Here is a 115,343-nt window from a genome sequence, read left to right on the forward strand (position 1 = left end):
CTCGTCCTCCATCCTGGCGGCGGAGGCGACGCCTTGTTCGGATGGTATCGATGAGCTCGTATAAGTGCTCGGCGGTTCAAGTTCGCGCAGATTCATCCGTTAATTCCCGATAAGCCTTGCCCATGCACGCTCGTTTGACCACAACTCTGCAGAGAATGGTTGTGAATGGCAGCGCGAATTGGCAAAATGGTTGATCTGAGGAAAGACATTCACTCGGAGTACCGGCCTGCCGGCCGCATCGAAGCGGTTTCGGCAGGCCATGAGACATCAACACCGGAGCGCGGCCTTTGTTAGTCATTGTTGGATACATCATCGTTTGTGCTTCCGTGTTCGGCGGCTTCGTCATGGCGGGCGGGCATGTGGCCGTCCTGTTCCAGCCGCTCGAACTGCTGATGATCGGCGGTGCCGCCTTTGGCGCTTTTTTCGTCGGCAACAACGGCAAGTCCATCAAGGCAACGCTCAAGGCGCTGCCGACGGTGCTCAAGGGTTCCAGGTACACCAAGGCGCTCTACATGGAGCTAATGACGCTGCTGTTCGAAATCCTCAGCAAGGTGCGCAAGGAAGGCCTGATGTCGATCGAGGGCGATATCGAGAATCCCGAGCAGAGCGCGATCTTCAGCAAATATCCCGGCATCCTGGCCGACCATCACATCGTCGAGTTCATGACGGATTACCTGCGCCTGATGGTGTCCGGGAACATGGATGCCTTCCAGATCGAAAACCTGATGGACAATGAAATCGATACCCATCATGCCGAGGGCGAAGTGCCCATCCATTGCGTGGCCAAGCTCGGAGACGGCCTGCCGGCCTTCGGCATCGTCGCGGCGGTGATGGGGGTGGTGCACACCATGGAGTCGGTCGGCCTGCCGCCTTCGGAGCTGGGCATGCTGATCGCGAAGGCGCTGGTCGGCACCTTCCTCGGCATTCTGCTCGCCTATGGTTTCGTGGGTCCGCTGGCGGCGCTGCTCGAACAGAAACTGCACGAGTCCTCGAAGATGTTCCAGTGCGTGAAGGTGACGCTGCTGGCCAGCCTGAACGGATATGCACCCGCGCTGGCGGTGGAATTCGGCCGCAAGGTCCTGTTCTCCACGGAGCGCCCGACATTCAGCGAACTTGAGGAACACATCAAGTCATCCAAGTCCAAATGACACCTCGAACCCTGACAGGCGACGCGCGACATGGCTGACGAAGGCTTACGCCCGATTATCGTTAAACGCATCAAGAAAGGTGGAGGCGGCCATCACGGCGGCGCATGGAAGATCGCCTATGCCGACTTCGTCACCGCGATGATGGCCTTCTTCCTGCTGATGTGGCTGCTCGGTTCCACCGCCAAGGGGGACCTGCAGGGCATCGCCGAATACTTCAAGACGCCGCTCAAGGTCGCCATGTCGGGCGGCTCCGGCTCCGGCGACAGCTCCAGCCTGATCCAGGGCGGCGGCAAGGATCTCACGCGCAAGGACGGCCAGGTCAAGAAGGGCGACGATCCCGAGATGAAAAAGACCTACAACCTGCAGGCGGCGCACCTGAAGGAAGCGCAGGAGCAGCTCGAACGCGCCGAACTGGCGCGGCTGCGCAACTTGAAAGCACGCATCGAGGAAGCGATCGAGGCGCGGCCGGCACTGCGCCAGTTCAAGAGCCAGCTGCTGATCGACATCACCACCGAGGGCTTGCGCATCCAGATCGTCGACGAGCAGAACCGGCCGATGTTCGCGCTTGCGAGAGCCGAGCTGCAGCCTTATACCAAGGACATCCTGTACGAGATCGGGCGCGCCTTGAACGACATGCCCAACAAGATCAGCCTGTCCGGCCACACCGATGCCACGCCATACTCCAGCGGTGAAAAGGGCTACAGCAACTGGGAACTGTCCTCCGACCGAGCCAACGCGTCGCGGCGCGCATTGCTGGCCGGCGGCATGGATGAAAGCAAGGTGCTGCGGGTGGTCGGCCTGTCGTCCGCGGTGCTGTTCGACAAGGAAAATCCTCTCAATCCGATCAACCGGCGCATCAGCATCATCGTGATGAACAGGAAGGCGGAAGAGAGTGCATTGAAGGACGGCGGGACGGTCGAGGTGCAGACGGCATCTCAGGTCAAGCCGGACATGGGCAGCACGGTTGCGAAACCGGAGCCGGTCAAGTGAAAAATGGTCGTCAGCAGTCGACAGACTAACGGGGTGGGGACGGGACATTTCCATGACAAAAGATAAACAGCTCGGCTCGCAGGTGCAGAACCTGCTTTCCAACTTGTCGGATCATGGCACGCAGCATCTGAACGAAGTCGAGACCGACCTGGCGCAGACCAGTCTGCTGCTCGGCGAAGCGATCGAGAAGCTGGGCGCCAGCTTCATGGCCATCCATGAAGCGGTCAGTTCGCAGCAGGCGACGATAGACCTGCTGCTGTCGGGTATGTCGCTGACGCCGGAACTGGCGGACCAGCTCAAGGCGCGGCATGCGGAGATCAGCCAGCACGTCAATTCGGCGGTGACCGGACTGCAGTTCCAGGACATGACCGGCCAGCTGATCGGCAGGACCGTGCGGCGCGTGAGCGGCTTGCGGGAGGTGCTGGGCGGTCTCGGCGCGGGAAGCACCGGCATCTCGGACAGCAATGCGGAAGAGATCATCGGTACGCTCCATGCGATCAACAAGGTGCTTGAGGAGCAGAGCGTGAAACTGGAGAGTGCGCTATGGAAGGCGGTATGCCAGACGCACATGGAGAGCGGCGACATCGAGCTGTTCTGAACGGCAGCTTGCGCCGGCAACGGATGACAAGAAAACCGGATCGATCCGGAAACGAAAACAGCAGGAGTTAGAAAGATGGCAAAAACGATATTGGCGGTAGACGACTCGGGTTCGCTTCGACAGATGGTCGTGTTCAGCCTGCGGGCAGCCGGCTATCAGGTCACCGAGGCGGTCGATGGACAGGACGGCCTCGACAAGGCCAAGACCCAGGTCTTCGACCTGGTGCTGACCGACCAGAACATGCCCCGCATGGACGGACTGAGCCTGATCCGTTCGCTGCGCGGCCTGCCGACCTACCAGAAGGTGCCGATTCTCATGCTGACCACCGAGTCCAGCGACGAGATGAAGTCCAAGGGCAGGGCCGCCGGCGCCAACGGCTGGCTGGTCAAGCCTTTCGACCCGCAGCGCCTGACGGAAGTCGTGAAGAAGGTGATCGGCTAAGAGCCGCACCTTGAAGGCCGCACCTCAGGGCCGGCATGTCGCCAACACTGCAACCATGTAGAGCCGTAGATCACGGAGTCCCAATATGACCATTGATATGAGCCAGTTCTTCCAGGTGTTCTTTGATGAGACCGAAGAACTCCTCGCAGAAATGGAAAAACTGCTCCTGGCAATCGATGTCTCCTCGCCGGACGAGGAAGACCTGAACGCCATATTCCGCGCTGCCCATTCGATCAAGGGCGGCGCCGGCACGTTCGGGCTCAATGACCTGACTGAGGTCACCCATGTGCTGGAGTCGCTGCTGGACAAGATCCGCAAGGGCGAGATGGCCTTGTCTGCCGAGCATGTCGATGCCTTCCTCATGGCCAAGGACGTGCTGAAGATGCAGCTGGACGGACATCGGCTGCAGACGCCGGTGGATCAGGAAGCCGTGGCCGACGCCCGCATGATGCTCGAATCGCTGTCCGAGGGTGACGTTCCGAAGGCAGCGCCGACGGCGTCGATCGAGATCGCTCCCAGACCGGCACCCGTCATTCCGATGGATGGAAGCGCACGCTGCTTCCGCATCGAACTGCCGAAGATCGCGGAGCGCGACGTCGATGCGCTGTTCGCGGAGCTCGGCCTGCTCGGCCAGGCGGGAAAGGAAACCGCAGCGGATGGCCGCACGATCTTCACGCTGGTCGGCGGCAGCAGCGAGGACGACATCATTTCCATCTGTTCCTTCATCGTCGATACCGATGAACTGAAGATTACCGAAGAAACGCCGCCGCGCCAGATGACGGCGGCCGAGATGAAGGCAGCGCAGGAAGAGGCGCAGGGCTACGGCTTCTTCGATCCGATCGAACCGAGCGCGGAAGAAACGGCTGCGGCGAAGGCAGCGCAGGAAGAAGCGCAGGGCTACGGCTTCTTCGAGGGATTCGAGCCGCCGGCACAGAAGGAAGCGCAGGAGACAGAAGCGCAGGCAGCGGCCGCGGCGGCGGCCCTGCAGCAGGAAGCGGCGAATGCGGCAGTGAATGACAAGAAGGCAGCGGCCAAGCGGGAGGCGGACAAGGCGCATCACAACAATTCCGAGACGTCCTCGATCCGCGTCGGCATCGAGAAAGTGGACCAGCTGATCAACCTGGTCGGCGAACTCGTCATTACCCAGGCCATGATCGAGCAGCGCACCAGCACGCTCGATCCCATGCTGCACGAGCGGCTGCTCAACAGCGTGAGCCAGCTCACGCGCAATACGCGCGACCTGCAGGAAGCCGTCATGTCGATCCGCATGATGCCGATGGACTATGTGTTCTCCCGCTTCCCGCGCATGGTGCGCGACCTCGCCAGCAAGCTTGGCAAGCGCATTGAATTCGTTACCCACGGTGCCGCGACCGAGCTCGACAAGGGGCTGATCGAGCGCATCGTCGATCCGCTGACCCATCTGGTGCGCAACAGCATCGACCACGGCATCGAAATGCCGGAGGTGCGCAAGGCCGCCGGCAAGAGCGAGCGCGGACGCCTGTCGCTGTCGGCGGGCCATCAGGGAGGCAACATCGTCATCGAAGTCACGGACGACGGCGGCGGCCTCAACCGCGAGAAGATCCTGGCCAAGGCCAGATCGCAGGGTCTGCCGGTGTCCGACACGATGGCGGACGCCGAGGTCTGGCAGCTGATCTTCGCCCCGGGATTTTCCACTGCCGAGACCGTCACCGACGTGTCGGGCCGCGGCGTCGGCATGGACGTGGTCAAGCGCAATATCGCCGCCATGGGCGGCGTGGTCGACATCCGCTCGGCCAAGGGCTTCGGCACCACCATCTCGATTTCCCTGCCGCTGACCCTGGCCATCCTCGACGGCATGTCGATCAAGGTCGGCGAGGAAATCTACATTTTGCCGCTGGGTTACGTAGTGGAATCGCTGCAGCCCGAGCCTGCCGATGTCAAGGAAATCAGCGGACAGGGCAGGGTGGTCAAGGTGCGCGGGGAATATCTGCCGCTGATTCCGCTGTATCAGATGTTCGGTATCGAACCGCGCTTTTCCGATCCTTCGCAGGGCATCGTGGTGATCCTCGAATCGGAGGGCAGGAAGGCCGCGCTGTTCGTGGACGATCTGGTGGGCCAGCAGCAGGTGGTGGTCAAGAATCTCGAATCGAATTACCGCAAGGTGGCAGGCATTTCCGGCGCCACCATTCTGGGCGACGGCGGCGTCTCACTGATCATCGATGTCGCGGCATTGCTGCGATCCAGCCGTCAGCTTGCTGACGAATCGATTTTTTCCTGAATTTTCCTGACATCTTTCATTAGGACCTCAACATGACACAAGTAGTACAGATGAATGCTCCGGCCGCCGGAGAAAAATCCGACAAGGACATCGCCGGCCAGGAATTCCTCGCCTTCACCCTGGGCAAGGAAGAGTACGGCATCGACATTCTCAAGGTTCAGGAAATCCGCGGTTATGAAACCGTTACCCGTATTGCCAACGCACCCGACTTCATCAAAGGCGTGGTGAACCTGCGCGGCATCATCGTGCCGATCGTGGACATGCGCATCAAGTTCAACCTGGGCGAGCCGACCTACGACCAGTTTACTGTCGTCATCATTCTGAACATCGGCGGACGCGTCGTGGGCATGGTGGTCGACAGCGTATCGGATGTCACCACGCTCTCCCCGGAGCAGATCAAGCCGGCCCCGGAAATGGGCACCGCGCTCAACACCGATTACCTCATCGGTTTGGGGACCATCGATCAGCGCATGCTGATCCTGGTGGACATCGACAAGCTGATGTCCAGCGCCGAAATGGGCTTGATCGAACAGCTCGCCGCCTGAGCGGGCTGCGCAAGCAAGCCGAAATCAGCACAGAAGTAACGCAGTACCAATCAACTCATAAAAAATCAGCATGCCGGCAACGTACCGGCATGCATGCTGGAGATATGCGGATGGAAGGCGGCGGACAGGGACGCGCGGGAGCGCGCGGCAATTGATCTTCATTCCCGGGCGATGCTTATCCATCCGATTCAGCAATCACTCGAAGGGTAGAAGAGACAATGTTTAGCAACCTGACCATCAAATCCCGGCTGGTGTTCGTCATCAGCTTCCTGTCGCTGCTGCTGGTAGGCAGCGGTGTCGTCGGTATTTCCAGCCTCAGCACCGCCAACTCATCCCTGAAAGCGATCTACGACGATCGCATGGTCCCGATCGGGCAACTCAATCACGTGGTCCGCCTGTCCTCCGAAAGCCGCATGGCCGTGGCCGAGTCGATGAACGGCGACCCCGCCGTGGTCGTCAAGCGGATGGACGAGGTTGATCGCCGCTCCGCCGAAGTCGAGAAGCTCTGGAATGCCTTCATGGCAAGCGGGCGCGACGCCGAAGAAAAGGCACTTGCCGACAAGTCGTTGGAGAGCCGCAAGAAGTACGTGACGGAAGGCCTGAAGCCGACCGTCGATGCCTTGCGTGCTGCCAACGTCCAGCAGGCGATGGAACTCATGCAAGGGCCGATGAGCCAGCATTACGCGGTGTTCCAGGGACATATCGACAACCTCATCAAGCATGAGGAAAACGTCGCCCACAAGGAATTCGAAAAGACGCAGAGCATGTACGTCATGGTGCGCAACATCTCGATCGCCGCGATGGTGTTCGGCGTCGGTCTCGCGATGCTGATCGGGCTTTGGCTGATCCGCGCGATCTCCTCGCCCCTGAGCGAGGCCGTGCGCGTGGCGCGTGCCGTGGCGTCCGGCGATCTGTCGCAGCGCATCGAGATCAAGTCCAATGATGAAACCGGCCAGCTGCTCACCGCGCTGAAGGCGATGACCGAAAGCCTGTCGCGTACGGTCGGCCAAGTGCGCACCGGCACGGAAACCATCGGTGTCGCATCGCGCGAGATTGCCGCAGGCAATGCCGATCTGTCATCGCGTACCGAGACGCAGGCGGGTTCGCTTGAAGAAACCGCATCCTCCATGGAAGAACTCACTTCCACCGTCAAGCAGAACGCCGAAAACGCCCGCCAGGCCAACCAGCTCGTGGTCTCGGCGTCCGACGTCGCCGTGCGCGGCGGCGAAGTCGTCGGGCAGGTGGTTGAAACCATGGGCTCGATCAAGGACAGTTCGCGCAAGGTGGTCGACATCATCGGCGTGATCGACAGCATCGCCTTCCAGACCAACATCCTCGCCCTCAATGCCGCGGTGGAAGCCGCACGCGCCGGCGAACAGGGGCGTGGCTTTGCGGTGGTGGCTTCCGAAGTGCGCAACCTGGCACAGCGTTCGGCCGGTGCGGCCAAGGAAATCAAGGCGCTGATCAACGACTCGGTGGAGAAAGTCGATGCCGGCGGCAAGCTGGTGGATGAAGCAGGCAAGACGATGGACGAGATCGTGACCTCGGTCAAGCATGTGGCCGACATCATGAACGAGATCACGGCGGCCAGCCAGGAACAGAGCTCCGGCATCGAGCAGGTCAACCGGGCGATTGCCGAGATGGATGAGATGACGCAGCAGAACGCGGCGCTGGTCGAACAAGCAGCGGCTGCAGCGGACAGCATGCAGAACCAGGCTGCGGCGCTGGCGCAAGCCGTCGCCGTATTCCGTCTCGATGCCGGTGCCCAAGCCGGCTTGTCGACCGGCGTGAAAGCCGTTGCGAAAGCTGCTGCCTCCACGCCTGCGCAACAGGTTTCCCGGCCGCTTTCCAGGCTGAAGGCCGAAGCTGCAGCACCTCGGCAGGCGACAAACGCGACAAACGCGCCGAATGCGGTTGCGGTACGTGCGAAGCCGGCCGCTGTACGCGGCGGCAACGACGAGTGGGAAGAGTTCTGATTTTTTCCTCGCACGCAGCAAGCAGCAGTTGGACAGCGCGCGGATGACGGCAGTCAGGCAACATCCGCGCGCAAGACAGACCCAGGCTCAAGCAGCAGACCGCAGGCCGCAACAGGCCGTCGGCAAGTTTTCCGCAGCCCATCCACACCCAGAAGAGGAAACCCTATGTTGAAACTGACCCATATCAGAATCGGAACGCGGCTCGCCCTTGGCTTCGGCCTGGTGCTGCTGTGTGCTACCGCGCTGCTGATCCTGGGGCTATGGCGCATGACGGCGCTGCATGCCAATACCCAGGAAATCGTGTCGGAAAAGGTAGGGAGTCTCACTAGTGCCATGGAAATGCGCGAGACCGGCTGGTCGCTTGCACTGGCGCTGCGGCAGATCGCAACGCCTACCGATGCACTGGAAGGCGAGCGCGAATCCAAGCGACTGGGACAACTGCTGGAGAACTATGCAAAGGCGGAAGCGGTGGTCAAGAAGCATTCCACCGATGCGCAATCGAAGGCCATGCTTGCCGCCGCCACGGAACAGAGCCAGGCCATCCTGCCTGTGATCGAGAAGATCAAGGGGCATGCTGCAGGCGGCAACTACTTCGATGCGGCTTCGATGCTCAAGAACGACTTCCTTCCGCTGCAGGACAAATGGCGCGCGTCGCTCGTCGCCCTGGCCGACTACCAGCAAAAGTCGATGCAGGCCACTTATGCGGCGTCGCAGGAAAACTTTGCGACGACCCGCCTCGGAATGCTTGCGGTGGGCATCCTCACGATCGCCATCGGCGGCATCATCGCCCTCGTCATCACTCGTACCATCACCGTGCCGCTGCAGAACGCGGCAAGGATTGCTGACACGATTGCGGCCGGCGATCTGAGCCTGCGTATCGATGCCGACACCGGCAACGATGAAGCGGGCCGCCTGGTGCAGTCGCTGAAGGTCATGCAGGGCAACCTGGTCAATACGGTCAACCATATCAAACATGGAACCGAAACCATTGCCGTAGCCGCGCGTGAAATTGCATCGGGCAATGCAGATCTGTCATCGCGCACCGAAACGCAGGCCGGTTCGCTTGAGGAAACCGCATCCTCCATGGAAGAACTCACTTCCACCGTCAAGCAGAACGCCGAAAACGCCCGCCAGGCCAACCAGCTCGTGGTCTCGGCGTCCGACCATGCGCTCAAGGGTGGGCAGGTGGTCGGGCAGGTGGTTGAAACCATGGGTTCGATCAAGGACAGTTCGCGCAAGGTGGTCGACATCATCGGCGTGATCGACAGCATCGCCTTCCAGACCAACATCCTCGCCCTCAATGCAGCAGTCGAAGCCGCGCGCGCCGGCGAACAGGGGCGTGGCTTTGCGGTGGTGGCTTCCGAAGTGCGCAACCTGGCGCAGCGCTCGGCCGGTGCGGCCAAGGAAATCAAGGCGCTGATCAACGACTCGGTGGAGAAAGTCGACGCCGGCGGCAAGCTGGTGGATGAAGCGGGCAAGACGATGGACGAGATCGTGACCTCGGTCAAGCACGTGGCCGACATCATGAACGAAATCACGGCGGCTAGCCAGGAACAGAGCTCAGGCATCGAAGAAGTCAACCGGGCGATTGCCGAGATGGACGAGATGACGCAGCAGAACGCGGCACTGGTCGAAGAAGCCGCGGCTGCAGCCGGCAGCATGCAGGAACAGGCCGTGAAGCTGGAACAAGCCGTCGCCGTCTTCAAACTCGGTGCAACGGACCTGCAGAAAGCGGTCGCAGTGCCTGCCCGCGCCGTCCAGCAGCCAAAGGCCGTGGCGCAAAAGGCGCTGGCCGTCAGCAGCATCAAGGCGCCAAGCGCTGTAACGGCAAGACCGCAATCGCCGCGCAGCAGCGACGAGTGGGAAGAGTTCTGAAATGCATCAGGCTTCATTTGATCGTATCAGGCGGAAAGCGCACTGATGCCTTGATGTTCTTATGTTCTGATGTTCTGATGTCCCTTGAGGAAAGCCGCCATGGCTTTCCGTTGCGGCCGGTGGCCATTCAAACCGGATGTGCCACCGCTCCTGCCTCTTGCCTTCAATCGAAGACGCACGCTCCAGCTTTTCAATCTGACAATGCCGTCTTGCGAACTTTATAGGTTCGGACAAGCGGCGGCGGCAACACGGCGCCTGCTGTGGCTTTCTTTTCCCGTCATCCTGCTGCGGCGCCAAATAATGCCGCTTTTTCCAGAATTAAGATGGCCGGTCACATTTCTTCAGGGTAATATATTCGTCGTGACTTCCGGCTCGACAGACGAGCGATGCCAAGCCTTGCACGATAAATGACTGGCTTGCTGCAGGAACGATAGAAATTGATCTGACCGGTATCTGGCCGGTGCGGGTGAGGAATGAAAGGAATTCCGACGCCGATGATTCCAGTGCTATTCCGCTAAAGAGGTAAAGAGCTAAAGGCAGAATGCGGGACGCCGATAAGAACGGAAAGGCCATAACAATATAACAACCGTTCTCGACCGCATCCAGCCGCGGGGAAACGGGTGCAAGCGGAGAGGTGCAACAGTAATCCTACTTGGGAGACGAAATGGAAATCATGAAACGGAAACCAGTTCAATATCTCGCGCTTGGCGGCGGCACGATCGCAGCGGGCAGCGCGGCCGGCGCGCTCGGCTATGCGATCGGCGGCGACAACGTCGGACCGATCGTCTCCGCGGCGATCGCCTCGGCGGCGTCGGCCCTGATCGCGGTCATTGCCTACCGCGCTGCAGGTGCCCGCGACACATCGGGCGTGGCCGAGCTGGGCGAAGAAGTGGACCACATCATGATCGGCGCCGCCGAAACTTCCTATTTCGTCGATTCCATCAAGAAGAAAGTCGACCAGGATTTGCAGACGACCGAGCAGATCGCAGTGCGCGCCGGCCAGACCGTCGAGGCGACGGAACAGATCGCGGTCAATGCGGAGCGCGCCTCTCGCGTCGCCGCCGACGTGCGCGCGGAAAGCGTCGCCGGCCGTGCCGAAGTCGACCAGGGATTGCAGCGCATCAGCAATGCACGGCAAGATGCACAGACCGCCTCGCGGCTCATGAGCGAACTGCAGGAAAGGGCGCGCCGCATTCATGTCATTACCGAAGTGATCAATGAAATCGCCGCCCGCACCAATCTGCTGGCCCTGAATGCCGCGATCGAGGCAGCGCGGGCAGGAGAGCATGGACGCGGCTTCGCGGTCGTGGCCGGAGAAGTGCGCCAGCTTGCGCAGCGCACCAAGTCGGCCACCGACGATATCGGCGCCATGGTGCGTGAGATCAATGAGGAAGCCGAACGCGCGGCCGCCGGCATGTCCGCTCTGACCGGCAAGGTCAACGACGCGGCGCAGAACGTGGAAAAGGTGCACGGCTATCTCGGCAATATCGAGCGTTCGGCCGGCATCTCCGAAAGCGAGATCCAGCAGATCGCCTCGGCGTCGCGCGAGCATGTCGAAACCTCGCATCTGATCGCCGACGCCATCTCGCGCATCCGCGACGGCATGCTGGCCACGGAAGAGGAACTGCCGCGCGCGACGCGATCGGCTATGGTCCTGTCGGAACGCGGTGAAGTGCTGTTCGATGCGCTGGCGCGCTCTCAGGCGAAAACCTCGCATGACGAAATCAAGGCCGTGGCGCAGCGCGCCGCGCGCGAGGTTGGGAAGCTCTTCGAGCAGGCGATCGCCAGCGGCCAGATCACGGAAGCGGCGCTGTTCGACCGCAATTACAGGCCGATACCGAATACCAATCCGCCGAAGCACACGACCAGCTTCGACAATTTTACCGATCGGGCGCTGCCGGCCATCCAGGAAAAGATTCTGGAGGACATGCCGCAGATCGCCTATGCCGGCGCCGTCGACAACAACGGCTATTTCCCCACGCATAACAGGAAGTTTTCGAAGCCGCTGACCGGCGACTACGACACCGACCTGGTCAACAACCGCACCAAGCGCATTTTCAACGACCGCACCGGTTCACGCTGCGGCTCCAATACCAAGCCGTTCCTGCTGCAAACCTACAAGCGGGATACGGGCGAAGTGATGCACGACCTGTCGGCGCCGATCCATGTGAACGGCAGGCACTGGGGCGGATTCCGGGTTGGCTATCGTTCTGCGTCCGCGGCGCCAAACGTGGCGGCGTCCGGCGCGGCGGTCTCGGCACCGGCGGCGGCAGAACGCAAGCCGGCCCCGGTCTTGAAGGCAGTACGGCCGTTGCAAGGCGGCGGGAGGAAACTGGGGAAGTCCTGAGAAACAACGCAGCGGCGTCCGCAGGCCGCGGGCGTCGAGTAGGAAGCAATGAGGCAGTCAAGCAATCCAGCAGCAGATCCGTGCGTCGGCACGCAGCAGAAATCGAGAAGTGGAACGGGTAAGGAAGATGGCGGACGCAATGCATGTCCTGAAATCGGGCAAGAGTGAAGCAGGAAAGGAATTCGAGTTCACCTCGCGTGATTTCGAGCGGGTGAGGGCGCTGATACATCGGCGCGCAGGCATCGCGCTGGCCGACAGCAAGCATGAAATGGTGTACAGCCGGCTGGCGCGGCGTCTGCGCGCCACGGGCATACGTTCCTTTCAGGCTTATCTCGACAGTCTGGAGAGCAGGCCGGAGGACGGCGAGTGGGAGGCGTTCACCAACGCGCTCACCACCAACCTGACTTCCTTCTTCCGCGAAGCGCATCATTTCCCCATCCTTGCCGAACATGTGCGCAAGCGCAAGGAACCTGTGACGGTGTGGTGCTCGGCCAGTTCCACCGGAGAGGAGCCGTATTCCATCGCGATGACCCTGTGCGAGGCGCTCGGACCGGCCGCCGCGCAATCGCATGTGATCGCAACCGACATCGATACCAATGTGCTCAACACCGCGTCCGCCGGCATCTATTCGATGGACCGGCTGGACAAGATGGACCCCGAGCGTGCACGCCGCTTCTTCCTGAAAGGGAAGGGCCAGCATGAAGGTTTCGCCCGCGTGCGGCCCGAACTGCGCCAGATGGTCACGTTCAAGCAGCTCAACCTCCTGGCAAGCGACTGGCCGGTGAGCGGCCCATTCGATGTGATCTTCTGCCGCAACGTGATGATCTACTTCGACAAGCCGACCCAAGGTAAAATCCTCGCGCGGTTTGCCCCGCTGATGAAACCCGACGCGCTGCTCTTCGCCGGCCATTCGGAGAATTTCCTTTATGTCTCCGACGCCTTCAGGCTGAAAGGCAAGACCGTCTACGAACTAGAAACCCGGGGCGCCGCGATGCAGCGTGCCGCGTCCAGGATAGAGAAATAATCCATGAGCTACGGAATCGAAGAGCAGTTCGCCACCAACGTCTACTATGACCGCCAGTTCGACTGCGATGCGGCGAAGATCCTGCCGGGCGAGTATTACTACACCTGCAAGGACATGCTGATCGTGACGGTGCTCGGCTCCTGCGTCTCGGCCTGTATCCGCGACCGCGTCACCGGCATCGGCGGCATGAATCACTTCATGCTGCCCGACGGCGGCAACGACGGTGACAGTCCGGTGTCGGCATCGATGCGCTACGGCACCTATGCGATGGAGATCCTGATCAACGACTTGCTGAAGGCGGGCGCACGCCGCGAGAACCTGGAAGCCAAGGTGTTCGGCGGCGGCAATGTGCTCCGCGGCTTCGTCGCCATCAATGTCGGCGAGCGCAATGCCCAGTTCGTGCGCGATTACCTGCGTGCGGAAAACATACGCATCATGGCCGAAGACCTGAACGACATCCATCCGCGCAAGGTGTACTACTTCCCGCGTTCGGGCAAGGTGCTGGTCAAGAAACTCAAGCAGCTCAACAACAACACGCTGGTGAACCGCGAGCAGGATTATGCAAGCCGGCTCCAGTCCACGCCGGTGGCGGGAGATATCGAACTGTTCAGCTGATCCGACGCAAGGGAACGGCGAAACGCGTCGCTTCGAAGAAAGCCATAGTCATGAAAACCAAAGTACTGATCGTTGACGACTCCGCGCTGATACGCAGCGTGATGAATGAAATCATTCGCAAGCAGCCCGACATGGAAGTCGTCGGCGTCGCGCCCGATCCCATCGTCGCGCGTGAACTGATCAAGCAGACCAATCCCGACGTGCTGACGCTGGACGTGGAAATGCCGCGCATGGACGGACTCGACTTCCTCGAAAAGCTGATGCGCCTGCGCCCCATGCCGGTGGTGATGGTGTCCTCGCTGACCGAGCGCGGTTCGGAGATAACGCTGCGCGCGCTGGAGCTCGGTGCGGTCGATTTCGTTACCAAGCCCAAGCTGTCGATCCAGAGCGGCATGCTCGAATATGCCGAACTGATCACCGACAAGATCCGCGCCGCGGCCAAGGCGCGCGTCAAGGCGCGTACCGTCGCACAGCAGGATGCGTCACGGGCACCGGGAGAAGCGCTGCCGCAGATCCGCAACCCGCTGACCAGCAGCGAAAAGCTGATCATCATCGGCGCCTCCACCGGCGGTACCGAAGCCATCAAGGAATTCCTGATGCAGATGCCTTCCGACTGCCCGGGCATCCTGATCACCCAGCATATGCCCGAAGGCTTCACCCGGTCGTTCGCCAAGCGCCTCGACGGCCTGTGCAAGATCACGGTCAGGGAAGCCGAGGGAGGAGAGCGGGTGCTGCCGGGACATGCCTTCATCGCGCCGGGCCATTCGCACCTGCTGCTGGCCCGCAGCGGCGCCAACTACGTGACCCAGCTCGACCAGGGGCCCCCGGTCAATCGCCATCGTCCCTCGGTGGATGTGCTGTTCGACTCCGCCGCCCGCTTTGCAGGGAAGAATGCGGTCGGCGTGATCCTGACCGGCATGGGCAAGGACGGCGCGCAAGGCATGCTGACCATGCGCAACGCCGGCGCCCACAATTTCGCCCAGGACGAAGCATCGTGCGTCGTGTTCGGCATGCCGCGCGAGGCCATCGCGGTCGGCGCCGCGCATGAGGTGGGAGCCTTGTCCGCACTGCCGGGCATGGTGCTGGCCCACCTCGCAGCCAACAGCAGCAGGGCGCTGCGCGTCTGAAAAAGGATTGATAAAAATGCACGGTGCGAAGCAGTTGTGTCAAAAATGTTTCGGTCCTTGCATTGCCGAGCACCTTATGCAGCACCTTTAAGTGCATAATCAAGAGCGAAAAGTTTATACTGAGGCCCTACCGTTCGGGTCTGCAGCAGAGCAGAACGGCTTGTCGATAACAGTTTGCAGAATCAATGGAGTAACTCATGGCGGGTCCGAATACAAAATTCTTGGTGGTCGACGATTTCTCGACGATGCGTCGTATCGTTCGCAATCTGCTGAAGGAATTGGGCTATACCAATGTCGACGAGGCGGAAGACGGCGCGATGGCATTGTCCAAGCTGCGCAGCGAGCAGTTCGATTTCGTCATCTCCGACTGGAACATGCCGGTCATGGATGGACTGACGATGCTGCAGAACATCCGCGCTGATGCAGCGCTGTCCAAGCTGCCGGTCCTGATGGTCACGGCCGAAGCGAAGAAGGAAAACATCATTGCGGCGGCACAGGCCGGCGCCAACGGCTACGTAGTCAAGCCGTTCACCGCGGCCACGCTCGACGAAAAACTGTCGAAGATCTTCGAGAAGCTCGAAAAGGTCGGAGCCTGACGTGAGTCAGCTTCTCCCTCAGGAGAACGGCGCCGATCCGGCGGCTCAGGTGGTCCAGGAAGCCCAGGAGGAAATGCTCGCGCGCGTCGGCCACATGACGCGCATGCTGCATGACAACCTGCGCGGCCTCGGCTTCGACAAGCTCATCGCCAAGGCCGCGCACGACATTCCCGATGCCCGCGACCGTCTCGACTATGTCGCGAAGATGACGGAGCAGGCTGCACAGCGCGTGCTGACTGCCACCGAGAATGCGATGCCGATGCAGGACAGCATCGAGAGCGGCGCCGATGCGCTTGCGGTGCAGCTTCGCGCAGCGCTCGAAGCACCTCATTCCGAGCAGCAGAGCCGGGAGCTGATGCAGCGCAGCCTGGCCTATCTCGAAGAGACGCGCGCCAATGCCACAGCATCGCGCCAGCAGATGCTCGACATCATGATGGCGCAGGATTTCCAGGATCTCACCGGCCAAGTCATCAAGAAGGTGACCGAGCTGGCGCACGGGATCGAGCAGCAACTGGTGCAGCTGCTGCTCGACTACTCCCCGCAGGAGGTGCGCCGCGACACCGGTAACAGCAGCGGCAACGGCCTGCTGAACGGTCCCCAGATCAATCCCGTTGGGAATGCCGACGTCGTATCGGACCAGGGGCAGGTAGACGACCTGCTGGAAAGCCTGGGTTTCTGATTCAAGGCCGGGGGCATGACGTACGGCGTCCTGTCTTCGGCGATCTTTCATCTCGCCATCCAGCATCAAGCCAACACGAGTAGCCACGCATGCACGCAGAGAAATTCATCGTCCGCGAACCCCTGGTCAATTCGCAGGAGAGGGTGCTCGGGTACGACATCGCCTGGCAAGGTGCAGACGCGGCAGATGCGCCGCGTGACGAAGCCGCCATTCTTTTCCTCGCCGGTTTCGTGGCGGACCAGCTTAACGATACCGACTGCGGCACATTGCTTGGCGATCAGATCATTTTCATCGAAGCCAAGCCTGCGCTGCTCGAGCATGAGTCCATCCTTGCGCTTCCTCCGAAAGGTACCATTCTCGCGCTGCGCGGCTGCGATCTCTCCGACGACGGCGTTGTCGAGGCGGTAGCGGCGGCACGCCGCAAGGGCTATGGCATTTCCCTGCGCGACGCGGATATCTCCCTGCTGGACAAGGGCTTGCTCAGCCATGTCACGCATATCGAAACTGCAATCGATTCGCCGGCCTTCGCTACGCAGGTGCAGCTGTTCCGCGCGCTCAATTCCCTGACCATCCGTCTCGTGGCGCGCCGCGTTCAAAGCTGGCAGGCCTTTGAACTGTGCAGGAAGCTGGATATTCTCGCCTTTGTCGGCAATCTCCACCTCACGCCCCGGCCCGGCCAGCATGCGCGCGAACTCAATCCCGCGCAATCGCTGATCCTACAGCTGATGGACATGGTGCGGCAGAATGCCGACGTCAAACAGCTCGAAGGCGTGCTCAAGCGCGATGCGGCACTCTCCTACAAGCTGCTGCGCTACATCAACTCGGCAGGCTTCGGACTCGGATGCGAAATCCAGTCGCTCAAGCATGCGGTGACCATGCTCGGCTATTCGCCGCTGTACCGCTGGCTGGCGCTGCTGCTGGCGACGGCGACAACCACCGGCTATTCCCCGGTGCTCATGCATGCCGCCATCGTGCGCGGCCGCTTCGCCGAACTGCTGGGCGGCACTTTCCTCCCCAGGCAGGAGGCCGAGAACCTGTTCGTCGCCGGCATGTTCTCCCTGCTCGACAAACTGCTCGGGGTGCCGATGGAAGACGTGCTGGAGAAAATCCAGCTGTCCGAGTCGGTCACCCAGGCATTGTTGTCGCGGGAAGGCATCTACGGACCTTTCCTTGGGCTGGCAGAGGCTTGCGAAATGCACAGCGGCGAAGTGGACGCGATGGCAAGTTCGCTATGCATCGATGCCCGCCAGGTGAATCAGGCGCAGCTCTCGGCGCTGGCCTGGGCGCAGCGCATCGCACTCTGAATTTCCAATCGCGCATCAACAATCCGACACGGCTTGCCGTTCCAATATCGACCGCTGCGGTCATCCTGAATAGCGAGGGCTTTTCGCACTTGTTTTGAGGATGGTCAAACTGATATTTCGAGAATAATTCTTCCTATTGGCCCTCAATGCGTCATTCGGCGCATGAGGAAGCGCGCAACAGGAGTCGGCAATGGCCGAGGATAGCGATCTCGAAAAAACCGAACCAGCGTCGTCCAGAAAACTGGAACAGGCGCGGGAGGAAGGCGACGTTCCCCGATCGAGGGAGCTTGCCACCTGCACGGTGCTGCTCGCCGCCGGCCTCGGCCTCATGTTTACCGGCGAAGGCATGGTGCGCAGCCTCAACCGCATGCTGGCGTCCGGACTCTCGTTCGAACGGGAACATGCCTTCGATGCCAGCCTGCTCATGGTGCGCCTCGGCACCATGGCCTTCGATGCGCTGGTGGCGCTGCTGCCGTTTGCCGGCCTGCTGCTTCTCGTGGCGATCGCATCGCCGCTCCTGATCGGCGGCTGGTTGTTCACCACCAAGTCGCTGATGCCAAATTTCTCGCGTCTCAATCCGATCAACGGCCTGGGCAACATGTTTTCCGTGCGTGCGCTGGTCGAGCTGGTCAAGGCCATCGGCAAGACGCTGCTGGTCGGCACCATCGCGTGGTACGTCATCAAGCACGAGTTCGAACCCATGCTGGCTTTGGCCACCGAGCCGCTGCAGTCCGGCAGCGCCCATCTCGGCGATCTCCTGCTGACCGGTTTCATTGCCATCGTCTGCGGACTGGTTGTGATCGCGCTGATCGACGTGCCGTATGTGCTGTGGCAATACGCCAGCAAGCTGAAAATGACCAAGGAAGAAGTGCGACAGGAATCCAAGGAATCCGAAGGCGATCCGCACGTCAAGGCGCGCATCCGCCAGCTGCAGCGTGAAATGGCCAAGCGCCGCATGATGTCGGAAGTGCCGACCGCCGACGTGGTCGTCACCAACCCGACCCACTATGCGGTGGCCCTGAAATACACCGAAGGCAAGACGCGGGCGCCGAAGGTCGTGGCCAAGGGTGCCGATGAAGTTGCCGCCAAGATCCGGGAAATCGCCGCCGAGAACAAGGTGGCGCTGCTGGAAGCGCCGCCGCTGGCCCGAGCGCTCTACAAGCACGCCGAACTGGGCGACGAGATCCCCGCCACGCTCTACACCGCCGTGGCCGAAGTGCTTGCCTATGTGTTCCAGCTTCGCGCCTACGGCCAGCACGGCGGCCTGCGCCCCGAAGTGCCGGAGAACGTCGCCGTCCCGCCGGAACTCGATCCGCTCAATCCGGCTGCGCAGGCAAACGCAGCGGGCCAACCTGACGGACGCATGCAATGAACAGCCTGAAACTGCCCGCGTGGATGACCGGACAATCCAGCAAGGCGCTGGCTGCGCCTATCCTCATCATCATGATGCTGGCGATGATGGTGCTGCCGCTGCCGGCCTTCGTGCTGGACATGTTCTTCAGCTTCAACATCGCGCTGTCGATCATCGTTCTGCTGACCAGCCTCTACACTGTCAAGCCGCTCGATTTCATGGCCTTCCCGGCGGTGCTGCTGGTATCGACCATGCTGCGCCTTTCGCTCAACGTCGCCTCCACCCGTGTCGTGCTGACCGAAGGCCATACCGGCCCGGATGCGGCGGGCAAGGTGATCGAAGCCTTCGGCCACTTCCTGATCGGCGGCAACTACACCGTCGGTATCGTGGTGTTCATCATCCTCACCATCATCAACTTCGTCGTGGTGACGAAGGGCGCCGGCCGTATCGCCGAAGTCGGCGCGCGTTTCGCCCTCGATGCGATGCCCGGCAAGCAGATGGCGATCGACGCCGATCTGAACGCCGGCCTGATCGGCGAGCAGGAAGCGCGCCGCCGCCGTACCGAAGTGGCGCAGGAAGCCGAGTTCTACGGCTCGATGGACGGTGCCAGCAAATACGTGCGCGGCGATGCGGTCGCCGGCATTCTTGTGACCGTCATCAACGTCTTCGGCGGCCTCATCGTCGGCATGGTGCAGCACGACCTGGCCTTTGATGCCGCGCTCAAGAATTACACGCTGCTCGCCATCGGCGACGGCCTGGTTGCGCAGATTCCCTCGCTGATCATCTCCACTGCCGCGGGTGTCATCGTGTCGCGCGTGTCCAGCGAACAGGATATCGGCGGCCAGATGGTCAACCAGCTGTTTGCCAAGCCGCAGGTGCTCTACATCACCGGCGGCATCATCGGCGGCATGGGCCTGATTCCCGGCATGCCGCATATCGCTTTCATCCTGCTTGGCGCGTCGCTGTGCGGTGGCGCTTACCTGATGAAGAAACGTCTGGAAAAGGTGGAGGAAGCGCCGGCACCCGTTCCGGAAGCCGCACTGGCCGCACCCGAAACGGAAGAGGCAAGCTGGCAGGACATCGTTCCGGTCGACACGCTCGGCCTGGAAGTCGGGTACCGCCTGATTCCTCTGGTCGACAAGGGCCAGAACGGCGAGCTGCTGCGCCGTATCAAGGGCATTCGCAAGAAGTTTGCGCAGGAAGTCGGTTTCCTCTCGCCGCCGGTGCATATCCGCGACAACCTCGAACTCAAGCCCTCCGCCTACCGCATCACGCTCAAAGGCGTGGAAGTCGGCACCGGCGAAGCCTATGTCGGCCAGTTCCTGGCGATCAATCCCGGCATGGTCAACGGCACGCTGCCTGGCACCGTGACTACCGACCCGGCCTTCGGCCTGCCCGCGACCTGGGTCGATGGCGGCATGAAGGAACATGCGCAGGCGCTGGGCTATACCGTGGTGGATGCCGGCACCGTCATCGCCACCCATTTGAACCACCTGATCACATCGCACGCCGCCGATCTGCTCGGCCGCCAGGAAGTGCAGCAGCTGCTGGACCATCTCGGCAAGGAAAGTCCGAAGCTGGTCGAAGACCTGGTGCCGAAGATGATTTCGCTGTCGGCGCTGCAGAAGGTCCTGCAGAGCCTGCTGATCGAAGGCGTGCATATTCGCGACATGCGCACCATCATCGAAACGCTGGCCGAGTTTGCTCCGCAGACCCAGGATCCGAACGAGCTGACCGCGATGGTCCGTATCGCATTGGGCCGCGCCATCGTCCAGCAGATCTTCCCGTCCACCAACGAGCTGTCGGTGATCACCCTCGACAGCCGCCTCGAACGCATTCTGATGCAGGCCCTGCAGTCCAGCGGCCCCGACGGCGCCGGCATCGAGCCGGGTCTCGCCGATACCATTGCCGCGCAGGCCGAGCAGGCTGCGCGCCAGCAGGAACAGATGGGCCTGACGCCGGTGCTGCTGGTGCCTGGGCCGCTGCGCGCATTGCTGGCGCGCTTCCTGCGCCGCGCGCTGCCGCAGCTCAAGGTGCTGTCGCATCAGGAACTACCGGATTCAAAGACAATTAGAGTTACCAGCCTGGTTGGAGGCCAAGCATGAATGTAAGAAAATTTTCTGCCAGTTCGTCGCGTGACGCATGGCGCCAGGTGCGCGAAGCGCTCGGTCCCGATGCGGTCATTCTCTCCAACAGGACGATCAACGGCATGATCGAGATTCTGGCAATGGCGCCGGAAGACATGTCGTCGCTCTCCGAGCCTGTGGTCGAAAGGCCGGCGCTGTCGGAGTCCACGCTGTCGGCCTTCGGCGTCAACCGCGCGCAGGAACAGGCTGCCAAGCCCGCAGCCGTTGTTGCGCCGAAGCCGTCGTCGGACGACAACCAGGCTGCCAACTTGGCCGACGCGATCGCCGCCAGCCGCGATGCGGCGCCGGCATCCGGCGGAGCGGAACTGGCCCAGGTGATGAACGAGCTGCGCTCGATGCGCGGCATGCTGGAATCGCAGCTGGCCGAGATCGCCTGGAGCGCCCAGCAGAAGCGCGAGCCGGCCAAGGCCGCCGTCATGCGCGAACTGCTGTCGGCCGGTTTCAGCGCCAGCCTCGCACGCTATCTGACGCAGAACCTGCCGAAGAACGACACCGTCGACAATTGCCTGTCCTGGGTGAAGTTGGTGCTGGCGCGCAATCTCAGCATCATCGGCAACGAAAACGAGATTCTCGACAAGGGCGGCGTCTATGCGCTGGTGGGACCGACCGGTGTCGGCAAGACCACCACCACCGCCAAGCTCGCGGCGCGCTGCGTGATGCGCCACGGCGCCGGCAAGCTGGCACTGATCACGACTGACGGCTATCGTATCGGCGGCTATGAGCAGCTTCGCATCTACGGCAAGATCCTCGGCGTGATGGTGCATTCGGTTAAGGATGAAACCGACCTGCGCATCGCGCTCGACGAACTGAAGAACAAGCACACCGTGCTGATTGACACCGTCGGCATGGGGCAGCGCGACAAGATGGTGGCCGAGCAGATTGCGATGCTTTCGGGCACCGAGTCGCGTGTCAAGCGCCTGCTTTGCCTGTCGGCGACCTCCACCGGCGAAACCCTGAGCGAAGTGGTCCGTTCCTACCAGGGCGGCGGTCTCGCCGGCTGCATCATGACCAAGCTGGATGAAGCGGCAACGGTGGGCAATGTGCTGGACGTGATGATCCGCCAGAAACTCAGCCTCTACTACGTGGCCAACGGCCAGCGCGTGCCGGAAGACCTGCATGTGCCCAATGCCCACTACCTGGTCGACCGCGCCTTCAAGCTCAAGCGCGAGACCGCGCCGTTCCAGTATTCCGACGAAGAGCTGCCGCTGGTGATTGCCAATACCGCCCATGCAATGAATGACAAGAGCCTGCGCGAGGTGACACTTGGCTAGTTTCGATTTCGATCAGGCTGAAGGCCTGCGCCGCATGCTGGCCGGCCCCAAGCCGCGCGTGTTCACTTTCCTGTCGGCGGCGACGCCTGAAGAAAAAGGTGCGATGCTGGTCAATCTCGGCGCTTCGCTGGCGCAGGCGGGCAGGGACGTACTGCTGCTCGACGCCTGCGTCGCCTCGGAAGGCATTTCCGCGCGCCTGAAAGCCGGGCGCGGAAATTCTCTGCTGCAGGCCGCCCAGCAATCCCGGGGTGAACCTGCTCTCGATGACGTGATGCAAGCCATGCCGCAGGGCTTCAGCGTGGCTGCCTTGAAGCGAGGCGTACAGAAACTGCCTGCAGCCGGCACCGAAGGCGCGCAGCGCCTGGACGACGCATTCGGCGTCCTGACGGGGCGCGCCGACATCGTCGTCGTCGATGCGGAGCTCGACGGCAATGATGCATTCGCCATTCCTGCGCTGGCGGAAACCGAAATCGTAGTGCAGGCATCGAACAGCCCGGCATCGATCAAGGCCGCCTATACGCTGATCAAGCGTGTCAACGGCCAGCTTGGCCGCCGTCCCTTCAGCCTGCTGGTGACCGGCGCTTCCGACAAGGAAGCGCAGCTGGTCTACCAGAACATGGCGCAGGCCGCGAATCGCTACCTGGCGGTCAAGCTCAATTCCATGGGCTCGGTCCCTCCCGATGAGCACCTGAAGAAAGCCATGCATCTCGGCCGTGCCGTGGTCGATGCCTTTCCGCTGGCGGGCGCTTCCGTTGCCTTTCGCCGACTCGCCGGGAAGTTCGTATTGTCCGATGCGGCGGCTGCGCGATAACATGGCATTCCTGCGATGGATGCCCCTGCGGGCATCCGAAACGATTCAATACAATGTATACCGTTAGCGGAAAATCCGACAAGAACCACTTGCTGGAAGTGCATGCTCCGCTGGTCAAGCGTCTGGCCCACCAGATGAAGGCGAAGCTTCCTCCCAGCGTCGAAGTCGACGACCTCATTCAGGCCGGCATGATCGGCCTGCTGGATGCGGTGAGCCGCTATGAAGACACGCATGGCGCCCAGTTCGAAACCTATGCGGTGCAGCGCATACGCGGCGCCATGCTCGACGAGCTGCGCAGCAGCGACTGGCTGCCGCGCAGCATCCGGCAGACCATGCGCAAGATCGAAGAGGCGATGAACAAGGTGCAGCAGCGCCTCGGCCGCCCGCCCAAGGAAGCCGAGATCGCCGCCGAAATGAAGCTGTCGCTGGCCGACTACCAGGAACTGCTCTCCGAAGGCAGCGGCCACCAGCTGGTGTATTACGAAGATTTCCACGAGAAGGACGAGAACGAGCACTTCCTCGACCGCTACTGCGTCGATGAAGCCGGCGATCCCCTGCAGAGCCTGATGAACGGCGGCTTCCGCCAGGCGGTGATCCAGGCGATCGAAGTCTTGCCTGAGCGCGAGAAGATCCTGATGGGGCTCTACTATGAGCAGGAAATGAACCTCAAGGAAATCGGCGCCGTGATGGGCGTGTCCGAGTCGCGGGTCTGCCAGCTGCACAGCCAGGCGATCGCGCGCATGCGGGCGCGGCTGAAGGAACAGGCATGGACTGGGCTAGCCTAGCCGGACTGCTGCTGGCGCTGGCCGGCATCCTGTTCGGCCAGGTGATCGAAGGAGGTCGCATCGATTCGCTGCTGCAGCCGGCGGCCTTCCTGATCGTCACCGTCGGCACGATGGGCGCGGTGCTCCTGCAGAGCGGCAGCCGCAACGTGCTGCGTGGCGCGGCCATGCTGCGCTGGGTGTTCCGTCAGCCGGAAGACGGCAGCGCGAACATTTCCCGCGACCTCGTCACCTGGAGCAATACCGCGCGCCGCGAAGGCCTGCTCAGCCTCGAACGCCACCTCGGCGCGGTCAAGGATCCCTTCACCGAAAAGGGCCTGCGCATGATCATCGACGGCATCCATCCCTACAAGATCCGCGAGATCCTCGATGTGGACGTGTCCACCTTCGAGCGGCGCGAACGCCAGGCGGTGAAGATCTGGGAAGCCGCCGGCGGCTATGCGCCGACCATCGGCATCCTCGGTGCCGTCCTCGGCCTGATCCAGGTCATGGAAAACCTGTCCGATCCCTCCAGGCTCGGCAGCGGCATCGCGGTGGCCTTCGTGGCCACCGTCTACGGCGTCGGTCTCGCCAACCTGGTGTTCCTGCCGATCGCCAACAAGCTCAAGTCCATCGTCACCGACGAAGTGCGCCGCAGGGAAATGCTGACCGACGTCTTCTGCAGCGTCGCCAACGGCGACAACGTGCGCATCGTCGAAGAGCGCATGCTGGCCTACAAGTAAGCCGCCAGCGACATGCCGCGCAAGCAATACCGCGAAGACGACGAAGACGGCGACAAGCATGATCGCTGGCTGGTGTCGTATGCCGATTTCATCACGCTGCTGTTTGCGTTCTTTGTCGTGATGTATGCGCTGTCGTCGGTCAATGAAGGCAAGTACCGGACGCTGTCCAACGCCCTGACGCATGCCTTCGGCGGCGTGCAGGTCGGGCCGCCGCCGGTCGATGTGCCGCAGGCGGCGCCGGAACTGCCGCGCCCGCTGTCAATGCGCCCTCGCTCGACTGCGCAGACCGAAAGCATGCGCCGCGAGAAGGAAAAGCTGACCGGCGTCGCCCGCGACATTCTGGGCGTGCTCGCTCCGCTGGTCGACCAGGGCAAGGTCAGGGTGACCCAGACCGCACGCGGCGTCACCGTGGAAATCAATGCCAGCGTGCTGTTCGCTCCCGGCGACGCCCGGGTGGCCGAATACAGCGCCGAAGCGCTCCGGGCGGTGGCCGCCGTGCTTAAGGATGACGACCATGCGATCCAGGTCGAAGGCCACACCGACAACCTGCCCATCCGAAATGCCGTCTATCCGTCGAACTGGGAATTGTCGTCCGTGCGCGCCTCCAGCGTGGTCAGGCTGTTCGTCGACGGCGGCGTGGCGGACGTTCGCCTGAGTGCGATCGGGCGAGGCTCGGCCAGGCCGGCGGCATCGAACGACACGCCGGAAGGCCGCATGCGCAATCGCCGCGTGACGATCATGGTGCTGTCGAACTTGCCCGATGCGGGTACGGAACTGCCGGTGCCGGGAAGGGAAAGAAAATAAGGGGGGCGGAGAAGAGAGGCGCCTGGCGATTGCCGGCGCCGGTTTGACGCTGCGGTCAGCCTACGACCAGGGTGCGGCTGCCGCCGGAGGATGTCGTCTGGCCGGTAGGGCCGTACATCGTGCCGCCGCCACGGTTGCCTTGCAGGACATTCAGCGCATTCTGGTTGCGCGACATGTGCTGGCCGATCAGCAAGCCGTTGGTGCGGTTGAATTCCTTGGCCTCGCGGGCCAGATCCAGCAGCTCGGTCCAGGCCTTGCCGGTTTCTGCAGAGGCCGATTTCAGCCATGCCTGCATGCCCGATTCGTCGGCGCTGTAACCGGCGGTGCCGAGGCTGCGGTGGCGAGCCAGCGCCAATTCCGTCATGCGGGCGACGGTTTTCGTCTTTTCGTCGATCACCGCGGTCAATCCCTCCAGATTCGCCTGGATCAGATGCTCCTGTTCCTGCCTCAGCAGTTGCAGCAGGGCATGGCCTGCTGCCAGTTCTTCGGCGAGGCTGTTGCCGGGATTGCGTGCGGAGTTTTGCATGACTTCCTGAATTGCTGGTTACTTGCGGGTGCGGATCAGGTCATTGACCGTGTCCAGCAGGCCGTTGGCCACCTTTTCCGGATCGACCTTGAAGGTGCCGTTGGCAATGGCCGCCTTGATTTCTTCCACCTTCCTGGCATCGAACACGCCGCTGGTGCCCGACTGGGTGAGCGACTGCGCGGTCGACGACAGATGGACGCTGTCGGTTTCGGACGGTGTGGAGCTGACGCCGGAAGCCTTGTCGGCTCCCTTGCCGGTGCGGGCCGGGGCGGTCGGCAGGCCCAAACCGCCGGCTTTTTTCAACGGGTCATCGATTTTCACGGCTATTCCTTAACTGTTTGCAGTAGCTGTTTGCGGTATTACGGTTCTTGTCAGAAGGTTTATCGACGCCATCCGCGAAAACTTTAGCGCTGAATTGAAACAAGTTGAAACTTTTTTCATCGAGATCAATAAGTCACTTCCACGATGCCGCCGGCCCTGGCAACGCCGCTGACCACCTGGCCGGAAACCGTGCGCGCCTGGGCGATCTGACCTTCGGAGGCATTGTTAAGTGCCCGGGCTTCTGCAGAAACCTGGAATCCGGGGCCGGTGGACATGACGCGTACCGTCTGTCCCTGCTGGACGGCGGCCTGGCTGCGCAGCGCGTCTCCACGCAGCGGTGTGCCGGCGGCGATCGACAGGGCAAGCGTGCGGCCGACCGCCTGGCCAGCATCGGTAAGGATACCGGCCGGTAGTGCGGTCAGGTCGCCCTTGATGCGCGTCACGTCGTTGGGATTCACGGTCTGGCCCTGAGCCAGCGGCGCCGCCGCGATCAGGTATTCGCCGATCACCTGTACCGTCGAAGCGACATAAATCGTCCAGGGCGAGGGCTCGGTGCAGCGAATGCCTACCGTGGTCTTGCCCCATACCCGGCTTCCCTTGGGAAGAAAGGCTTCCGGCGCGGCGCAGGCGGGCAGGTTGGATCGTGAGTCGATCTGGCCGACGCTCACGTTCACCTGGCCGGGCAGGCCGGTGCTCTGGGTACGCAGGAACTGCTCGACCGTCTGCCTCAGCGCGGCCGTGTCTTGGCGCTGAAGCTGAGGCTGAACACCGGGCGCGGACGTCTGCGCGGCAGCGTGCTGGGCAACGCCGGCCAAGAGCCAGAGGGCAGGGAGCAGTGCTTTTGCGGTTGATTTCATTGTGGCCGTGGTGCTGGACTGTCAGGGCTGAATCTTACCCATGCAGCAAGCAATCAAAAGGGTGAAAAGGAGAGGCTTTCGGAGTCTTATTGCATGATCGATGTGACTTTTGCATCCGTATGATCCAGCCTATGTCAATCCATCGCGGGTTGCGGCATTGGGGAAATGCGGCAGCCGGACAGGGATACGGGGAATGAGATGATAGGTAAGCTGGACGAGGCATTTCGGTTTCATCAGACGGCGCTGAGCTTGCGCGCGGAACGGCAGCAGGTGCTGGCGTCGAATATCGCCAATGCGGATACGCCGAACTACAAGGCGCGCGATGTCGATTTCAACGCGGCGCTCAAGCAGGCCCTCGGTCCGGGTGCTGTGCCGGCTACGGCCACAGCAACTGCCGCCGCATCCGGCCCGGGCAAGGCGGCGGCGAATCCTTTGGCTGTCGCCCTGACGCGAACCTCTTCGGCGCATCTCGCAGGCAATGCAGGCAAGACCACCGCCAACGGCGCGCAGATGATGTACCGGCAGACAGCGGTGCAGGGCAATGTCGACGGCAATACGGTCGACATGGATGTCGAGCGCAACCAGTTCACCGACAATGCGCTTCGCTATGAAGCCGGAGTCACTTTCGCCAGCGGACAGATCAAGACGCTGCTCACCGCAGTCACGGGGCAATAATCATGTCGTTATTCAATATCTTCAACGTCGCCGGTTCGGCCATGAGCGCCCAGGGCCAGCGCCTCAATACCGTGGCCAGCAACATCGCCAACGCCGACAGCACCACCAGCTCCACCGGCGAAGTCTATCGCGCCAAGCAAGTGGTGTTCAGCGTCGACAAGACCAAGAACCCGGCGGCTGCGGGCGTAAAGGTGCAGCAGGTGGTCGAGGACAAGTCGCCGCCCAAGATGCATTACGACCCGAAACATCCGCAGGCCAACGAGCAGGGCTATGTCGCCATGCCGAACGTGAATACGGTCGAAGAGATGGTCAACATGATTTCGGCTTCGCGTTCCTATCAGACGAACGTGGAAACCATGAATGCAGCCAAGACCATGCTGCTCAAAACCTTGACCCTGGGTCAGTGAGATAGGAACGCGGGATGACTACGGTACAGACCAACAACACGGTGCCGGCCGATCTGCTGGCGAACATGAACGGCGCCAAGAGCACGTCGAATGCGGTACAGGAGATTCAGGATCGTTTCATGACGATGCTGGTTGCGCAGATGAAGAACCAGGATCCGCTCAATCCTCTGGACAATGCCCAGGTAACGAGTCAGATGGCGCAGTTGTCGACGGTGACTGGTATCGACAAGCTCAATGCTACCTTGCAGGCTTTGCAAGGCAGTTACCAGACCAGCCAGGCGTTGCAGGCCACCGACATGATCGGGCATGGAGTGCTGATACCGGGTTCTTCGGTGACTTTGGAAAAAGGCGCTTCTATCTTCGGTATCGACATTCCCGAGTCCGTCGATGGTGTCGAAGTCACGATTCGTAACGCATCGAACCAAGTAGTGCGCACGCTAAACCTTGGGGTGCAAGATGCCGGAACTCTGCCGGTTGCGTGGGACGGCGCTACTGACGCCGGAGGCGTGGCTCCGGATGGCGCATACAAATTTGAAGTAAAAGCCACGCGCGGTGATAAGTCAATTTCTGTCACGCCGCTGGCATTTGGCGAAGTGTCGAGTGTAACTACTGGGACTGCGGGCGTAAAAATGAGCATCCTCGGATTAGGCGCAGTCAACTTCGCGGACGTGCGTCAAATTTATTGAACAATACCAGGCACTTGAGCCCAAGGAGAAAAAATGAGCTTTCAACAAGGATTGAGCGGACTGAATGCCGCTTCCAAGAGTCTGGAAACGATCGGTAATAACGTTGCGAACGCAAACACCGTAGGTTTCAAAGGCGCTCAAGCACAATTCGCAGACGTGTTTGCAAATGCGTTGACGGGGGCCGGCGGAGCGCAGGTCGGGATCGGGACGAAGGTCGCCGCAGTGGTTCAGCAATTCACGCAAGGAAATATCACAACTACGAATAATCCGCTTGATATGGCAATCAATGGAGGCGGATTTTTCAGGATGAGCAATAACGGTGCGATTACCTTTTCGCGTAATGGCCAGTTTCAGCTCAATAAGGAAGGATTCATCGTCAACGCAAACGGATCTCATCTCACCGGGTACATGGCCGATGTCAACGGCGTATTGTCCACGGGTGCGCCAACAGATTTGAATATCCGTACGGCGGATCTTTCTCCAAAGGTGACGTCCGAAGCGAAAGTGCAGATCAATCTGGATTCTCGTATGAATCCGCCGAAAAATTCTCCGTTCAGCATTACTGATCCCGAGAGCTATAACAATTCAAGCTCAATCCAGGTTTTCGATACGCTCGGTAACGCTCATGTCTTGCAGTTCTACTATGTTAAAAACGTACCGGCAACTCCTCCGCCTACGCCAACAACCAGTTCATGGGACGTTTATGCTTCTTGCGACGGTATTTTGTTGCCCAACAGCACGATTCCGCCATTGACCGGAGGTCGGGTCGGCACTCTGCAATTTTCCGACGAGGGGGATCTGATTACATCGACAGCGTTCACAACGCCGATCGATCTTACCGCTGTGGCTGCGGCGATCAATGCGGCCGATACCGGTAACCGTGAGCCGGATGTTTTCAATAGCGCGGAGAACCCCTTGACAGTTGCCATAGATTTCGCGAGTTCTACGCAATACGGTTCTCCGTTCGGCGTTAACAGATTGGTGCAGAATGGCTTCACAGCCGGTCGCCTTTCCGGTTTCAATATCGGCTCCGACGGCATTATCACAGGGCGCTACACCAACGGGCAGTCCGCTACGCTGGGTCAGGTCGTGATGGCAAACTTCACCAACCCGAACGGACTGCAGCCGCTCGGCAACAACATGTGGGCGGAATCCTCAACATCCGGTCAGGCGCTGGTAGGAGCCCCTGACTCCGCGGGTCTGGGTGTGTTGCAGGCGTCTGCGGTAGAAGATTCAAACGTCGATCTGACCGCCGAACTGGTCAACATGATCACCGCCCAGCGGGTCTACCAAGCCAATGCCCAGACCATCAAGACGCAGGACCAGGTGATGCAGACGCTGGTGAACCTGCGCTGATCCTTCCCGCATCAACCCTTGCATGAGCGGCGCATTCCGAAAGGGATGCGCCGCCGGAGAACAAGATGGATCGCCTCATCTATACCGCGATGTCCGGTGCCAAGCACATCATGGAGAAGCAGGCCACCACGTCGCACAACCTGGCCAACGTCTCTACCACCGGCTTTCGCGCCCAGCTCGATTCCTTCCGCGCAATTCCCGTGATCGGCGCGCAATTGCCGACCCGCTCCTTCGTGGTCGACGCCACCGTCGGCACCGACTTCCGCGCCGGCCCGATACAGCAGACCGGACGCGCCCTGGACGTGGCCGTGCAGGGGCAGGGCTGGATCGCGGTGCAGCTGGAAGACGGCACAGAAGCCTATACCCGCAACGGCAGCCTGAAGCTCAGCGAAAACGGTGTCCTGCAGACCCAGTCCGGCGCCTCGGTGATGGGCGACGGCGGACCGATCGCGATTCCGCCCGACGTCAACATCTCGATCGCCAAGGACGGCACCGTCACCTCGATCGCGGCCGACTACAAGCCCGGCGCGCCCATCATTCTCGGCCGCATCAAGCTGGTCAATCCGCCGGAGGAAAACTTGGTGCGCGGGGGCGACGGCCTGTTCAGGCTGAAGGAAGGCGGCGAAGCGGACGCGGATGCCAACGTCGCCTTGCTCGGCGGCGCGGTCGAAGGCAGCAATGTCAGCGTGGTCGAATCCATGGTGGACATGATCGCGTTGGCCCGCCAGTTCGACATGCACATGCAGCTGATGAAGAACGTCGAAAGCAACGAGGCGAAAGCCGCCCAGCTTCTGTCTTTGACCGGCTGATGATTCGCCGACAATAGTTGAATAAATTGCCGATGCTGCGGCTTTCGAACTCCTGAGGGGAGAGGGCGGCATCGGTTGCCAAAAGCAGGTTTCCGGAGAAAGAAATGATTCGTTCCTTGTGGATTTCCAAGACAGGCCTGGAAGCGCAGCAGACGCAGATGGATGTCATCTCGAACAACCTGGCCAACGTCAGCACAGGCGGCTTCAAGCGTTCGCGCGCGGTGTTCGAGGATCTGCTGTACCAGACCATGCGCCAGCCCGGCGCGCAGTCGTCGCAGCAGACCCAGCTGCCCTCCGGCCTGCAGATTGGCACCGGCGTGCGCGCCGTTGCGAGCGAGCGCATCCATACCCAGGGCAACCTGCAGAAGACGGATAACGACAAGGATGTCGCCATCCAGGGCCAGGGCTTTTTCCAGGTGCTCCTGCCTGACGGCACCAATGCCTATACCCGCGACGGTTCCTTTCAAATCGACAGCCAGGGCCAGCTGGTGACGGCCAGCGGCTTCGTGGTGCAGCCTGCGATCACCATCCCGGCCAATGCCCAGAGCCTGACGGTCGGGCGCGACGGCACGGTCTCGGTGACTCAGCCCGGCGTCGCCGCGCCGACGCAGGTCGGCACGCTGCAGTTGGTGACCTTCATCAATCCGGCCGGCCTGGAATCCAAGGGGGAAAACCTCTACGTGGAAACGGCAGCCTCCGGCACGCCGAATGCCAATACCCCGGGCACAAACGGCGCCGGCCTCCTGACGCAGGGATATATCGAAACGTCCAACGTCAACGTGGTCGAGGAACTGGTCAACATGATCCAGACCCAGCGTGCCTACGAAATCAACAGCAAGGCCATCACCACCTCGGATCAGATGCTGCAGCGTCTGGGGCAACTGTAAGCAGGAATAGTGATGAATCGCTTGATCAAGATGCTGGAAAACGCCGGCGGACGACGCGGCGCGGTTCTCTCCGGCGTCGCCATGGTGCTGACGATGACGGGCTGCGCAACCGTGCCGGATTCCATCGTCCATCAGCCCTCCGTGAACCGGCCGCCGGCGGCGGCCGCCGTCCCGCCGTCCAACGGCGCGATCTTCCAGGCATCGAATTATCGTCCGATGTTCGAGGACCGGCGTGCGCGCCTGGTGGGCGATACCATCATCATCGCAATCAGCGAAAAGACCAGTGCCGGCAAGTCCGAAGGCAATACGGCCAGCAAGAGCGGCAGCGTCTCCTTCGGCGCGCCGACCCTGTTCGGCATACCGGCCACCACGACCGCCAAGCTCGGTCTGGGGGTGAATTCCTCGAACAAGTTCGAGGAAAAAGATGCCACCACGGCCAGCAACAACTTCACCGGCACCATCACGGTCACCGTGTCCGAGGTTCTGCCCAACGGCAACCTGCTCGTGTCGGGTGAAAAGCAGATTTCCTTTGACAAGGGCGTGGAGTACGTACGCTTCTCCGGCGTCGTCAATCCCGACCATGTGGTGAGCGGCAATGTGGTGTCGTCTACCCAGGTCGCCGACGCACGCGTCGAATACCGCACCAACAGCCGCATCGACAGGGCCGAAGTGATGTCACAGATGACGCGCTTCTTCCTGAGCCTGCTGCCGCTTTAATCTTTCGCACCATGACTTCTCCGCTCCTATCACGCTCCGTCCTGGCAGTGCTTGCGGCCGGCTCCGTGCTTGCCGGCGCATTCACGGCACTGCCGGCTCGCGCCGAACGGCTCAAGGATCTCGCCAGCATCCAGGGCGTGCGCCAGAACCAGTTGATCGGCTACGGCCTGGTGGTCGGCCTCGACGGCAGCGGCGACCAGACCACGCAGACCCCGTTCACCGTGCAGAGCGTGGTGAGCATGCTGCAGAACATGGGCGTCAACCTGCCGCCAGGTACCACCCTGCAGCTCAAGAACGTCGCTGCGGTCATGGTCACCACCTCGCTGCCCGCCTTCGCCCAGCCGGGGCAGATGCTTGATGTCACCGTGTCGTCGATGGGCAATGCGAAAAGCCTGCGCGGCGGCACGCTGCTGATGACGCCGCTCAAGGGCGCGGACGGCCAGATCTACGGCATGGCGCAGGGCAATGTGCTGGTCGGCGGCGTCGGCGCTTCGGCCAACGGCAGCAAGGCCCAAGTCAATCACCTGAGCGTGGGTCGCATTTCCGGCGGCGCCACCGTGGAACGCGCCGTGCAAAGCTCCTTCAATCGCGGCGACACCGTCTTCCTGGAATTGAACGATACCGATTTTTCCACCGCCAGCCGCGTGGTGGAAGCCGTCAACCGCCGCTTCGGTCCGGATATCGCCTCGGCGCAGGACGGCCGAGTGATCCGCGTACGCGCACCGGCCACCAGCGATGAGCGCGTAGCTTTCCTCGGTGCGCTGGAAAGCCTCAACGTCACCCCCGCACAGACCAACGCCAAGGTGATTCTCAATGCGCGTACCGGCTCGGTGGTGATGAACCAGGCCGTGACCCTCGACAGCTGCGCGGTATCGCACGGCAACCTGTCGGTGGTCATCAATACCGATCCGGTGATCAGCCAGCCGGCGCCGCTGTCCGGCGGCCAGACGGTGGTGACCGCGACATCGCAGATCGACATCAAGAAGGAACCGGGACAGGTGCTGCTGCTCAAGGGCGGCACGTCGCTGGCCGACGTGGTGAAGGCCTTGAACGCCATCGGCGCCACGCCGCAGGATCTGCTGGCCATCTTGCAGGCAATGAAGGCCGCGGGTTCCCTGCGCGCCGAACTGGAAATTATTTGATTGAACGATTGCCGCCATGGTCAACCGCATTGATACCTCCAACAACTTCGCGGCCGATGTCAAGGACATCGGCAAGCTGCGCCAGGCGGCCAAGGAAAACTCGCCGGAAGCCCTGAAGGCGACCGCCAAGCAGTTCGAAGCTTTGTTCATGAACATGGTGCTCAAGAGCATGCGCGAGGCCACGCCCCAGGAAGGCGTCTTCGACAGCCAGCAGAGCAAGATGTACACCTCCATGTTCGACCAGCAGCTCAGTCAGACCATGGCGTCGCGCGGCGTCGGCTTGGCGGATGTGCTGGTGCGCCAGCTGTCCACCATGTCGGACAAACAAGCAGTGAATCCGTTGCCGGAAAGCGTCGCATCCGGTAATCCTGATGTCAGTGGCGTAACAAAGGTTTTCCAGCCTGCGCCGGCGGTGGTCGATGCCTTGAAACCGCTACCCAGCAGTAAGCCGGCGCATGTCCGCGCTTTCCACGACAAGCTGGCGGCGTCTGCGGAAGAGGCAAGCAAGGCGACCGGGATACCGGCCAAATTCATGTTGGGTCAGGCTGCGCTTGAAAGTGGATGGGGCAAGCGCGAAATCACCGGCGCGGACGGCAGCCGCAGTCATAACGTCTTCGGCATCAAGGCAACTGGGGGCTGGAAAGGAAAAGTAGTTGAAGCGGTTACCACGGAATACGTCAACGGTTCACCCCAGACTAAAGTGGAGAAATTCCGGGCTTACGACTCCTATGCGGATGCCTTTAAGGATTATGCAAGGCTGCTGCGCAATAATCCACGCTATGAAAACGTAATTGCAAATGCCCAGGATGTTGTGGGTTTTGCAAAAGGGCTGCAAAAGGCGGGCTATGCCACCGATCCGCACTATGCAACCAAACTCACAAAAATAATCACTCAGTCGTTATCTACTTGATAAGCATTGGCGAAAGTTGGCGCAAAGCGCTCAAGTTCTGCGCCGGTCTGCCGTTCATCTAGTTATCGATATCTGGAAGCCTAAATCATGAGCTCGAGCATACTCAGTGTTGGACAAAGCGCGTTGGCCGCAGCGCAAGCTGGCCTTGCCACGACCGGTCACAATATTGCAAATGCCAACACGCCGGGGTATTCACGGCAAATTGTCCTCCAGGCCAGTGCGGGTTCCCAGAACGCAGGTTTCGGCTACGTCGGCAAGGGAGCCGCTGTTGCTGATGTGCGGCGCGTTTTCAACGACCTTCTCGCCACCCAGGTACGGTCGGCGCAGTCCACCCAGAACCAGGTCCAGGCATATTATGATCAGATCAAGCAAATCGACAATCAGCTTGCGGATACGACTTCCGGATTGTCGCCCGTACTGCAGGACTTTTTCAAAGGCATTCAGGATTTAGCGGCGAATCCGAATGCTGCCGCGTCGAGGCAGGCCGCCTTGTCATCGGCGCAAGCCTTAGCAGCGCGTTTTCAGAGTCTTGACGGCCAGCTGAAGGAAGTAGAACAAAGCGTCAACGGCCAAATCACATCCGCTGTGACGGCTATCAACACCCATGCCGCCCAGATTGCCAAGTTGAACGACGCAATTGAAAAAGCAGCTGGTAACGGAGACGGCCATGTGTCGAACGATCTCCTTGATCAACGCGACTATGCGATCACCCAGCTGAGCAAGGAAATCAAGACAACGGTCGTCAAGCAAGGCAATAGCTTTAATATACTGATCGGTAGCGGACAGCCTCTCGTTGTCGGTGCGAAGACACAGGATTTGACGGTGGTTGCATCCGATACGAACCGTAATCGGATGCAGATCGCTTACCATTCAAATGGTAAATTGGTTCCGCTAAGCGAGAGCAGTCTTTCCGGCGGCAGGCTCGGCGGATTATTGGAGTTTCGCAGCAAATCGATGGAGCCGGCGCAAAACGCGCTTGGCCGTGTTGCGATCGGCCTTGCAATAACGTTCAATGCCCAGCACAACTTGGGACAGGACCAGACCGGTCAACTTGGCGGTAATTTCTTTGCGGTTGCAGTACCTCGTGTGGAGGCGAGCAGAAACAACCTGAACTCGCCGCCCACGCCTGTGGCGGACATCAAGGCCGACATAACCGATCCAAGCAAACTAACGACAAGTGATTACCGGATAAGCTACGTTAGTGGTCCCCCGTCACCTCAGTATGTCGTTACGCGACTTCCTGAAAATAGCAAGTCAACGTTTACCAGCTTTCCTGGCGGTGATGGTGAGGCCATTCCGGGCGTAAAACTAACCGAACCTGCCGGAACGCCGATGCAGGTTAACGATGAATTCTTAATACGTCCAACCGTTGACGGCGCGGCAAAATTTGCAGTTGAAATCAACGATGTCAGTAAGATTGCTGCCGGTGCGCCAATCAGTGCAACTGCTCCTCTGACTAACGTCGGCACCGGCAAGATTAGTGCCGGTGTTGTTTCTTCCACGCTTTTAATGCGTCCCGGAGCGTCATCCGGACTCAGCTTGGCATACGCACCGGGATCGCCTGGCACTGTAAGTATCAGCTCGCCAGTTAATAAGCCAATCACATTGATATCGCCCCCGGTTGCACCGAGCACGGAAGAAACCGCTACCGTCTATCCCGCAGGAACCCCGGTTCCTTACACGGTTGGACAAACGATTATGTATGACGGTATCCGGTTCAGTAACATTCCTGGGGCATCGGCCAATACACCCGGCACCTTGAATGTCGACAAGATTTTGCCGATGGAGATCGGCTTTGCTAACGGCGGCTTGAGCGGATTTCCCGCACAGCTTGACGTCTCAGTCAAAGGGGCGGACAGAAAAACTGTCAATTACGCCGCCGGTACAACGCCGATACCCTTCAAAGACGGCGACACCATCTCTACCGGAGGAATCACTTTTACAGTGACCGGTTCGCCAAAGGACGGGGACAAGTTTTCGATCAAATCCAACCCCAATGGCGTCGGCGACAGCCGCAACGCGGTCTTGCTGGGAAGCCTGCAGGGGGCAAATACCCTGGCCGATGGTACGACGACTTATCAGGGAGCGTATGCTCATCTTGTCAGCTTCATCGGTAACAAGACTCATGAACTGGAAGTGACCTACAAGGCGGAATCCGCATATTTGGAGCAAGCCGAAACGGCGATGGAAGCCGAGTCAGGTGTCAATCTCGACGAGGAAGCCACCAATCTGCTTCGTTATCAGCAGGCATATCAAGCGGCGGCCAAGGTGATGCAGACTGCGAATACCTTGTTCGACACTCTGCTGACACTTGGCACCTGATAAGGATTGAGGACGACATCATGCGCATTAGCACCAACACATTGTACACAGCCGGTACGACTCGGATGTCCGAGCTTGAGACAAGCATGTTCAAAGTACAGCAGCAGATGAGCCTGGGAAAGCGGATACTGACGCCATCGGATGATCCGATCGCAGCCGCGCAAATCCTTGAACTGAATCAGTCTCAGTCAATGAATGCCCAGTATGCGGTAAATCGGCAGAATGCCAAGAATTCTCTTGGGCTGGAAGAAAATGCGTTGCAGAGCGTGACAACGCTCTTGCAGGATGTGAAGACTTTGGTGATCAATGCTGGTAGCGGCATTCTGGATAATACGCAACGCAAATACATCGCGAGTGAATTGAGCGGCCGATATGACGAACTCATATCCTTGGCCAATGCCAAGGACGGAGCCGGCAATTATCTATTTTCCGGTTATAGCACATCGATACAACCTTATACCAAGAGCCCTGACGGAGCGACTTACAATGGCGACCAGGGCCAGCGCATGCTTCAAGTAGGTCCACAAAGGCAGATCGCGCTCAGTGATACCGGAGTGGCCTTATTCGAGAGCAACAGAACGGGTAACGGTACCTTTATGACGGGTCTTTCCGACAGCAATAAGGGAAGCGGAGTCATCTCTTCGGGCGGAGTAACTGATCTGGGAGCAGTTACCGGACACAACTACGAAATTCGCTTTTCCGATACGATACCTAACCAGTTTGATATCGTGGACACGACGGCATCCCCGGAAATCGTCGTGGCGCCTGCTGCTCGAACGTATACGAGCGGACAGGCGATCCAGTTCGAGGGCATCCAGGTGGACATTACCGGCGTGCCCCAGAACGGCGATACGTTCACGATAGAGCCGAGCAAGAACCTGAGCATCTTTAGCACCATCAACGATTTGATCAATCTTCTGAATACACCTGTGACCGGTGATGCCGGAAAGGCGAATTTAACAAAGGGGCTCAGCATTGCAAACGAGGGTGTCGATGCAGCCCTGGATAATGTGCTGACGGTACGTGCTTCCGTAGGCTCCCGGTTAAAGGAACTGGATTCTTTGGACCTGCAAGGTGACGATAGAGACCTGCAATACTCACAATCGCTCTTGAAGCTGCAGGATTTGGATTACATGAAAGCAATCACGGATTTGTCCAAGCAAAAGATGATGCTTGAAGCTGCGCAACAGGCATTTGTGAAGACAACAGGCATGAGCCTGTTCAGCTATATCTCGTAGCCAGTTCCTGCAATGTGGGATAGGTAACGTGGGCGGATGCCCACGTTTTTTTGCATCCGCCAATACTCGATACTCTCAGTAATCAGCGCTTGCCTTGATGCGATACCAGCATCTGCTGCATGAACACATTCCCTTCTTCAAACAACTTTTGCATGGGTACTGCAAGGTAAGGAAGTATGAGCGCCAGCACAAGGAATCCCACGGCCAATGTCACAGGGAAGCCGATACCGAACAGATTCAACTGTGGTGCTGCACGAGTGAGGATGCCAAGCGCAATATTGATGAGCAGCAGGGCAGCTATCATCGGCAATGCGAGTTGTACGCCTGAGCTAAAAATAATGCCGCCCCATTTGACCAGCTGGTGAAATCCCCCGGTGCCTGTCGGCTGCGCTGTAATCGGGATGGCAACGAAGCTTTCCGCCAGCGTGGACAGCATCACCAGGTGTACATTTGTTGCGAGAAAAAGCATGAGTGTAAGCAGTGCCAGGAACTGCGCGATTGCCGAAGAGCGGGCTCGTGTTTGCGGATCAAAGAAAGTCGCAAAACCGAATCCCATCGTCAGGCCACAAATTTCGCCTGCCATCTCGACAGCTGCAAATACAAGCCGCATTGCAAATCCCATTGCCAGCCCAATAACAAGCTGCTGCAGAACGATGAGCAAGCCGGCGAACGACATCGGGTCGGCGGCCGGTAATGCGGGGACGGTCGGGCCAACCAGAATGGACAGCATGATGCCGAGTCCAAGCTTGACGCGGACCGGGATCGAGAGATTGCCAAAGACCGGTGCGGTAGCGACCAAGCCGAGGATTCGCGTCAGCGGCCATAGGAAAGAGGCAATCCAGACATTGAGTTCAGTGCTGGTGAAGGTAACCATGTTACGGACATGAACGGCGAAGCCGGAACACCGGGTTGACTTGCCGCCTTGTAGTTCAGCCAACCATGCTTGGAATATTCGAGAACATCTGTCGCATGTAATCCATCATGACAGTCAGCATCCATGGCCCGGCAACAATCATGGTGACGAAGATTGCGACAAGTTTGGGAATAAAAGACAGTGTCGCTTCATTGATTTGAGTCGCCGCCTGAAAAATACTCACGATGAGACCGACGGCCAGCGCTACGATGAGCAGCGGCGCCGCCACCATCAGCGTGATTTCCATCGCTTGGCGGCCCATTGTCATAACGCTCTCTGGAGTCATTGCTGATCCTTAATAGGTATTAGTAAAAGCTTTGAGCCAGCGAGCCGATCAGCAGCTGCCAGCCGTCGACCAGCACGAACAGCATCAGCTTGAAGGGCAGCGATACGATCGCCGGCGACATCATCATCATGCCCATCGACATCAATATGCTGGCGACCACCATGTCGATGATGAGAAAGGGAATGAAAATGGCGAAACTGATTTGGAAGGCGGTTTTCAGCTCGCTGGTGATGAACGCCGGCACCAGCACCCGCAGCGGCACGTCTTCCGGGCCATTGAGCGCCGGCGTGTTGGACAGCTTCACATAGAGCGCGAGGTCGGACTGGCGGGTCTGCTTCATCATGAAGCTCTTGAGCGGCACCACGCCGCGCTCCAGCGCCTGGTTCATGGTGATCTTGTTTTCCGACAGCGGCTGGTAGGCATCGGTATAGACGCGGTCGAGCACCGGGCCCATGACGAACAGCGTCAGGAACAGCGCCAGGCCGATCAGCACCTGGTTGGGCGGCGCGGTCTGCGTGCCCAGCGCCTGGCGCAGCAGCGACAGCACGATGATGATGCGCGTGAAGCTTGTCATCATCAGCAGCGCAGCCGGCAGCAAAGTGAGCGCCGTCAGCAGGATCAGCGTCTGCAGGCTGAGGGAATAAGTCTGACCGCCGCCCGGTCCCGGGGTGCTTGTCACGGCCGGCAGGCCCGTCTGCGCGGCGGCGATCAGCGGCAAGCCGAGCAAGGCGAGGGGAAGCAGGCGGGGAATGATCTTGAGAACAGTCTTCACTTCGGAGGTACGCGGCGAGCGTTACTTGCCATTGCGCTTGTCGATGGTTTGCTTGAGCCAGGCGGCGAAATTCTTGTTGTCGGGCAGGATTTCCACGGTAGACGCCAGCTCCTGGCGCGGCATGGAGGAGAGTCCGTTGACGCGGCCGGGCGCAACGCCCACCACGATCCACTGGTCGCCGACTTCGATGACCAGCACGCGTTCGCGGTTTCCGACATTGACGCCGCCGACCACGCGCGCGACGCTGCCGCTCGCCGTTCCCGCCACGCCCATGCGCTTGAGCAGCCAGACGCCGCCGGCCATCAGCAGCAGAACGGCAACGAGGCCGAGGAGGACCTGGAACAGGCTGCCGGCCGATGCCGGCGAAGCGGCTGCGGTAGTGGCTGCCGACGCCGCCGTCGCCGCTGTTACAGCATTTGCAGCAGCGGTGCCCGCTTCCTGTGCTACCGCATGAGCGGCGGAACAGGCCAGCAGCGTGAAAGCCGTGAGAAGCCGAAGCAGTTTCATCGATTGAGCTTGCGAATGCGTTCCGAGGGCGTGATGATGTCCGTCAGGCGGATACCGAACTTGTCGTTTACCACCACCACTTCGCCTTGGGCGATCAGGCAGCCGTTGACCAGCACGTCCATCGGCTCGCCGGCAAGGCCGTCGAGCTCGACCACGGAACCCTGGGCCAGCTGCAGCAGGTTCTTGATGGCGATCTTGGTGCGGCCGAGTTCGACCGTCAGCTGTACCGGGATGTCGAGGATGAAGTCGATATCGTTGTTCGTGCTGGACTTGCCCGGAGTGCTGGAGAAATCCTGGAATACCGCTGCCTGGGCCTGCTTCGCGGCTGCTGCGGCGGCTTCCGCCTGTGCCTGTTCGGCAATCGCGGCGCCCCAGTCGTCGTCCATGCTCGACTGGTCGTTTTCGTCAGCCATTGTCTTCTCCTTGCATAAAATCGTTCGTGCTGTAGGTCAGCAGCTTTTCCACGCGCAGCGCGTACTGCCCGTTGAATTTTCCGTAGCTGCATTCCATCACCGGTACGCCGTCCACCTTGGCGGAGACGGTTTCCGGAATCGCGATCGGGATGACATCCCCGACCTTCATGTTGAGGATCTCGCCCAGCGTTGTGTTGGCCGTTCCGAGATCGGCGACGATCTGAACTTCCGCCGTCTGGATCTGCTGCGTCATCAGCCGCACCCAGCGTTTGTCCATTTCCAGCGTTTCGCCCTGCAGGCTGCTGGTGAGGATATCGCGGATCGGTTCGATCATCGAGTAGGGCGTGCAGAAATGCATCTCGCCGCTGACCGGGCCGAGTTCGACGGTGAATGTCGTGGCCACCACCACCTCATTGGGCGTGGCGATGTTGGCGAACTGCGTGTTCATTTCGGAACGGACGTATTCGAACTCGACCGGATAGACCGGTTCCCATGACTTGGCATAGGTCTCGAACACGATGCCGAGAATGCGCTGGATGATGCGCTGTTCGGTCTGCGTGAAATCGCGGCCTTCCACGCGGGTATGGAAACGGCCGTCGCCGCCGAAGAGATTGTCGACCAGAAGAAATACCAGGTTCGGATCGAAGACCATCAGCGCGGTGCCGCGCAGCGGTTTCATGTGCACCAGGTTCAGGTTGGTCGGCACCACCAAGTTGCGGATGAATTCGCTGTACTTGTGCACGCGCACCGGGCCGATCGATACCTCGGCGCTGCGGTGCAGGAAGTTGAACAGCCCGATGCGCAGCAGGCGGGCGAAACGCTCGTTGATGATTTCCAGCGTCGGCATCCGGCCACGGACGATGCGTTCCTGCGTGGCCAGGTTATACGGACGTATCCCGGATTCGTCTTCCTGCGCCGCACTCTCGTCCTGGTCGCCGGTGACGCCCTTGAGCAGGGCATCGACTTCTTCCTGGGAAAGGAAATTGTCTGCCATGGTGTTACTGGATGACGAACGAAGTGAAGAACACGCCGTGGGCGGATTGCGGAGCTGCGTTCGGCACGAAGGGTTTCGTCACTTCGGCGAGGATGTCCGACTGCAGCTTCTGCTTGCCCTCGGCGGTCGAAATCTCGGAGGCCTTGCGGCTTCCCAGCAGAAGCAGAATGCGGCTGCGCAGCAGCGGCATGTACATCTTCAGGTATTCCACCTGCGTCTGGTCGGCGACCTGCAGGGTAAATGCCACTTGCAGGTACTGTTCGCCGTTCTCGGGCTGCAGGTTGACGGTGAAAGGTTCCATCTGGAGGAAGACCGGGGGCTTGCTCAGGTCGACCTTCGGCGCCGGCGGAGCTGCCGCATGCTCGTCATGATCACCTTTTTTACCCATCAGGAACCATGCCGCGCCCGCGCCGATGGCGGCCAGTAGCAGGGCGCCGACGACGATGATGATCAGCTTCTTTTTCGAACCCTTGCCCGCGGCGCCCGATCCGGCGTCGTCGGCGGCTACGGCTTTTGCATTTGCTTTTGCGGCAGTTGCCATGTTTCTTCCTTAGTCCCGCCCGCAGCGCGGGTCGGTATGTGCTGCAGAGTATCCAGACGAATTATCGTCAAGCGGCCGCATGTTGGATGCGATGAACAGAGGCAGGAAGCCGATTCAAATCCTGTCGCCGCTCCGCCGGCCGCTTATGGTGTTGCCCGTTGTTGCGCTCAGACGAAGGTATCGACCATGCCCGTGCCGCCGGAAGAGGGCACCGCCCGGCTCGCATTGACGATGGTTGTTCCGCCGCTCTCTCCGTTGCCCTGGCCCTGGCGCGATGCAAATGACGGGTTCTGCTGATTCTGCTGGCTCTGCTGGTTCGGCGATCCGCTGTTGACGGTGGCCTGGCCCAGCTGAATGCCGGCTTCGCCCAGCATGTCGCGCAGCTTCGGCATGGCTGCTTCCAGCGCCTGACGCACTTCCGGCTGCGCGGCGGTAAACGTTGCGTTGGCCTGCGAATTGCTGACATTCAGTACGATCTGCAGCGGACCGAGGTCGGGCGGATTCAGGGTCAGCGATGCGCTCTGCTGTTCTCCCGTCACCATCCAGACCACTTTCTGCCCGAGTGCCTGGTCCCAGCCGGCGGAGCCGACGGCCGGCGTCAGGCGCTCGGCGGCCTTCGTTTCCGGCGTACGGCCGACAGCGTGCGCCATCTGCGGGATGGACTGCATGGGTGCCGGAACCTGGTTTTGCGTTTCCTGCAGCGCCGCGCCGAAATTGGCCGGAGCCGTATCGCTGTCCGGGTTCATCAACAATTCCTGGCCCTTGGCGGCGAGACTGGCCAGATCCTCCGCAGCGCCCGAACCGGTGTCCGGTCTTGCTGCCAGATCGGCCGGCATGTCCTTCGCGCCGGCCCTTGCTGCATCCGCGTCGAGTGCGAGCGGCTTGCCGCCTGCGTGCGCATCCGGCACGATCTCTGTCTTTTCGGGGTGGGCGGCTGCCTGCTCGGGGCGCAGCATGCCAGAGGCCGCCAGCAGCAGGGCCGGGTCGACGGCGGCCTGGTCGTTCTGCTGTTCGCCCAGGGCGCTTGCGTCGGTGCTCGCCGCCGTTGTCATCTGGACCAGATCGGCCACCATGGCGAGCAGGTCGTCGGGCGACGCCGCGGAATTTGCCTTGGCATCCGACACATCTTCCTTGGCGGCGTCCTTCTCCTCGGCGCCTTTGACTTTGGCCGGCTGCCTTGCATCGCTGGCCGGGCGCGCGGCGGCTTGCTGGGAAGCGGCCGAGGAAGTTGCCGAGGCATTGGCTGAAGCCGGCTGCTGCGTCTTTGCCGGCGCGGGCGCGGATTGCGTCTTGGGCAACGTGTTCTGCTGGCGTCCCGCCACTTCGCGCGACAGCAGCTGTCCGAAGGACTGCGCGGGATTCGCGTTGGACGTGTCCGCCGGCTTGCCTGCAGGCGTCGTGCCGGTGAAGAGATTGGCGGGATTGGTAACCTGTGACGTTTGCATGGCTGGTCTACCGTTTATAGTTGGCTAGGCGGTTGGCGTACTCGTCCATCAATTTCTGGTCGCGCTTGTTTTCCTTGCGCAGCTCGACTGCTTCCTTGCGTGCTGCCAGCGTGCCGTAGGACATGCGCTTGCGCTCGGAGCTTTGCCAGGCGCTGCGTTCCTCGACGATGCGGCGCTTGGCGGTGTCGACGATCTGCTGCTGGCCGGCGATGGCCGTGTCCAGCTTTTCAAGAAAGAGTTGGAAATTGCGGTATCCCATGGCGGTCATTCCGTTCGCCATGCCGGTCCGGAGGCGGGCTTCGTAGTCGTCGCGGTATTGCATCAGGAGGCCGAGCTTCTGCTCGGTGTCCTGGCAATTGCGCACGGCGACGCCGAGCCGCTTGGCGGCTTCATCGGTCTGGTTCGTTGCCAGTTCGATAAGAGTGTCGAGAGCGGAAGTTTTTGCCATGATTCATTATAGTTCCGCAACTCAATATCTCATCCCTCGAAAAGCGCGGCAAGTTGCCCCAAGCTCTCCGCAATGGGAGATTTTTCGGTGATGTCTTGCTGCAGGAAAGCCTCGATCCTGGGATTCAAGGCGATGGCCTGGTCGAGCACCGGATCGGAACCGGCGCTGTAGGCGCCGACGCTGATCAGGTCACGATTGCGCAGGTAGCGCGAATACAGCTGCTTGACCCGGCGCATGAGCTTCTGGTGCTGGTCTGAGGTGATGTTGTGCATCGCCCGGCTGATCGACTGTTCGACATCGATTGCAGGGTAATGGCCGGCTTCGGCCAGGCTTCGGTTGAGTACGATATGGCCGTCGAGAATGGCGCGCGCCGAGTCTGCGATCGGATCCTGCTGATCATCGCCCTCGGTCAGCACCGTGTAGAAGGCGGTAATCGATCCGCCGCCTTCCTTGCCATTGCCGGCCCGCTCCACCAGCGCCGGCAGCTTAGCGAAGACGGAAGGCGGATAACCCTTGGTCGCCGGCGGTTCACCGATGGCCAGGGCGATTTCGCGCTGGGCCATCGCATAGCGCGTCAGGGAATCCATGATCAGCAGCACGCTCTTGCCTTGATCGCGAAAATATTCGGCGACGGTGTGGGTGTAGGCCGCGCCCTGGAGGCGCATCAGCGGCGAGACGTCGGCCGGCGCGGCGATCACGACCGAGCGGGCCAGACCGACCGTGCCGAGGATCTGCTCAATGAATTCCTTGACCTCGCGTCCCCGTTCGCCAATCAGGCCGACGACGATCACATCCGCGCTGGTATAGCGCGCCATCATGCCGAGCAGTACGCTCTTGCCGACGCCCGAGCCGGCGAACAGGCCCATGCGCTGGCCGCGTCCCACGGTCAGCATGCTGTTGATCGCGCGCACGCCGGTGTCGAGCACTTCGGAAATGGGGGCGCGGAACAGTGGATTGCCGGGGCGGACGTTGAGCGGCGCGGAGTGCGCTGCATAGAGGGGACCGAGAGCATCCAGCGGCCGGCCGGCGGCATCCAGCACGCGGCCGAGCAATTCTTCGCCGACAGGCAGATGCCTGCCGCGGTCGCTGGGACGGCGGCGGGGATGATCCACGGTCCCGGGGCGGGGCAGGGTCTGCACGACTTCAAGCGGAAAGACGCGCGAGCCGGGGACCACGCCCTCGACGTCGCTTTGCGGCATGAGGAACAGCTTGTCATTGTCGAAACCGACCACTTCAGCCTCGATCTTCGCTCCGCTGCTGAGCGGAACGGTGCAGGCGCTGCCGACGGCCAGCTTCAGGCCGACCGCTTCCATCACAAGGCCGGCGACACGTGTGACTCGGCCCGACACCTGCATCGGCTCGGCAATCGATGCAAGCGAGCGGCAGTCGCGCAGGTAGGCCTGCCAGCGTTCGGTATGCGTGCCGTTCATTCCAGCCAGCCGTTGGTCTTGCCGAGCGCTTCTGCGATGCGCTGCCAGCGCGTCTCGGCCGTGGCATCGATCTGGTTGCTGGCGGTTTCGATGCGACAGCCGCCGCGGGCAAGCTGCGGATCTTCCGACACGCGCCAGCCGTTGCGCGCCAGGTCGTCGCCCATGTGCTGCGCCACGACTGCTGCATCGGCTGGGTGCAGGGTGAGCTGGGCAGGCTGCTGTACCACGGGAAGATAACGGATCGCTTCGCTCACGAGCGGCAGCACCAGCTCGGGCCGCACGCTCAGCGAAGTCTTGAGCATGGCCTTCGCCAGATCGAGCGCCAGCTCGAGCATGTCGGAGGCGACGGTTTCGTTTGCGCGTTCCACCGCGCCGCCGAAGGTCTCGGCGATGCTGCGCAGCGGCTGCAGCTGTTCCAGCAACGCCGCTTCTGCCGCCTGCCGGGCATCGGCCTCTCCCTGCGCAAACCCTTCCGCGTAGCCGGCATTGCGTCCTTCGGCATGGCCTTCCGCATGACCCTGCTGGCGGGCTTCCTCGCGCTGGCGTGCCAGCTCTTCGGCCGCCAGCTGCTCGGCCTGCGCGGCTTCCTGCCTGGCGCTAGGGCGAGTGTCGCCCAGCGACGCCAGCTCCCAGCGCTGGTAAGCGGACAACTGTTCTTTCGGAATGATGGTCGAACTCATGATGCTTCCAGGTGCGCCGCGGCGGCGCGGCAATCAAGATGACAGGACATGGCCGCTCGCACCGCAGCGATGCGGAAGGAGCGGCTGGAGCAGTGCATGCGTCAGACGAATGCGTCGTCGCCCTTGGCGCCGAGAATGATCTGGCCCTCGTCGGCAAGGCGGCGCACGATCTGCAGGATTTCCTTCTGCTGCGCTTCCACTTCCGACAAGCGAACCGGACCTTTCGACTCCAGGTCTTCCCGCATCATTTCCGCTGCGCGCTGCGACATGTTCTTGAAAATCTTTTCACGCAATTCCTGCGTGGCGCCCTTGAGCGCAACGATCAGCGATTCCGACTGCACCTCGCGCAGCAGCACCTGGATGCCGCGGTCATCAATGTCGATGATGTTGTCGAACACGAACATCTCGTCCATGATCTTCTGCGCCATGTCGTTGTCGTAATTCTTCAGATTGTCCATCACCGACTGCTCGATCTCGCCGGACAGGAAGTTGAGAATCTCCGCCGCCGCACGCACGCCGCCGATGGGCTTCTTCTTCAGGTTCTCGTTGCCGGCCATGAGCTTGGTCAGCACTTCGTTGAGCTCGCGCAGCGCGGTGGGCTGAACGCCGTCGAGCGTGGCGATACGCAGCACGACGTCATTGCGCAGGCGCTCGGTGAAGAACGTCAGCACTTCGCAGGCATGGTAACGCTCGAGGTGAACCAGGATGGTGGCAATGATCTGCGGATGCTCGTTGCGGATCAGGTCGGCGACCGATTGCGAATCCATCCACTTCAGGCTTTCGATGCCGCTGGCGTCGCGCGTGCCGAGAATGCGGTTGAGCAGGGAAGAGGCTTTGTCTTCGCCCAGCGCCTTGGTCAGCACGGTGCGGATATATTCATCCGAGTCCAGCCCGAAGGAAGTGTTCTGCTCGGTCTCCTCTCGGAAGTCCTGCAGCACCGATTCCAGCTGCTCGCTGGCGATCGATTTCATCGTCGACATGGCGGCGCCAAGCTTCTGCACTTCGCGCGGGCCGAGATATTTCATCACCTCGGCCGCTTCTTCCTCACCCAACGCGAGCATGAGGATTGCCCCCTTCATTACGCCATCTTCACTCATTTCCGCCTACCCATGCTTTGACTACGTTCGCTACGATCTTAGGATCGGACCTGGCCAGCGCCTTTGCCGCTTCCAGGTTGTCATGATAATTGCGCTGCTTGCTCGCGCCTTCCTGTTCAAGGAGCTGTGTCTCGTCCGTGCCGTCTTCCTGGTTCTGGCCGATGCGGACGATCGCATCCTCGTCGTCTTCCTCGATCTTCTTGACTTCCTCAGGCGGAATCAGCTGGGCCTTCACCTTCTTGAGCAAGGGCCGCAGGAAGGCGAAGAAGAGATACAGGATGATCAGCGCGCCGGCCAAGTACTTCGCAATGGTCATGCCCAGCGGGATCGCCTCGGGACGCTTCCACAGCGGCACCTCGGGTTCCGCCTGCTTGTCTTCGCCCGCGAACGGGCTGTTGACGACATTGAGCGAATCGCCGCGGTCCTTGTTGAAGCCCATGGCTTCCTTGACCAGATCGGTGATCTGGGCCTTCTCGGCATCGGTCAGCGGTTTCATCGTGACCTGGCCGTCCTTGCCGACCACCTTGCGGTAATTCACGACGACCGCGACGGTCAGGCGCTTGACGCCGCCCATCGGCTGCTGCACGTAGCGAACCGTCTTGTCGACTTCATAATTGACCGTCAAGTCCTTCTGCGCATTGCTCGGGCCGGCAGGCGCCTGCTGGCCGGCCGGCGCCTGTGCGCCCGGCGCGCTGGCGGGCGCATTCAGCGGTGCGGTCGCCGGTGCCGGCGGCTGGTTGGACAGGGCGCCCGGCACGCCGGAGGCATTGAGCGGCTCGTTGCTGCGCGACTCGCTGCTTTGCTGGCTGCGGATGGCTGCGCTGTCGGGCGTGCCGTTCGGCTTGTAGATTTCGGCGGCCTGTTCGCTGCTGGAGAAGTCGACATCGGCGGTCGCTTCCGCCCTGACATTGGACGAGCCGACGATAGGCGTCAGGATGGATTCGATGCGCCTGACGATGCTCTGCTGAACTTCCTGCACATACTTCAGCTGGGTCGGGTCGAGGCCGTTGCCGTTGGGCTTCTTGTCGGTGTCGGACAGGAGGTTGCCGTTCTGGTCCACCACGGTGACGTTCTTGATCGGCAGCTCGGGCACGCTGCTGGCGACGAGGTGAACGATCGCGCTGACCTGCGCCTGATCGAGGGCGCGGCCGGGATGGAGATTCAGCAGGACCGAGGCCGTGGGCTTCTGCTGGTCGCGCACGAAGACCGAGGCTTTCGGCAGGGCGAGATGCACCCGCGCGGCCTGCACGGCGGCGAGCGCCTGGATGGAGCGGGCGAGTTCGCCTTCGAGCGCGCGCTGGAAATTGACTTGTTCAAGGAATTGGGAAACGCCCAGCTTCTGGTTCTCCATCAGCTCGAAGCCCACGTTGCCGCCCTTGGGCAAGCCCTGCGAGGCAAGCTTGAGGCGAATGTCGTGCACCTGGCTTTCCGGCACGAGAATCGCCGTGCCGCCGTCGGAATACTTGTAGGGCACGTTCATTTGCTGCAGCGAGGCTACGATGGCGCCGCCGTCGCGGTCGGAAAAATTCGAAAACAGCACGCGATACTGCGGCGCCTGGCTCCATAGCCAGACACCGGTCATCACGGCAAGAACAGCGGCCACGCCGACCATCAGCAAGACGTTGCGTCCCGCCGGCGACTGCACGAACCCGGCGACGCCGGTGGGCGCAGCGGGAACGACGGCCGTTGTCTCTCCGGCTACCGCCATGATCCGCCTCTCGGGCTCTTGCCGTTCAGATAAGTATTCTTCATATTCGATTTACCAATTCGGGGTTTTCGCCTTAGTGTGGAATTCTCGTCCCCCCGAGGAAATTTGATCGATGGAATAGCGTGTGCTTTCCTGCGCTAATTGCCTCAAAAGCTGGACTTTTCGCGTGTTACCTTGGCACCGTGAGAAATGGCGCTGCGCCGCATGTTTGCCCGACCGTTGGCGAGACATGCGCTGCTGCCTTGTCCAGACGAGGAATGCATGAAGACCGGAATGATCGATACCAGCCGCATTGAATCCATGATGGCGCAGCTCAAGGCTGCGGCCACGCGTCCCGAGAACGGCGTCAAGGCGCTCAAGGATGCCGTTCCCGATGGCGAACCCGCTGCCAAGGTGGACTTTGCCAGCGTGTTCAAGGCCTCGCTCGACCAGGTCAACGGCGCCCAGAAAAAGGCGGAGGAGCTGAGCAAGCGCTTCGTGCTCGGCGACGACAGCGTCAACCTGTCGGATGTCATGATCAATTCCCAGAAGGCCGGCATCGCGTTCCAGGCGACCGTGCAGGTCCGCAACAAGCTGGTGTCGGCTTACCACGACATCATGAATATGCAGGTGTAATCGACCTTGTGATTCAATGACGAGACAGGCCGCGGAAGCGGCCTGTTTTGCTTTGTCGCAGCATGCTGGATGAATGAGATGCGGTATTGCGTACCGCTCAGGGAATATCAATCCAGCGGTCCGGCGCTCCGGTTCCGGATCAGCTCATCCCGGTGGCTCTCGCGTTGCGTTCACGCTCGAGCTTAGTGATATAACGCTGCACCGCCGCCTGCATCGCCAGAGGCGGCTTGACGAACATGCAACCCAGCTTGCGGATCGATTTGCCGCTGGTGAGCGACAGCTCATGGGAATTGCGTATCTGCAGATCGACGACCAGCGGGCTGCTTCCCGGCAGGTCGATTCGACATTCCTTGTAGACCTTGCCGACGGTGCTGTCCAGCTGCTTCTTTTCGTCGATGATGCCAATACCGCCGCCGCTGATGTCCTTCAGCGTCACAATGACCGTCGCTGCGGCTGTTCCGGAGGCCTCGTCGGCCGGGATGCGGATGGTGCAGCGCAAAGGATTGACGACCGGCGTCGGCACCCGATAGTGCTCGCGCCTCTGCAGGCGGATGAGAGTGATGGGTACGGGAATGCAAAGCGCGGGCAGGTCCTCGTACACGCACTCGCTCACGGTATCGGAAAAAAACATGATCCGGATATTGTCGAGCACCGTCTCGAACGAGACGTTGTCGCTCTCCAGAATGCGCTGGTTGACAAGATTGCTCGGTGCGCGGTCGATGATGACGGTGCCTTCATCTTCATCGACTTCCAGCACCGAGGTGACCACCGCTTCGGCGCCGCCGTTGGACTGCATGCTGACCAGCTGACCGCGCTCCTGCATGGCACGCAGGAGACTCAGGATCTCGCGTCGGGAATGAACCTGATACGGACTGACGTCCTCCGTGCCGAACTTCGTATTGAATACCATGGATATCTGCTAATAGTGGAGCTAGGGACGGGGATGGGGTCCCTTGTCTCCGGTATGTGTGATTGCGTCGATATGGTAAAGCCATGCGAGCAATTCCGCTACCACTCTGTAGAGCGCGGGCGGAATGCTGCGGTCGAGGTCCACCTGCATGAGCAGGGCGACCAGCTCTTTCGACTCATGGACAAACACGCCGTGCTCGCGGGCGCGCTTGATGATCTCCTCGGCGATCAGGCCGCGGCCCTTGGCCACCACCCTGGGCGCCGTGTCGCCGGCCTGGTAGGCGAGAGCGACCGCGTTCTGGGTCAGGCTAGGGTTTTTCATCGCGCTTTACCAGGAAGGATTCCAGCGAGGCGCCCGAGGCTTCGATTCGTTCCGCCAGCCCGCGGCCGTGCCGGCGCAGTGTATCGGCCGCCGCCTCGTTGTCGACATCGACGTGGACCTGGACGCTGCCGCCGACCAGCCGGATGCTGGCCGACACGCCGCCCAGGTGGGGGAGTTCGAAGCGGACCTTGCTGTTCCAGACCGGTTCCTGCGTTCCGGCCGGACCCGGCTCGGGCTTGTCTTCGCCGACTTCCCATTCCATCGGCTGGCCTGGCCACAATTCGCCCTGCCAGCGCATCTGGTGGGTTTCCAGCGTGTTGAGCTGAAGGCTGATCATGCGCGCGGCTTCAGGATCGATCGCCGGCGAAAGCATGTCATTGCGGGCGATGACGTCAGCATCGGTTGCACGGGTGCCGGCCGTCAGCAGCTGGGTATCTCTTGGCAGGAGTACCGGCTTGTCGCCGCCGTTTGCGGATTCGCCTGCCTGCGCGGGCAAGCGCGCCTGTCCGGTACCGTTCTCCTGAGCGCCCGGCTTGAGCCCGGCCTGCTGCGCCTGCGGTTCACGTTTGATGTCGTCCAGGCTACGCGAGCCGCTGGTCCATTCCTGGAGATGCGATTCGTAGAACAGGCCGCTCTGGTCCAGTCCCTCGCGCAAGGCCGAAGCGAGCTGCTGAGGGTCGGTGGCGGGCGAGGGCAAAAGCGGCGTCTGCGGCTGCACCGCGGTGGGCTTGCCGTGCTGTTCCGCGGTATGGAGTGCGGTGCCGATCAGGCGGGCGGTATTGCTGAGCGTGGCAGGCGCGCTGCCTGCCTCGCGGTTCAGCAGAAAAGTCGGGCGCGGTTCCCTGGCAAGAAAGGTCATCGACAGGACGTCGCCGGCCTTGGTGCCCGCTGGCAGAGCCATGCGGGCGGCAGTGTCGGCTACCCTGACGAGAAAGGTGCCGTCGTCGAGCATGGAATCAACGGTGGCCTGCAGTTCCTTGCCGACGGCAATCTGGGTCAGCCGCCGGAAAACCTCTTGTCTTGCGTCGCCGGCGGGAGCAACGGGCGCGGCGGATGCTACCGGACCGGGCGCTCTGGACGAGGCAAGGTCTGTCCGCGGACCGCCAGGATTAAGATCCGCCCGCGGCAGCATGATGTTCAGTTACCTTGGTTGGCGCCGTAGGCCTGGGCGAGTTTGCGCTCCGTACCGGTGCTCCTCATCAGGGCGGACAAGCGAGCCATCCATGGCTCGGTGATGTCGCGGATCTGGCGATCGTCTTCCAGGATTTTCTTGATGATCCGGGACTTCTGCTCGCGTGCGGACGGCGTAAGGGGCTCGCGCGGCTGATCATTCATCTTGATGATCTCGACCTGGCTGGAGCAGTGCGATTCAAGCCTGGCAAGCTTTTCCCAGTCACCGGTACGCGCGGCGGCCAGCATCTGATCGGTAATGTCTGCAACAGTCTCGTAGAGAGAAATGATTTCTTGGTTATCCATATGATCAAGCTTTCATTAAACGAGACGGTGCTTGAGGCGCGAGTGGATCGTACGCAGCGGCACCGGGCGTAGGCTGGGATGCGGGCATACTGCCTGCATTTGATGGAGCAATCGCATCCCACGCGTCTTTAAGACCCTTGAGTAACTGATAAACCTCTTCAAGGATGATGACCTGATTTTTCAGATTGGCAATGACCAGACGGCTGCTCATATACTCATACAGCGCATCAAGATTCAATGCAACCTCGCCGCCAACTTTCTTGTCAAGGCTAGCGCGGAGGCCATGATCAATGATTGTGATAGCCTTGGAGATGGCTTCTCCCTTGCGAGCGATTTCGCCAGCTTGCATATGCTGGATCGCGGACGTAATGGCAACCATCGCGCCCTCGAACAGCATGACAATGAGTTTATGCGGGCTTGCAGCGGCGACGCCGGTCTCGACTCCGACCGTTGCGTAGGCTTTGGCCCCACTGGATGACGATCCAAACATTACTGATTCCTTTTACTCAATCTTGGGCAGGTTGGCGAGCTGCTGCGACAGGAAGGCACTTGTCTTGCTCATATTGCCGATCACGACGTCAAGCGCCGAAAATTGTGCGCGATATCTCTTTTCCGTCTGCTCAAGCCTGTCCGTTATGCGCTGTTTCTCTTTTTCAAGATTCTTCAGTGTGGCATCGAGGCCATTGGTGCGCGCCGTGAGAGGGCCTTCGGAGCTCAACAGGCTTGCGGCGAGCTTTTCAAACTGCACGGCATAGCCGCGCGTGAAGTTGACTGCTCCGCGATCGCCTGTTGTGCCGCCGTTGATCATCAGCGCCAAGCCCTCGGCGTCGTTACCTGTTGCGCCGGTCAAAATCTGTCCTGAACCGGTTGCCGCAACACCGTTAATTTTTCCCGCGACATCCAATCCCGCTTCAGTCTTCGGGGTGCCGAACAGGCTTGTACTCGCGGTACCGCCGGTGATCGCCACCGAAGAGGCGGATCCATATCGGCTTGAGGTGATCTTCAGTACGCCTGCCGTCTGAGAAACGACAACAGAGGAACCGGCAGCGACGAACCCCGCCGTACCGTTGATCTTGGACTGGATGGCGGCGGCGAGGTCAGCATAGGAATAATTGCCATCATCGAGAGTAACTGTCGCCTTGGTGCCGTCGAGATCAATTTCTAACGTGTTATTGCTGCCGGTGATGGCAACATCTGCGCCGGATGTCGTGGTCGGCGCGGCGCCGAACAGCTTTGTTTTTCCCGGGCTATCGCTGATACTGACGGAAGAGGCGCTTCCTGTCAGATTGGAGGTAACCTTTAAGACGCCGCCTGATTCGGTAACAGTGACTTGGGGAGACTTGCCGGCTGCGGTGTATGCATCATTGATGCTCTTCTGGAGCGCTGCCGCCAGCGCCGCAGGCCCGGTCTCAGCGGTAGTATAGTCTGCCGTCAAAGGCGATACGCGAACGGATACGCCATCAACGACAATATCGAATGCATCGGTCGTGCTGTTGATGTTCAGTTCGGCAGCCGACGAACCTGTGATAGCGGCTGTGACCGGTACATTGGTCGGCGCGTCTGCAGTCGTGTTTGCTTGCCGGGCCAGTTGATCGATGGTGATGGAATAGGCCCCAGGCTTGGTATTTGGCGTAGTACCGCTATAGGCTATCAGGCTGTCGCTCGGCTTGCCGACGCTAGCAAACATGCCCGCGATGCCACTGAAGTTCTTTTCCATCGCCTTTTGCAGCTTGGCGCTGTCCAGCGTCAGCAAGCCATCTTTTTCGAAGGAGACGCCTGCTTGCGAAAGTAGGGTATAGGCTGAGTCGCCGCCTGCAATTGGCGTGTTCAGGATCGCACGTACTTGCGTCTGCACCGAGCGCAGGGCGCTTTCACCGTTCAGGATGGCCGCGGTCTTTGTCGATGCGTTATAGGCTCCTGCATCCCGCAAATTCTGGGCCAACGTGTTATAGCTGGTCACAAACGAGGTAATCGCGGTGGTGGCCGCGGCTGTGTCGCGCGCAACCGTGATCGTAGTCGGGCCGCCGGTTTTCGATAGATTGAGGTTGACGCCGCTGATCACATCGCTTGCGGCATTGGTGGTCTTGGAGATGGAGATGCCGTCAACCTTGAACTCCGCATTCTGCGCAGTTGCTGTTTCGGAAAACCCTTGTCCCACATTCTTCGACGGATCGTGTCCGAGCAATGCGGTAAGCGCCGGATCGCCGCCGGCATCGACCGAGATCTTCAGGCTGTTGGTCTTGCCAGTCGCATTGACAGTCAATGCGAGACGATAGGGTGAGTCGCCGCCATCGTTGACGATGGTAGCGGTGACGCCCATATTAGCTGCATTAATGGAGTCCCGAATGCCGGCAAGTGAGTTGTTAGTCGAAGTGATCTTGATCGTCTTCGTCCCGGCACCGTTGGAGGTAAAGCTGGCGCCCGTGTATTTTCCGGAGCCGCTGTCAAAGGTACCGCCGGAGATGGTGCCGAAGTCAAAGCTCAGAGTGCTTTCGGTTGCGACGTTGCCAATGGGCGACTTGTCACTCTTTTGACCGGCAGCCACCATTTTCTGGGCTTGAGCAAGCTTGGAAATTTCCAGCGTATAACTGCCCGGCGTTGCGCTGCTAGCCGCGTTTGCGGCAGCGGTAACGGAAGCAATGCCGGTGTCGGCCGAGGTGACTTTCATTCCCTGGAACTTCGCCGGGTCGGTCAGGCCGCGCATAGCATTCTGGAACTGGGAAATCGCGCCCTTGAGGGTTCCAAAGCCGGTGAGTTTTGCCTGAAAGCTGGCCTGTTTCGCCGCCAGCGTGGTCAAAGGCTTGCGCTCGACCGCCATCAATTGCGTGACGATGCCTTCAACGTCAAGGTTCGAACCGATGCCGGTGGATGAAAGGGCCATTTGCGCTCCGTGGAAAGTTGCACTCTATCCTGTTAACGGCAGAGCCAATCCTGACTTTAGACGGAGATTTACCTGTCTGTTCGACAGTGCGTCACGCCTTTTGGCTGATCAGCAAGCCCTTGGACAAATCGAGCGCTTTAGCGATTTCCAGCGCCTCTTCGGACGGCATCTGGCGGAGGACTTCACGGGTTTTCTGGTCAACGACCTTGACGATGACACGGCTGTTGTCGGAGTCGATCGCGAATTCCACGTTTTGGGGAGGACTCGCCTCCTGCAAGCGTTTATTGATGCCTTTGACAGCCTGGCCCAGCTGTTCCATGTCGGGTACGGCCGACGGCTGCTGGACGCTGGCGACTGGCTCGGCGGGCGCGGCGGCAGGGCGCGCGGTCGCCGCGGCGATAAGCTGCGCCTGTCTGTCAGACAAGATGCCCCCGGTAGGGGATACGGTTGCGGTAGGGCGGATATCCATGATGTCCTCCAGTACGGGAAAAACCCGACCGTCGGATAACGGCCGGGTTGTGCGCTAACTATTGAACTGATTAGCCGCGGAGCAGGCTCAGCACGCCGTTAGGCAGCGAGTTGGCTTGAGCCAGCATCGCGGTACCTGCCTGCTGCAGAATCTGGCCACGTGTCATCGAGGCCGTTTCTTTTGCGAAGTCGGCATCCTGAATACGGCTACGTGAGGCGGAGAGATTCTCAGATTTGGTCTGCAAGTTTGAGACCACGGACTCGAAACGGTTCTGGTAGGCACCCAGTGCAGCACGAGAGGTACTGACGGATTCGAGCGCACCGTCTATCGCTTTCAAGGCCTTGGCGGCGCTCTCGGCCGTGAGAACGTCAATTGAAGCGATACTGGTAACAGAGGATGTCACTGTTGCACTCTCGGAGCCTGTAGCTGCGAGGCCCACTTTAGTGGCTGCTGCGCCACCCCAGACAATACCGCTGGAGCTGTTGCCACTGAGGCTAATTGTGCCGTGGTTGTCGGCAGCGACACCAGCAACTGTGCCAGTGCCGGTGCCAGCCGCAGTGGGGCCTACGAAACCTGCGCCTGCGAACGTGCCTCCAGTTGTTGCACCAGCAGCGGCGGCAGTTGAGCCTACAGCATCCGAGAAAGAGCTTGCGATTGCGAGCGCCGTACCGTCAGATTTCGTGATCCGCAGGTCTCCGCCGGCGATGGAGCCTGACTTGGTGTAGCCCGCGCCTGGAGCGGATGCAAGGAACGCGTCGATGTCTGTGTCAAGGTTTGCTGCGGTGGCTTGGCCAACTAATCGATCCGAAACCGTAACACCGTCAATACTTAACTGGAAAGCATCACTTGCCGTGCCTGAAGCCGCCTGTGTATAGGCACCAGATGCAACGCTTGTAGTTGCTTCGTGACCCTGCGTGCCGACCACACCGGAAGCCAGGCCGGTTTGTGCTAAGAAGGTCGTCTTGTTGGCATCGGCGGCGGTTGCCGTAGCAGCCGTACCATTCAGCGCGATGCTGATGTCGCGACCGTCGGCTGCGGACAGTTTGATCGCGCCAGTCGCGGCGTCAGCAGTCGCAGTCACGCCGGTTTGGTTGGAGATCTTATTGATGGCAGCGGCCACGTTAGCGCCCTGACCTGCAGCATTCGTGCCAGCTGCCACTGCACCGACATTGATGCCGTTGATGCTAAAGGTGTCGGCAGCAATCGCCGTGAAGTTGCTTATAGTGCCGCCTGTGACGTTGTTGACGTCGGCCGTTGCAGTTACGCCTGAGCTTGATGAGACGGCATTAATTGCCTTTGCGATAGACGAGGCACTGGCTGCGCTTTGGCCTGGCAATGCGCCGATGGTCGATGCACCAACCTGAAAACCGTTGAGGGTCAGGTCGCCGGCAGCGAGGGCTCCGGTAGTGGCAGTCCCGGACGTTTTGGCTGCATAGCTGGTGCCGACGCCTCCGAGTGCGGAAGTACGTGCGCTGGAAATTGAGGCGATCGAAATCTGGTCATTTGATGTGGCGTTCGCGCCAACTTGGAAGGTTTGCGCTGTGAACGAACCGTCCAGTAGGTTTACACCGTTGAACTGCGAGTTAGCAGCCACGCGATCAATTTCCTCAGCCAATGCTTTCACTTCGCTGTTCAGTGCAGCGCGGTCAGAAGCCGAGTTGGTGGCATTGGCGGATTGGACTGCCAACTCACGCATTCGCTGCAGATTGTTGCCTATCTGGGTGAGGTCGCCTTCAGCAGTCTGGGCGAGGGAGATGCCGTCATTCGCATTGCGCGCTGCCTGATCAGAACCACGGATCTGCGAAGTCATACGCTCAGAAATCGCCAAGCCAGCAGCATCGTCTTTCGCGCTGTTGATGCGCAGACCGGTGGACAGACGCTGCAGCGAAGTGGCAAGAGCGCCCTGGGACGAGTTCAGGTTGCGCTGCGCATTCAGAGACGAGATATTGGTATTAATAAATGCAGCCATGGTATTTCTCCTGTATGTACTGGGGGCCGAGGTATCCGGCTCAAGTTTTTCAACTTCGGTTCACCCCAGTTTGTCGGGCTGTTTGAACCGCTGTTGAGTTCTTTATCGGATGGGTCTGAAAAAGCTTTAGGACTTTTTTCAATTATTTTTCAGATCCATCCGTACTCTCGCCGGATGCCTGCTTATTCGGCTTGTCCGGAAAAATCTTTAGAGCCAGACATGGAGTTTCTGCTGCTTTTATCGATGGAGGGCACTTGTCCAATGGGAGAAATCGACCTTATCCCGGAAAAGAAAAGGGGCAACATGCGTTGCCCCTAAAGTTTCGGATCGCCGTGCCGTTAAGGCGGCTTCAGCGTTTTTTAGTCCTTGCAGGCTTCACGCCACCTTTTCATATCCTTTGATATTCTGAACTTCGTCCGCCCCGAAGCGAAGGGTGGCCTCGATCAGCGCGTCGACATCCTGCGTGGTGCTGCGATGATTGAACAGGGCGGCGCGTATCGCCAAGCGGCCATTGATGGTTGTGGTGGAGGGCGCGGCGATACCCGACTCTTGCAACGCTATTGCCAGATTGGCATTGACCCGGTCTGCGTCGCCCTCGCAGCAGCGGTAGCCGAAACAAACGATATTCAGTGAAACGGGAGCAAGCAGTTCTAGTGCGGGTTCGGCTTCGATGCGCTGCTTCAGGTACTGCGCCAACGCGCAGCCGCCCGATATCACCTTGCCCAGGCCATCGATGCCATAGGTCTTGATCGCATACCAGGTCTTGAGCGCCCGGAATCCCCGCGACAGGTCCGGGCCGAAGTCGCAGGGCCAGGGCGGGGAGGCGGTGGCCATGCCGCGTTCCGCGCGGGCCAGGTAGGCAACCGGCGCGGCGAAGGTCGCTTCGTGCAGCGCACCGTCGCGCACGAGGATGAAGCCGGCGTCGTACTGCACCTGCGCCCACTTATGAAAGTCGAAGGCAATCGAATCGGCGCGTTCGATGCCGGCAAGGCGCGGGGCGATGTCGGGCGCCATCACGGCAAGCGCCCCGTAGGCGCCGTCGATGTGGAACCAGAGATCTTCCTGTTCGGCGATGTCGGCCAGCACGGTAAGCTTGTCCACCGCGCCGGTATCGACCGTGCCGGCCGTGCCGGCGACGAAGAAGGGCGTAAAACCATGCTCGCGGTCCTTGGCGATCACGCGTTTTAGCGCTTCGATATCCATCTCGCCCTGCGCATCGGTCGGTATCAGGCGCAGCGCGTTGGTGCCCAAGCCTGACAAGTCGAAGGCTTGGGCGACGCAGGCGTGGGCGGCGACCGAGGTGTAGGCAGCCAGGCGCTTGCCGCTGTTTTGCAGGCCTGTGCTGCGTATATCGACGCCAAGGGCTTTCGTCCTTGCGACCAGCACGCCGATCAGATTGGCCATCGACGTGCCGGTGACGAAGATGCCGCTCGCATCTTCGGGGAAGCTGAACAGCTCCCTGACCCAGCGCAGAATCTGCCGTTCGACCTCCACCGGTATCTGGTTGCGTCCGCCGACGTTCGCGTTGATGCCGGCGGCAAGCATTTCCGCCAGCATGCCGACGGGCGTGCCGCCGCCTTGCACCCAGCCCATGAAGCCCGGATGCGCATTGCCGATCGCATAGGGGAGGATGTTCTGCATGAAGGTCTGGTGCACTTCCTGCAATGCCGTCGGACCTTGCGGCAGCGGCTCCCGGAAAGCATTGCGCACATCATCGGGCGCAGGCTGCCAGACTGGGCGCTCCCGGAGATGCTGCATGTAGTCGATGATGTCATCCAGCATGCGATGACCTTGGGTGCGCAGTTCGTCCCAGTTGTCCGGGTCGAGCGAGTATTCGAGTTTTTGTTGCATGATGTTCTACAGAATGGCAGATACGCCGTGCATTATCGGCGTTTCGCCAAAAACGCAAAAAGGGAATAATGCCCTTTCAGCGATTTTCTTGCGTCGTATCGGGAGATGTGTGGAAAAAATGGCAATGCGGGTGTCGATTGACCCGCGATCAGGACTGAAGACTATGGTGCGGCTACGACCCGGTTCTTTCCGGCCCGCTTGGCTTCATACAAGGCCTCGTCGGCCCGCTTGATCAGCTCGGTCTGCTCTTCGTCATCCCGCCGCAGCGCCACGCCGGCGCTGAAGGTGATCAGCAGCTTCTGGTTGTCGTACATGAAAATCTGCTTGGTCAGCTCGCGCTGGATGCGGGTGACGGTCTGGACCGCTTCCTCCAGCGGAGTTTCCGGCAGCACGACCAGAAACTCTTCGCCGCCGAAACGCGCAATCACGTCCATGCTGCGCAGCGTATCCTTGATCACCCGCACCAGATGAATCAGCGCTTCATCGCCGGCGGTGTGGCCGTAGGTGTCGTTGAGGCGTTTGAAATCGTCGAGGTCGAGCAGGGCGACGCACAGCGGCGTCTTGCGGCGGGTTGCGCGGGCGGCTTCGCGTTCGTAGGCGTCGTCCAGTCCGCGGCGGTTGAGGCTGCCCGTAAGCTGATCTTCGCGCACCAGTTCGCTCATCTCCTGCAGCTTCGATTCCAGTTCATGGATGCGGTTTTCCGCCTCCTGCACTTCCTGGCGCACGGCCATCATTTCTTCGCGTGAACGCAGTGCTTCCGCCTGAGCCGACCGGGTGTCGCGCATCATGTCGTCGAGGATGGCATTGAGCTCGATGATGTTTTGCGCCTGGCTGATCTTCTGCGTATAGCCGCCCATCTTTTCATGGAAGTCGCCGGTGGTGGCGGCCACCGCACCAAGCCGGTCGATGAAGGTGATCATCATGTTCTTCACCGTGACCTTGGCTTCCTTGAGGCTGTGCTTGAGCACGCCCTGCTTGTAGATCACCTCCTTGAGGCTGCGCGTGGCTTCCAGCAGGGCGCTGCGGCTGAGCGGGCCGGCGAGCAGATCCTGCACGTTGGCCACCTGGCCGCTCAGCCAAGAGTCGTCTTCCAGCAGTTCGCCGACATTCTCCAGCAGCAGCTGGAACAGGCGCAGCAGCAGTTCGTGCTCCTCTGCGAGATCGTCGGCGCGCAGTTCGATCTTGAAGCAGAGCTGCTTGAGCCGTGCGCTGATGTTCTGGAGTGCGGGTTCGGTGTTTGCGTTTCGGGTCGAGGAAGCGAGCATTTCCGATTCCTCGACAAGGTCCGGGGCCTTGCGCAGCAGCGAGCCGAGCGCCAGCGTCAGCGTGCGCACCAGCAGATCCCGCAGCATGCCGAGTTGCTTTGATTCCGGTGCGGGAGGGGCAGCGATGGAAGGCGGTACCAGCGCCGCCAGGGGAGCGGGCGTATCGACCAGCGGAATGCCCGCGCTCTTCAGGCTTGTCCGCGGCGCCTCGTCGACCAGCGGGATGCCGGCGCTTTTCAGGCTTGCCGGAGGCGTATCTTCCACCAGCGGTATTCCGCGGCCGGAAGTGGTTTTCTGCGGTTCCTTATCAACCAGGGGAATGCCTGCGCTCCTGAAAGATGTTTCCGGCTTGCCGGAAGTGGTGACTGCTGCAGCGGCCGAACTGGAGGCAGAAGCCGTGGCGGCCGTCGCTGATTCCATCGCGCCGGGAGCGAGATGAATGGCCGCCAGTTTCGCCAGCGTGTTTCCGTATTCCTGCCAGTCGCGCTTCTGCAGCGCCAGTGCGAAGTCGGCGGCAAGATCGGCCGCCTCCGGGGTCAGCTTGGAAAGGCTGGAGGCAAATTCTGCCAGCATTTTTTCTGGGCCCGGTTCGGAAGCCGCGCCCGCGATTTCCTCATAGACGTCGCGATAGGCCTCGGGCGTCGGCGCCACCCGGCGCATCGCAAGGCGGCGAAACGTTTCGCGCGCAATGTCGGCGGGAGTCTGCGTTTCCGGTTTCTTGTCTTTGTCTTGCATGGAGGCTCTCGTCGCGGGCATCGAAATGATTGCGGCAGGTTGCCATAGTATCTCGCGGGAAAGCCGCCCGGTGCACTGGCCTGATTAAAAAAATCGCACTTTGCGATTTAAGCAACGATGGAGAAGGGTGCGGCGCGGTTGGCTTACTCAACCAACTGGTTCTTGATCGCGTAATGCGTGAGCTCGGCGTTGTGGCGCAGTTTCATTTTTTGCAAGAGGCGGGAGCGGTACATGCTGATGGTCTTGACCGAGAGCGAGAGTTCGCCGGCGATGTCGCTGACGGTCTTGCCCGAGGCGATCATGATCAGGGTCTGGTATTCGCGGTCCGACAGAGTTTCATGCGGAGGCACGGCCCGGTTCTCGTCGCCGACCTGATTGGCCAGTTCCTGCGCCAGTGCGGCGCTGATGTACTTGCGGCCGCCGGCCACCTGGCGTATCGCATCGACCAGTTCCGCCGGGGCGCTCTGCTTGTTGAGGTAACCGGCCGCGCCGGCCTTGAGCGAACGTATCGCGTACTGGTCTTCGCGATGCATCGATAGCATCAGGACCGCCAGCTTCGGCACTTCCTTCTTCACCTGCTTGAGCACATCGATGCCGCTGCGGTCGGCCATGGAGATGTCGAGCAGGAGCACGTCGGCATCACCCCTGCGCGCCAGCTTGATCGCGTCCGCTCCATTTTCAGCGTCGCCGGAGACGACCATGTCGGCGCTGTCGGCGAGAATCTGCTTCAAGCCTTCGCGCACGATCGCGTGATCGTCGGCGATGATGATTCGGATCGGATTCTGGGCAGTCATGTTGCTCAATTATTCCTGTTCCTGCGCAAGCGGTATGCGCAACTCGAGTTCGGTGCCGCCGCCTTCCGCATTGGACACCGTCAATTGACCGCCGAGGGCGCTGGCGCGTTCCATCATGCCGCGTATGCCGAAGGATTTCGGCTTCATGCGGTCGGCTTCGACAATGCCCCGGCCATTGTCGGCGATCAGCAGCTTGACGCTGCGGTTGGTGAGCAGCAGCCTGACCGTGACTTGCGTGGCGCCGGCATGTTTGGCGACATTGGTCAACGCTTCCTGGAAGATCCTGAACAATGCGGTCGACTGGCCCGACGGCAGGCTGATATCCTTTTTGCTCGACGAGAAGGCACAGGGAATGCCGGTGTTCTTTTCGAACTCCTTGGCCTGCCAGTCGATGGCCGCGACGATCCCGAAATCGAGAATGCCCGGCCGCAGGTCGACGGAGACCCTGTGGACGGCTTCGATGGTGCGGTCAACCAGCGAATCGACATAGTCGGTCTTTTCGGCCAGGTCAGTCCCTTCGGCCGGCAGGCTTTTGCGGATGCGGGCCACGGCCATCTTGATGGCGGTGAGATTGCCGCCGATGTCGTCATGGATCTCGCGCGCGATGCGCGTGCGTTCCTTTTCCTTGACCGTTTCCACATGCGCCGACAGCTCCGCGAGCTGGGCCCGCGACTGCCGGATTTCTTCCTGCTCCAGCTTGCCGGCGGTGATGTTGGTCATGATGCCTTCCCACTGCACGCTGCCGCCGGGCAGTTCGCGCGGAGTGGACCGCAGGTTGATCCACTTGATGTCATGCCATTTTTCTATCCAGAGGCGTCCTTCCCAGTTCCATGCCTTCATCTCCGCGGCGGATGACTGCATTGATTCGAGATAGGCAGGCCGGTCTTCCGGCAGGATCAGCTGCAGGAACAGGGATGAGTCGGCGCGCAACTCCTCGGCATGGAGGCCAAGCAGGGCATGGCAACCGTCGCTGAGATAGGGGAAGGCAATGCTGCCGTCGCGCCGCAGCAGGAACTGGTAGACCAGTCCCGGCGTATTGGAGACGATGGCGCGAAACCGCGTTTCGCTGGCGCTGAGCGCATCCGCTGAGGCGAGGCGGGCGCTGAGATCGTTGCCGATGATGACGTAGACCGGTTCCGCAGCCGCGGTGCAGTGAAAAATTTTTAGCTCGATCGGATAATTCGATCCATTCTTGCGGGTATGGACAGTTTCAAGATCGACATGCTCGGCTTGCCGTTCGTGCAGCGGAAGCAGGGCACGTTCAAGCGCGTCACGCGAAAGCGTCCGTGCAATATCCAGCAAGTGCATGTGGTCCAGATCGGCTTCGTCATGGCGCAGGTTGTCGCGAGCGGCCTTGTTGACATGCAGCAGTTTCAGCGTGCGGCAGTCCGCAACGTAGATTTCGCTGAACGAGCCTTGCATCACAATAGGCAGCCATTCCGCCTGCAGCATCATGTCGAACTTTCTTCCTTTTGCATTTTTGTCGTGTTCCAGTCTCTGTGCGCCGCCGCAGGTTTGCAGCGCAACAGCGCATCCGGTCACTCGGCGCCGGCCGGCAGACTGGCTCGTGCGTTCAGGCCGCGCGGTGCCTGCCAGGCGTTCAGCCACGCGCGAAACTGTTCGGCGGGCATCGGCTTGCTGATGAAATAACCTTGTCCGTCATCGCAGCCCATTCTGTCTAGCAATTCCCATGCCGCCATGGTTTCGATGCCTTCAGCAACGACTTTCAATCCCATATTGTGGCCGAGGTCGATGGTAGACCGCACGATCTTGATGTCGTCGGCGTCGCTTTCCATCTTGAGGACGAAGGACTTGTCTATCTTCAATTCGTGCACCGGCAGGCGCTTGAGATAGGCGAGCGAAGAATACCCGGTTCCGAAGTCGTCGATGGAAAGATCGACGCCGATTGCATGCAGGCGTTCCAGCGTCTGCTGCGCGCGCACCGGATCGTCCATGATGGCGCTTTCGGTGATTTCGAGGCAGAACGATGAGGGATGCAGGGCGTGCCGTTCGAGAATGGCCATGAATTTCTGCGGCAGGTCCTGGTCCAGAAGGTCGCGCGTCGACAGGTTGGCCGAAATGCGCAGCTTGATGCCGGCGGCCGCCAGTTCGGCGCACAGCGCCGCCGACCGTTCCAGCATCCATTGGGTCAGTGTACGGATGAAGCCGGTCTTCTCGGAAAAGGGAATGAACTGGTCGGGAAACACCATGCCGCGCTCGGGGTGCACCCAGCGTATCAGGGCTTCCGCGCCGATCACCTGTCCGGTGCCGAGCCTGACTTTCGGCTGCACATAAAGCCGGAACTGATTGTCCTCGGCGGCGCGCCGCAGTTCGCTCAGCAGCGACAGGCTTTCCTGACTGCCCTTGTCGATTTCCGGCGCATACACCACGGCGTCGTTGCCGCTGGTCTTGGCGGCATACATGGCGACCTCGGCGCGGCTGAGCAGCAGTTCGGCATCGGTGCCGTGCGCCGGGAAGCCGGCGATGCCGATGCCCGCGCCGAGATCGACGTTCTGATCGTCGAGCGAGATGGGAATCTCCAGCGACTTGAGGATGCGTGCGGCTACATGCCGCGCCTCGTCTTCGGTCGTTTGCGGCAGCAGCAGGGCGAATTCGTCGCCGCCCAAGCGGGCGATCCTGTGCGTCGGGCTGTGAAGCTGCGCCTGCAGGCGTTCGGCCATGCGGCGCAGCAGCGCATCGCCGAAGCTGTGGCCCATGACGTCGTTGACATGCTTGAAGCGGTCGAGGTCCATCATCAGCACATGGCAGGAGGCCTGCTTATGGCGGGCTTCGGCGATGGCGTCGTTGAGCAGGTTGATGAATTGCGCGCGGTTGGGCAGGTCGGTCAGGGTGTCCCAGTAAGCCAGGCGCCGGATTTCAAGCTCGCGGTTGGCAATGCCGTCACGCATGCTGGCAAATGCCTTCGACAGTTCGCCGATCTCGTCGTCGCGGCGCATCTCGATTGGTCCGTGATAGTTGCCTGCGCCAAGGCGACGTGCGATTTCGCCCAGCCTGCGCAGCGGCCCGGTGATGCGCCTGGCGACGAACACGCTGCCGGTGACCGCCACCATGATGCCGATCACGGTCAGTACGAGAAGACTGATCTGCAGGCGGCGATAGGGCGCGACCGCCTCGCTGATCGAACGCTGCAGCACGACGATGACCTGCCGGCCGGAATCCTGGGCCAGGTGCAGCACGCGCGCATTGAAGTCGCTGTCGCCTATCGTGAGCTGCGGGAGAAAGGATTTGTCATCGGGGATGCCCTGCAACTGGCCCGCGAGGCTGGTCGCATCCGCGTCCGACAGGGTGGATGCATCCGGGATCCATTGGCCTTCGGCTGTTTTCGTCAGGATGGAAACCTGCAGGGACGAGAGTTCGCGCATGTCGTCGGCGATGCGCTTTTCGATGGCAAAGGCCATGGCCACCCAGCCTATCGTCACGGGTGCTTTGACCGGCACCACGACGATCTGGTACGGGCGATTCTCCAACACGCCCGTGCCGGTAGCGCTGCCTGCGGACTCGGCGCGGTCGACCAGGCGCAGGATCGATTGTTCGAGGCCGTTGGCGGATTGGGCCGTGGCCGCGGTGGTCGTGGCCTTGATCGTGCGGTCGAGCCCGATCAGCATGGCATGCGAGGCTTCGATGCGCTCGCCGTGGTTGGCAAGCGCCGATTCGACGGTTTCACGGTCGTCGCTGCTGATGGCCTGCTTGAAGCCATAGTCGGCGGCGAGCAGGCGTGCGCCCTGGGTCAGGTTGTGTGCGTATTGATCGACCAGGCGCCTGAACACCCGTTCGCCGATCATGAGCTCGGCTCTGATGGCGGCACGCGCGTTTTCCTGGATTCCGCTCTGGATGGCGAAGAATCCCGCCAGCTGCACGGCGAGGATCAGCACGAGGAAAAGGAGAACGATCCGGCTTTCAAGGCTGCGCAGGCGCATGGCACACTCCTATCGGGCTTTCGTGTCCAGCTTGAACGATGCGGTGCTGTCGCTTGCCGTCATCGTCAACGGTTGTTCGGGAATCTGGGCTTGCGCGGGCAGGCCGTAGTGCCATGCCTTGATCTGGTACCTGCCGGCCGGCAGTCCCTCGATTCTCGCCTTGCCGGCTGCATCCGTCTTGGCGAAATAGGGCGTGGGGACGATGTGAATGTAGCCCACCATCTGGTCATGGATGTTGCAGCCGATGACCACCGTGCCCGCCTTGTCGAAGGTGACTGGATTCTCCGGCTGGCCGATGTAGAGCTTCAGGTCGAAGACTTTGGCCGGAGAAAAGGAGTAGACATGGTGCCGGACGGTGTCGTTATTGGGAAAAGCAATGCTGGTGCCCGTCTGTATGACCGTAACCAGCGGAATGAATTTGCGGCCTTTCTGTTCGATCTCGACGGGCTTCTGCGGTTTGGGCAACGTCTGCGCGACGGCGGGTTCCGCATAGACTACAGCATCCTGCAAGGCCTGGCCGCCGGCATCCGATACCTGCACCGTCAGTGCCGCTGCATGCGACATGCATGTACAAGCTGCCATCGCCGTAAAGGCGAGGGCATGCAATGCCGACGCAGCAGGCCTGCGCGATCGGATGCGTTTCACCATGGCGCCCTGATCAATGTCGACGCTGGGCAAGCGCAGTATGTGGGTGCGATGGTGAACCGGCATGTATTGGACGGGCAGGCGTATGAGTTCAGGAATATGTCGGCATGCCGCAGAAGGGGAAGGCACGGGAAGGCCTGCTTCATGGCAAATTGCTTCGCCGACTTTAGCATAAGCTTTTCCAAAAGCAATGCCCGTATTCCACTATTGCGGAAAACGCAGCAAAAATGTATGGCAGTGGGAGGCGGGAAGGCAGCGGGAGTAGATGATGCCTCGAAGTCAGGCTGTAAACCAGAAAGGGGGTTAAACCTTTCGGTTTAACCCCCTCGGTAAAACTGGCGCGGCTGGCAGGAATCGAACCCACGACCCCTTGGTTCGTAGCCAAGTACTCTATCCAGCTGAGCTACAGCCGCGAAGAACAAGAGTATAGCACCCATTCAATAAATTTTGGAAGCTTTTTGCAAAGCGGCCTGCTGTCTTGCCATGCTTGCCTGATTGGCTACGTCGATGAAGCGTGTGTTTCCTGCTTCAGGCTGCCAATGCTTGCTTCTTCAACATCCCGAGCACTTCATCTCCGCTGACGGGGCGGCTGAACAGGTAGCCCTGCATCATGCCGCACTGGCGCTCCCGCAGGAATGTCAGCTGGGCTTCGGTTTCGACGCCTTCTGCAATGACCTCCAGCTGCAGGCTTCGGGCAAGGCCGATAATGGCCGAGACGATGGCCCGGTCGTCCGCATCGTCGGCGATATCTTGCACGAAGGATTGGTCGATCTTGAGCACATCAATCGGCAGGCGCTTCAGGTAGGAGAGCGAGGAGTAGCCGGTACCGAAATCGTCGATGGCAATCTTGACACCCGTCGCATGCAGGCGATCAAGAATGGCCAGTGCCTGCTCGGCGTTCTGCATCAGAATGCTTTCGGTCAGTTCGAGTTCGAGCAGATGCGGGGGCAGATGGCATTCCTGCAGGACGGCGGCGACCAAGTTCGCAAGGTCGCCGTCATGGAATTGGCGGGCCGAGACGTTTACCGCCACCCGGGTAGGAACGCCGGCCGCGAGCCATTGCCGAGCCTGCGCGCAGGCTTGCCGCAGAATCCATTCGCCGATGATCACGATCAGGCTCGATTCCTCGGCCAGCGGAATGAAGCTCGCCGGCGATACCATGCCCAGCTTCGGCTCATGCCAGCGCACCAGCGCTTCCACGCCGGAGATGTCTCCGCTGGCGATATGGCGCTGCGGCTGGTAGACCAGCCTGAGTTCGTTGCGCTCCAATGCTCCGCGCAGGCCGATCTCCATGTGCAGGCGTTCCAGTGCGACGACATGCTGGTCCTGGGTGAAGAACTGGTAGCGTCCGCCGCCCAGCGCCTTGGCCCGGTACAGGGCAACATCGGCGTTTCTCAGCAAGGTCTCGGCATCGGCGGCATCGTTCGGGCAAAGCGTGATGCCGATGCTGCCTCCGACATGCAGTTCATGCGCGTTGACGAGGAAAGGTTCGCGCAGCGCATCGAGCAGCTTGCGCGCCAGCGACGCCGCATGCTCGGCATCCGGGACGTCATGAATCAGCAGCGCGAATTCATCGCCGCCGATGCGCGCCATCGTATCGGCCTCGCGCAGCATGCGCCGCAGCCTGTGAGCCACCTGCCGCAGCAGGTTGTCGCCGTGATCGTGGCCGATGCTGTCATTGACGACCTTGAATCTGTCGAGATCCAGCAGCAGCACGCCGATGCCATTCGAATGCATTTGCGATGTCGATTCGACCATGGTCCCGAGTGTCTTCACCGCCTGCTGCAGCCGCATCGTGAACAGCGCGCGGTTGGGAAGGTCGGTGAGGGTGTCGTAGTAGGTCTGGCGGAGCAGGCGTTCTTCGGCGAGCTTGGCGTTCGAGATGTCGCTGAACACGCCGACATAATTGGTGATGTCTCCACGCTCATCGACGATCCGGCTGATGTTCAGCCACTCGGGATAGATATCGCCGTTCTTGCGGCGGTTCCAGACCTCGCCCTGCCATTTGCCGGTGTCATTCACCATGCGCCACATGGCCTGATAAAACGGCGCCGGATGGCGGCCGGAACTCAGCAGCCGCGGGTTGCGCCCGATGACTTCCGCCGCGTTGTATCCGGTAATGGAGGAAAACGCCTTGTTGACCTTGACGATGTCGCCCTGCGCATCGGTGATGGCGATGCCTTCCATCGAATTGTCGAAGACTTGATTGGCGAGGTGCATCGAGGCTTCCGCGTGCCTGCGCGCGGTCATGTCTCGAATGCTCAGCTGGATGACAGTTTCGCTGCCGACGATTGCAGAGTGCAATGTCATCTCGGCGCAGACAAGCGTGCCGTCGTGCCTGTCGAATGTCCATTCGAATGTTCGAATTCCGGGCGCCTTGGCGGCGCCCTTGATGCGAGGGTGCAGGCCGGTGAGGGATGGGGGCGCAAGCGCATGCGATATCGAGCCGTGCGGCTGGGGAACGAGCGCGCGCAGTTCATCTGCCGCGTCCACGCCGAACAGTGTCAGCGCGGCGCGGTTGCAATCGATGAGTCGGTCCGCCGTCATGAGGATGACGCCTTCATTGGTACCGTCGAACAGAATTCGAAACAGCATGTGCCGATTTTCCAGTTCAAGCGCCTGGCGCTGCTTTGCCGCCGATTGCCGGTAGGTCAGCGCCGCGATTACGCAGAAGAAGACTGTCGCCAGCATGGACAATCCCAAAAGCAGCTGAAGTGCGAATTCATTGTCCGTGATGGCGCCTGCTATGGCTTTGGCAGCAGCAGACGATGCCGGAAGCTCGGAGGCGGCCTGCAATTGATGAAGCTGGCTGCCGGCCTGTTGCAGTCCCCACCAGCCGGTTAGGCTGACAAGAAAGCCGGACGCCGCGCCGACAAGAAACATGGTGAGCAGGAGGTGGGAAGTCAGCTTGCGCATCTTGCCTTCTTTTTCGTAGAGGTGAGGAATTGGCTTGTTTATTTCTTATTAGCAATTAATGTGCCATTCATGCCTTCCCGCCGATCTTGCATTTTCGCGGACATGGCCCGTTCTGCGGGCGGTCTTCGCGTGCCGGCTGAAACAAATCATTCAATATGATTTCGAACGGATTCCCGGAAACGGGAAATTTGCTGCAGGCTTTTTCCCTGAAACAAGAAAAAGCGGCCGGTCCGGACAGTAGAACGGAGCTTTGCGGTATCGTTGCGCCGTCGTGAATACAATAATGTCCGGCCGGTCACTTTCAACAAGCCGCCGGAATGAAGCAGAGGCATCCATCGTGCTAGAACCAATAGATCCGATCAAGCAGGCAGACGAACAACTACTGAAATCCCTCGAAGTCCTGGTGGTGGATGATGAGCCGGCCATCCGCCAGATACTTGCCGTCCGCCTTACCAAGGCCGGCTGCCGCGTGGTGCAGGCGGCCGATGCCACCGAAGCGCTGGAGAAGCTGGCCAAGGGAGAGTTCGAAGTTGCCGTGAGCGACATCCAGATGCCGGATTTCGACGGCATCGAACTCGTGCGCAGGGCGCGGGCCGCCGGCGTCGACACCAGCTTCATCATGATGACGGCTTATGCTTCGGTGGATACCGCGATCCAGGCGATCAAGGCCGGCGCCTCCGATTACATGATCAAGCCGGTTCGCCACGATGAAGTGCTGCACCGGGTAGCCAAGGTGGCGGACATGCGCCGTCTCAGCAGCGAGAACCGCGTGCTTCGCGAGATTGTCAATGCCGCGCAGGAAGAAGTGTTCGGCTTCGCGTCGCCGGCCATGCGCGATCTGGACCGGCTGATCGCCAAGGTGGCGCCGACGGACAGCACGGTGCTCGTCACCGGGGAAAGCGGAACCGGGAAAGGCGTGATCGCCCGCAAGATCCACCAGCAGAGCGGGCGGGCGCCGGGCCCGTTCATCCCGGTCAATTGCGGTGCCATTCCCGAAAACCTGATGGAAAGCGAACTGTTCGGCCACGTCAAGGGTTCGTTCACCGGCGCGGACAAGGCGCGCAAGGGGCTGTTCCTCGAGGCGGACAAGGGCACCATCTTCCTTGATGAAATCGGCGAACTGCCGCTCGCGCTGCAGGTGAAGCTGCTGCACGTGATCGAGGAAAAGTCGGTTCGTGCCGTCGGCAGTGAGCAGGCGAAGAAGGCGGATGTCCGTATCGTTGCGGCCACCAACCGCGACCTCGCGCAAATGGTGGCCGACGGCAGGTTCCGCGAAGACCTTTATTTCCGGCTGACGGTGTTTCACCTGCATGTGCCGCCGCTGCGCGAACGGCGCCAGGATATTCCGGAACTCGTCCGCTTCATGATACGGCGCGGCGCGAAAAGGCTGAATGCCTCGGGCGAGCTCGTCATCGAACCAGAGGTGGAGCAGGCGCTAGGCGCTTATGGCTGGCCGGGCAATGTGCGCGAGCTTGAGAATGTAGTGGATCGCGCCCTGATCCTGGCCGAAGACGGCCGCATTACCCCTGCGGATCTGCCGCCCCAGATTGCGCGCCTGATGCCGGCGCCGGAAGCAGCGGAGAAGGGCGGCAATACTTTGCGGGATCAGGTCAGGCGCTTCGAATGCTCGCTAATCGTCAAGGCGATCGCCGATGCGGGAGGAGACCGCCGGCAGGCGGCGCGCAATCTCGGCATCGGCCTGTCGAGCCTCTATCGCAAGATCGAGGAATTCGAAACCTTGGGGCTAATGAGCTAATGAATTGAATTAGTTGCCAGATGTACTAATTGCCCGCGGCCAACAAGATGGCCGGCAATACGGCCGCCGTCATGAAGCATGTCGGCGGTCGTTTTCATTTTTTCAACCTACTTCATCATTTCATCATCTCGTTCTGTTGCTACGGTATTCCGTGTTGCAGTCTTGCATCTCTGCACCGTGTGGATGTAGTTCTCCACAAAAAAAGTTTTCAGCGCATAAATTAGGTCTTTCCTAAACAAATGAGAATTGTTATCATTATCGTTAATGTTAATACTGAAACCGAATGTAATTGGCTTTGCGGCAAGGTAGAGCCGCAAGGCTGCAGTTGCTCGCCGTAGCTATTTCGGCCTAGTGACGAAAAGCCGAAACCCAGAACATGACTCGACTCTTCAACGAAAAATTCGGCACGTTTGCACTGATCACGGCCTCTCATCTGGCTGCGCTGTGGATGCTGGTGGCCGGCCTGAACAAGCCCGCATTGACTCCGCCTGCTCCTTTGCCCACGGTGATGGTCGAGATGCTGCCCGCAGTGCAGCCCGTCCAGCAGGAGATTCCCAAGCCGAAGCCGCCGGAACCGAAGCCGGAGCCCAAGCCCAGGGAAACCCCCAAGCCGCAGCCGAAAAAGGAAACGCCGCGTACCACCACCAGCGAGAAGGCGCTGACCGCGCCTAAGGAAGAAACCCCGCCGGCCCAGCCGACCGCGTCGGCTCCGCCCGAAACCAGCGCGCCGCCGTCACCGCCCGCGCCGCCGGCGCCCCCGGCACCGCCTCCAGTCACGCCGCCGCGCTTCAATGCGGCCTACCTGAACAATCCTGCGCCGGTCTATCCGCCCATCCTGAGGCGCGCCGGCGAGGAGAGCAAGGTCGTGCTTCGCGTTCTGGTCACCGTGGAAGGCACCGCCGGCGAAGTGCAGGTATTGCGTCCCGGCAGCTCGGTGCTGTTCGACGAAGCCGCCCTGGCGGCCGTGCGCAAATGGCGTTTTGTTCCCGCCAAGCGCGGCGATACGCCGGTTGCCGAGTGGGTGCAGGTCCCCATCGATTTCAAACTGAATTAACGAACCCAACCATTTTTCGAAAGCGTGTCATGAACAACCCATACGGTATCGCCAATCTGTGGCAGCAAGGAGATTCGGTCACCCATGCTGTCGCCATCATCCTGCTCATCATGTCCATCCTGTCGTGGTACGTCATGGCCATCAAGGCATGGAGCCTGATCCGCCTGCGCCGCCAGGCCGCCGTGGCCAGCGAGCATTTCTGGCACAGCAAAAGCCTGGAAGAGGGCATGAATCTGCTGGCGCCGGACCGCGACCACAATCCCTTCCGCGCGCTCGCCGAAGACGGCGCCAACGCGGCTATGCATCATGCGATGAGCAAGGAAGACCTGCACGGCGCGCTCAACATCAGCGAATGGGTCACCAGCTGCCTTCGCCGCTCGATCGAAAACATCACCGGCCGTCTGCAGAGCGGCCTGCAGATACTCGCATCGGTGGGCAGCACCGCGCCCTTCGTCGGCCTGTTCGGCACGGTGTGGGGCATCTACCATGCGCTGGTGGGCATCGGCGTTTCCGGCCAGGCGAGCATCGACAAGGTTGCCGGCCCGGTGGGCGAGGCGCTGATCATGACCGCGTTCGGCCTGGTCGTCGCGATTCCCGCCGTCCTCGGCTACAACGCGCTCACCCGCAGCAACAAGGCCATCCTCGCGCAGCTGTCCAACTTCGCGCATGACCTGCATGCTTATCTCATCACAGGCGGCCGCGTCGGTCAGAGCCAGAACGTCGTCAATCTGCGTGCCAAGGGAGAGTAATCATGAGTTTCGGGTCTTCCGACAAGGATGATGACGTCATGTCGGAAATCAACATGACGCCCCTGGTGGACGTCATGTTGGTTCTGCTCATCATTTTCATCATTACCGTCCCGGTCATCAACCATGCGGTCAAGCTCGACCTTCCGCGTGCCGCCAGCCAGCCCAACGATGTGAAGCCGGCGCATATCGATGTCGTCATCGATGCCAACGGCGTCATCAGCTGGAACGGCAAGGCGGTGGACGAGCAGGCGCTGAAGGGCAATATCGAAATCGCTGCCGCGCAGACGCCGCAGCCCGAGCTGCACCTGCGCGCCGACCGCAAGACGCCCTACGAGAATGTCGCGCAGCTCATGGCGGCCGCGCAGAGCGGCGGGCTCAACAAGATCGGCTTCGTGACCGAGCCGAATGCTTCCCGCTGAAGACTTCCTCTTCAGACAGTACGGACAATCAGCAGATTTCAGACAAGGATTCGATATGAAACTCATGGCCAAGACACGCATCGCCGCAGCCGTTCTCGCGCTGGCGGGCGCCGCCGCCGCGAATGCGCAGGACAATGTGCTCAACCTGTATTCGGCCCGTCATTACCAGACTGACGAGCAGCTCTACGCCGGCTTCACCCAGCAGACCGGCATCAAGATCAACCGCATCGAGGCGGATGACACCGCGCTGCTGGAGCGCCTCAGGAACGAAGGCAAGAATAGCCCGGCCGACGTGATTCTTCTGGTCGATGCGGCCCGCCTGTGGCGCGCCCAGGCCGAGGGCATGTTCCAGCCGATCCAGTCCAAGGTGCTGGAATCGCGCATTCCCGCCAACCTGCGCGCCGGCGGCGAAGACGGCAAGGGCGGAGAATGGTTCGGCTTCTCCACGCGTGCCCGCATCATCGTGTACAACAAGGTCAGGGTGAAGCCGCAGGACGTGTCCACTTACGAGTCGCTGGCCGATCCGGTCAACAAGGGCAAGGTCTGCACCCGTTCCGGCTCGCATCCCTACATGCTCTCGATGATCGGCTCCATGATCGAGCGCAACGGCGAACAGGCGACCGAGAAATGGGCGCAGGGCATGGTGGCCAACTTCGCGCGCCAGCCGATGGGCGGCGATACCGACCAGATCAAGGGCGTTGCGTCCGGCGAGTGCGGCGTGGCTCTGGCCAATTCTTATTACTACGCCCGCATGCTGCGTTCACCGAAAGCAGATGACCGCGAAGCGATCAACAAGGTCGGCTTCATCTGGCCGAATCAGCAGACATCCGGCACTCACATGAACGTTGCCGGCGGCGGCGTGGCGAAGAATGCGCCGCATCGCGACGCTGCGGTCAAGTTCCTTGAATACCTCGCCAGCGACGAAGCACAGGAATATTTCGCCAACGGCAATAACGAATGGCCGGCTGTCGCAACCGCGGTGTCGAAGAATCCTTCGCTGCAGTCCATGGGCAAGTTCAAGTCCGAGAACGTGTCGATCGGCGCCATCGGAAAGAACCAGATTCCCGCACAGAAGATTCTCGATCGCGTCGGATACAAATAATCGAAACCGCTCATTGCGGCCAACAACAACCCATTTTTTTGCATGTACTTCAAAGCCAGCGATTCTCAGCGTAGATAGCCAGCCGAAAGAAAAACCAACTATCTACAGGGACCATAATGAAACATAAGCTCGTGAAGCGTCCGATTCCGGAGGCACTTCATTTCGCAAACGCTGGCTTCGAAGCCGATGCAGCAACAACGGCAGTCTCGGCACGCCGCCAGGCGATGCTGCCGCTGGGTGCGCTGATGCTGGCCGCATCGGTGTCCGCCTGGGCGCAAACCTCGACATCTTCCGACCAGGTGATGCCGACCGTGGAGGTAAAGGGACAGAAGGAAACCGAGAGCAAGGAATCGGTGCGCACCACGACCACCAGCATCGGCAAGGGACAGCAGGACATCCGCGATATTCCCCAGTCGATCACGGTGATGACCGAGAAACTGATGGATGACGCCAAGCTGTCGACGCTGCGCGAGGCACTGCACTACACCGCAGGCATCACTTTTGCAGCAACCGAAAACGGCACTGACCAGGATATCCGCCTGCGCGGCTTTCCGGTGGCGACCACCGGCGACCTGCTGATCGACGGCATGCGCGATCCGTCGCAGTATGACCGCGATACCTTCAACTATGACCGCGTCGAAGTGATGCGCGGTTCGGCCTCGATGCTGTTCGGCCGCGGTTCCACCGGCGGCGTGATCAACCAGGTGACGAAGAAGCCGTTCCTCGCCGATCAGCATGAAGTCACGACATCGATCGGCAACGAGGGATACAAGCGCCTCACCGGCGATTTCAACTTCAAGACCGGCGACGACGCCGCGTTCCGCCTGAACGTGATGCGTACCAAGGCGGACAACAAGGGCGCCGAAATCGACAAGTACGGCATCGCGCCGACATTCGGCTGGGGCATCGGCACGCGTGACGAATTCAACGTCGGCCTGTTCCATCTCGACAGCGACAATATTCCCCAAGCAGGCATCCGCTACCTCAACGGCAACGTGCCGGACATCGAGGCAGGCAACTTCTACGGCACCAACAGCGATTACATCCGCGGCAAGGCCACTTACGGCACGCTGGGCCACATCCATCGCTTCGACGACGGCGCGGAACTGCGCAGCCAGCTCAGGGTGGGTAAATTCGACCGTTCACAGTGGGGTACGACTGCTGGCTTCGCAACGGGCACGACAGCGGCCAATCTCAATCCTGCGACGGTGCTGAATCGTGTCGGCCTCGCCCCGCGCATGGATGAGTACAAAGGCACCTACTTCCAGAGCGATTACAACAACAAGTTCAACTGGTTCGGTCTCGAGCACAAGATCATTGCCGGCATCGATGCCTCTTCAGAAGAAGCCGATCGCTTCGGCGCGGCAGGCGTGCCCGGTACCAACTTTGCTAAGGGCTCGACCACGGTAGGCAATCCGAACAATGGCGCTACGCTGGCCGTGTCTCCGACCTATCGTCCGACAAGCGACTATTCGGCAAAATCCTTTGGTGCCTATATCCAGGATCTGGTGCAGGTTGCCCCGGCATGGAAGCTGCTCGGCGGCGTGCGTTTCGACAAGTTCGAAGGCGACTTCGCTCAGCTGACCTATTCCCCGGCCGGCGTGGCAACGCGCACGACCACCAGCCTTTCCGATTCTCCGTTCAGCTACCGTGCCGGCGTGCTCTACCAGCCGACACCGGCATCCTCGTTCCATCTGTCGTACGGCACTTCGTTCAACACGTCGGCAGATACCTACCAGTACGTGACGCCGCTGAATGCGAACACGCCGCCGGAGAAGAGCCGCAATATCGAACTCGGCGCCAAGCTCGACTGGCTCGAAGGCAAGCTCTCCACGCGTGCAGCGATCTTCCGCACCGAGAAGTACAACGAACGCACGACTGATTCCGATTTTGCGGGCACTGCCTATCTGCTGTCCGGACGCCGTCATTCGCAAGGCGTCGAGTTCGACGTCGTCGGCCGTCTGACGCCGAAGTGGGAAATCTATCTGTCGTACTCGTTCATCCCGACCGCGAAAATCGACCAGGCAGGCAGCACCCAGCAGGCCGTCGTCGGTTCACGCGTCGGCCTGACGCCAAAGCATACCGGCGCAGCGTGGTTGAGCTATCAGGCAACGCCGCAACTGCGCCTTGCCGGCGGTGTGCACGGTGCGTCCGAAAACCGTCCGCTGCAGGGCACGAACGGCGCGGCATCAACCACAGCGCGCGCTTCCGGCTACGTCGTCGGCGACCTGATGGCCGAGTACGTATTCAACGAAACCTGGTCGGCGCAGTTCAACGTGAACAACGTCACCAACAAGACCTTCGGCGATCAGCTGTATCCGGGCTTCGTAATCAGCGGCCCGGCGCGCAGCGCACTGCTGACGGTCACCGCACGCTTCTAAGAAGACATCATGCTGCTTCATCTCCAAAAGGTGCTGTCGAAGGATGAAGTCCGCCGGGCGAGGGAAGTCCTCGCCCGGGCGACTTGGGATGATGGCCGCCGGACTTCCGGGCAGCAGGCTGCGCAGGTCAAGAACAACCTGCAGCTGCCCGAGTCCGGCGAAGACAGCCAAGCCTTGCAGGAGCTCGTTCTGTACGGCCTGAAGCGGCATGAAACCTTCTTTTCCGCGGCATTGCCGAAGCACATTTCGCCGCCGCTGTTCAACTGCTACGGCGGTGAAGCCAATACCTATGGCAATCACGTGGATAGCGCGGTGCGCTATCTGCGCAACGGCGGGCGCGTCCGCACGGACGTGTCCTGCACCTTGTTCCTGAGCGAGCCGGATGAATATGACGGCGGCGACCTGGTGATCGAAGACACCTATGGCGGACGCCGGGTCAAGCTGCCGGCCGGCGATCTCGTGCTTTATCCGAGCACGACGGTGCATCGCGTCGAGCCGGTCACGCGCGGCCAGCGTTTCGCCAGCTTTCTCTGGATTGAAAGCATGGTGCGAAGCGTCGAGCAGCGGGCCTTGCTGTTCGATATGGATACCCACCTGATCCGCCTGCGCGGTGCGTTGGGAGACCAAGATCCGTCGGTGGTCGGCCTGACCAGCAACTATCACAATCTTATTCGCATGTGGGCGGACACGTGAGCGGAGTTCCCTCCGTTGAACCGCTTCCGCAGGGCGTCGTCACGCTGGCCGATCATGAGCAGCACGCGGTGAAGCGGCTCGATGCCAATGCGCTGGCTTATTTCGCCGGCGGCGCCGCCGATGAACTGACGCTGCGCTCCAATCGTGCCGCCTGGGACGCCATTCAGCTGTCGCCCCGGGTGCTGCGCAACCTGGTCGGCGGCCATACGCGCACGACCTTGTTCGGTTTCACGCTTGCCCATCCGATCCTGCTGGCGCCAGTGGCGTTCCAGCGCATGGCGCATCGCGACGGTGAAATGGCGACCGCCTATGCAGCCGGCATGCAAGGTGCGGGGCTGGTGCTGAGTTCGCAGTCCAGCGTGCTGCTCGAGCATGTGGCGCAGGCTGTATTGCCTGAACGGCAGCGCGGGCCTTTGTGGTTTCAACTTTATTTCCAGCATGACCGTGGCTTCACCGAGCAGCTTGTGCGCCGCGCCGAGAGCGCCGGTTATGAGGCGCTGGTGGTGACGATCGATGCGCCCAGCAGCGGCGTGCGGGACCGGGAGCGGCGTGCCGGCTTCAAGCTGCCCCCTGGCATTTCAGCCGTCAATCTCGCCGGCCTGCCGCCTCCCAAGCCGGTGATGCTGGACGAACATCAGAGCCGCATGTTCGATGCGCTCATGACGGTGGCGCCGACCTGGAAGGACATCGAATGGCTGCGCAGCCTCACGCGCCTGCCTATCGTCCTGAAAGGCATCATGCATCCGGGAGATGCACAGCTGGCGGCGCAGCACGGGGCCGATGGCATCATCGTCTCCAACCACGGCGGCCGCACGCTCGATACCCTGCCGGCGACAGCGGCCGTGCTGCCCAGGATACGTGTTGCGATGGGGCCGGAATTCCCGATACTGGTCGATGGCGGGATACGGCGCGGCACCGATGTCTTCAAGGCGATTGCGCTGGGCGCCGATGCGGTGCTGATCGGGCGGCCCTATGTATTCGGCCTGGCCAATGCAGGCGCCATGGGCGTGTCGCATGTGCTGCGCCTGCTTCGCGATGAACTTGAAATCGCGATGGCCCTGTGCGGCTGCGCCACGCTGGCCGACATCAATGCGGATGCCTTGTTCAGCTAGCTTTCAGGGCACTACTTGCTGGTAAAAACGCCCGCTGAGGGTTGTGTGCTTGTGGCGTGCGGCAGATCGGCTTCACGCAAAATCTCTGCTGTGGAAGTGCAGCCGCCCGAGCAGGCCGGACATGTCCACCAGACGGCTCGCGACCAGGTGATGCACATTGCTCTCGCATTGCCACACTCCATAAACGCCAAGCAGCTGTGAGCCTAGCAACTCCTTGCGGTAGCGCTCGATCAGGGCAGGCCATACGATCACATTGACCAGGCCGGTCTCGTCTTCAATGGTGACGAACATGGTGCCGTTGGCCGTCTGCGGGCGCTGGCGGACGGTGACGATGCCGCATGCGCGCGCCAGCTGGCGATCGGCAAAGGTGTGCAGCGTCTCCGCAGGCAGGAAGCGCTTTGCCGTCAGCGAGGCGCGCAGAAGCGCCAGGGGATGCCTGCCGAGCGTCAGGCCGGTGGAGTGGTAGTCCGCCACGATGTCTTCTCCTTCGGTTTGCGCGGCAAGCCGCACCGGTTCTTCTTCGATGCCTGCTTGCCTGAGTAGTCCCTTGTCCGGCTCGAAGGCCACGGCATGCCACAGCGCCTGGCGCCGGTGTCCCGCGAGGGCTTCGAGCGCATTGGCGTTGGCGAGCATTTCCAGGTCGTGCCGGGTCAGCTGCGCACGCAGGGCCAGGTCGGCAAGGTCAGGGAAAGGCTTGACCGCGCGTGCCAGCTCAATTCGCCACGCCGCCTCGCAGGACAGGCCGCGCACCATGTTGAAGCCCAGGCGCACTGCGGGCTGGTCCTGTTCTGCCGTCTGGACCTCGCCGGATTCCTGCATGGCGTCGGGCAGCTGCATCGCCGGCTCGCCTTCGGCCCATTCCAGTTTGGCATCCCAGTCGCTGTAGCGGATGTCGACCGGACGTACCGTCACCTTGTGGCGGCGTGCATCCTGGACGAGCTGCGAAGGCGAATAGAAGCCCATCGGCTGGCTGTTCAGCAGCGCCGCCAGAAAGGCGGCCGGTTCATGGCATTTGATCCAGGAGCTTGCATAGGCCAGCAAGGCAAAACTGGCCGCATGGCTTTCCGGGAATCCGTATTCGGCAAAGCCGTGAATCTGCCGCACGATGGCACTGATGAATTCCTCTTCATAGCCGTTTTTCCTCATGCCGGTAACCAGCTTTTCCTCGAATTTGCCGATCTCGCCCTTGCGCCGCCAGGCTGCCATCGCGCGCCGCAGCTGGTCGGCTTCGTCCGCAGAAAAATCCGCCGCAAGCATCGCGATCTGCATCACCTGTTCCTGGAAAATCGCCACGCCCAATGTGCGCGACAGGGCATGCCTGATTTTTTCACTGGGATAGGTGACCGGCTCCAGGCCTTGGCGGCGCCGCAGATAGGGATGCACCATGCCGCCCTGGATCGGTCCCGGCCGCACGATCGCCACCTGGATCACCAGGTCGTAAAACTTCCGGGGACGCAGGCGCGGCAGCATGGTCATCTGGGCCCGGCTTTCGATCTGGAATACGCCGATGGTGTCGGCCTTGGAGATCATGGCGTAGGTGGCCGGATCCTCGCGCGGAATGTCTTGCAGGTTGAAGGGGGCGCCGCGCAGGTCGGTGATGAAGTCGAGCGCGCGGCGGATCATGCTGAGCATGCCCAGTGCCAGGATGTCGACCTTGAGCAGGCCGAGGGCATCGATATCGTCCTTGTCCCATTGCACCACGCTGCGGTTCTTCATCGCAGCGTTTTCTATCGGCACCAGGCGGGAGAGCTTGCCGCGAGAGATGATGAATCCGCCCGGATGCTGAGACAGGTGGCGAGGGAAGCGCATCAGCTTTTCGGCGATATCGGCCCATTGTTCGGCCAGCGGCGAATCCTTGTCCATCCCGCATTCGGCGAAGCGTTCGGCCAAGTCACCCTTCCCGTCCCACCAGCGGTGCGATTTCGCGACCTGGTCGACGATGCCCGCATCGACGCCGAGCGCCTTTCCCACATCGCGCAGCACGCTGCGCGGCTTGTAGCTGATGACCACCGCAGTCAGCGCCGCGCGGAGCCGTCCATACTTGTTGTAGATGTACTGGATGACTTCCTCCCTGCGCTGGTGTTCGAAATCGACATCGATGTCGGGCGGCTCGTTGCGTTCCCTCGAGATGAAGCGCTCGAACAGCAGCGTGCTGCGCGAAGGATCGACCTCGGTGATTCCCAGGCAATAGCAGACCACCGAATTGGCGGCCGAGCCGCGGCCCTGGCAGAGAATGCCGATGCTGCGCGCAAAGCGCACGATGTCGTACACGGTCAGGAAGTAGGGCTCGTAACGCTTTTCCTCGATGAGAGCAAGTTCATGTTCCAGCTGCTGCTGCACTGCCGGCGGCACGCCCCCGGGAAAGCGCTCCACGGCGCCGACATAGGCTTCGTGCCGCAGGTAGGCGGCAGGCGTGTACCCCTTGGGCACCAGTTCATCGGGATATTCGTAACGCAGCTCATCGAGTGAAAATTTGCACTGCCTGGCGATGTTCAGCGTTTCAGCCAGAGCGGCGGACGGATAAATATTGGCCAGCCGCAGGCGCGAACGCAAATGCTGTTCGGCATTGGGTGCGAGATCGTAACCGCATGCCGCAATCGGCTTGCCCAGCCGGGTCGCGGTCAGCGTGTCCTGCAGCGGCTTGCGCGAACGCACATGCATGCAGACATCTCCGGTTGCCGTCACTGGCACACCATGCTTGGCTGCCGCTTGGGTGACGACGCTGCGATGGCGGTCATCTCCGGCATGGTGCAGGAGAGTGAGCGCAATCCATGCGCGCGACGGAAACACACTCGCCATCCATCGCACCTGCTTGCCCAGTTCATCGGCGGCGATGCCATGCAGGGGCAGCAGAATGGCGAGACAGCCGGGCATGCCGCGCAGATGGGCGTAGTCATGCTCCGGCGCAGCGAAGTCGTCGGGCGTGACGTGATAGCCTCCTTTTTGCGCGCGGGTACGCGCCAGCGTGATCAATTCCGACAGGTTGCCGTAGCCTTCTCTGTCGGCGGCCAGCAGGATCAGGGCAAATGCCGGTGTGCTGTCGGCATGTACCAGTCGGAAAAGACTGCCGATGATGAAAGGCAGGCCGCACTGTTTGGCCATGCCGTGCGCCCGCACGACGCCCGCCAGCGAGCACTCATCGGTCAATGCCAGCGCGGCATAACCAAGCTGAGAGGCGCGCAGCACGAGTTCCTCGGGATGCGAGGCGCCATGCAGGAAGGTGAAATTGGACAGGCAATGCAGTTCGGCATACGCAGGAAGAAGGGAAGACGGGCTGGAGGGGGCAAGTGGCCGATCGGTGCTCACGCTGGCTTCGGTAAATACTGTATAAAAATACAGTATAAATCGGCAAGCTGTTTTTTTGTCAATGCAATTGCGACACTTTTGCCAAATACCAACGAATGTTGCCGCCAGGCTTCATTCTTGAAATCTGTCTGCTTATTTGCTGGCTTCCAGGCCTTCTTGCATGATCAGCCGAACAAGCCCTGTAGGAACCAGCAAACTTCCACGCCATGCCGCTCGCGGTATATCCAGTAGAACTTCGAGTTCTCGGCTTGCGCGACGAAGTAATCGCGCATGATCAGCCTGCCGTCCCACCAGCCGCATTCGATGCGCTCAGGTCCTTTCACCGTACGCAGCGTGGAGCCGTAGAAAGGGCGTTCATCACGCACGATCAGTTCGATCGGCTGCCTGAGCAGCCAGAACGGCCTTTCCGCGTAACCGGCTTGCTGAACCTGGGCATGTTTCGCGGTACTGTCCGGTGCCCATGCATTCGAGATTTCCGGGCGATGATCGGCCTGCGGCGCAGGCGCCAGTACGCCATGGTCGCCCAGCCTGGCCTTGAGAAGTTCCAGCAGGCGGTGAAAGTCGACCGGCGTGCCTCCGGGTTCGGGGAAGAGCGATTCGGTAGGCGGCAGCATCGCGGAGAACTGCACTGCTTCCAGCCGCAATCCGATCACCGGCGCGACGAGTTCGATACGCGCCAGTCTTTCCTTGAGCAGGCGTGTCAGGTGCTCCTCCTGCCACGCCGGATCGGCCAGCGCGATTTCCAGCGGCGTCGGCGCAATCGCGCTGCGGCCGCGTTCATGCTCAAGCAGCAGAAGAAAGCGTGACACCGCGAGCTGCCGCGCGACCAGCCAGCCGGTCATTTGCAGCAGCAGGCGTCGCGCGGCGAACAGGGCGGATTCGGCATGCTCGATGCGGTCGGGCAGTTCCAGGCGGGCTGCAAAGTGCTGCGGCGGCTGTATCCAGTCATGCAGTTCGGCGGCTTGCCCGTAGGCGCGATCGAGCGCATCCAGCACGTTCTGGCCGCATCGGCGCAGCAGGCCGGAGCGCGGCAGCCTGCGCAGGTCCGCCAGCCTTTTGCAGCCGATGCCTTCCAGCCATTGCAGGTAAGGCTGCACTTGCGGCAGCAGCGTGCAAGGCAGGGCATCGAGAAGGCGCATCATGCTGTTCATGCGTACCGTGCGGCGCCGGGCCGGCCTGCGGCCCGAGCGGGCAACCGCAAGCAGCCATGCACCCTGAGCTGTCGGCGCCATGCTCACCTGCGGCGTGAAGCCAAGTGTATCGACGCTGCGGCGCACCAGCCGGACCAGCGCCAGGCGGCCGCCGAATGCACGCAAACTGGCGGTGACGTCGAGCAGCAGGCTGCCGTGTTCGGCAAAGGCCACTTCCGGGGTGTACTGCAGCAGGGCGAGGGCGATGCTGTCGAGCGCTTCCCGCTCTTTGGCCTGGTCGCGCTCATGCAGTGCCGCATCGGGGCAGATCATCTGCACGCCGGCGCGGCGCATGCCGATGCGCACGCCGGCATGCGCCGCCTGCGGGCTCATCGCCGTCACATGTTCACGGTCGAGGATCACGTGCCTGCCTGGGCCGCTCCAGCATGGCCGCAGGCTTTCTAGAGGGAGCAGTGGCAAGTGCACGCCGATCCAGGATCGCATCGCTTTTCCTGCCGCGCTTCAATTGACGGAATGATCCTGAGCTTCGGCCACCATCACCTCGCGTAGAGGGGCGGCTGCAGGAGCTTGCGATATGAATTGCGCTGCCTGGTGACGGGAAGAGGTCTCTGCCTCCTGCGAAGACTGAAAGGGAAAAGGCGCTGCGGGCATGTCGTCCATGCGCAGATGAAGCGGATCGTCGCGGCGCGGACCGCGGCGCTTGATGATCTGGATCTGCAGGCCATCGGCCGCAGGGCGCAGAGCCAGCCGCAGCGGAGCCGGGGAAGCGTCCCGCATGCAGGACAGCGGACGCATCAGCCAGAACAGCGTGTCGCTTCCCTGTGCCGCAAGATGGAGGCGCCGCAGCGATTCGGTGCGCAGATGCGATTGCCAGAAGACCAGGGCGCCGCAGCTGCCGTTGTTGAGAATCTGTTCCGCGCTCCACAGCGCATCCGCGCTGCGCGATGCTTGAATCCAGAGCAGGCTGCCGATCGGCAGGCCCCAGTTTGCCCATGCCGAAATCTGGGGCAGGTGAGGCGGCTGCACCAGAGCGACGGGACGCTTATCGGCAATGGCCTTGAAGGCGGGGCGCAGCAGCCTCATCTCGCCGATGCCCGGCTGCTCCATCAGCAGTTCGATCAGGCTTGCCTTTGGCCAGCCGCCGTTCGGCAATTCCTGGTCCAGTGCCGGATGTCCGGTGGCAGCGACCGCATGATGGCCGGATGCCATCTGGTCGGCGCGCCACACCGCATGGGGCAGAGAGGATAAACCTCCATTGGAAAGCCTTGCAGCGGAAACTAATGTGGACATGCGGACCTCCTAATCTTTTCACGGCGATGCCGGGCATCAATTTATACTGTATAAATATACAGTAAAACCTGGAGATAGCTTAGTCAAATTTGCATGTGATTGATCTGTCTTGATTTTCTCTTAAAGATTTTTGTGGCTTATGCAACCCCGTGTCACCTCCCTCGGCCTGATGATCAAGCCGAATCCCGCCGATATCTTTGAATATCCGCATCACATCGATCGCGCCAGCCTGGATGTGCTGCCGTCGAAACCGGGCATCTACATTTTCCGCGACGAGAACGACCGCCCGCTCTACATCGGCAAAAGCATCAATATCCGCACCCGCGTGCTGTCCCATATGCGCACGCCGGAGGAAGCGCGGATGCTGCAGCAAAGCCGCTATGTCGAGTTCCAGCGTACCGCGGGCGATATCGGCGCCTTGCTGCTGGAATCGCGCCTGATCAAGGAAATGCAGCCGCTGCACAACAAGAAGCTGCGGCGCACGCGCGAGATGTGTTCATTGCGTCTCGGTGCGCATATACAGTCGGCGCCCGAAGTGGTCTATGCGCGCGATCTGGACTTCGCCCGTACCACCGATCTCTACGGCCTGTTCGCCACGCGCAGGGCCGCGCAGGAAAAGCTGCGTGAAATCGTCGAGATGCAGATGCTGTGTCCCGCATTGACGGGGCTGGAAACTGCCGTGCGCGGCAGGGCCTGTTTCGCGCACCAGATATCGCGTTGCCTGGGTGCCTGTGTCGGAGTTGAAACGGCACAGGAGCATTACCGGCGTCTAAAGACTGCGTTGAATGAAATGCGCGTGATGATCTGGCCGTACGAAGGCGCCATGGGCATCGTCGAGGAGTGCGACGGCTGGAAGCAGACCCATGTCGTGGACCACTGGGCTTATCTCGGTTCGATCGATCATGCCAAGGGAGCAAAGCCCGTCAAGCGCCCGTTCAGGCGTGCATTCGATGTCGATACTTACAAGATACTGGTCAAGCCAATGCTGCGCGGTGAATTGTTCATACAGCCGGTTCGACTGTAGCTTGCTTGGATGCAGGGGTTGGTGCTTGCTGGATGGCCGGTGCGGATCGACCGGGAGCAAACGGACATGAAAAAGCCGTGCCCGGCAATTGGCCGGACACGGTGATGGAGCGGGAAGCTGCGTTTATTTCGATCCGCCGGCGCCGCCGCTGGTGCTGCTCGAAGGAGAAGTGGTACTGCTTGTCGAGCCGGCAGTACCGCCCGCGCTGCCTGCTGTGCTGCCGGTGCTGCCTGCGCTGGAGCTGGTATCGCTGCCGGTGCTGCCTGCGCTGCCGGTCGAGCCGGTAGTGCCGCCGCTGCTGCCGGGCGTGCTCGATGATGATCCGCCTGCGGTGCCGCTGCTGCCTGCTGCGCCCGGAGTCGAGCCTGCGCTCGAAGCATCGCTGCTCGAGCCGCTTGGCGTTGCGCCGGTCGTACCGCCTGCGGTGCTGCCGGTGCTGCCTGCTGCGCCAGGTGTTGTGGCGCCCGCGCTGCTGTCGGTGCTGCCAGTGCTGCCCGCTGCACCGGTGCTGCCTGTCGTTCCGCCGGTAGCGCCGCCCGTGGTGCCGGTTGCTCCTGTGCTGCTGCTGGTGCTGCCAGCGCCTGCTCCAGCGGTGCCGCCGTCTTTCTTGTCGCAAGCACCCAAGGTCAGCGTCGCGAGGAGCGCCGCGAGCAATACTGAATATTTCATGTTGGTTCCTCTCGAGAAAATATAGTTGTAAAGCAGTTCACGGCCATTGGAGAAACTTGGGGGGCTTAAGTGCCTGCACAAGCTTTGATAAATCTCAATGCGAATATGCTTTTTTCAACAGATGAATAAGATTTCGGCTTGTGCATCGGAACCGGGGCAGCCGTATCAAAAGACAAGGCGAACAAGGCTTTTCCGGCTTTCCCGGTCTGCTTTCGGCTTCAGGCTGCCTTCACGTAATCCCGCAAAAAAGTTTTTGTCTGCCGGTCCGGGAAGATGATGGTCACCTTGTCTCCGGCTGAAGAGACGACGCGGCCTTCCCCATACTTTGGAACGCGCACGGCCGTGCCGACATCGGGCAGCGGGTCCTTGTCTTCGCGCAGTGATGGAGGCGCATGGTCGCGTATGTGTTCCGGGCTCAGTGCCTGCTCGGGCGGCTGCCTGCAATTGTCGCAGCAGCCGCACTGCGACCAGTCCGCCTGTTCGCCGAAATAATCGATCAGCACCTTCCATCGGCAGAAGCCGGTCTGCGCATAGAACACCATGCGCTCAAGCGCTTCATGATCCCGTGCACTCTTGTCGCGATAGGTTTCGACGAGCCTGGCCAGATCCTTGGACTTGGCACGAATGCCGGTGACGCGGTATGCCAGTTCGTCATTCTGTTCCAGCAGTTCGCCATCCCTGAGCAGCTTGAGCGACACCTGCAGACGCGTATCGGACAGCTCTTCCACCTCTTCATGCAAACGCGAGAAGGACACGAAGTCGCCATTGCCGGACAAGGCCTGCAAGGCCGAATAGACCGAACTCAGGTCATCGACGCCGGGATAGCGGCGGGCCAGGAAGAACTGCTGCACCTGCTTGTCCTTCGCATGGTAGAGCAGGATGCAGTCCGCAGGCTCGCCGTCGCGCCCCGCGCGGCCCGATTCCTGATAGTAGGCTTCAAGATTGCCCGGTATCTGGCAGTGAAGCACGAAGCGGATGTCCGCCTTGTCGATGCCCATGCCGAAGGCATTGGTGGCGACCATGATGCGGCACTCGCCGTCCATGAAGCAGTCCTGGTTCTGCGAACGCACCTTGGCAGAAAGCTGGCCGTGATAATAGGTGACGCTTTCGCCGGCTTCCTTGAGCGCTTCATGCACTTCTTCCACGGCCTTCACCGTTGCCGCATAGATGATGCCGGCACCTTTCTCTTCACGAGCCAGGCGGAGAATCTGCCTCATCTTCTCATCATCGTCGGTCACCGCAATGGTGCGATAGTGAAGATTTGACCGGTATATGCCTGTATTTATGACATGCATGTCATCCAGGCCGAGCTGCTTGCCGATGTCTTCCACCACCTCGTCCGTGGCGGTCGCAGTCAGAGCCAGCACGGTCGGATTGCCCAGCGCCCTGATGGCTGCGCCGAGATTGAGATAGGCGGGGCGGAAGTCGTGGCCCCACTGTGAAATGCAATGCGCTTCGTCGATGACGAACAGGCTGATCTCGTTATGGGCAATGGTTTCGATGAACTCGGGGTCCGACAGCCGCTCGGGCGTAACAAATACGAACTCGTGATCGGCCTGCTTGATGCTTTCGAGAACCGAGGCTTCCTCGCGCGTGGTCAGCGTGCTGTTGACTTCTGCTGCGCCCACGCCCGCGTTCTCGAGCTTGGAGGCCTGGTCTTTCATCAGCGAGATCAAGGGGGACACCACGACGGTCATTCCCGGCATCTTCAGTGCCGGCAATTGATAGCACAGCGACTTGCCCGCGCCGGTAGGCATGATGGCCAGCGTATGGCGGTGATGCAGTACGCTGTCGATGACTTCCTTCTGTCCCGGGCGCAGCTCTTCGATGCCGAAGGTCTCGTTGAGCGTCTCGTGCAGCTCCGCTTTTGATATTTTCGAACGGCGCCGCCGCGCCATGGAGGAAATGGAAGACGATGGCATGGTCCGGCCGCCGCTCCTTGCCGACGGCATAGTGTGGGTAGACATGAATCAGCAACTCCGAGTCAAATGGATGCCTTGCTGGATGCAGCATTCATGCCTGAGGAAGGGAATGCCCGAAAGCATGTTTCCTCTATGAAAAATCGTTCGAAAAACCTTTGGGAAGCCTGCGAAATAGCAGAGGTAAAAACCTAAAATTTATTCAACCTCGCGCAGCATATCGGTTACAATGGCCGCACCGATTGAAGTTTGGACTAGTAGTGCAGTATTTGTCTGTCATTCTTTCTTGCTTCAAAGGATACACCCGGGCGCAAGCCCAATTTAACTGATAGGAATGTAAGTAATGGCAACAGGTACTGTTAAGTGGTTCAACGACGCTAAAGGTTTTGGCTTCATCACTCCGGACGAAGGCGGCGAAGATCTGTTCGCGCACTTCTCCGCGATCCAGTCCAACGGCTTCAAGTCGCTCAAGGAAAACCAGCGCGTTTCTTTCGAAGTCACGACTGGCCCGAAGGGCAAGCAGGCTTCCGCGATCCAGCCGCTGTAATAGCCAGCTGATCCAGGCGCAATAAGAAACCCCGGCATGCCGGGGTTTTTTTATGGCCGCACGGCCAGCCGCGTCCCGGTCACCAAGGCCGTGTTCCTACCGCCATCTACTTGCGCCAGTAATCGGGTGCGGCATAGGCATGCCGCAGGAAATCGACGAATGCGCGAATACGCAAAGGAAGGTGGCGCCGCTGCGCAAACACTGCGTAGATGTCATTGCCCGGCGCAGCAAATTCATCGAGTACCGTGACCAGCTGGCCGGCCTCGATGGCGCTTCCCACTTCCCACATCGAACGCCATGCAAGGCCTTTGCCCGACAAGGCCCATTCATGCAGAACGGCGCCGTCGTTGCACACCATGTTCCCAACCACCTTGAAAGTGACATTCTTCCCGTTCTGGCGAAAGGTCCAGCCGCGCTGGCTGCCTTCGCTACTCATGGCAAGACAATTGTGCTTCGCGAGATCGTCCAGCGACACAGGCGTGCCATGGCGCTTCAGATAAGAAGGCGAGGCGACGACGACGCGCTTGTTGTCCGCCAGCTTGACGCCGATCAGGTTCGAATCCGACAACGCCGCGATGCGGATGGCCACATCGATGCCTTCGCCGATCAGGTCCACCACCCTGTCGTTGAGATTCAGCGTCACCGCGACATCGCGATGCTCGGCGAGAAAAGAAGGGATGAGCGGTGCCACATGCTGGCGGCCGAAACCTGCGGGAGCGGAAATGAGCAGATGCCCGCTGGCTCTTGCACTGCGCTCGGAAACGGCGGTTTCCGCGTTTTCCAGGTCGGCAAGAATCTTCTGGCAATCCTCGAGGAAGGCAATGCCTTCGTTGGTCAGCGCAATCTTGCGCGTGCTGCGCTGAAGCAGCTTGACCCCCAGCCTCTCTTCCAGCGCATCAAGCCTGCGGCCTATCATTGCCGGCGCTATGCCTTCCGCCCGTGCTGCGGCGGACAGGCTGCCTTTGGCTGCCACATCCACGAAAGTGGAAATCTGCTTGAACTGATCCATGCCCGGACGATAGGGAATTTGATATTAAAACGCAATAATAAAGTGATTAATCTTTCAGTCTTTGCGTAATTATATTTAATATACTGGCATACGCGAAGAACGTGTTGAAGAATGGAAACGATATTGAACCCACTGGGCCTCTTCATGCGCGAAACGAAGGTATCAACGACAAACGGAGATTTTCAATGACAGGCTGGCAAATCGCTCTCGTAGGCATTGCGGCATTTTGTGCGGGCGCGATGAACTCGGTGGCCGGCGGCGGCACCTTTTTTTCCTTCCCGGCCTTGCTGGCCGTCGGCGTGCCTCCGGTAGCGGCGAATGCCAGCAATTCAGTGGCGCTGTGGCCGGCCAGCCTGTCCGGCGCCTGGGCCTATCGCAAGGAGCTGTCGCGCTACAAGCGTTACCTGATCCCCATGGGCGTCGTTTCCTTCATCGGCGGCATCGGCGGCGGACTGCTGCTGCTCTCCACCAAGGACGCCACCTTCTCCAAGCTCATTCCCTGGCTGCTCCTGTTCGCGACGGTCCTCTTTGCCTTCTCCGGAAGAATATCTTCCTGGCTGCGCGGTCCGGAATCCGGCAAGCCTGGAAATAGCCCGACTTCGCTGGCCGGGCAGGCGGTGGTATCGGTCTACGGCGGCTTCTTCGGCGCGGGCATGGGTATTTTGATGCTGGCCAGCCTTGCCATGGCCGGTCATGACGACGTCCATGAAATCAATGCCATCAAGAACCTGCTGTCGGCCATCATCTACAGCGTGACGGTGACAACCTTCGTCGTCGCCGGCGCCGTCGACTGGCCCTATACGCTCATCATGCTCGCCACGGCGACGCTGGGCGGCTATTGGGGAGCGACCATCGCTCGCAAGATTCCCGCGTTGTGGCTGCGCCGTTTCATCATCACCGTGGGCATGCTGCTGACCGTGTTCTACTTCTACAAGACCATGTAGCATTGTGCCGGCGCTAGTGCGGCTATGTCCCGAAAGCCGCTTAAGCGCCCTCAACATGGCAGTATGAAAATGAAGGCAAGCTGACAGGCAGTCAGGTGAAAAGGGATGACATGGATCTGCGCTCGATCGAAGCCGATGCCTTGCTGCTTGCCATCGCAGATGCGCTCGACGCCCCGGCGCACGACCGCCGCAAGCTGGAGGCGGCGCTGCTGCATCCGCTAACCGTGGCTGCGGCGGGAAGCGTCGACATCGCCGATATCGCGGTCGCCTACATGCGCGGCATCCTGGAACATGCGCCGTTCTCCCGGTCCAATGCGCGTGCCGGCCTGCTTGCGATGGAGCTTTTCCTTCTTCGGAACGGATGGCGAATTTCCGCTCCCGACCAGATTCGGCAGGAGATGATGCACAGGCTGGAAGCCGGCCAATGCTCCGACCGGGAATTCAGCGACTGGCTGCGCTTGAGCCTTTAGGGCTTCCAGGATCAGCTAGAAGTTAAAGCGATTTCACATAAGCGCGAATGCCCGCCAGCAGCATCTCTACCGCCATCGCGGTAAGCACCAGACCCATCAGCCGCTCGAACGCCGTCATGACGCGCGGACCGAGTACGCGCTGCATGCGTTCCGCGCTCAGCAGCACTACCAGCCAGATGAACGCGACGGCCAGCAGCACGCCCACATGCAGCATGGTCTCCATGGTGCTGGTCGACGAGAAGAGCAGCACCGTTACCAGCGCGGAAGGCCCGGCCAGTGCGGGAACGGCCAGCGGCACGATGAAGGGCTCGCCCGTTTCGTCGCCATCACCCATGACGCCTCCCGGCTGCGGAAACACCATGCGCAGCGCAATCAGGAACAGGATGACGCCGCCACCGATGCGCAATGCGATATCGGTAAGCTGCAGGGCATTGAGGAAATGCCGTCCGAAGAACATGAAGACCAGCAAAAGCAGGAACGCAATCAGGCATTCCCGCACAATGACCTTGCCCCGCCGCGCCGGTGGCACATGGGCCAGCGCGCTTGCAAACAGCGGCACATTGCCGAAAGGATCGGTCACGAGCAGCAGGATGATGAAGGACTGGAAGAAATTCTCGGTCATGGCTATGGCTACAGCTTTCGAGGCTATTGTTATATTGAATGACGCCGGCGAAAAAACCTATCTCGCCGCGGATGCCGTAGCATGCCATAAAGGCTGCAAAACAAAATACGGATGAGACATGCAATCCACCGAACCAAAAAGGAAGTCACGCCGCCGGTTTCTGCTCGGCGGGCTGGGCGTCGCCGGCGCGCTCATCGTGGGCTGGGGACTGATGCCGCCCCGGCAGCGCCTGCATGTGTCGAATCCCATCCCAGGCAAAGACGGAGAGGTGACGCTCAACGGCTGGATACGCATCGCGCGCGACGGCACCGTCACCATCGCGATGCCGCAGTGCGAGATGGGGCAGGGCGTGTTCACCGCCTTGCCGATGCTGGTCGCGGAAGAGCTCGACGTGCCGCTGCAGCACATCAGGTTGGAGCAGGCGCCGGTCGATCGCATCTTCGGCAACATGGCGGTGCTGACCGACAGCCTGCCGTTTCATCCGGATGGCGCCGGCGCGCTCAAGGAAACCATGCGCTGGTTCACCGGCAAGGCTGCGCGTGAACTCGGCTTGATGATCACCGGCGGCTCGACTTCGGTCAAGGATGCCTGGATACCGATGCGCGAAGCCGGTGCTGCCGCGCGTGCAATGCTGGTGGCCGCAGCGGTCGCGGAATGGAATGTCGATGCCGCCGACTGCCGTACCGAAAACGGTGCCGTCGTTCATGCAAGCGGCAGGCGCGCCGCCTATGCGGACCTCGCGGAAAAAGCGGTTCTGAAAAAGCCCGCCGCCATCCGGCTCAAGAGCCCTGAGCAATTCAAGCTGATCGGCACTTCCCAGTCGAGGCGCGACACGGCCGCCAAGATCGACGGGACGGCCGTCTTCGGCATGGATATCCGCCTGCCGGGCCTGGTGTATGCCGCAGTGAAAATGGCGCCGGCCATCGGCGGCAGCGTGCGCAGCGTCGATGCCGCGCCGGTCAAGGCCATGCCGGGCGTACTGGATGTGGTCGATTTTTCCGGCGCCGCACCCGGCATGGCAGGCGTGGCCGTTGTGGCGAAGACCTACTGGCAGGCCAGGAAGGCAGTGATAGCCTTGCCTGTCGACTGGAACGACGGTCCGCATGCCACCCTCTCGACGGACAGCGTGTTCCGGGAACTGGAGGCGCGCATCGATGCGGAAGCCGGTTATGCTTATCACGAAGCAGGAGTCCCCGACCCGATGAAGGCAGGCGTCAAGACCGTGGAGGCGGAATACCGGGCGCCGTTCCTGGCGCATGCGGCCATGGAGCCGGTCAACTGCACCGCATTGGTCAAGGATGGCAAGGTGGTTCTATGGGTGCCCACCCAAGTGCCCAGCCTCGCCATCCATGCCGCGGCGCGGGTCGCGAAAACGGCCGCCGAAAACGTCGAACTGCACGTGACCTACATCGGCGGCGGCTTCGGACGCAGGCTTGAAACCGACATGATCGCCCAGGCCGTCTCCATCGCGGCCCGGGCGCGCGGCGTGCCGGTACAGGTGATCTGGAGCCGCGAGGAAGACATGACGCACGATATGTACCGCCCGGCGGCGCTGGCGCGTTTTGCTGCCGTGCTGGACGGCGCAGGCAATGTGGTGAGCTACCGGAACAGGCTGGCCTCGGGTGCGATCACCCACCAGGTGCTTGCGCGCACGCTGGGCTTTTCCGGTATCGGCCCCGACAAGACCACGGCCGAGGGCGCATTCGACATGCCTTATGAATTCACGCACCAGCGCATAGCCCACGTGGCCGTCCCGACACCGGTCCCGCTGGGCTACTGGCGATCGGTCGGCCATTCGCACAATGCATTTTTCAAAGAAAGCTTCATCGATGAACTGGCGCATGCCGCCGGCAGGAATGAAGTGGAATTCCGCCGCAGCCTGCTGCAAAAACATCCACGCCATCTTGCCGTACTGGATGCGGCCGTCGAAAAGGCAGGGCGGGCAGAACAAGGCAGGGCGCACGGCGTCGCGCTGCATCAGTCCTTCGGCTCGATCGTGGCCCAAGTAGCCGAAGTATCGATCGAGGGCCAAGAGATCTTGGTGCACAGGGTGACATGCGCAATCGACTGCGGCCTGGCCGTCAATCCCAACATCATTGCGCAGCAGATGGAGTCGGGCATCGTGTTCGGCCTCAGCGCGGCGCTGTTCGGCGAAGTGACGATCAGGAACGGCAAGGTCCAGCAGCAGAACTTCAATGATTATCCGGTGCTGAGGATGGACCGGACTCCGGAAGTGAATACCATCGTGATGAAGAGCGCCTCGCCGCCGGAAGGCGTGGGCGAACCCGGCACGCCGCCGATTGCGCCGGCGGTGGCCAATGCGGTATTCAAGCTGACCGGCAAGCGGCTGCGCAGCCTGCCATTGAGGCTGGTGTAACGGGACCGGACGCGATCAGGCTGTGTCGGCGTTATCGAGCAGCACGCGCAGGTTACAGAGACGTTGCCATTCGCGGCGCTCCTGCGACGAACCGGATTCTGCTTCCAGCTGCTGGCCGCTTTTTTCGGCCTGCGCGTCAATCAGCCGGTCGGCGATTTTCATGTCGGGCAATACCGTGCCGAAAAAGGCGACATGGCCGCCGCGCTGCATCAGAAGGGTGGGGAAGTTTTCCACGTCGATCTCGCCGATGAAGTCCGCCTGATCTTCGATGTCTATCCAGACGAAGCGCTTGTCCGGATGCAATGCAGCGAGCTGTTCGAAGCTTGTACGGTAGGAACCGCAGGTGCCGCACCAGGCGGCACAGAGGCAGGCGATCACCCAGGTGTCATCGTCCAGCCATTGGGCCAGTTGGGCGCGGTTATCGTGATCAAGGGTAAGGCCGGTCCAGGACATGGAAATAGCTACAGCGTGGCAAGTCAGCGGAGCCTTATTGTAAGGCAAGGGCTTGCACGCCGCTCACCGGCGACGAGTCTGCAGCAATCTTCAGCGATTCAACCAGCGAGAGCGATTCACGCGGTTCAGGCGGTTGTGTTGATGTTCTGTCCAAGATGAGGCGGCAGGTTGGTGGCCGGCGTCACCGGCGGCAATGCCTGCAGCAACGCCGCAGCACTGCTGGCCTGTATATCCATTGCCTTTTTCATCACGGCGACATTGACCGCCTGCGCTGTCGAGGTGGATGCCATTGTCGTGGCGAGCCTGGCGATGTCCGTTACTTCCATGCACTTCTCCTGTCATTTGCATTGGTAACGGCAGAAGAGCGGCAAGCTTTAGCCAAGTTGGAAAGCTTGACCCTTGTATGCAGCCGCCGCTTATCCATACCGGCACGGTAAAATAACGGGATGCGTACCATTCTTGCCATCGAAACATCTTCCGATCTTGCTTCCGCCGCCTTGCTGTACAACGGCCGGCTTCTCGCGCGCGACACCTCCGGCGTGCAGACGCATTCCCAGTCCGTATTGCCCATGGTGCAGCAACTGCTGGCCGAGGCCGGCATTGCGCTCGCGCAGTGCGATGCCATTGCCTTCGGCGCCGGCCCGGGATCGTTCACCGGCGTCCGTACCGCATGCGGCGTGGCGCAGGGTCTGGCCTTCGGCGCCGAACTGCCCGTGGTTCCCGTAGTCACCCTGCAAGCGATGGCGCAGGCCTGCCGCGAGCGCTGCGGCGCCGATGAGGTGCTGGCGGTGCTCGACGCCCGGATGGAAGAGGTGTACTGGGCGCAATACCGGTTTGACAATGACAATGGCTGGCACGCCGTCACCGAACCCGCGCTGGCTTCCGCGTCGGAAGTCACGGCTTCCGGCCAGGTTCAGGTAACCGCCTGCGGCAACGGCCTGCTTGCCTATGCGTCCGCGTTTGGAGACAAGGGCTTCGCCGTCTGTCCCGGCATCGTTCCCCATGCTGCCCAGGTCGCCGCGCTTGCACAGGCGGAACTGCTTGCTGGCCGCGGCATCCATGCTCGCGAAGCACAGCCGATCTATCTGCGCAACAAGGTTGCCCTGACCACGGCGGAACGCCAGGCAAAGGCCGCTGCATGAACGCCGTCTACAAGGCCGTGGCCGAATCACCGTCGCCGGAATCCCTGCGGTTTGCGCCGATGCGGGTGGAAGACCTGTCGGATGTGCTTGCCATTGAAAACGATGTCTATCCGCATCCATGGACGCGCGGCAACTTCCTCGACTCGCTCTACAGCGGTTATGAAAGCTGGACCTTGCGCGAGCCTTCCGGTCTGCTGGCCGGTTATTTCCTGGTGATGCTCGCCGTCGATGAAGCCCATCTGCTCAACATCAGCGTGCGGCGCGACTTGCACGGGCACGGCGTCGGCCGCCTGCAACTCGACCGCGTCGTTGCGCTCTCAAGGGAGAGGGCCATGGCGTCGGTGCTGCTCGAAGTCCGGCCCTCCAACCAGCGTGCGCTGGAAGTCTATCGGCGCTACGGCTTTAGCGAGATCGGCAGGCGCAAAGGCTATTACCCCGCCGCCAACGGCATGCGCGAAGATGCCATCGTGATGAGGTTTCATCTATGAATGCGAATTCCGGGCGCAGGAAAGCTTTTCTCGACGAGATGGGACTGGGTCCCTTATGGACGCAGCGGGACGCGCAGCCTGCGCAGCAGGACGCCGCACAGGCGCCAGCTGATCCCGCGGCCTTCCAGGAAGAAACAGGCAATGTCCAGAGCCAGGCTTCGGCGCAGGTGGCGATGCCCGCGAGGGAAGCCGGCCTGCCCGTGCATCCGAGCGCGCCGCCGCAGCCTGAAGTGGCGCACATGGATTGGACCACGCTCAAGGCGAATGTAGCCGGATGCGTCAAATGCGACCTGTGCCGCGGCCGTACCAGGACGGTATTCGGCGTCGGCGATGAAAAGGCGCGCTGGCTGTTCATCGGCGAGGGACCGGGCCGCAACGAGGACCAGAAGGGCGAGCCTTTCGTCGGACAGGCCGGCAAATTGCTCGACAACATGTTGATCGCAATGGGATTGCGCAGGGGCGAAAATGCCTATATCGCCAACATCGTCAAATGCCGCCCCACCGACGGCAGCGGCAAGGACCGGCCGCCGACCGCGGACGAGGTGGCGGCCTGCCTGCCTTACCTGGAACGGCAGATCGCGCTGATCCAGCCGACCATGCTGGTTGCTCTCGGCAAGACCGCCGCGCTCGCATTGCTGGGGCTCGATCCCGATACGCCGGTATCGCGCCTGCGCGGCAAGGTCCATCGCTATGCCGGACTGCCGCTGGTCGTCACCTATCATCCCGCCTACCTGCTGCGCAACATGGCGGACAAGCGCAAATCCTGGGAAGACCTCAGTCTCGCCATGGCCACCTATGCCAGTGCCGACTGAGCCGCGCAGACTACGCTATCAAGCCCGATTCCATGAAAGATGGAGTCACCTGAACGATCCGCATGTCCGCACGCTGGCCTGGCTGCTCGATGCGCCCGACCTGCTCGATCCCGCCGCAGAGGAATGGCGGGGGCGGGTCGCCAGCCTGGGGCCGGCCGACGCTGCCACCCGTGAATGGCTGGGCGAACTGGATGCTGCGCCCGAAGCGCTGCATGCCTGCCTCGGACTGCATCCGTACACGCGCCTAGGCCGCTATGCCGAGCAGCTGATGGCGTTCTACCTGCGGCACCGCAGCCTGCTGTTTGCGCATGGCGTGCAGGTGCGCGCAGCCAGGAACCAGACCGTCGGCGAATTCGATTTCCTGCTGCGCCAAGGCGACACGCTGGTTCACTGGGAATTCGCCACCAAGCTCTATCTGCTGGAATCCAGCGGCCTCGGCCACCAGGCGGATTACTTCGTCGGCCCCAACCTGGCCGACACGCTGGGCGCCAAGATCCGCAAGATCATGGACCAGCAGCTGATGCTGTCGCGGCATCCCGCTGCCCAGGCCCAGCTGCCGCACCCGGTGAGCCTGGCGCAGGCGCTGATCAAGGGCTGGCTGTTCTATCACGGCGACACGCCGCTACCGGCGCAGCTGGACGAGACCGGCGCCGGCATCGGCATCACGCATGGCCATTGCAAGGGATTCTGGCGTGCGCTGCAGGAGGCAAGGCAACTGCCTGCGACGCACTATGCGGTGCTGGCCAGGCTCGAATGGCTTGCGCCGGCCAAGCTGGCGCCGGAAGCGGCGCTGAGTCATGACGAACTGCTGCGCCAGCTCGACCTGCATTTCCAGGACAATGATTCTCCGGTACTGGTGGCTTTGCTGGAGGAAGGCGGGCAGGATAGTCTGCTGGAGACAGATCGCGGCTTCATCGTTCCCGACGACTGGCGCAGCCGGGCGGAAGTCCGCATCCGGCGTGTCGTGTGATCCGGCCCCGGCTCAATGACAATGCAAGGGTGCTAACGAACTAGGGTCCAGGACTCAGTGCTTGTGTTCGCCGATCAGCGACAGTGAATCATGCTTGCGCTGGTTCATCGCGTGCCTGCGCATGGCCAGCAGCATGGTGCCGGAGACGAACAGGCCGAACAGAACGATGACGATGTTGATATTGAGGTTGAGCTTGACCATCAGCGCGTACAGCATGAGCATGGTCAGGACCGAAAGATTTTCATTGAAATTCTGTACCGCGATCGAATGCCCCGCGCTCAGCAGCACATGTCCGCGGTGCTGCAGCAGCGCATTCATCGGCACGACGAAATAGCCTGACAGGGCGCCGACCAGCACCAGCAGCGGATAAGCCAGCCATACCGTGTGCACCAGCGTCATCGTGCATACGATCAGGCCCATGGCCACGCCGAGCGGCATCACGGTCAGCGATTTTTTCAGGGGAACGAAACGGGCCGCCGCCGCCGCGCCGACCGCCACGCCGAGGGCGAAGATGCCCTGCAGGATCGCAGCCTTGTCGAGCGGCATGTTGAGCGATTTCTCCGCCCATTTGAGCACGATGAATTGCAGCGTGGCGCCCGCGCCCCAGAACAGGGTGGTGACGGCAAGCGAAATCTGGCCGAGCTTGTCGCGCCACAATGTCAGGAAGCAGTTGGAGAAATCGGCGATCAGCTTGACTGGATTGCGCTCCTGATGCGGATAGCGGGCTCCGGTGTCGGGAATGCGCAGGTTGAAGACGGCCGCCAGCAGATAGGTCACCATGATGACAGACAGGGCCGCTTCGGCCGAGGTGTCGATGCCGAAGTCGAAGAGCGGAAAATCGAAGGAAAGCAGGACTTCCGAAATCCTGGCATTGACCAGGGCGCCGCCCATCACCGTACCGAGGATGATGGAAATGACAGTCAACCCTTCGATCCAGCCGTTGGCGGCCACCAGTTTTTCCGGCGGCAGCAATTCCGTGAGGATGCCGTACTTGGCGGGCGAATAGGCAGCCGCGCCGAAGCCGACCACGGCATAGGCAAACAGGGGATGCACTTCAAAGAACATCAGGCTGCAGCCGGCGATCTTGATCAGGTTGGTAACGAACATGACCCGGCCCTTGGGGAGGGAGTCCGCAAAGGCGCCGACGAATGCGGCAAGAAGAACATAGGAGAGAACGAAGAACAGCTTGAGCAGCGGCGTCATCCATGCCGGAGATTTCATGGCTGTCAACAGTGCGATGGCCGCGATGAGGAGAGCATTGTCGGCAAGCGAGGAAAAAAACTGCGCTGCCATGATAGTGTAAAAACCGCGATTCATCCGCATATTGAGGGGTACCCGTGTTTCTCAGCTGTCTCCGGCTTGCTTTATACCATGAAAATCCTGAGGGACAGGGAATTGATAGGCCTGGTTCCCTGACCGTTTAGTAGAATAAACCTTCGTAAAATGTTTCATATTCAATAGCTCCAATCCATGCCAAGACCGATCACCGCTCGAATCCACGCTGCTGCATTGCGGCACAACCTCAACATAGCCAAACAGTCCGCCCCCGGCTCCAAAGTATGGGCGGTAGTCAAGGCAAATGCCTACGGGCACGGACTGGCGCGTGCAATGCAGTCCTTCGAAGCGGCCGACGGCCTTGCGCTGGTCGAGGTCGACGGCGCGCTGCGCCTGCGCGACATGGGATGGACGAAGCCGGTTCTGCTGCTCGAAGGTTTTTTCCACGAGTCGGATTTGCCGGAGCTGGCGGCGCGGGAAGTCCAGTTCGCCATCCACTGCCGTGAACAGATCGACATGCTGGAAAAAGCCCGCCTGGCCGCTCCCGTGCACGTCCACCTGAAAATGAACAGCGGCATGAACCGCCTGGGCTTCAAGCCGGAAGACTTCCGGGCTGCCTACCTGCGGCTGCGAGCCATCTCGGCGGTGCGCAGCATTACCCTGATGATGCATTTTGCCAATGCGGACGACGCCTCCAATGCCGCCATGCCGATGGCCGAGCAGATTCGCCGCTTCGAAGCGGCGGCCGCGGATCTGGAAGGACCGCGCAGCCTCGCCAATTCCGCCGCGGTGCTCGGTCACCCCGATGTGGCCGCGGATTGGGTGCGGCCAGGGATCATGCTGTATGGCGGCACCCCGGGCGGGAAAACGGCAGACCAGTTCGGCCTACAGGCGGCAATGACGCTGGAAAGCGAAATCATCGGCGTACAGCGCATACAGCCGGGCGATGCGGTCGGCTACGGCAGCCGCTTCGTCGCCGACCGGCCCATGACCATCGGCGTGGTCGCCGGCGGCTATGCCGACGGCTATCCGCGCCATGCGCCGGCCGGAACGCCGGTCATGGTCGACGGCAGGCGCACCCGCGTCGTTGGCCGCGTATCGATGGACATGCTCACGGTCGACCTGAGCGAATTGCCGGAATCCGGTTTCGGCAGCAAGGTCGAACTCTGGGGACGCAATGTTCCCATCGACGAGGTGGCGAACGCCTCCGGCACCATCGGCTATGAGCTGATGTGCGCACTGGCGCCCCGCGTGGCCGTCATCGAGGATTAAGAAAGGATCAGAGGTCAAAGCGTAATGGCAAAGCAGAAAACGAATTACACCTGTACGGAATGCGGCGGCGTCGTCAACAAATGGGCCGGCCAGTGCCCGTCCTGCGGTCAGTGGAATACGCTGGTGGAAACGGTCGTCGAACCCGCCGGCAACCGTTTCTCGGGCCAGCACCAGGGACTGGCGCAAAGCTCGCCGGTCCTGAGCCTGTCCGATATCGAGGCCATCGACGTGCCTCGCTTCGGCACCGGCATCGAGGAATTCGACCGCGTGCTGGGCGGCGGCCTGGTGGCGGGCGGCGTGGTGCTGATCGGCGGCGATCCCGGCATCGGCAAGTCGACGCTGCTGCTGCAGGCGCTGGCCAATCTTTCCCGCGTCAAGAAGACGCTTTATGTCAGCGGCGAAGAATCCGGCTCCCAGATCGCCCTGCGCGCCAAGCGCCTTGCGATCGATGCGAAGGAGTTGCAGCTGCAGGCGGAAATCCAGCTGGAGAAGATTCTTAATACGCTGGCCGAACACAAGCCCCAAGTTGCCGTCATCGACTCGATCCAGACCATCTATTCGGATGCATTGACTTCGGCACCCGGATCGGTGGCTCAGGTACGGGAATGCGCGGCCCAGCTGACCCGCGTCGCCAAGCAGTCGGGCATCACCATCATCATGGTCGGCCATGTCACGAAGGAAGGCGCGCTGGCCGGTCCGCGCGTGCTGGAGCACATCGTCGATACCGTGCTGTACTTCGAGGGCGATACCCATTCCAGCTTCCGCCTGGTGCGCGCCTTCAAGAACCGCTTCGGCGCGGTCAATGAACTGGGTGTCTTTGCGATGAGCGAGAAGGGCTTGAAAGGCGTGTCGAATCCTTCCGCGCTGTTTCTGTCCCAGCACGACAACCAGGTACCGGGTTCCTGCGTGATGGTGACGCAGGAGGGCACCCGTCCGCTGCTGGTGGAAATCCAGGCGCTGGTCGACACCTCGCACGTGCCGAATGCGCGCCGCCTGTCGGTCGGACTTGAACAGAACCGCCTGGCGATGCTGCTGGCGGTCCTGCACCGGCATGCATCGATCGCGGCTTTCGACCAGGACGTGTTCATCAATGCGGTGGGCGGCGTGAAGATCACCGAGCCGGCGGCCGATCTTGCGGTGCTGCTGGCGATTCATTCCTCGATGCGCAACAAGCCGCTGCCGCGCGGGCTGGTGGTGTTCGGCGAAGTTGGCCTTGCGGGTGAAATACGTCCGGCGCCGCGCGGGCAGGAGCGCCTGCGCGAAGCAGCAAAGCTAGGCTTTTCGATTGCGCTGATTCCAAAGGCGAATGCGCCCAAGCAGGCCATCGAGGGATTGAAGGTCATCGGCGTCGAACGCATCGACGAAGCACTCAACCGGCTGCGCGACGAGTAATAGTTATTCCGAGACGAGCAGGGCGGCTTGCTGCCCGCTTCGTACTGCCGATTCCAGCGTGGCCGGATAGTCGCCGGCCGTGTAGTCTCCTGCAAGCGCCAGGCCCGCCACGCCGGTGTCGTTCGACGGCCGCTGCAGGCCGGGCGTGCAGGCAAAGGTCGCCCGTTTTTCGGAAATGACCTTGCTCCACAGCGGCGTTGCCAGTTCTTGTAGCCGGAAAACCCCAGCCAGCTGCGCGGCGACCGCGGCAGACAGTGCTTCATGTCCGCCTGCGATGGCTTCGCTCGAGGCACTGACCACGACCGCGAGCAATCCTGCCTGCTCGGCATCGAGATGCCCCCGGTCGAAGACGAACTGGCCCCAATGCCCCTTGCCGCCATCGTCGACCAGGGCAAGAAGCGGATGCGCCAGCCGAAGCTGCGGCGGGTATTGCAGGAAGCAGGTCGTGATGGGTTCGTAAGCAAACGACGACAGCATTGCCGTGTCGGCATGGCCGGCAAGCAGGCTGGCCGCCTGCCATGCCGAGGTGGCGACGATAACGGCATCATAGTGAGGATCGTCCGCCGTTTGCGGCTCGCCCGTTTCAAGCTGCCATCCGCTGCCCGAGGCAATGATGCGCCTGACGGACATGCCGCATTGCACGCTGCCTGCATGCCGTTCAATGTATGCAGCTGCGCGGGAGGGAAACAGCGCCGACAGGTCGACGCGCGGTATCAGCATGTCGGATGCGGAACGCTTCGCCCCAAGACTGTCGCGCAATACGTTCAGGAATACCTGTGCGGAAGCACGCTCGGGCGGGGTGTTCAGGGCGGCGATGCACAAGGGACTCCACATCAGCCGCACCAGGCGAGGTGTCTGGTCGAAGCGTTCCAGCAGTTCGCTGACGCTGCAGTCACTGTTGAGCCGCCAGTCCATCCAGCGCGCCGTGGTGGAAAAGCGCGCGAGCGCAAGCTTGTCCTCGCGCTGCAGTCCTTTCGCACGCACCAGTCCGGCCAGCATATGCCAGGGCGCGGGCAGTCGCGGAGTGACGAAGTCCATGCCGCCGCTGCCGGGCGGATAACGCATTTGCAGAGGCAGGCGCAGCAAGACATCGGATGCGGCAAGCCCGACGATGTCAAGCAGGCGCAGCGACTCGGCATAGGCGCCGAGCAGGATATGCTGGCCGTTATCGAGCTTGCAGCCGTTGAGTTCGACCATGCGCGCGCGGCCGCCGAGGTTTTTCGCCGCCTCGAACAGCGACACCGAAATCCCGTGCCGCGCCAGTTCGACCGCCGCAGCGCATCCCGCCCAGCCTCCGCCGATGACCGCAATGCGTTTCATCAGGCGCGGATATAGGTTTTCCAGGCAAGCCAGAGCTTGCGGATCGGCGTCAGCGAAATCTTCTGGTTCAGCACATGGAAACGGTCGCGCTCGACTTCATCGAGCAGCGTGCGGTAGATGGCGGCCATGATCAGGCCCGGGCGCTGCGCGCGCCTGTCGGCAGCAGGGAGCAGGGCGAAGGCTTCCGCATAGGCGGTCTTGGCTCGCTCGGCCTGGAACGCCATCAGCTTTTCGAAATTCTCGCTGTGCCGCGCATTCAGGATATCGGCGGCGGTCACATTGAATTGCTGAAGTTCATTGACGGGCAGATAGATGCGGCCCTTGCGTGCATCCTCTCCGACATCGCGGATGATGTTGGTCAGCTGAAAGGCGAGGCCAAGCTTTTCGGCATATTGCAGCGTCTGCGGCTGGGTCGCGCCGAAAATGCTGGCGGAAAGTATGCCAACCACGCTTGCTACATGCCAGCAATAGCGTTTCAGACCGGGATAGTCCAGGTAACGGGTCTGGTCGAGATCCATTTCCATGCCGTCGATGATGGCCAGCAAATGCTTGGGATCGAGCGAATACGTTGCCATGTGCGGCTGAAGCGCCTTCATTACGGGATGGCTGGGCGTTCCCTTCAGCATCGCCTGCACTTCCTGGCGCCACCATTGCAGCTTGTTTCTTGCGACGCTGGCATCGGTGGCGTCGTCCACGGTGTCGTCGACTTCGCGGCAGAATGCATAGAGCGCGGTGATCGCGCGGCGGCGTTCCGCCGGCAGGAAGAGAAAGCTATAGTAAAAGCTGGAGCCGCTTTGTACGGCTTTTTGTTGGCAGTATTCGTCGGGCGACATGAACTCGGGGAACTGATCGAAAGCCGCTATGCTAGCCGACATGCGCCATGCGCGACAAACGTATTTTCATGCCGGCGGCTTTCCACAGCATGGCGAGCCAGTCGGCCGGCCCCAGTTGCGGCCGGCGGCGAAATACATCGTAATCACCGGCCTCGATGCGGTCGAGGATGCGCAGCCCGCCCTGAACGATGAGCCGCAGTTCCCAGCCGATGCGGCCCGGCAAGCGAAAGGCCAGCGGCGCGCCGGAGAGCATCATGCCGCGTGCGCGCTTGACCTGAAAAGCCATGAGCGCACGCCATGCACCGTCTGCATTGGCTTGGGCGATATGGTCTTCCGACACCTTGAATTGCCGCATGTCTTCCAGCGGCAGGTAGATGCGCTGTTTATCCCAGTCAATCGCCACATCCTGCAGGAAATTGATCAGCTGAAGCGAAGAGCAGATGGCATCCGAGTCGCGCAGGTTGGCCGGGTCGGCCGCGTCATAGAGATGGAGCATCAGCGTTCCGACCGGGTTGGCGGAGCGGCGGCAGTAGTCGAGCAGGCTGTCGAAGTTGGCATAGCGGCAGGTGGTGACATCCTGCTTGAATGCCGAAAGCAAATCATGAAAGGGCGCAAGCGGCAGGCGGTAATCGGCAACGACCTTGGCCAGCGACTGGAACAGCGGCTGCGCCGGAGGCTTGCCGAGCGCAATGCCGTGCAAGGCCTCGTCATAGGCATCCAGGCCGGCAAGCCGCTCCGAAGCGGGGGCATCTCCTTCATCCGCCAGATCGTCCGCACTGCGGGCAAACGCATAAATGGATTCGACCGCCGGGCGCAGCCTAGCCGGCAAGAGCACGGAGGCGACAGGAAAATTCTCGTAATGGTCAACAGGCATGGATTACACGGATCACTAACTGACTAAAAAGTCATATGCAAACGAAAACGAGCTGCTTATAATTACTAACCGCCTGGTCATTAATAAAAATGCTGGAAAGATATTGCAAGCCAGGCAATTCAGCCCTGAATAGTAAAGGAAATCACCGTGGTCGCTTCGATAAAACCCTTCGGCTCTGCACGATTTTTCAGGCAAAAGCTCGCCATTCTGGCATGCAGCGGCATCGTCCTGCTCGGCGGCTGTGCCAAGCAGGTGGAAAAAACCGAGGACATTCGTCCGGTAAGGGTGATGAAGCTGGAGTCGGGCAATATCGATTCGGTGGCCGAATTTCCGGGAGAAGTGCGGGCGCGCTATGAATCGCGCCTAGGCTTCCGGGTCGGCGGAAAGATTGTGGCCCGCAAGGTGGAAGTGGGTTCAACCGTCAAGCGCGGCCAGGTATTGATGCAGCTCGATCCCCAGGACCTGCAGCTGGCGCAGGCCCAGGCCAATGCCGGCCTGAAGGCCGCCGAAAGCAACCGGGACCTCGCCAGGGCCGAGCTGAAACGCTATCAGGACCTGCGGGAACGGAATTTCGTCAGCCAGGCGGTGCTCGACAGCAAGGAAACCGCCTATAAGGCCGCACAGGCCAGCTATGACCAGGCCGTCGCCGCTTACCGCAACCAGTCGAATCAGGCCGGCTATGCCGTGCTCCAGGCCGATGTGGATGGCGTAGTCACCAGCATCGATGCGGAAGCCGGGCAGGTGGTGTCGGCCGGTACGCCGGTGGTCCGCCTCGCCCAGACCGGCGAGCGGGAGATCATCATCGGCATTCCCGAAGACAAGGTCGACGATCTGCGCAGCGTATCCGATGTACGCGTGCGGACCTGGGCCGATCCGGAGCGCACGATTCCCGGGAAAATCCGCGAAATTTCCCCGGTTGCCGATCCGGCGACCCGCACCTATACCGCCAAGATATCCATTCCGTCGTCAGCCGAAAACGTCAAGCTTGGCATGACGGCTTATGTGGCATTTGCAGCCAAATCCGCAAACGCGGCGATGCGCCTGCCGCTGACCGCGCTGTTCCAGGATAAATCCAATACCGCGGTCTGGGTCGTGGAAAACGGAGCGGTCAAGCTGGTACCGGTGCAGGTCGCGGGCACTGCCGGCAACGACATCCTGGTGTCCGGAGGGGTCGCTCCCGGACAGACGATCGTGACGGCAGGCGTGAATCTGCTCAAACCGGGACAGAAAGTGAAGATTCTCGGCGAGGAAGTGGCCATGAATGAGTCGGCACGTCCCGCACCGGCCACGCGCACATCCAATGACGCCGCCGGAGCCGCCAAATGAAAGGCGGATTCAATCTCTCGCGCTGGGCGCTGGAACACATCCCGCTCACGCGATATCTGATCGTCGCCCTGCTGATCGGCGGCATCCTGAGCTACGGCCGCCTCGGTCAGGACGAGGATCCTCCTTTCACCTTCCGCGCCATGGTCGTGCGCGCGATCTGGCCCGGCGCCACCTCGCTGCAGATGGCCGAGCAGGTCACCGACAAGCTGGAAAAGAAGCTGCAGGAGACGCCCTACATCGACAAGATCCGCAGCTATTCCAAGCCGGGCGAAACCCTGATCATTCTTCAGCTGCGCGAATCCACGCCGCCCAAGGACGTGCCGAGCGCCTGGTACCAGGTGAGGAAAAAGATAGGCGATATCCGCAATACCTTGCCCAGCGGCGTCCTGGGACCGTTCTTCAATGACGAGTTCGGCGATACCTACGGATCGATCTTTGCGATTTCCGCCGACGGCTTCAACTATGCCGAAATGAAGGACTATGCCGATTTCGTGCGGCAGCAGTTCCTGAAGGTGCCGTCGGTATCGAAGGTGGAATTGTTCGGGGTGCAGGATGAAAAGATCAACATCGAGTTCTCGCACAAGAAATTCGCCCAGCTCGGCATCGGCTTCGACTCCATCGTCAACCAGATCAATGCCCAGAATGCGGTCGAGGCGACCGGCGTACTGGTGACGCCGACGGACAACCTGCAGGTGCGGGTAACGGGCGCGATGGCCTCGGCGAAGGACCTGGAGAATCTCGAACTGCGCGCCAACGGCACGACGTTCCGCCTGGGCGATTTCGCGACCGTACGGCGTGAATACAAGGACCCACCGCAGGACAAGATGCGCTTCAACGGCAAGGAAGTCATCGGGCTCGGCATTTCCATGGAGCGGGGCGGTGACATCATCGCGCTGGGACGCAACCTCGAAGCGACCGTGGATGAGCTCAAGGGCAAGCTGCCGGTCGGGATCGAACTGCAGCGGGTGTCGGATCAGCCCAAGGCGGTGTCTTCATCCGTCAATGAATTCCTTCACACGCTGGCGGAGGCGGTGCTCATCGTGCTCGCGGTCAGCTTCGTCGCGCTGGGCCTGCATACGAAGCCGCTGCGCCTCGATGTGCGCCCCGGACTGGTCGTTGCGCTGACCATTCCGCTGGTGCTGGCAGTGACCTTTCTCTTCATGCGCATCTTCAGCATCGATCTTCACAAGATTTCGCTGGGGGCGCTCATCATTGCGCTCGGCCTGCTGGTGGATGACGCCATCATTGCCGTGGAAATGATGGTGCGGAAGATGGAAGAGGGCTTGTCGCGCTTCGATGCGGCCACCTTCGCCTATACATCGACCGCGATGCCGATGCTGACTGGCACGCTGATCACTGCGGCGGGCTTCCTGCCCATCGGCCTGGCGAAATCCGCGGCCGGCGAATATACCTTCTCGATGTTCTCCGTCAACGCGCTGGCACTGATCATCTCCTGGTTCGTCGCCGTGCTGTTCACGCCATACATCGGGTACATCCTGCTCAAGGTCAAGCCTTCCACGCATGCGGACGGTCAGCATGAACTGTTCGACAGCCCGTTCTATTCACGCTTCCGGCGTGTCGTGAACTGGTGCGTGGAGTGGCGCAAGACCACGATCCTGCTGACGCTGGGCGTATTCGTGCTGGGCGTGGTCGGATTCCGCTTCATCGAACAGCAGTTCTTCCCCGACTCCAGCCGTCCCGAACTGATGGTCGAAATGTGGCTGCCCGAAGGCAGTTCGTTCAAGGCCACCGAAGCGCAGGCGAAGAAGTTCGAGGCCTTCATCGGCAAGCAGGATGGCGTGGAAAGCGTCACGACCTACGTCGGCACGGGAAGCCCGCGCTTCTACCTGCCGCTGGACCAGATCTTCCCGCAGACGAACGTGTCGCAGATCGTCGTGCTGGCCAAGGACCTGAAATCCAGGGAAGCGCTGCGCCTGAAGATCGCAAAGGTATTCGACAACGATTTTCCGGGTGTGCGCGGTCGCGTCAAGCTCCTGCCCAACGGTCCGCCGGTTCCCTATCCGGTGCAGTTCCGCGTGACCGGTTACGAGGTCGACAAGGTGAGGGCGATTGCGGACCAGGTCAAGGAAGTCATGCGCGCCAATCCCAATGCGGTGGGCGTCAACGACAACTGGAACGAGTCGGTCAAGGTGGTCCGCCTCGATGTCGACCAGGACAAGCTGCGTGCCCTGGGCATCAGTTCGCAAAGCTTGATGCGCGCAGCCAATACGATCCTGACAGGCACGACGGTCGGCCAGTACCGCGAGGACAACAAGCTGATCGACATCGTCGTGCGCCAGCCGGTGGAGGAACGTTCGACGATCACCGCCCTGCAGCAGGCCAACCTGCAGTCGGCCAGCGGGCGTGCCATTCCGCTGGCGCAGGTCGCGCGCGTGAGCTTCGTATGGGAGCCGGGCGTCGTATGGCGGGAGGGCAGGGAATGGGCCATCACGGTGCAGTCCGACGTAGTCGACGGCATCCAGGGACCGACCGTCTCGAGCCAGATCAGCCCCGCGCTCGACAAGCTGCGCGCCACGCTGCCGGCCGGTTACCGGATCGAACTGGCCGGAGCGGCTGCAGACAGCGGCAAGGCCCAGGAGTCGATCGCAGCCAATGTGCCGCTGGTGATCTTCATCATCTTCACCTTGCTCATGCTGCAACTGCATAGCTTTTCACGCGCCTTGCTGGTGTTCCTGACCGGACCGCTCGGCGTGGCTGGCGCAGCCATGGCCTTGCTCCTGCTGCAACGTCCGTTCGGTTTCGTCGCACAGCTCGGCGTCATTGCCCTGTTCGGCATGATCATCCGCAATTCCGTCATCCTGGTCGATCAGATCGAACACGATATCGGGCAAGGCGCGGCACCGTGGAATGCCATCGTGGAATCGGCAGTCCGCCGTTTCCGGCCGATCATTCTGACGGCGGCAGCGGCGGTGCTCGCGATGATTCCCCTGTCGCGTTCGGTCTTCTGGGGACCGATGGCCGTGGCAATCATGGGTGGGCTGATCATTGCTACCGCGTTGACCCTGCTGTTCCTGCCGGCGCTGTATGCAACATGGTTCAGAGTCAAAAAACCGGAGCCGGAAGTGGCGGTTATTCCATGAAACCAGGATGGCTATTCACCGCCGGCCCGATTCCGCGTAATGAAAAATCGGGACAGGACGGGAAAAAATCCAGTAAAATGCGCGGTTGAAGTTGAAGAGCTACTAACAAGGCATTCTGGGGGCGACCGGATTCACTTCATGGTCGCCCTCTGCTTTTCTGCAATTCAACGCCGGTATCAAAGCACAGAGCACATTCCCGCGAGGATGGCGAAATTGGTAGACGCACCAGGTTTAGGTCCTGACGCCAGCAATGGTGTGGGGGTTCGAGTCCCCCTCCTCGCACCACAGCATATTTCATTTTTTGGACGATTCACATGGCAACTGCAGTCGAAACCCTGGAAAAACTCGAGCGCCGCATCACCATTACTCTGCCGCTGGCAGACGTACAGGCGGAAGTGGAGAAACGCCTGAAAATTCGTGCGCGTACCGCAAAGGCACCAGGGTTCCGTCCCGGCAAAGTGCCCATGAAAATGGTCGCGCAGCAGTTCGGCTTTCAGGTCGAGACTGAAGTCCTGAACGACAAGGTCGGCCGCGCATTCAGCGAGGCGGCCAGTGAAAACAACCTGCGCGTCGCAGGTTATCCGAAGATCGAACCGAAATCGGGCGAAGGCATTGCCGAAGGCACCGTGGCATTCGATGCGACTTTCGAGGTTTATCCGGAAGTGAAGGTCGGCGAACTGGCCGACGTCGATGTCGAGAAGGTCAAGAGCGAAGTCACCGACGCCGAAATCGACAAGACCATCGACATCCTGCGCAAGCAGCGCGTTCATTATCACGTCAAGGGCGAGCAGGGCGCGCACGGAGACGGCGGCGCCGACCAGTCCGCACAGAGCGGCGATCGCGTCACTCTGGATTTCGTCGGCAAGATCGACGGCGTCGAGTTCCAGGGCGGCAAGGCGGAAGACTTCCCGTTCGTGCTGGGCGAAGGCCGCATGCTGCCCGAGTTCGAAGCTGCCGCAACCGGCCTGAAGGTCGGCGAATCCAAGACCTTCCCGCTGTCCTTCCCCGAGGATTATCATGGCAAGGACGTGGCTGGAAAGACAGCCGAGTTCACCATCACCATCAAGAAGATCGAATGGGCCCACATGCCTGAAGTCGATGCCGAATTCGCGAAATCGCTGGGCATCGAAGACGGCGACCTGAGCAAGATGCGCGAGGACATCAAGGTCAACCTCGAGCGCGAAGTCAACGGCCGCGTCAAGGCGCGTACCAAGGACAGCGTCATGGATGCGCTGATCAAGGTTTCCGAGCTGGACGTTCCCAAGGCGCTGATCGACCAGGACGTCGAGCGCCTGATGGAAATGGCCCGTCAGGACATGGCTCAGCGCGGCATGAACGTCAAGGACATGCCGTTCCCGCCGGAACTGTTCACCGCCCAGGCAGAGCGCCGCGTGCGCCTCGGTCTGATCCTGGCCGAAGTCGTAAAGGCCAACAAGCTTGAAGCGACACAAGACCAGGTCAAGGCACAAGTGGAAGAATTCGCACAGAGCTACGAAGATCCGCAGCAGGTTCTCAAGTTCTATTACAGCGATCGTCGTCGCCTTGCCGAAGTCGAAGCTCTTGTATTGGAAGAAAACGTCGTTAACTATGTACTCGGTAAGGCGAAGGTGACCGAGAAGGTCGTCCCCTTCGACGAGTTGATGGGCAACAACGCACAGGGCTAAGACCCGCCCTTGCGCACTCCAAAAGGAAAGCACATGTCTGGCATGATTAGAAACTCGGCACTTGATACGGAAATGCTCGGTATGGTGCCGATGGTGATTGAACAAAGCGGCCGAGGCGAGCGCGCGTACGATATCTATTCGCGCCTGCTGAAAGAACGCGTGATTTTCATGGTGGGGCCGGTCAATGACCAGATGGCCAACCTGATCGTCGCGCAGCTGCTGTTCCTGGAAAGTGAAAATCCTGACAAGGATATTTCCCTTTATATCAATTCGCCCGGCGGTTCGGTATCGGCCGGCATGGCGATTTTCGACACGATGCAGTTCATCAAGCCCGACGTCTCGACGCTGTGCACGGGCCTCGCCGCCTCGATGGGTGCATTCCTTCTGGCTGCCGGTGCCAAGGGCAAACGCTTCTCTCTGCCGAATTCCCGTATCATGATTCACCAGCCCTTGGGCGGCGCCCAAGGTCAGGCCAGCGATATCGAGATTCAGGCACGCGAGATTCTTTACCTGCGTGAACGGCTCAATTCCATCCTGGCTGAAAAAACCGGCCGCCCCGTGGAACAAATCGCCAAGGATACAGACAGAGATAATTTCATGTCTGCTGCGCAAGCGGCTGATTATGGTTTGATTGACAAGGTGCTGACCAGCCGCGTCTAAGTCGACCGTCCAAGCGAAAGAACGCCCGGACGTCTCGCGTTCGGGCGTTTTGCATTTATGACGACGAATTCAGTGTCAATCCTCAATTTCTTGAGCGGCGTCGTGACGAATACTGAATTCGCAGGTAATATCGGATCAATCTCCACCCACACATTGCTCTATGTCTGACAAAAAATCCTCCAGCGGCGAAAAATTGCTTTACTGCTCGTTCTGCGGTAAGAGCCAACACGAGGTGAAGAAACTAATTGCAGGTCCGTCCGTATTCATCTGTGATGAATGCATTGACTTGTGCAATGACATTATCCGCGACGAGGCTTCGAGCATCGAGTCGGTCGCCGGCCCGAAGTCCGACCTCCCGACTCCGCAGGAGATATTTGAACTGCTAGGCCAGTACGTGATCGGTCAGGAAACCGCCAAGCGTATCCTCTCCGTGGCCGTGTACAACCATTACAAGCGCCTGAAGCATCTCGGCAAGAAAGATGATGTCGAGCTCGCCAAGAGCAATATTCTTCTGGTCGGTCCGACCGGTTCGGGCAAGACGCTGCTGGCCCAGACGCTTGCGCGCATGCTGAACGTTCCTTTCGTGATTGCCGATGCAACCACGCTGACTGAAGCAGGCTATGTCGGCGAGGACGTCGAGAACATCATTCAAAAGCTTCTCCAGAACTGCAACTATGAAGTGGAGAAAGCCCAGAAGGGTATCGTGTACATTGACGAGATCGATAAGATTTCCCGCAAGTCGGATAATCCGTCGATCACCCGCGATGTCTCCGGCGAGGGCGTGCAGCAGGCGCTGCTGAAGCTTATCGAAGGCACGATGGCGTCGGTGCCGCCGCAGGGCGGTCGCAAGCATCCGAATCAGGATTTCGTGCAGATCGACACCACGAACATCATGTTCATTTGCGGCGGTGCGTTCGACGGCCTGGCAAAGATCATTTCCAACCGCTCCGAGAAGAGCGGAATCGGTTTCTCGGCCAGCGTGAAGAGCCAGACCGAACGGAATGCCAGCGAAGTGCTGCTCGATGCAGAGCCTGAAGATCTGATCAAGTTTGGTCTCATCCCCGAGCTCGTCGGCCGTCTGCCTGTCGTCGCCACGCTGAGTGAACTAAACGAGGAAGCCCTAATCCAAATATTGCTTGAACCCAAGAATGCGCTCATCAAGCAGTATGCGAAACTGCTGCAGATGGAAGGTGCGGAGCTGGAGGTTCGGCCGGCAGCACTGCATGCAATTGCCAGAAAGGCGCTCGACCGCAAGACTGGCGCACGCGGCTTGCGCTCCATCCTTGAACACGCGCTGCTGGAAGTGATGTTCGAACTTCCCAACCAGCAGAATGTGGCCAAGGTGGTGATCGACGAGAACACGATCGTCAATGGAGCCAAGCCCTTGCTGATTTACCACGAGCAGCCCAAGGTGTCGGGAGCGAAATAATTGCTCAGCACTTTGGCCAATATGGTTAAAAGCCCGTTTTTTCCTGGAAGCAGTACAATTTGACGTACAGGAATCACTTCAGGCTTCCAAAGCAAAGCCACCCGAGGGCGACTTCGTGTGTGGCTTTTTTTATTGCAAGGGTTTGACGAGAGCAATAGAACAAGTGATTTTTGTTTCTGCTTGGACTTGAGTTTTAGGTTGTTCGTGCCTACATCATTAACAGGCTCTTAAATAAGGTTCGCCATGACGACTTCTACAACATTAACTGAACACACCCAACTGCCGCTGTTGCCGTTGCGGGACGTTGTTGTCTTCCCGCATATGGTGATCCCGTTATTCGTCGGCCGTCCCAAGTCGATCAAGGCTCTCGAAGCGGCGATGGAGCAAGGCAAGAGCATCATGCTTGCCGCTCAAAAGGCTGCGGCCAAAGACGAACCCTCCGCCGACGATATCTATGAAATCGGCTGCGTCGCGAACATCCTGCAGATGCTGAAACTGCCCGACGGCACGGTCAAGGTGCTGGTCGAAGGCGCGCAGCGAGCCCGCATCCACAACATTACCGAGCTCGACACGCATTTCGTTGCGGAACTGACTCCGGTCGAGTCCGAGCCTGGCGATGAGTCCGAAGTCGAAGCCATGCGCCGCGCGATCGTTCAGCAGTTCGACCAGTACGTCAAACTCAACAAGAAGATTCCGCCGGAAATCCTCACTTCCCTGGCCGGCATTGATGACGCAGGCCGCCTTGCCGACACCATTGCGGCGCACCTGCCGCTCAAGCTCGAGCAGAAGCAAGTCATTCTCGAAATCTTCAACGTCGCGAAAAGGCATGAACACCTGCTTGGACAGCTTGAGGGCGAACTGGATATCCTCCAGGTCGAAAAGCGTATCCGCGGACGTGTGAAGCGTCAGATGGAGAAGTCCCAGCGCGAGTATTACCTGAACGAACAGGTCAAGGCCATTCAGAAGGAATTGGGCGAAGGTGAAGAGGGCGCCGATCTCGAAGAGCTCGAGAAGAAAATCATCGCCGCCAAGATGCCCAAGGAAGCTCGCGAGAAGGCACAGTCCGAGCTCAAGAAGCTCAAGCTGATGTCGCCGATGTCGGCAGAAGCTACCGTGGTGCGCAACTACATCGACACCATGCTCAGCCTGCCGTGGCGCAAGAAGTCCAAGGTGAACAACGACCTTGCAAATGCGGAACAGGTGCTCGAAGGCGAACACTACGGTCTTGAGAAGGTCAAGGAACGCATTCTCGAATATCTCGCCGTTCAGCAGCGTGTCGACAAGGTCAAGGCGCCTATCCTGTGCCTGGTAGGACCTCCTGGCGTTGGTAAGACTTCGCTCGGACAATCGATCGCACGTGCGACAAACCGCAAGTTCGTCCGTATGGCGCTCGGCGGCGTGCGCGATGAGGCCGAGATCCGCGGCCATCGCCGTACCTATATCGGCTCCATGCCTG

General features: G+C 60.8%; 104 protein-coding genes and 2 tRNA genes (2 of these 106 cut by a window edge). 62 read left to right on the forward strand and 44 right to left on the reverse strand.

What is annotated here, in order from left to right; genetic code table 11:
- The 23 genes from IGW03_RS13265 to motD all read left to right on the forward strand — a co-directional run.
- On the forward strand, positions 1-54 hold the final stretch of the coding sequence (locus IGW03_RS13265; RefSeq protein ID WP_194723046.1) for a class I SAM-dependent methyltransferase. 744 nt of this gene lie to the left of the window's left edge; 54 of the gene's 798 nt are visible here — the last part of the coding sequence; the start codon falls outside the window, past its left edge; the stop codon is at positions 52-54.
- A 233-nt stretch (positions 55-287) separates the two neighbouring features.
- A complete protein-coding gene (gene motA / locus IGW03_RS13270) occupies positions 288-1,148 on the forward strand; it encodes a flagellar motor stator protein MotA (RefSeq protein WP_194723047.1) in 861 nt (286 codons plus the stop codon).
- 30 nt (positions 1,149-1,178) lie between these two features.
- Positions 1,179-2,138: a flagellar motor protein MotB gene (motB, locus tag IGW03_RS13275; protein ID WP_194723048.1), complete on the forward strand. Its 960-nt coding sequence runs from the start codon at positions 1,179-1,181 to the stop codon at positions 2,136-2,138.
- Positions 2,139-2,190: 52 nt separating this feature from the next.
- On the forward strand, positions 2,191-2,736 hold the full coding sequence (locus tag IGW03_RS13280; protein WP_194723049.1) for a chemotaxis protein: 546 nt from the start codon (positions 2,191-2,193) through the stop codon (positions 2,734-2,736).
- Positions 2,737-2,811: 75 nt separating this feature from the next.
- Positions 2,812-3,177 carry a response regulator gene (locus tag IGW03_RS13285; protein WP_151636348.1) on the forward strand — a complete coding sequence of 122 codons (366 nt, stop codon included), beginning with the start codon at positions 2,812-2,814 and terminating at the stop codon, positions 3,175-3,177.
- Positions 3,178-3,262: 85 nt separating this feature from the next.
- Positions 3,263-5,434, forward strand: a complete 2,172-nt coding sequence (gene cheA / locus IGW03_RS13290; RefSeq protein ID WP_194723050.1) for a chemotaxis protein CheA — start codon at positions 3,263-3,265, stop codon at positions 5,432-5,434.
- Positions 5,435-5,466: 32 nt separating this feature from the next.
- On the forward strand, positions 5,467-5,979 hold the full coding sequence (locus IGW03_RS13295) for a chemotaxis protein CheW (RefSeq protein WP_194723051.1): 513 nt from the start codon (positions 5,467-5,469) through the stop codon (positions 5,977-5,979).
- Between the two features lie 218 nt (positions 5,980-6,197).
- Positions 6,198-7,955, forward strand: a complete 1,758-nt coding sequence (locus IGW03_RS38660) for a methyl-accepting chemotaxis protein (RefSeq protein WP_194723052.1) — start codon at positions 6,198-6,200, stop codon at positions 7,953-7,955.
- A 165-nt stretch (positions 7,956-8,120) separates the two neighbouring features.
- On the forward strand, positions 8,121-9,830 hold the full coding sequence (locus IGW03_RS13305) for a methyl-accepting chemotaxis protein (protein ID WP_194723053.1): 1,710 nt from the start codon (positions 8,121-8,123) through the stop codon (positions 9,828-9,830).
- A gap of 664 nt (positions 9,831-10,494) precedes the next feature.
- A complete protein-coding gene (locus tag IGW03_RS13310) occupies positions 10,495-12,177 on the forward strand; it encodes a methyl-accepting chemotaxis protein (protein WP_194723054.1) in 1,683 nt (560 codons plus the stop codon).
- Positions 12,178-12,316: 139 nt separating this feature from the next.
- Positions 12,317-13,201, forward strand: coding sequence for a CheR family methyltransferase (locus IGW03_RS13315; protein ID WP_194723055.1), 885 nt, complete (start codon positions 12,317-12,319; stop codon positions 13,199-13,201).
- 3 nt (positions 13,202-13,204) lie between these two features.
- A complete protein-coding gene (gene cheD, locus IGW03_RS13320) occupies positions 13,205-13,816 on the forward strand; it encodes a chemoreceptor glutamine deamidase CheD (RefSeq protein ID WP_194723056.1) in 612 nt (203 codons plus the stop codon).
- Between the two features lie 50 nt (positions 13,817-13,866).
- Positions 13,867-14,943, forward strand: coding sequence for a protein-glutamate methylesterase/protein-glutamine glutaminase (locus IGW03_RS13325; protein ID WP_194723057.1), 1,077 nt, complete (start codon positions 13,867-13,869; stop codon positions 14,941-14,943).
- Positions 14,944-15,140: 197 nt separating this feature from the next.
- Entirely contained in the window at positions 15,141-15,539 is a 399-nt protein-coding gene (gene cheY, locus IGW03_RS13330) for a chemotaxis response regulator CheY (protein ID WP_057289438.1), read from the forward strand.
- Between the two features lie 49 nt (positions 15,540-15,588).
- On the forward strand, positions 15,589-16,218 hold the full coding sequence (gene cheZ / locus IGW03_RS13335; RefSeq protein WP_323744971.1) for a protein phosphatase CheZ: 630 nt from the start codon (positions 15,589-15,591) through the stop codon (positions 16,216-16,218).
- Positions 16,219-16,307: 89 nt separating this feature from the next.
- Complete coding sequence (locus IGW03_RS13340) at positions 16,308-17,522, forward strand: EAL and HDOD domain-containing protein (RefSeq protein WP_194723059.1); 1,215 nt, start codon at positions 16,308-16,310, stop codon at positions 17,520-17,522.
- Between the two features lie 190 nt (positions 17,523-17,712).
- Entirely contained in the window at positions 17,713-18,894 is a 1,182-nt protein-coding gene (gene flhB, locus IGW03_RS13345) for a flagellar biosynthesis protein FlhB (protein WP_194723060.1), read from the forward strand.
- A complete protein-coding gene (gene flhA / locus IGW03_RS13350; RefSeq protein WP_194723061.1) occupies positions 18,891-20,978 on the forward strand; it encodes a flagellar biosynthesis protein FlhA in 2,088 nt (695 codons plus the stop codon). Before flhB ends, flhA begins: the two co-directional genes overlap by 4 nt.
- On the forward strand, positions 20,975-22,291 hold the full coding sequence (gene flhF / locus IGW03_RS13355; RefSeq protein ID WP_194723062.1) for a flagellar biosynthesis GTPase FlhF: 1,317 nt from the start codon (positions 20,975-20,977) through the stop codon (positions 22,289-22,291). The genes flhA and flhF overlap by 4 nt, the downstream gene beginning before the upstream one ends.
- Positions 22,284-23,102, forward strand: a complete 819-nt coding sequence (locus IGW03_RS13360; protein ID WP_194723063.1) for a MinD/ParA family ATP-binding protein — start codon at positions 22,284-22,286, stop codon at positions 23,100-23,102. The genes flhF and IGW03_RS13360 overlap by 8 nt, the downstream gene beginning before the upstream one ends.
- Positions 23,103-23,155: 53 nt before the next feature.
- Positions 23,156-23,887 carry an RNA polymerase sigma factor FliA gene (locus tag IGW03_RS13365; protein WP_194723064.1) on the forward strand — a complete coding sequence of 244 codons (732 nt, stop codon included), beginning with the start codon at positions 23,156-23,158 and terminating at the stop codon, positions 23,885-23,887.
- Positions 23,869-24,606 carry a flagellar motor protein gene (locus IGW03_RS13370; RefSeq protein ID WP_194723065.1) on the forward strand — a complete coding sequence of 246 codons (738 nt, stop codon included), beginning with the start codon at positions 23,869-23,871 and terminating at the stop codon, positions 24,604-24,606. Before IGW03_RS13365 ends, IGW03_RS13370 begins: the two co-directional genes overlap by 19 nt.
- A 12-nt stretch (positions 24,607-24,618) precedes the next feature.
- Positions 24,619-25,410 carry a flagellar motor protein MotD gene (gene motD / locus IGW03_RS13375; protein WP_194723066.1) on the forward strand — a complete coding sequence of 264 codons (792 nt, stop codon included), beginning with the start codon at positions 24,619-24,621 and terminating at the stop codon, positions 25,408-25,410.
- Positions 25,411-25,465: 55 nt separating this feature from the next.
- Here motD and IGW03_RS13380 read toward each other — a convergent pair whose 3' ends face one another.
- The 3 genes from IGW03_RS13380 to flgA all read right to left on the reverse strand — a co-directional run bounded on the left by IGW03_RS13380 (position 25,466) and on the right by flgA (position 27,114).
- Positions 25,466-25,936, reverse strand: a complete 471-nt coding sequence (locus IGW03_RS13380; protein WP_194723067.1) for a flagella synthesis protein FlgN — start codon at positions 25,934-25,936, stop codon at positions 25,466-25,468.
- An 18-nt stretch (positions 25,937-25,954) separates the two neighbouring features.
- Positions 25,955-26,257 (reverse strand): flagellar biosynthesis anti-sigma factor FlgM, encoded by a 303-nt coding sequence (gene flgM, locus IGW03_RS13385; protein WP_194723068.1) that lies wholly within the window; start codon positions 26,255-26,257, stop codon positions 25,955-25,957.
- Between the two features lie 125 nt (positions 26,258-26,382).
- Positions 26,383-27,114: a flagellar basal body P-ring formation chaperone FlgA gene (gene flgA / locus IGW03_RS13390; protein ID WP_194723069.1), complete on the reverse strand. Its 732-nt coding sequence runs from the start codon at positions 27,112-27,114 to the stop codon at positions 26,383-26,385.
- A 198-nt stretch (positions 27,115-27,312) separates the two neighbouring features.
- On the opposite strand from flgA, the gene flgB reads away from it, so the two are divergent.
- The 11 genes from flgB to flgL all read left to right on the forward strand — a co-directional run bounded on the left by flgB (position 27,313) and on the right by flgL (position 38,263).
- Positions 27,313-27,789, forward strand: a complete 477-nt coding sequence (gene flgB / locus IGW03_RS13395) for a flagellar basal body rod protein FlgB (RefSeq protein ID WP_194723070.1) — start codon at positions 27,313-27,315, stop codon at positions 27,787-27,789.
- A gap of 2 nt (positions 27,790-27,791) precedes the next feature.
- Positions 27,792-28,196, forward strand: a complete 405-nt coding sequence (gene flgC / locus IGW03_RS13400; protein WP_194723071.1) for a flagellar basal body rod protein FlgC — start codon at positions 27,792-27,794, stop codon at positions 28,194-28,196.
- A gap of 14 nt (positions 28,197-28,210) precedes the next feature.
- Positions 28,211-28,882, forward strand: coding sequence for a flagellar hook assembly protein FlgD (locus IGW03_RS13405; RefSeq protein ID WP_194723072.1), 672 nt, complete (start codon positions 28,211-28,213; stop codon positions 28,880-28,882).
- 33 nt (positions 28,883-28,915) lie between these two features.
- Positions 28,916-30,238, forward strand: coding sequence for a flagellar hook protein FlgE (gene flgE / locus IGW03_RS13410; protein WP_194723073.1), 1,323 nt, complete (start codon positions 28,916-28,918; stop codon positions 30,236-30,238).
- Between the two features lie 65 nt (positions 30,239-30,303).
- The gene (gene flgF / locus IGW03_RS13415; protein WP_194723074.1) at positions 30,304-31,047 is read left to right on the forward strand and encodes a flagellar basal-body rod protein FlgF; all 744 of its coding nucleotides are present in this window, start codon (positions 30,304-30,306) and stop codon (positions 31,045-31,047) included.
- 104 nt (positions 31,048-31,151) lie between these two features.
- Entirely contained in the window at positions 31,152-31,934 is a 783-nt protein-coding gene (gene flgG / locus IGW03_RS13420) for a flagellar basal-body rod protein FlgG (protein WP_194723075.1), read from the forward strand.
- Between the two features lie 12 nt (positions 31,935-31,946).
- Entirely contained in the window at positions 31,947-32,651 is a 705-nt protein-coding gene (locus tag IGW03_RS13425; protein ID WP_194723076.1) for a flagellar basal body L-ring protein FlgH, read from the forward strand.
- 11 nt (positions 32,652-32,662) lie between these two features.
- Positions 32,663-33,793 carry a flagellar basal body P-ring protein FlgI gene (locus tag IGW03_RS13430; protein WP_194723077.1) on the forward strand — a complete coding sequence of 377 codons (1,131 nt, stop codon included), beginning with the start codon at positions 32,663-32,665 and terminating at the stop codon, positions 33,791-33,793.
- A 16-nt stretch (positions 33,794-33,809) separates the two neighbouring features.
- Positions 33,810-34,703 carry a flagellar assembly peptidoglycan hydrolase FlgJ gene (gene flgJ / locus IGW03_RS13435; protein ID WP_194723078.1) on the forward strand — a complete coding sequence of 298 codons (894 nt, stop codon included), beginning with the start codon at positions 33,810-33,812 and terminating at the stop codon, positions 34,701-34,703.
- An 87-nt stretch (positions 34,704-34,790) separates the two neighbouring features.
- Positions 34,791-37,025: a flagellar hook-associated protein FlgK gene (gene flgK / locus IGW03_RS13440; RefSeq protein ID WP_194723079.1), complete on the forward strand. Its 2,235-nt coding sequence runs from the start codon at positions 34,791-34,793 to the stop codon at positions 37,023-37,025.
- A 20-nt stretch (positions 37,026-37,045) separates the two neighbouring features.
- On the forward strand, positions 37,046-38,263 hold the full coding sequence (flgL, locus tag IGW03_RS13445; RefSeq protein WP_194723080.1) for a flagellar hook-associated protein FlgL: 1,218 nt from the start codon (positions 37,046-37,048) through the stop codon (positions 38,261-38,263).
- 82 nt (positions 38,264-38,345) lie between these two features.
- Here the strand turns inward: flgL and fliR are convergent, their stop codons facing one another.
- The 13 genes from fliR to fliF form a co-directional block, all read right to left on the reverse strand.
- Entirely contained in the window at positions 38,346-39,137 is a 792-nt protein-coding gene (fliR, locus tag IGW03_RS13450) for a flagellar biosynthetic protein FliR (RefSeq protein WP_194723081.1), read from the reverse strand.
- Between the two features lie 55 nt (positions 39,138-39,192).
- Entirely contained in the window at positions 39,193-39,462 is a 270-nt protein-coding gene (gene fliQ / locus IGW03_RS13455) for a flagellar biosynthesis protein FliQ (RefSeq protein WP_194723082.1), read from the reverse strand.
- 19 nt (positions 39,463-39,481) lie between these two features.
- Complete coding sequence (fliP, locus tag IGW03_RS13460) at positions 39,482-40,234, reverse strand: flagellar type III secretion system pore protein FliP (RefSeq protein ID WP_323744966.1); 753 nt, start codon at positions 40,232-40,234, stop codon at positions 39,482-39,484.
- A gap of 21 nt (positions 40,235-40,255) precedes the next feature.
- Complete coding sequence (fliO, locus tag IGW03_RS13465) at positions 40,256-40,741, reverse strand: flagellar biosynthetic protein FliO (RefSeq protein WP_194723083.1); 486 nt, start codon at positions 40,739-40,741, stop codon at positions 40,256-40,258.
- Complete coding sequence (gene fliN, locus IGW03_RS13470) at positions 40,738-41,154, reverse strand: flagellar motor switch protein FliN (RefSeq protein WP_194723084.1); 417 nt, start codon at positions 41,152-41,154, stop codon at positions 40,738-40,740. The genes fliO and fliN overlap by 4 nt, the downstream gene beginning before the upstream one ends.
- Positions 41,147-42,148 (reverse strand): flagellar motor switch protein FliM, encoded by a 1,002-nt coding sequence (gene fliM, locus IGW03_RS13475; RefSeq protein WP_194723085.1) that lies wholly within the window; start codon positions 42,146-42,148, stop codon positions 41,147-41,149. The genes fliN and fliM overlap by 8 nt, the downstream gene beginning before the upstream one ends.
- A gap of 4 nt (positions 42,149-42,152) precedes the next feature.
- Entirely contained in the window at positions 42,153-42,689 is a 537-nt protein-coding gene (gene fliL, locus IGW03_RS13480) for a flagellar basal body-associated protein FliL (protein WP_194723086.1), read from the reverse strand.
- A gap of 167 nt (positions 42,690-42,856) precedes the next feature.
- On the reverse strand, positions 42,857-44,134 hold the full coding sequence (locus tag IGW03_RS13485) for a flagellar hook-length control protein FliK (RefSeq protein ID WP_194723087.1): 1,278 nt from the start codon (positions 44,132-44,134) through the stop codon (positions 42,857-42,859).
- A 7-nt stretch (positions 44,135-44,141) separates the two neighbouring features.
- Positions 44,142-44,582 carry a flagellar export protein FliJ gene (fliJ, locus tag IGW03_RS13490; RefSeq protein ID WP_194723088.1) on the reverse strand — a complete coding sequence of 147 codons (441 nt, stop codon included), beginning with the start codon at positions 44,580-44,582 and terminating at the stop codon, positions 44,142-44,144.
- A gap of 29 nt (positions 44,583-44,611) precedes the next feature.
- Complete coding sequence (fliI, locus tag IGW03_RS13495) at positions 44,612-46,012, reverse strand: flagellar protein export ATPase FliI (protein WP_194723089.1); 1,401 nt, start codon at positions 46,010-46,012, stop codon at positions 44,612-44,614.
- Positions 46,009-46,692, reverse strand: coding sequence for a flagellar assembly protein FliH (gene fliH, locus IGW03_RS13500; protein ID WP_194723090.1), 684 nt, complete (start codon positions 46,690-46,692; stop codon positions 46,009-46,011). Before fliH ends, fliI begins: the two co-directional genes overlap by 4 nt.
- Positions 46,693-46,793: 101 nt before the next feature.
- Positions 46,794-47,789, reverse strand: a complete 996-nt coding sequence (gene fliG / locus IGW03_RS13505; protein WP_194723091.1) for a flagellar motor switch protein FliG — start codon at positions 47,787-47,789, stop codon at positions 46,794-46,796.
- Positions 47,782-49,497 (reverse strand): flagellar basal-body MS-ring/collar protein FliF, encoded by a 1,716-nt coding sequence (gene fliF, locus IGW03_RS13510; RefSeq protein WP_194723092.1) that lies wholly within the window; start codon positions 49,495-49,497, stop codon positions 47,782-47,784. Before fliF ends, fliG begins: the two co-directional genes overlap by 8 nt.
- 261 nt (positions 49,498-49,758) lie before the next feature.
- On the opposite strand from fliF, the gene fliE reads away from it, so the two are divergent.
- Positions 49,759-50,112 carry a flagellar hook-basal body complex protein FliE gene (gene fliE, locus IGW03_RS13515; protein ID WP_194723093.1) on the forward strand — a complete coding sequence of 118 codons (354 nt, stop codon included), beginning with the start codon at positions 49,759-49,761 and terminating at the stop codon, positions 50,110-50,112.
- A gap of 139 nt (positions 50,113-50,251) precedes the next feature.
- Here fliE and IGW03_RS13520 read toward each other — a convergent pair whose 3' ends face one another.
- The 16 genes from IGW03_RS13520 to IGW03_RS13595 form a co-directional block, all read right to left on the reverse strand.
- Complete coding sequence (locus IGW03_RS13520; protein WP_194723094.1) at positions 50,252-51,022, reverse strand: flagellar brake protein; 771 nt, start codon at positions 51,020-51,022, stop codon at positions 50,252-50,254.
- Between the two features lie 21 nt (positions 51,023-51,043).
- Complete coding sequence (locus IGW03_RS13525; protein WP_194723095.1) at positions 51,044-51,343, reverse strand: EscU/YscU/HrcU family type III secretion system export apparatus switch protein; 300 nt, start codon at positions 51,341-51,343, stop codon at positions 51,044-51,046.
- The gene (gene fliK / locus IGW03_RS13530; protein ID WP_194723096.1) at positions 51,330-52,475 is read right to left on the reverse strand and encodes a flagellar hook-length control protein FliK; all 1,146 of its coding nucleotides are present in this window, start codon (positions 52,473-52,475) and stop codon (positions 51,330-51,332) included. The genes IGW03_RS13525 and fliK overlap by 14 nt, the downstream gene beginning before the upstream one ends.
- A gap of 5 nt (positions 52,476-52,480) precedes the next feature.
- Positions 52,481-52,819 carry a flagellar protein FliT gene (locus IGW03_RS13535; RefSeq protein ID WP_194723097.1) on the reverse strand — a complete coding sequence of 113 codons (339 nt, stop codon included), beginning with the start codon at positions 52,817-52,819 and terminating at the stop codon, positions 52,481-52,483.
- 4 nt (positions 52,820-52,823) lie between these two features.
- Positions 52,824-53,309 (reverse strand): flagellar export chaperone FliS, encoded by a 486-nt coding sequence (gene fliS, locus IGW03_RS13540; RefSeq protein ID WP_194723098.1) that lies wholly within the window; start codon positions 53,307-53,309, stop codon positions 52,824-52,826.
- Positions 53,310-53,321: 12 nt separating this feature from the next.
- Positions 53,322-55,700 carry a flagellar filament capping protein FliD gene (fliD, locus tag IGW03_RS13545; RefSeq protein ID WP_194723099.1) on the reverse strand — a complete coding sequence of 793 codons (2,379 nt, stop codon included), beginning with the start codon at positions 55,698-55,700 and terminating at the stop codon, positions 53,322-53,324.
- A 91-nt stretch (positions 55,701-55,791) separates the two neighbouring features.
- The gene (locus IGW03_RS13550) at positions 55,792-56,169 is read right to left on the reverse strand and encodes a flagellar protein FlaG (RefSeq protein WP_194723100.1); all 378 of its coding nucleotides are present in this window, start codon (positions 56,167-56,169) and stop codon (positions 55,792-55,794) included.
- Between the two features lie 70 nt (positions 56,170-56,239).
- Complete coding sequence (locus IGW03_RS13555) at positions 56,240-58,138, reverse strand: flagellin N-terminal helical domain-containing protein (RefSeq protein ID WP_194723101.1); 1,899 nt, start codon at positions 58,136-58,138, stop codon at positions 56,240-56,242.
- A gap of 375 nt (positions 58,139-58,513) precedes the next feature.
- Positions 58,514-59,989 carry a pyridoxal phosphate-dependent decarboxylase family protein gene (locus tag IGW03_RS13560; protein WP_228535462.1) on the reverse strand — a complete coding sequence of 492 codons (1,476 nt, stop codon included), beginning with the start codon at positions 59,987-59,989 and terminating at the stop codon, positions 58,514-58,516.
- A gap of 161 nt (positions 59,990-60,150) precedes the next feature.
- Positions 60,151-61,989, reverse strand: a complete 1,839-nt coding sequence (locus tag IGW03_RS13565) for a GGDEF domain-containing protein (protein WP_228535464.1) — start codon at positions 61,987-61,989, stop codon at positions 60,151-60,153.
- A 143-nt stretch (positions 61,990-62,132) separates the two neighbouring features.
- The gene (locus IGW03_RS13570; protein WP_194723102.1) at positions 62,133-62,783 is read right to left on the reverse strand and encodes a response regulator; all 651 of its coding nucleotides are present in this window, start codon (positions 62,781-62,783) and stop codon (positions 62,133-62,135) included.
- Positions 62,784-62,792: 9 nt separating this feature from the next.
- A complete protein-coding gene (locus tag IGW03_RS13575) occupies positions 62,793-64,238 on the reverse strand; it encodes a PAS domain-containing sensor histidine kinase (protein WP_228535466.1) in 1,446 nt (481 codons plus the stop codon).
- 83 nt (positions 64,239-64,321) lie between these two features.
- Positions 64,322-66,721 carry a putative bifunctional diguanylate cyclase/phosphodiesterase gene (locus IGW03_RS13580; protein ID WP_194723103.1) on the reverse strand — a complete coding sequence of 800 codons (2,400 nt, stop codon included), beginning with the start codon at positions 66,719-66,721 and terminating at the stop codon, positions 64,322-64,324.
- Between the two features lie 9 nt (positions 66,722-66,730).
- Complete coding sequence (locus tag IGW03_RS13585; protein WP_228535469.1) at positions 66,731-67,285, reverse strand: methylamine utilization protein; 555 nt, start codon at positions 67,283-67,285, stop codon at positions 66,731-66,733.
- Between the two features lie 417 nt (positions 67,286-67,702).
- Positions 67,703-67,779: transfer RNA gene (locus IGW03_RS13590), tRNA-Arg, on the reverse strand.
- 115 nt (positions 67,780-67,894) lie between these two features.
- Positions 67,895-70,282 (reverse strand): putative bifunctional diguanylate cyclase/phosphodiesterase, encoded by a 2,388-nt coding sequence (locus IGW03_RS13595; RefSeq protein ID WP_194723104.1) that lies wholly within the window; start codon positions 70,280-70,282, stop codon positions 67,895-67,897.
- A 337-nt stretch (positions 70,283-70,619) separates the two neighbouring features.
- On the opposite strand from IGW03_RS13595, the gene IGW03_RS13600 reads away from it, so the two are divergent.
- The 8 genes from IGW03_RS13600 to IGW03_RS13635 all read left to right on the forward strand — a co-directional run bounded on the left by IGW03_RS13600 (position 70,620) and on the right by IGW03_RS13635 (position 79,548).
- Complete coding sequence (locus IGW03_RS13600; protein ID WP_323744967.1) at positions 70,620-72,038, forward strand: sigma-54-dependent transcriptional regulator; 1,419 nt, start codon at positions 70,620-70,622, stop codon at positions 72,036-72,038.
- Between the two features lie 376 nt (positions 72,039-72,414).
- A complete protein-coding gene (locus IGW03_RS38665) occupies positions 72,415-73,092 on the forward strand; it encodes an energy transducer TonB (RefSeq protein WP_194723105.1) in 678 nt (225 codons plus the stop codon).
- A 29-nt stretch (positions 73,093-73,121) separates the two neighbouring features.
- Positions 73,122-73,841 carry a MotA/TolQ/ExbB proton channel family protein gene (locus IGW03_RS13610; protein WP_194723106.1) on the forward strand — a complete coding sequence of 240 codons (720 nt, stop codon included), beginning with the start codon at positions 73,122-73,124 and terminating at the stop codon, positions 73,839-73,841.
- Between the two features lie 2 nt (positions 73,842-73,843).
- Complete coding sequence (locus tag IGW03_RS13615) at positions 73,844-74,260, forward strand: ExbD/TolR family protein (protein ID WP_194723107.1); 417 nt, start codon at positions 73,844-73,846, stop codon at positions 74,258-74,260.
- 64 nt (positions 74,261-74,324) lie between these two features.
- The gene (locus IGW03_RS13620; protein WP_194723164.1) at positions 74,325-75,362 is read left to right on the forward strand and encodes a Fe(3+) ABC transporter substrate-binding protein; all 1,038 of its coding nucleotides are present in this window, start codon (positions 74,325-74,327) and stop codon (positions 75,360-75,362) included.
- Between the two features lie 116 nt (positions 75,363-75,478).
- On the forward strand, positions 75,479-77,743 hold the full coding sequence (locus IGW03_RS13625) for a TonB-dependent receptor (protein ID WP_228535473.1): 2,265 nt from the start codon (positions 75,479-75,481) through the stop codon (positions 77,741-77,743).
- Positions 77,744-77,752: 9 nt separating this feature from the next.
- Positions 77,753-78,436, forward strand: coding sequence for a Fe2+-dependent dioxygenase (locus IGW03_RS13630; RefSeq protein ID WP_194723108.1), 684 nt, complete (start codon positions 77,753-77,755; stop codon positions 78,434-78,436).
- Positions 78,433-79,548: an alpha-hydroxy acid oxidase gene (locus tag IGW03_RS13635; RefSeq protein ID WP_194723109.1), complete on the forward strand. Its 1,116-nt coding sequence runs from the start codon at positions 78,433-78,435 to the stop codon at positions 79,546-79,548. Before IGW03_RS13630 ends, IGW03_RS13635 begins: the two co-directional genes overlap by 4 nt.
- Positions 79,549-79,620: 72 nt before the next feature.
- Here IGW03_RS13635 and IGW03_RS13640 read toward each other — a convergent pair whose 3' ends face one another.
- The 3 genes from IGW03_RS13640 to imuA form a co-directional block, all read right to left on the reverse strand.
- Entirely contained in the window at positions 79,621-82,854 is a 3,234-nt protein-coding gene (locus IGW03_RS13640) for an error-prone DNA polymerase (protein WP_194723110.1), read from the reverse strand.
- 164 nt (positions 82,855-83,018) lie between these two features.
- Positions 83,019-84,488: a Y-family DNA polymerase gene (locus IGW03_RS13645; protein WP_194723111.1), complete on the reverse strand. Its 1,470-nt coding sequence runs from the start codon at positions 84,486-84,488 to the stop codon at positions 83,019-83,021.
- 18 nt (positions 84,489-84,506) lie between these two features.
- A complete protein-coding gene (imuA, locus tag IGW03_RS13650; RefSeq protein ID WP_194723112.1) occupies positions 84,507-85,295 on the reverse strand; it encodes a translesion DNA synthesis-associated protein ImuA in 789 nt (262 codons plus the stop codon).
- A 139-nt stretch (positions 85,296-85,434) separates the two neighbouring features.
- On the opposite strand from imuA, the gene IGW03_RS13655 reads away from it, so the two are divergent.
- The gene (locus IGW03_RS13655; RefSeq protein ID WP_194723113.1) at positions 85,435-86,319 is read left to right on the forward strand and encodes a GIY-YIG nuclease family protein; all 885 of its coding nucleotides are present in this window, start codon (positions 85,435-85,437) and stop codon (positions 86,317-86,319) included.
- An 88-nt stretch (positions 86,320-86,407) separates the two neighbouring features.
- A complete protein-coding gene (locus IGW03_RS13660; RefSeq protein ID WP_194723114.1) occupies positions 86,408-87,013 on the forward strand; it encodes a hypothetical protein in 606 nt (201 codons plus the stop codon).
- A 193-nt stretch (positions 87,014-87,206) separates the two neighbouring features.
- Here the strand turns inward: IGW03_RS13660 and IGW03_RS13665 are convergent, their stop codons facing one another.
- Positions 87,207-88,955 carry a RecQ family ATP-dependent DNA helicase gene (locus IGW03_RS13665; protein ID WP_228535475.1) on the reverse strand — a complete coding sequence of 583 codons (1,749 nt, stop codon included), beginning with the start codon at positions 88,953-88,955 and terminating at the stop codon, positions 87,207-87,209.
- A 295-nt stretch (positions 88,956-89,250) separates the two neighbouring features.
- On the opposite strand from IGW03_RS13665, the gene IGW03_RS13670 reads away from it, so the two are divergent.
- Entirely contained in the window at positions 89,251-89,454 is a 204-nt protein-coding gene (locus tag IGW03_RS13670) for a cold-shock protein (protein WP_088707577.1), read from the forward strand.
- A 106-nt stretch (positions 89,455-89,560) separates the two neighbouring features.
- Here IGW03_RS13670 and IGW03_RS13675 read toward each other — a convergent pair whose 3' ends face one another.
- Complete coding sequence (locus IGW03_RS13675) at positions 89,561-90,463, reverse strand: LysR family transcriptional regulator (RefSeq protein WP_194723115.1); 903 nt, start codon at positions 90,461-90,463, stop codon at positions 89,561-89,563.
- A gap of 185 nt (positions 90,464-90,648) precedes the next feature.
- On the opposite strand from IGW03_RS13675, the gene IGW03_RS13680 reads away from it, so the two are divergent.
- Together IGW03_RS13680 and IGW03_RS13685 are read left to right on the forward strand one after the other, a co-directional pair.
- Positions 90,649-91,407 carry a sulfite exporter TauE/SafE family protein gene (locus IGW03_RS13680; RefSeq protein WP_194723116.1) on the forward strand — a complete coding sequence of 253 codons (759 nt, stop codon included), beginning with the start codon at positions 90,649-90,651 and terminating at the stop codon, positions 91,405-91,407.
- A 110-nt stretch (positions 91,408-91,517) separates the two neighbouring features.
- On the forward strand, positions 91,518-91,877 hold the full coding sequence (locus IGW03_RS13685) for a hypothetical protein (protein WP_194723117.1): 360 nt from the start codon (positions 91,518-91,520) through the stop codon (positions 91,875-91,877).
- A gap of 22 nt (positions 91,878-91,899) precedes the next feature.
- Here the strand turns inward: IGW03_RS13685 and IGW03_RS13690 are convergent, their stop codons facing one another.
- A complete protein-coding gene (locus tag IGW03_RS13690; protein ID WP_194723118.1) occupies positions 91,900-92,499 on the reverse strand; it encodes a MarC family protein in 600 nt (199 codons plus the stop codon).
- 118 nt (positions 92,500-92,617) lie between these two features.
- On the opposite strand from IGW03_RS13690, the gene IGW03_RS13695 reads away from it, so the two are divergent.
- Positions 92,618-94,876 (forward strand): xanthine dehydrogenase family protein molybdopterin-binding subunit, encoded by a 2,259-nt coding sequence (locus tag IGW03_RS13695; RefSeq protein ID WP_194723119.1) that lies wholly within the window; start codon positions 92,618-92,620, stop codon positions 94,874-94,876.
- A 15-nt stretch (positions 94,877-94,891) separates the two neighbouring features.
- Here the strand turns inward: IGW03_RS13695 and IGW03_RS13700 are convergent, their stop codons facing one another.
- Together IGW03_RS13700 and IGW03_RS13705 are read right to left on the reverse strand one after the other, a co-directional pair.
- Positions 94,892-95,329 carry a thioredoxin family protein gene (locus IGW03_RS13700; RefSeq protein WP_194723120.1) on the reverse strand — a complete coding sequence of 146 codons (438 nt, stop codon included), beginning with the start codon at positions 95,327-95,329 and terminating at the stop codon, positions 94,892-94,894.
- A gap of 125 nt (positions 95,330-95,454) precedes the next feature.
- A complete protein-coding gene (locus tag IGW03_RS13705; protein ID WP_194723121.1) occupies positions 95,455-95,655 on the reverse strand; it encodes a YjfB family protein in 201 nt (66 codons plus the stop codon).
- Positions 95,656-95,775: 120 nt separating this feature from the next.
- Here IGW03_RS13705 and tsaB point away from each other — a divergent pair, with 120 nt between their 5' ends.
- From tsaB to IGW03_RS13725, 4 genes are read left to right on the forward strand one after another with little or no spacing between them, the layout of a single operon-like run.
- Entirely contained in the window at positions 95,776-96,471 is a 696-nt protein-coding gene (gene tsaB / locus IGW03_RS13710) for a tRNA (adenosine(37)-N6)-threonylcarbamoyltransferase complex dimerization subunit type 1 TsaB (protein ID WP_194723122.1), read from the forward strand.
- Complete coding sequence (rimI, locus tag IGW03_RS13715) at positions 96,468-96,959, forward strand: ribosomal protein S18-alanine N-acetyltransferase (protein WP_194723123.1); 492 nt, start codon at positions 96,468-96,470, stop codon at positions 96,957-96,959. Before tsaB ends, rimI begins: the two co-directional genes overlap by 4 nt.
- Positions 96,956-97,771, forward strand: a complete 816-nt coding sequence (locus IGW03_RS13720; protein WP_194723124.1) for a uracil-DNA glycosylase — start codon at positions 96,956-96,958, stop codon at positions 97,769-97,771. Before rimI ends, IGW03_RS13720 begins: the two co-directional genes overlap by 4 nt.
- The gene (locus tag IGW03_RS13725; RefSeq protein ID WP_194723125.1) at positions 97,755-98,741 is read left to right on the forward strand and encodes a DUF1853 family protein; all 987 of its coding nucleotides are present in this window, start codon (positions 97,755-97,757) and stop codon (positions 98,739-98,741) included. The genes IGW03_RS13720 and IGW03_RS13725 overlap by 17 nt, the downstream gene beginning before the upstream one ends.
- A gap of 54 nt (positions 98,742-98,795) precedes the next feature.
- Here IGW03_RS13725 and lplT read toward each other — a convergent pair whose 3' ends face one another.
- On the reverse strand, positions 98,796-100,058 hold the full coding sequence (gene lplT / locus IGW03_RS13730; RefSeq protein WP_194723126.1) for a lysophospholipid transporter LplT: 1,263 nt from the start codon (positions 100,056-100,058) through the stop codon (positions 98,796-98,798).
- Between the two features lie 153 nt (positions 100,059-100,211).
- On the opposite strand from lplT, the gene alr reads away from it, so the two are divergent.
- Together alr and radA are read left to right on the forward strand one after the other, a co-directional pair.
- Positions 100,212-101,288, forward strand: coding sequence for an alanine racemase (gene alr, locus IGW03_RS13735; protein ID WP_194723127.1), 1,077 nt, complete (start codon positions 100,212-100,214; stop codon positions 101,286-101,288).
- A gap of 24 nt (positions 101,289-101,312) precedes the next feature.
- Positions 101,313-102,680 (forward strand): DNA repair protein RadA, encoded by a 1,368-nt coding sequence (gene radA / locus IGW03_RS13740; RefSeq protein ID WP_194723128.1) that lies wholly within the window; start codon positions 101,313-101,315, stop codon positions 102,678-102,680.
- 3 nt (positions 102,681-102,683) lie between these two features.
- Here the strand turns inward: radA and hpnE are convergent, their stop codons facing one another.
- Genes hpnE through hpnC form a run of 3 tightly spaced genes read right to left on the reverse strand, consistent with a single transcriptional unit; the run spans position 102,684 to position 105,707 of the window.
- Entirely contained in the window at positions 102,684-104,000 is a 1,317-nt protein-coding gene (gene hpnE / locus IGW03_RS13745) for a hydroxysqualene dehydroxylase HpnE (RefSeq protein WP_194723129.1), read from the reverse strand.
- Entirely contained in the window at positions 104,000-104,833 is an 834-nt protein-coding gene (hpnD, locus tag IGW03_RS13750; protein WP_194723167.1) for a presqualene diphosphate synthase HpnD, read from the reverse strand. Before hpnD ends, hpnE begins: the two co-directional genes overlap by 1 nt.
- A 31-nt stretch (positions 104,834-104,864) precedes the next feature.
- Positions 104,865-105,707: a squalene synthase HpnC gene (gene hpnC, locus IGW03_RS13755; RefSeq protein WP_194723130.1), complete on the reverse strand. Its 843-nt coding sequence runs from the start codon at positions 105,705-105,707 to the stop codon at positions 104,865-104,867.
- A 147-nt stretch (positions 105,708-105,854) separates the two neighbouring features.
- On the opposite strand from hpnC, the gene IGW03_RS13760 reads away from it, so the two are divergent.
- The 7 genes from IGW03_RS13760 to lon all read left to right on the forward strand — a co-directional run.
- The gene (locus tag IGW03_RS13760) at positions 105,855-107,033 is read left to right on the forward strand and encodes an efflux RND transporter periplasmic adaptor subunit (protein ID WP_323744968.1); all 1,179 of its coding nucleotides are present in this window, start codon (positions 105,855-105,857) and stop codon (positions 107,031-107,033) included.
- Entirely contained in the window at positions 107,030-110,134 is a 3,105-nt protein-coding gene (locus IGW03_RS13765) for an efflux RND transporter permease subunit (RefSeq protein ID WP_194723131.1), read from the forward strand. Before IGW03_RS13760 ends, IGW03_RS13765 begins: the two co-directional genes overlap by 4 nt.
- Positions 110,135-110,332: 198 nt before the next feature.
- Positions 110,333-110,419 (forward strand) — tRNA-Leu (locus IGW03_RS13770).
- 29 nt (positions 110,420-110,448) lie between these two features.
- On the forward strand, positions 110,449-111,798 hold the full coding sequence (tig, locus tag IGW03_RS13775; RefSeq protein WP_194723132.1) for a trigger factor: 1,350 nt from the start codon (positions 110,449-110,451) through the stop codon (positions 111,796-111,798).
- A gap of 33 nt (positions 111,799-111,831) precedes the next feature.
- Positions 111,832-112,458 (forward strand): ATP-dependent Clp endopeptidase proteolytic subunit ClpP, encoded by a 627-nt coding sequence (gene clpP, locus IGW03_RS13780; protein WP_323744969.1) that lies wholly within the window; start codon positions 111,832-111,834, stop codon positions 112,456-112,458.
- Positions 112,459-112,618: 160 nt separating this feature from the next.
- Complete coding sequence (gene clpX, locus IGW03_RS13785; RefSeq protein WP_194723133.1) at positions 112,619-113,887, forward strand: ATP-dependent Clp protease ATP-binding subunit ClpX; 1,269 nt, start codon at positions 112,619-112,621, stop codon at positions 113,885-113,887.
- A 243-nt stretch (positions 113,888-114,130) separates the two neighbouring features.
- Positions 114,131-115,343 carry the 5' portion of an endopeptidase La gene (lon, locus tag IGW03_RS13790; RefSeq protein WP_194723134.1) on the forward strand. The gene runs 1,202 nt beyond the window's last position, so 1,213 of the gene's 2,415 nt are visible here — the first part of the coding sequence; the start codon lies at positions 114,131-114,133; the stop codon falls past the right edge of the window.

Source organism: Noviherbaspirillum malthae (assembly GCF_015352985.1).
GTDB classification, from domain to species: domain Bacteria; phylum Pseudomonadota; class Gammaproteobacteria; order Burkholderiales; family Burkholderiaceae_D; genus Noviherbaspirillum; species Noviherbaspirillum malthae.

Excerpts from the sequence above, each read along its gene's own strand:
- motB (WP_194723048.1), top strand. The coding sequence starts at position 1,179 with ATGGCTGACGAAGGCTTACGCCCGATTATCGTTAAACGCATCAAGAAA.
- IGW03_RS13280 (WP_194723049.1), top strand. The coding sequence starts at position 2,191 with ATGACAAAAGATAAACAGCTCGGCTCGCAGGTGCAGAACCTGCTTTCC.
- IGW03_RS13285 (WP_151636348.1), top strand. The coding sequence starts at position 2,812 with ATGGCAAAAACGATATTGGCGGTAGACGACTCGGGTTCGCTTCGACAG.
- cheA (WP_194723050.1), top strand. The coding sequence starts at position 3,263 with ATGACCATTGATATGAGCCAGTTCTTCCAGGTGTTCTTTGATGAGACC.
- IGW03_RS13295 (WP_194723051.1), top strand. The coding sequence starts at position 5,467 with ATGACACAAGTAGTACAGATGAATGCTCCGGCCGCCGGAGAAAAATCC.
- IGW03_RS38660 (WP_194723052.1), top strand. The coding sequence starts at position 6,198 with ATGTTTAGCAACCTGACCATCAAATCCCGGCTGGTGTTCGTCATCAGC.
- IGW03_RS13305 (WP_194723053.1), top strand. The coding sequence starts at position 8,121 with ATGTTGAAACTGACCCATATCAGAATCGGAACGCGGCTCGCCCTTGGC.
- IGW03_RS13310 (WP_194723054.1), top strand. The coding sequence starts at position 10,495 with ATGGAAATCATGAAACGGAAACCAGTTCAATATCTCGCGCTTGGCGGC.
- IGW03_RS13315 (WP_194723055.1), top strand. The coding sequence starts at position 12,317 with ATGCATGTCCTGAAATCGGGCAAGAGTGAAGCAGGAAAGGAATTCGAG.
- cheD (WP_194723056.1), top strand. The coding sequence starts at position 13,205 with ATGAGCTACGGAATCGAAGAGCAGTTCGCCACCAACGTCTACTATGAC.
- IGW03_RS13325 (WP_194723057.1), top strand. The coding sequence starts at position 13,867 with ATGAAAACCAAAGTACTGATCGTTGACGACTCCGCGCTGATACGCAGC.
- cheY (WP_057289438.1), top strand. The coding sequence starts at position 15,141 with ATGGCGGGTCCGAATACAAAATTCTTGGTGGTCGACGATTTCTCGACG.
- IGW03_RS13340 (WP_194723059.1), top strand. The coding sequence starts at position 16,308 with ATGCACGCAGAGAAATTCATCGTCCGCGAACCCCTGGTCAATTCGCAG.
- flhB (WP_194723060.1), top strand. The coding sequence starts at position 17,713 with ATGGCCGAGGATAGCGATCTCGAAAAAACCGAACCAGCGTCGTCCAGA.
- flhA (WP_194723061.1), top strand. The coding sequence starts at position 18,891 with ATGAACAGCCTGAAACTGCCCGCGTGGATGACCGGACAATCCAGCAAG.
- flhF (WP_194723062.1), top strand. The coding sequence starts at position 20,975 with ATGAATGTAAGAAAATTTTCTGCCAGTTCGTCGCGTGACGCATGGCGC.
- IGW03_RS13365 (WP_194723064.1), top strand. The coding sequence starts at position 23,156 with ATGTATACCGTTAGCGGAAAATCCGACAAGAACCACTTGCTGGAAGTG.
- IGW03_RS13370 (WP_194723065.1), top strand. The coding sequence starts at position 23,869 with ATGGACTGGGCTAGCCTAGCCGGACTGCTGCTGGCGCTGGCCGGCATC.
- motD (WP_194723066.1), top strand. The coding sequence starts at position 24,619 with ATGCCGCGCAAGCAATACCGCGAAGACGACGAAGACGGCGACAAGCAT.
- IGW03_RS13380 (WP_194723067.1), bottom strand. The coding sequence starts at position 25,936 with ATGCAAAACTCCGCACGCAATCCCGGCAACAGCCTCGCCGAAGAACTG.
- flgA (WP_194723069.1), bottom strand. The coding sequence starts at position 27,114 with ATGAAATCAACCGCAAAAGCACTGCTCCCTGCCCTCTGGCTCTTGGCC.
- flgB (WP_194723070.1), top strand. The coding sequence starts at position 27,313 with ATGATAGGTAAGCTGGACGAGGCATTTCGGTTTCATCAGACGGCGCTG.
- flgC (WP_194723071.1), top strand. The coding sequence starts at position 27,792 with ATGTCGTTATTCAATATCTTCAACGTCGCCGGTTCGGCCATGAGCGCC.
- IGW03_RS13405 (WP_194723072.1), top strand. The coding sequence starts at position 28,211 with ATGACTACGGTACAGACCAACAACACGGTGCCGGCCGATCTGCTGGCG.
- flgE (WP_194723073.1), top strand. The coding sequence starts at position 28,916 with ATGAGCTTTCAACAAGGATTGAGCGGACTGAATGCCGCTTCCAAGAGT.
- flgF (WP_194723074.1), top strand. The coding sequence starts at position 30,304 with ATGGATCGCCTCATCTATACCGCGATGTCCGGTGCCAAGCACATCATG.
- flgG (WP_194723075.1), top strand. The coding sequence starts at position 31,152 with ATGATTCGTTCCTTGTGGATTTCCAAGACAGGCCTGGAAGCGCAGCAG.
- IGW03_RS13425 (WP_194723076.1), top strand. The coding sequence starts at position 31,947 with ATGAATCGCTTGATCAAGATGCTGGAAAACGCCGGCGGACGACGCGGC.
- IGW03_RS13430 (WP_194723077.1), top strand. The coding sequence starts at position 32,663 with ATGACTTCTCCGCTCCTATCACGCTCCGTCCTGGCAGTGCTTGCGGCC.
- flgJ (WP_194723078.1), top strand. The coding sequence starts at position 33,810 with ATGGTCAACCGCATTGATACCTCCAACAACTTCGCGGCCGATGTCAAG.
- flgK (WP_194723079.1), top strand. The coding sequence starts at position 34,791 with ATGAGCTCGAGCATACTCAGTGTTGGACAAAGCGCGTTGGCCGCAGCG.
- flgL (WP_194723080.1), top strand. The coding sequence starts at position 37,046 with ATGCGCATTAGCACCAACACATTGTACACAGCCGGTACGACTCGGATG.
- fliR (WP_194723081.1), bottom strand. The coding sequence starts at position 39,137 with ATGGTTACCTTCACCAGCACTGAACTCAATGTCTGGATTGCCTCTTTC.
- fliQ (WP_194723082.1), bottom strand. The coding sequence starts at position 39,462 with ATGACTCCAGAGAGCGTTATGACAATGGGCCGCCAAGCGATGGAAATC.
- fliO (WP_194723083.1), bottom strand. The coding sequence starts at position 40,741 with ATGAAACTGCTTCGGCTTCTCACGGCTTTCACGCTGCTGGCCTGTTCC.
- fliN (WP_194723084.1), bottom strand. The coding sequence starts at position 41,154 with ATGGCTGACGAAAACGACCAGTCGAGCATGGACGACGACTGGGGCGCC.
- fliM (WP_194723085.1), bottom strand. The coding sequence starts at position 42,148 with ATGGCAGACAATTTCCTTTCCCAGGAAGAAGTCGATGCCCTGCTCAAG.
- fliL (WP_194723086.1), bottom strand. The coding sequence starts at position 42,689 with ATGGCAACTGCCGCAAAAGCAAATGCAAAAGCCGTAGCCGCCGACGAC.
- IGW03_RS13485 (WP_194723087.1), bottom strand. The coding sequence starts at position 44,134 with ATGCAAACGTCACAGGTTACCAATCCCGCCAATCTCTTCACCGGCACG.
- fliJ (WP_194723088.1), bottom strand. The coding sequence starts at position 44,582 with ATGGCAAAAACTTCCGCTCTCGACACTCTTATCGAACTGGCAACGAAC.
- fliI (WP_194723089.1), bottom strand. The coding sequence starts at position 46,012 with ATGAACGGCACGCATACCGAACGCTGGCAGGCCTACCTGCGCGACTGC.
- fliH (WP_194723090.1), bottom strand. The coding sequence starts at position 46,692 with ATGAGTTCGACCATCATTCCGAAAGAACAGTTGTCCGCTTACCAGCGC.
- fliG (WP_194723091.1), bottom strand. The coding sequence starts at position 47,789 with ATGAGTGAAGATGGCGTAATGAAGGGGGCAATCCTCATGCTCGCGTTG.
- fliF (WP_194723092.1), bottom strand. The coding sequence starts at position 49,497 with ATGGCGGTAGCCGGAGAGACAACGGCCGTCGTTCCCGCTGCGCCCACC.
- fliE (WP_194723093.1), top strand. The coding sequence starts at position 49,759 with ATGAAGACCGGAATGATCGATACCAGCCGCATTGAATCCATGATGGCG.
- IGW03_RS13520 (WP_194723094.1), bottom strand. The coding sequence starts at position 51,022 with ATGGTATTCAATACGAAGTTCGGCACGGAGGACGTCAGTCCGTATCAG.
- IGW03_RS13525 (WP_194723095.1), bottom strand. The coding sequence starts at position 51,343 with ATGAAAAACCCTAGCCTGACCCAGAACGCGGTCGCTCTCGCCTACCAG.
- fliK (WP_194723096.1), bottom strand. The coding sequence starts at position 52,475 with ATGCTGCCGCGGGCGGATCTTAATCCTGGCGGTCCGCGGACAGACCTT.
- IGW03_RS13535 (WP_194723097.1), bottom strand. The coding sequence starts at position 52,819 with ATGGATAACCAAGAAATCATTTCTCTCTACGAGACTGTTGCAGACATT.
- fliS (WP_194723098.1), bottom strand. The coding sequence starts at position 53,309 with ATGTTTGGATCGTCATCCAGTGGGGCCAAAGCCTACGCAACGGTCGGA.
- fliD (WP_194723099.1), bottom strand. The coding sequence starts at position 55,700 with ATGGCCCTTTCATCCACCGGCATCGGTTCGAACCTTGACGTTGAAGGC.
- IGW03_RS13550 (WP_194723100.1), bottom strand. The coding sequence starts at position 56,169 with ATGGATATCCGCCCTACCGCAACCGTATCCCCTACCGGGGGCATCTTG.
- IGW03_RS13555 (WP_194723101.1), bottom strand. The coding sequence starts at position 58,138 with ATGGCTGCATTTATTAATACCAATATCTCGTCTCTGAATGCGCAGCGC.
- IGW03_RS13560 (WP_228535462.1), bottom strand. The coding sequence starts at position 59,989 with ATGCAACAAAAACTCGAATACTCGCTCGACCCGGACAACTGGGACGAA.
- IGW03_RS13565 (WP_228535464.1), bottom strand. The coding sequence starts at position 61,989 with ATGCAAGACAAAGACAAGAAACCGGAAACGCAGACTCCCGCCGACATT.
- IGW03_RS13570 (WP_194723102.1), bottom strand. The coding sequence starts at position 62,783 with ATGACTGCCCAGAATCCGATCCGAATCATCATCGCCGACGATCACGCG.
- IGW03_RS13575 (WP_228535466.1), bottom strand. The coding sequence starts at position 64,238 with ATGATGCTGCAGGCGGAATGGCTGCCTATTGTGATGCAAGGCTCGTTC.
- IGW03_RS13580 (WP_194723103.1), bottom strand. The coding sequence starts at position 66,721 with ATGCGCCTGCGCAGCCTTGAAAGCCGGATCGTTCTCCTTTTCCTCGTG.
- IGW03_RS13585 (WP_228535469.1), bottom strand. The coding sequence starts at position 67,285 with ATGTCGCATGCAGCGGCACTGACGGTGCAGGTATCGGATGCCGGCGGC.
- IGW03_RS13595 (WP_194723104.1), bottom strand. The coding sequence starts at position 70,282 with ATGCGCAAGCTGACTTCCCACCTCCTGCTCACCATGTTTCTTGTCGGC.
- IGW03_RS38665 (WP_194723105.1), top strand. The coding sequence starts at position 72,415 with ATGACTCGACTCTTCAACGAAAAATTCGGCACGTTTGCACTGATCACG.
- IGW03_RS13610 (WP_194723106.1), top strand. The coding sequence starts at position 73,122 with ATGAACAACCCATACGGTATCGCCAATCTGTGGCAGCAAGGAGATTCG.
- IGW03_RS13615 (WP_194723107.1), top strand. The coding sequence starts at position 73,844 with ATGAGTTTCGGGTCTTCCGACAAGGATGATGACGTCATGTCGGAAATC.
- IGW03_RS13620 (WP_194723164.1), top strand. The coding sequence starts at position 74,325 with ATGGCCAAGACACGCATCGCCGCAGCCGTTCTCGCGCTGGCGGGCGCC.
- IGW03_RS13625 (WP_228535473.1), top strand. The coding sequence starts at position 75,479 with ATGAAACATAAGCTCGTGAAGCGTCCGATTCCGGAGGCACTTCATTTC.
- IGW03_RS13630 (WP_194723108.1), top strand. The coding sequence starts at position 77,753 with ATGCTGCTTCATCTCCAAAAGGTGCTGTCGAAGGATGAAGTCCGCCGG.
- IGW03_RS13645 (WP_194723111.1), bottom strand. The coding sequence starts at position 84,488 with ATGCGATCCTGGATCGGCGTGCACTTGCCACTGCTCCCTCTAGAAAGC.
- imuA (WP_194723112.1), bottom strand. The coding sequence starts at position 85,295 with ATGTCCACATTAGTTTCCGCTGCAAGGCTTTCCAATGGAGGTTTATCC.
- IGW03_RS13655 (WP_194723113.1), top strand. The coding sequence starts at position 85,435 with ATGCAACCCCGTGTCACCTCCCTCGGCCTGATGATCAAGCCGAATCCC.
- IGW03_RS13665 (WP_228535475.1), bottom strand. The coding sequence starts at position 88,955 with ATGTCTACCCACACTATGCCGTCGGCAAGGAGCGGCGGCCGGACCATG.
- IGW03_RS13670 (WP_088707577.1), top strand. The coding sequence starts at position 89,251 with ATGGCAACAGGTACTGTTAAGTGGTTCAACGACGCTAAAGGTTTTGGC.
- IGW03_RS13675 (WP_194723115.1), bottom strand. The coding sequence starts at position 90,463 with ATGGATCAGTTCAAGCAGATTTCCACTTTCGTGGATGTGGCAGCCAAA.
- IGW03_RS13680 (WP_194723116.1), top strand. The coding sequence starts at position 90,649 with ATGACAGGCTGGCAAATCGCTCTCGTAGGCATTGCGGCATTTTGTGCG.
- IGW03_RS13685 (WP_194723117.1), top strand. The coding sequence starts at position 91,518 with ATGGATCTGCGCTCGATCGAAGCCGATGCCTTGCTGCTTGCCATCGCA.
- IGW03_RS13690 (WP_194723118.1), bottom strand. The coding sequence starts at position 92,499 with ATGACCGAGAATTTCTTCCAGTCCTTCATCATCCTGCTGCTCGTGACC.
- IGW03_RS13695 (WP_194723119.1), top strand. The coding sequence starts at position 92,618 with ATGCAATCCACCGAACCAAAAAGGAAGTCACGCCGCCGGTTTCTGCTC.
- IGW03_RS13700 (WP_194723120.1), bottom strand. The coding sequence starts at position 95,329 with ATGTCCTGGACCGGCCTTACCCTTGATCACGATAACCGCGCCCAACTG.
- IGW03_RS13705 (WP_194723121.1), bottom strand. The coding sequence starts at position 95,655 with ATGGAAGTAACGGACATCGCCAGGCTCGCCACGACAATGGCATCCACC.
- tsaB (WP_194723122.1), top strand. The coding sequence starts at position 95,776 with ATGCGTACCATTCTTGCCATCGAAACATCTTCCGATCTTGCTTCCGCC.
- rimI (WP_194723123.1), top strand. The coding sequence starts at position 96,468 with ATGAACGCCGTCTACAAGGCCGTGGCCGAATCACCGTCGCCGGAATCC.
- IGW03_RS13720 (WP_194723124.1), top strand. The coding sequence starts at position 96,956 with ATGAATGCGAATTCCGGGCGCAGGAAAGCTTTTCTCGACGAGATGGGA.
- IGW03_RS13725 (WP_194723125.1), top strand. The coding sequence starts at position 97,755 with ATGCCAGTGCCGACTGAGCCGCGCAGACTACGCTATCAAGCCCGATTC.
- lplT (WP_194723126.1), bottom strand. The coding sequence starts at position 100,058 with ATGAATCGCGGTTTTTACACTATCATGGCAGCGCAGTTTTTTTCCTCG.
- alr (WP_194723127.1), top strand. The coding sequence starts at position 100,212 with ATGCCAAGACCGATCACCGCTCGAATCCACGCTGCTGCATTGCGGCAC.
- radA (WP_194723128.1), top strand. The coding sequence starts at position 101,313 with ATGGCAAAGCAGAAAACGAATTACACCTGTACGGAATGCGGCGGCGTC.
- hpnE (WP_194723129.1), bottom strand. The coding sequence starts at position 104,000 with ATGAAACGCATTGCGGTCATCGGCGGAGGCTGGGCGGGATGCGCTGCG.
- hpnD (WP_194723167.1), bottom strand. The coding sequence starts at position 104,833 with ATGTCGCCCGACGAATACTGCCAACAAAAAGCCGTACAAAGCGGCTCC.
- hpnC (WP_194723130.1), bottom strand. The coding sequence starts at position 105,707 with ATGCCTGTTGACCATTACGAGAATTTTCCTGTCGCCTCCGTGCTCTTG.
- IGW03_RS13765 (WP_194723131.1), top strand. The coding sequence starts at position 107,030 with ATGAAAGGCGGATTCAATCTCTCGCGCTGGGCGCTGGAACACATCCCG.
- tig (WP_194723132.1), top strand. The coding sequence starts at position 110,449 with ATGGCAACTGCAGTCGAAACCCTGGAAAAACTCGAGCGCCGCATCACC.
- clpP (WP_323744969.1), top strand. The coding sequence starts at position 111,832 with ATGTCTGGCATGATTAGAAACTCGGCACTTGATACGGAAATGCTCGGT.
- clpX (WP_194723133.1), top strand. The coding sequence starts at position 112,619 with ATGTCTGACAAAAAATCCTCCAGCGGCGAAAAATTGCTTTACTGCTCG.